The organism is Reichenbachiella agarivorans, from assembly GCF_025502585.1.
GTDB classification, from domain to species: domain Bacteria; phylum Bacteroidota; class Bacteroidia; order Cytophagales; family Cyclobacteriaceae; genus Reichenbachiella; species Reichenbachiella agarivorans.
Map to the genome: position 1 here is coordinate 3,901,348 of NZ_CP106679.1, position 115,343 is coordinate 4,016,690.

General features: G+C 43.7%; 92 protein-coding genes and 3 tRNA genes (2 of these 95 only partly in view). 49 read left to right on the top strand and 46 right to left on the bottom strand.

Features of this window, described 5'->3' with window-relative positions:
• The 3 genes in view from dapA to ligA are tightly spaced (each overlapping or abutting the next) and all read right to left on the bottom strand, a layout consistent with a single transcriptional unit that may run on beyond the window.
• Positions 1-528: the 5' portion of a 4-hydroxy-tetrahydrodipicolinate synthase gene (gene dapA / locus N6H18_RS16295; RefSeq protein ID WP_262309346.1), read on the bottom strand. Its footprint begins 351 nt before the window's first position; only the first 528 of its 879 coding nucleotides appear in the window; it begins with the start codon at positions 526-528; its stop codon lies off the left edge, out of view.
• The gene (locus N6H18_RS16300) at positions 521-1,036 is read right to left on the bottom strand and encodes a DUF6913 domain-containing protein (RefSeq protein ID WP_407692828.1); all 516 of its coding nucleotides are present in this window, start codon (positions 1,034-1,036) and stop codon (positions 521-523) included. The genes dapA and N6H18_RS16300 overlap by 8 nt, the downstream gene beginning before the upstream one ends.
• Positions 1,033-3,051, bottom strand: a complete 2,019-nt coding sequence (gene ligA, locus N6H18_RS16305; protein ID WP_262309348.1) for an NAD-dependent DNA ligase LigA — start codon at positions 3,049-3,051, stop codon at positions 1,033-1,035. Before ligA ends, N6H18_RS16300 begins: the two co-directional genes overlap by 4 nt.
• 170 nt (positions 3,052-3,221) lie before the next feature.
• On the opposite strand from ligA, the gene der reads away from it, so the two are divergent.
• The 4 genes from der (at position 3,222) to N6H18_RS16325 (ending at position 5,745) form a co-directional block, all read left to right on the top strand.
• Positions 3,222-4,538: a ribosome biogenesis GTPase Der gene (gene der, locus N6H18_RS16310; RefSeq protein ID WP_262309349.1), complete on the top strand. Its 1,317-nt coding sequence runs from the start codon at positions 3,222-3,224 to the stop codon at positions 4,536-4,538.
• The gene (locus tag N6H18_RS16315; RefSeq protein ID WP_262309350.1) at positions 4,539-5,153 is read left to right on the top strand and encodes a transcription elongation protein SprT; all 615 of its coding nucleotides are present in this window, start codon (positions 4,539-4,541) and stop codon (positions 5,151-5,153) included.
• 222 nt (positions 5,154-5,375) lie between these two features.
• The gene (locus N6H18_RS16320) at positions 5,376-5,573 is read left to right on the top strand and encodes a YwbE family protein (protein WP_262309351.1); all 198 of its coding nucleotides are present in this window, start codon (positions 5,376-5,378) and stop codon (positions 5,571-5,573) included.
• 85 nt (positions 5,574-5,658) lie between these two features.
• Positions 5,659-5,745 (top strand) — tRNA-Leu (locus tag N6H18_RS16325).
• Between the two features lie 30 nt (positions 5,746-5,775).
• Here N6H18_RS16325 and N6H18_RS16330 read toward each other — a convergent pair.
• Entirely contained in the window at positions 5,776-6,759 is a 984-nt protein-coding gene (locus tag N6H18_RS16330; RefSeq protein WP_262309352.1) for a zinc dependent phospholipase C family protein, read from the bottom strand.
• Between the two features lie 129 nt (positions 6,760-6,888).
• Between N6H18_RS16330 and N6H18_RS16335 the strand changes: the two genes are divergently transcribed.
• The 20 genes from N6H18_RS16335 to N6H18_RS16430 all read left to right on the top strand — a co-directional run bounded on the left by N6H18_RS16335 (position 6,889) and on the right by N6H18_RS16430 (position 30,207).
• On the top strand, positions 6,889-8,208 hold the full coding sequence (locus tag N6H18_RS16335; protein WP_262309353.1) for a D-alanyl-D-alanine carboxypeptidase/D-alanyl-D-alanine-endopeptidase: 1,320 nt from the start codon (positions 6,889-6,891) through the stop codon (positions 8,206-8,208).
• A 91-nt stretch (positions 8,209-8,299) separates the two neighbouring features.
• Positions 8,300-8,770 carry a MarR family winged helix-turn-helix transcriptional regulator gene (locus N6H18_RS16340; RefSeq protein WP_262309354.1) on the top strand — a complete coding sequence of 157 codons (471 nt, stop codon included), beginning with the start codon at positions 8,300-8,302 and terminating at the stop codon, positions 8,768-8,770.
• 3 nt (positions 8,771-8,773) lie between these two features.
• On the top strand, positions 8,774-9,895 hold the full coding sequence (locus N6H18_RS16345; protein ID WP_262309355.1) for an efflux RND transporter periplasmic adaptor subunit: 1,122 nt from the start codon (positions 8,774-8,776) through the stop codon (positions 9,893-9,895).
• 3 nt (positions 9,896-9,898) lie between these two features.
• On the top strand, positions 9,899-13,054 hold the full coding sequence (locus N6H18_RS16350) for an efflux RND transporter permease subunit (protein WP_262309356.1): 3,156 nt from the start codon (positions 9,899-9,901) through the stop codon (positions 13,052-13,054).
• Entirely contained in the window at positions 13,047-14,360 is a 1,314-nt protein-coding gene (locus N6H18_RS16355) for a TolC family protein (protein ID WP_262309357.1), read from the top strand. Before N6H18_RS16350 ends, N6H18_RS16355 begins: the two co-directional genes overlap by 8 nt.
• Positions 14,361-14,545: 185 nt before the next feature.
• On the top strand, positions 14,546-16,411 hold the full coding sequence (locus N6H18_RS16360) for a peptidase U32 family protein (RefSeq protein WP_262309358.1): 1,866 nt from the start codon (positions 14,546-14,548) through the stop codon (positions 16,409-16,411).
• 9 nt (positions 16,412-16,420) lie between these two features.
• Entirely contained in the window at positions 16,421-16,747 is a 327-nt protein-coding gene (locus tag N6H18_RS16365) for a DMT family transporter (protein ID WP_262309359.1), read from the top strand.
• Positions 16,748-16,961: 214 nt separating this feature from the next.
• A complete protein-coding gene (locus N6H18_RS16370) occupies positions 16,962-17,258 on the top strand; it encodes a hypothetical protein (RefSeq protein WP_262309360.1) in 297 nt (98 codons plus the stop codon).
• Entirely contained in the window at positions 17,258-17,869 is a 612-nt protein-coding gene (locus tag N6H18_RS16375) for a DUF4136 domain-containing protein (RefSeq protein ID WP_262309361.1), read from the top strand. Before N6H18_RS16370 ends, N6H18_RS16375 begins: the two co-directional genes overlap by 1 nt.
• A gap of 13 nt (positions 17,870-17,882) precedes the next feature.
• Positions 17,883-18,473 carry an OmpW family outer membrane protein gene (locus tag N6H18_RS16380; RefSeq protein ID WP_262309362.1) on the top strand — a complete coding sequence of 197 codons (591 nt, stop codon included), beginning with the start codon at positions 17,883-17,885 and terminating at the stop codon, positions 18,471-18,473.
• 227 nt (positions 18,474-18,700) lie between these two features.
• Positions 18,701-20,251 (top strand): arylsulfatase, encoded by a 1,551-nt coding sequence (locus N6H18_RS16385; RefSeq protein ID WP_262309363.1) that lies wholly within the window; start codon positions 18,701-18,703, stop codon positions 20,249-20,251.
• Positions 20,252-20,263: 12 nt separating this feature from the next.
• Positions 20,264-21,775, top strand: coding sequence for an arylsulfatase (locus tag N6H18_RS16390; RefSeq protein ID WP_262309364.1), 1,512 nt, complete (start codon positions 20,264-20,266; stop codon positions 21,773-21,775).
• Positions 21,776-21,842: 67 nt separating this feature from the next.
• The gene (locus N6H18_RS16395; protein ID WP_262309365.1) at positions 21,843-22,856 is read left to right on the top strand and encodes an HAD family hydrolase; all 1,014 of its coding nucleotides are present in this window, start codon (positions 21,843-21,845) and stop codon (positions 22,854-22,856) included.
• Positions 22,857-22,881: 25 nt separating this feature from the next.
• Positions 22,882-23,622 (top strand): hypothetical protein, encoded by a 741-nt coding sequence (locus tag N6H18_RS16400; RefSeq protein ID WP_262309366.1) that lies wholly within the window; start codon positions 22,882-22,884, stop codon positions 23,620-23,622.
• Between the two features lie 82 nt (positions 23,623-23,704).
• Positions 23,705-24,670: an AAA family ATPase gene (locus N6H18_RS16405; protein ID WP_262309367.1), complete on the top strand. Its 966-nt coding sequence runs from the start codon at positions 23,705-23,707 to the stop codon at positions 24,668-24,670.
• Positions 24,671-24,751: 81 nt separating this feature from the next.
• Complete coding sequence (locus tag N6H18_RS16410; RefSeq protein WP_262309368.1) at positions 24,752-25,696, top strand: DUF58 domain-containing protein; 945 nt, start codon at positions 24,752-24,754, stop codon at positions 25,694-25,696.
• On the top strand, positions 25,693-26,184 hold the full coding sequence (locus N6H18_RS16415) for a DUF4381 domain-containing protein (protein ID WP_262309369.1): 492 nt from the start codon (positions 25,693-25,695) through the stop codon (positions 26,182-26,184). Before N6H18_RS16410 ends, N6H18_RS16415 begins: the two co-directional genes overlap by 4 nt.
• The gene (locus tag N6H18_RS16420) at positions 26,174-27,184 is read left to right on the top strand and encodes a VWA domain-containing protein (protein WP_262309370.1); all 1,011 of its coding nucleotides are present in this window, start codon (positions 26,174-26,176) and stop codon (positions 27,182-27,184) included. Before N6H18_RS16415 ends, N6H18_RS16420 begins: the two co-directional genes overlap by 11 nt.
• Positions 27,177-28,895: a VWA domain-containing protein gene (locus N6H18_RS16425; RefSeq protein WP_262309371.1), complete on the top strand. Its 1,719-nt coding sequence runs from the start codon at positions 27,177-27,179 to the stop codon at positions 28,893-28,895. Before N6H18_RS16420 ends, N6H18_RS16425 begins: the two co-directional genes overlap by 8 nt.
• Positions 28,879-30,207, top strand: coding sequence for a hypothetical protein (locus N6H18_RS16430; protein ID WP_262309372.1), 1,329 nt, complete (start codon positions 28,879-28,881; stop codon positions 30,205-30,207). Before N6H18_RS16425 ends, N6H18_RS16430 begins: the two co-directional genes overlap by 17 nt.
• An 87-nt stretch (positions 30,208-30,294) precedes the next feature.
• Here the strand turns inward: N6H18_RS16430 and N6H18_RS16435 are convergent, their stop codons facing one another.
• Complete coding sequence (locus N6H18_RS16435; protein ID WP_262309373.1) at positions 30,295-30,882, bottom strand: hypothetical protein; 588 nt, start codon at positions 30,880-30,882, stop codon at positions 30,295-30,297.
• Between the two features lie 97 nt (positions 30,883-30,979).
• A complete protein-coding gene (locus N6H18_RS16440; RefSeq protein ID WP_262309374.1) occupies positions 30,980-31,759 on the bottom strand; it encodes a DUF952 domain-containing protein in 780 nt (259 codons plus the stop codon).
• Between the two features lie 369 nt (positions 31,760-32,128).
• Between N6H18_RS16440 and N6H18_RS16445 the strand changes: the two genes are divergently transcribed.
• The gene (locus N6H18_RS16445) at positions 32,129-33,103 is read left to right on the top strand and encodes a polyprenyl synthetase family protein (RefSeq protein WP_262309375.1); all 975 of its coding nucleotides are present in this window, start codon (positions 32,129-32,131) and stop codon (positions 33,101-33,103) included.
• 134 nt (positions 33,104-33,237) lie between these two features.
• Here N6H18_RS16445 and N6H18_RS16450 read toward each other — a convergent pair whose 3' ends face one another.
• The 5 genes from N6H18_RS16450 to rsmA all read right to left on the bottom strand — a co-directional run bounded on the left by N6H18_RS16450 (position 33,238) and on the right by rsmA (position 39,992).
• Positions 33,238-34,092, bottom strand: a complete 855-nt coding sequence (locus N6H18_RS16450) for a hypothetical protein (protein WP_262309376.1) — start codon at positions 34,090-34,092, stop codon at positions 33,238-33,240.
• A 746-nt stretch (positions 34,093-34,838) separates the two neighbouring features.
• A complete protein-coding gene (locus tag N6H18_RS16455; RefSeq protein ID WP_262309377.1) occupies positions 34,839-36,755 on the bottom strand; it encodes a RecQ family ATP-dependent DNA helicase in 1,917 nt (638 codons plus the stop codon).
• A 40-nt stretch (positions 36,756-36,795) separates the two neighbouring features.
• The gene (locus tag N6H18_RS16460) at positions 36,796-37,728 is read right to left on the bottom strand and encodes an NAD(P)-dependent oxidoreductase (RefSeq protein WP_262309378.1); all 933 of its coding nucleotides are present in this window, start codon (positions 37,726-37,728) and stop codon (positions 36,796-36,798) included.
• A gap of 121 nt (positions 37,729-37,849) precedes the next feature.
• Complete coding sequence (gene mgtE / locus N6H18_RS16465; RefSeq protein WP_262309379.1) at positions 37,850-39,214, bottom strand: magnesium transporter; 1,365 nt, start codon at positions 39,212-39,214, stop codon at positions 37,850-37,852.
• Positions 39,207-39,992: a 16S rRNA (adenine(1518)-N(6)/adenine(1519)-N(6))-dimethyltransferase RsmA gene (rsmA, locus tag N6H18_RS16470; protein ID WP_262309380.1), complete on the bottom strand. Its 786-nt coding sequence runs from the start codon at positions 39,990-39,992 to the stop codon at positions 39,207-39,209. Before rsmA ends, mgtE begins: the two co-directional genes overlap by 8 nt.
• Positions 39,993-40,076: 84 nt before the next feature.
• On the opposite strand from rsmA, the gene pdxA reads away from it, so the two are divergent.
• The 3 genes from pdxA to N6H18_RS16485 are packed head-to-tail and all read left to right on the top strand — an operon-like array spanning position 40,077 to position 42,331.
• Positions 40,077-41,102, top strand: a complete 1,026-nt coding sequence (gene pdxA, locus N6H18_RS16475; protein WP_262309381.1) for a 4-hydroxythreonine-4-phosphate dehydrogenase PdxA — start codon at positions 40,077-40,079, stop codon at positions 41,100-41,102.
• Between the two features lie 12 nt (positions 41,103-41,114).
• Positions 41,115-41,729 (top strand): 4'-phosphopantetheinyl transferase family protein, encoded by a 615-nt coding sequence (locus N6H18_RS16480; RefSeq protein WP_262309382.1) that lies wholly within the window; start codon positions 41,115-41,117, stop codon positions 41,727-41,729.
• Between the two features lie 38 nt (positions 41,730-41,767).
• Complete coding sequence (locus tag N6H18_RS16485) at positions 41,768-42,331, top strand: thioredoxin domain-containing protein (RefSeq protein WP_262309383.1); 564 nt, start codon at positions 41,768-41,770, stop codon at positions 42,329-42,331.
• Here N6H18_RS16485 and N6H18_RS16490 read toward each other — a convergent pair whose 3' ends face one another.
• Together N6H18_RS16490 and N6H18_RS16495 are read right to left on the bottom strand one after the other, a co-directional pair.
• Positions 42,332-43,198, bottom strand: a complete 867-nt coding sequence (locus N6H18_RS16490; protein WP_262309384.1) for a transglutaminase-like domain-containing protein — start codon at positions 43,196-43,198, stop codon at positions 42,332-42,334. It abuts the gene before it with no gap.
• A gap of 194 nt (positions 43,199-43,392) precedes the next feature.
• Positions 43,393-45,018: an acyl-CoA carboxylase subunit beta gene (locus tag N6H18_RS16495; RefSeq protein WP_262309385.1), complete on the bottom strand. Its 1,626-nt coding sequence runs from the start codon at positions 45,016-45,018 to the stop codon at positions 43,393-43,395.
• A gap of 179 nt (positions 45,019-45,197) precedes the next feature.
• Between N6H18_RS16495 and N6H18_RS16500 the strand changes: the two genes are divergently transcribed.
• The 3 genes from N6H18_RS16500 to N6H18_RS16510 all read left to right on the top strand — a co-directional run bounded on the left by N6H18_RS16500 (position 45,198) and on the right by N6H18_RS16510 (position 46,739).
• Entirely contained in the window at positions 45,198-45,608 is a 411-nt protein-coding gene (locus N6H18_RS16500; RefSeq protein ID WP_262309386.1) for an acyl-CoA thioesterase, read from the top strand.
• Positions 45,601-46,563 (top strand): YihY/virulence factor BrkB family protein, encoded by a 963-nt coding sequence (locus N6H18_RS16505; protein ID WP_262309387.1) that lies wholly within the window; start codon positions 45,601-45,603, stop codon positions 46,561-46,563. Before N6H18_RS16500 ends, N6H18_RS16505 begins: the two co-directional genes overlap by 8 nt.
• Positions 46,564-46,654: 91 nt before the next feature.
• Positions 46,655-46,739 (top strand) — tRNA-Ser (locus N6H18_RS16510).
• Positions 46,740-46,803: 64 nt separating this feature from the next.
• Here the strand turns inward: N6H18_RS16510 and N6H18_RS16515 are convergent.
• The 13 genes from N6H18_RS16515 to N6H18_RS16575 all read right to left on the bottom strand — a co-directional run bounded on the left by N6H18_RS16515 (position 46,804) and on the right by N6H18_RS16575 (position 62,465).
• On the bottom strand, positions 46,804-48,429 hold the full coding sequence (locus tag N6H18_RS16515; RefSeq protein ID WP_262309388.1) for a S8 family serine peptidase: 1,626 nt from the start codon (positions 48,427-48,429) through the stop codon (positions 46,804-46,806).
• A gap of 187 nt (positions 48,430-48,616) precedes the next feature.
• Entirely contained in the window at positions 48,617-49,576 is a 960-nt protein-coding gene (locus N6H18_RS16520) for a hypothetical protein (protein ID WP_262309389.1), read from the bottom strand.
• Between the two features lie 263 nt (positions 49,577-49,839).
• Positions 49,840-50,139, bottom strand: coding sequence for a GIY-YIG nuclease family protein (locus N6H18_RS16525; protein ID WP_262309390.1), 300 nt, complete (start codon positions 50,137-50,139; stop codon positions 49,840-49,842).
• Between the two features lie 377 nt (positions 50,140-50,516).
• A complete protein-coding gene (locus N6H18_RS16530; protein WP_262309391.1) occupies positions 50,517-50,816 on the bottom strand; it encodes a DUF4469 domain-containing protein in 300 nt (99 codons plus the stop codon).
• A 45-nt stretch (positions 50,817-50,861) separates the two neighbouring features.
• A complete protein-coding gene (locus N6H18_RS16535; protein ID WP_262309392.1) occupies positions 50,862-51,218 on the bottom strand; it encodes a DNA-binding domain-containing protein in 357 nt (118 codons plus the stop codon).
• Between the two features lie 225 nt (positions 51,219-51,443).
• Positions 51,444-52,994 carry an IPT/TIG domain-containing protein gene (locus N6H18_RS16540; protein WP_262309393.1) on the bottom strand — a complete coding sequence of 517 codons (1,551 nt, stop codon included), beginning with the start codon at positions 52,992-52,994 and terminating at the stop codon, positions 51,444-51,446.
• 271 nt (positions 52,995-53,265) lie between these two features.
• Complete coding sequence (locus N6H18_RS16545) at positions 53,266-54,669, bottom strand: hypothetical protein (protein WP_262309394.1); 1,404 nt, start codon at positions 54,667-54,669, stop codon at positions 53,266-53,268.
• A 211-nt stretch (positions 54,670-54,880) separates the two neighbouring features.
• Positions 54,881-58,162, bottom strand: a complete 3,282-nt coding sequence (locus N6H18_RS16550; protein ID WP_262309395.1) for a TonB-dependent receptor — start codon at positions 58,160-58,162, stop codon at positions 54,881-54,883.
• 69 nt (positions 58,163-58,231) lie between these two features.
• Positions 58,232-59,197, bottom strand: a complete 966-nt coding sequence (locus N6H18_RS16555) for a FecR family protein (RefSeq protein WP_262309396.1) — start codon at positions 59,195-59,197, stop codon at positions 58,232-58,234.
• Between the two features lie 291 nt (positions 59,198-59,488).
• Positions 59,489-60,076, bottom strand: coding sequence for an RNA polymerase sigma-70 factor (locus N6H18_RS16560; protein ID WP_262309397.1), 588 nt, complete (start codon positions 60,074-60,076; stop codon positions 59,489-59,491).
• Positions 60,077-60,235: 159 nt separating this feature from the next.
• Positions 60,236-60,667 carry a CBS domain-containing protein gene (locus tag N6H18_RS16565; RefSeq protein ID WP_262309398.1) on the bottom strand — a complete coding sequence of 144 codons (432 nt, stop codon included), beginning with the start codon at positions 60,665-60,667 and terminating at the stop codon, positions 60,236-60,238.
• Positions 60,668-60,846: 179 nt separating this feature from the next.
• Positions 60,847-61,512, bottom strand: coding sequence for an L-serine ammonia-lyase, iron-sulfur-dependent subunit beta (gene sdaAB, locus N6H18_RS16570; protein ID WP_262309399.1), 666 nt, complete (start codon positions 61,510-61,512; stop codon positions 60,847-60,849).
• Positions 61,513-61,670: 158 nt separating this feature from the next.
• Complete coding sequence (locus tag N6H18_RS16575) at positions 61,671-62,465, bottom strand: thymidylate synthase (protein WP_262309400.1); 795 nt, start codon at positions 62,463-62,465, stop codon at positions 61,671-61,673.
• Positions 62,466-62,672: 207 nt separating this feature from the next.
• On the opposite strand from N6H18_RS16575, the gene N6H18_RS16580 reads away from it, so the two are divergent.
• A complete protein-coding gene (locus N6H18_RS16580) occupies positions 62,673-63,401 on the top strand; it encodes a class I SAM-dependent methyltransferase (protein WP_262309401.1) in 729 nt (242 codons plus the stop codon).
• A 22-nt stretch (positions 63,402-63,423) separates the two neighbouring features.
• On the opposite strand, the gene N6H18_RS16585 is transcribed toward N6H18_RS16580, so the two are convergent.
• Complete coding sequence (locus N6H18_RS16585; protein ID WP_262309402.1) at positions 63,424-63,930, bottom strand: YkgJ family cysteine cluster protein; 507 nt, start codon at positions 63,928-63,930, stop codon at positions 63,424-63,426.
• A 943-nt stretch (positions 63,931-64,873) separates the two neighbouring features.
• Here N6H18_RS16585 and N6H18_RS16590 point away from each other — a divergent pair.
• From N6H18_RS16590 to N6H18_RS16615, 6 genes are all read left to right on the top strand, one after another.
• Entirely contained in the window at positions 64,874-67,123 is a 2,250-nt protein-coding gene (locus tag N6H18_RS16590; RefSeq protein WP_262309403.1) for an efflux RND transporter permease subunit, read from the top strand.
• A 356-nt stretch (positions 67,124-67,479) separates the two neighbouring features.
• On the top strand, positions 67,480-68,349 hold the full coding sequence (locus N6H18_RS16595; RefSeq protein ID WP_262309404.1) for a cation diffusion facilitator family transporter: 870 nt from the start codon (positions 67,480-67,482) through the stop codon (positions 68,347-68,349).
• 126 nt (positions 68,350-68,475) lie between these two features.
• Positions 68,476-71,097: a PQQ-dependent sugar dehydrogenase gene (locus tag N6H18_RS16600; protein ID WP_262309405.1), complete on the top strand. Its 2,622-nt coding sequence runs from the start codon at positions 68,476-68,478 to the stop codon at positions 71,095-71,097.
• Positions 71,090-71,962 carry a sugar phosphate isomerase/epimerase family protein gene (locus tag N6H18_RS16605; protein ID WP_262309406.1) on the top strand — a complete coding sequence of 291 codons (873 nt, stop codon included), beginning with the start codon at positions 71,090-71,092 and terminating at the stop codon, positions 71,960-71,962. The genes N6H18_RS16600 and N6H18_RS16605 overlap by 8 nt, the downstream gene beginning before the upstream one ends.
• 70 nt (positions 71,963-72,032) lie before the next feature.
• Positions 72,033-74,264, top strand: coding sequence for a TonB-dependent receptor (locus N6H18_RS16610; protein WP_262309407.1), 2,232 nt, complete (start codon positions 72,033-72,035; stop codon positions 74,262-74,264).
• Entirely contained in the window at positions 74,264-74,620 is a 357-nt protein-coding gene (locus N6H18_RS16615) for a transmembrane 220 family protein (RefSeq protein WP_262309408.1), read from the top strand. The genes N6H18_RS16610 and N6H18_RS16615 overlap by 1 nt, the downstream gene beginning before the upstream one ends.
• Positions 74,621-74,631: 11 nt before the next feature.
• Here the strand turns inward: N6H18_RS16615 and N6H18_RS16620 are convergent, their stop codons facing one another.
• The 3 genes from N6H18_RS16620 to N6H18_RS16630 form a co-directional block, all read right to left on the bottom strand.
• Complete coding sequence (locus N6H18_RS16620) at positions 74,632-76,404, bottom strand: ATP-binding protein (protein ID WP_262309409.1); 1,773 nt, start codon at positions 76,402-76,404, stop codon at positions 74,632-74,634.
• Positions 76,405-76,686: 282 nt separating this feature from the next.
• The gene (thrS, locus tag N6H18_RS16625) at positions 76,687-78,630 is read right to left on the bottom strand and encodes a threonine--tRNA ligase (RefSeq protein WP_262309410.1); all 1,944 of its coding nucleotides are present in this window, start codon (positions 78,628-78,630) and stop codon (positions 76,687-76,689) included.
• Complete coding sequence (locus N6H18_RS16630; RefSeq protein WP_262309411.1) at positions 78,630-79,727, bottom strand: tetratricopeptide repeat protein; 1,098 nt, start codon at positions 79,725-79,727, stop codon at positions 78,630-78,632. The genes thrS and N6H18_RS16630 overlap by 1 nt, the downstream gene beginning before the upstream one ends.
• A 479-nt stretch (positions 79,728-80,206) precedes the next feature.
• Here N6H18_RS16630 and N6H18_RS16635 point away from each other — a divergent pair, with 479 nt between their 5' ends.
• From N6H18_RS16635 to N6H18_RS16655, 5 genes are read left to right on the top strand one after another with little or no spacing between them, the layout of a single operon-like run.
• Positions 80,207-80,779 carry a SiaB family protein kinase gene (locus tag N6H18_RS16635; protein ID WP_262309412.1) on the top strand — a complete coding sequence of 191 codons (573 nt, stop codon included), beginning with the start codon at positions 80,207-80,209 and terminating at the stop codon, positions 80,777-80,779.
• A gap of 21 nt (positions 80,780-80,800) precedes the next feature.
• Entirely contained in the window at positions 80,801-81,349 is a 549-nt protein-coding gene (locus tag N6H18_RS16640; protein ID WP_262309413.1) for a hypothetical protein, read from the top strand.
• A gap of 39 nt (positions 81,350-81,388) precedes the next feature.
• Positions 81,389-83,290: a sensor histidine kinase gene (locus N6H18_RS16645; RefSeq protein WP_262309414.1), complete on the top strand. Its 1,902-nt coding sequence runs from the start codon at positions 81,389-81,391 to the stop codon at positions 83,288-83,290.
• 16 nt (positions 83,291-83,306) lie between these two features.
• Positions 83,307-84,593, top strand: a complete 1,287-nt coding sequence (locus N6H18_RS16650; RefSeq protein ID WP_262309415.1) for a response regulator — start codon at positions 83,307-83,309, stop codon at positions 84,591-84,593.
• A gap of 33 nt (positions 84,594-84,626) precedes the next feature.
• Positions 84,627-84,869 (top strand): hypothetical protein, encoded by a 243-nt coding sequence (locus tag N6H18_RS16655; RefSeq protein ID WP_262309416.1) that lies wholly within the window; start codon positions 84,627-84,629, stop codon positions 84,867-84,869.
• Between the two features lie 262 nt (positions 84,870-85,131).
• Here N6H18_RS16655 and N6H18_RS16660 read toward each other — a convergent pair whose 3' ends face one another.
• Entirely contained in the window at positions 85,132-86,931 is a 1,800-nt protein-coding gene (locus N6H18_RS16660; protein ID WP_262309417.1) for an acyl-CoA dehydrogenase, read from the bottom strand.
• A gap of 297 nt (positions 86,932-87,228) precedes the next feature.
• Here N6H18_RS16660 and N6H18_RS16665 point away from each other — a divergent pair.
• Together N6H18_RS16665 and N6H18_RS18830 are read left to right on the top strand one after the other, a co-directional pair.
• Positions 87,229-87,302, top strand: a tRNA-Asp gene (locus N6H18_RS16665).
• Positions 87,303-87,438: 136 nt separating this feature from the next.
• The gene (locus tag N6H18_RS18830; RefSeq protein WP_456103423.1) at positions 87,439-87,657 is read left to right on the top strand and encodes an ISAon1 family transposase N-terminal region protein; all 219 of its coding nucleotides are present in this window, start codon (positions 87,439-87,441) and stop codon (positions 87,655-87,657) included.
• Between the two features lie 71 nt (positions 87,658-87,728).
• On the opposite strand, the gene N6H18_RS16670 is transcribed toward N6H18_RS18830, so the two are convergent.
• Genes N6H18_RS16670 through N6H18_RS16700 form a run of 7 tightly spaced genes read right to left on the bottom strand, consistent with a single transcriptional unit; the run spans position 87,729 to position 95,185 of the window.
• The gene (locus N6H18_RS16670; protein ID WP_262309418.1) at positions 87,729-88,076 is read right to left on the bottom strand and encodes an L-rhamnose mutarotase; all 348 of its coding nucleotides are present in this window, start codon (positions 88,074-88,076) and stop codon (positions 87,729-87,731) included.
• Position 88,077: 1 nt separating this feature from the next.
• The gene (gene fucP, locus N6H18_RS16675) at positions 88,078-89,391 is read right to left on the bottom strand and encodes an L-fucose:H+ symporter permease (protein ID WP_262309419.1); all 1,314 of its coding nucleotides are present in this window, start codon (positions 89,389-89,391) and stop codon (positions 88,078-88,080) included.
• Positions 89,392-89,419: 28 nt separating this feature from the next.
• Positions 89,420-90,214, bottom strand: a complete 795-nt coding sequence (locus tag N6H18_RS16680; RefSeq protein WP_262309420.1) for an SDR family oxidoreductase — start codon at positions 90,212-90,214, stop codon at positions 89,420-89,422.
• 10 nt (positions 90,215-90,224) lie between these two features.
• On the bottom strand, positions 90,225-91,055 hold the full coding sequence (locus N6H18_RS16685; protein ID WP_262309421.1) for an amidohydrolase family protein: 831 nt from the start codon (positions 91,053-91,055) through the stop codon (positions 90,225-90,227).
• Complete coding sequence (locus N6H18_RS16690) at positions 91,052-92,491, bottom strand: tagaturonate reductase (protein ID WP_262309422.1); 1,440 nt, start codon at positions 92,489-92,491, stop codon at positions 91,052-91,054. Before N6H18_RS16690 ends, N6H18_RS16685 begins: the two co-directional genes overlap by 4 nt.
• Before the next feature lie 15 nt (positions 92,492-92,506).
• On the bottom strand, positions 92,507-94,159 hold the full coding sequence (locus N6H18_RS16695; RefSeq protein ID WP_262309423.1) for a UxaA family hydrolase: 1,653 nt from the start codon (positions 94,157-94,159) through the stop codon (positions 92,507-92,509).
• A 12-nt stretch (positions 94,160-94,171) separates the two neighbouring features.
• A complete protein-coding gene (locus N6H18_RS16700; protein WP_262309424.1) occupies positions 94,172-95,185 on the bottom strand; it encodes a zinc-binding alcohol dehydrogenase family protein in 1,014 nt (337 codons plus the stop codon).
• Positions 95,186-95,386: 201 nt separating this feature from the next.
• Here N6H18_RS16700 and N6H18_RS16705 point away from each other — a divergent pair, with 201 nt between their 5' ends.
• A complete protein-coding gene (locus N6H18_RS16705) occupies positions 95,387-96,277 on the top strand; it encodes a family 16 glycosylhydrolase (RefSeq protein ID WP_262309425.1) in 891 nt (296 codons plus the stop codon).
• 66 nt (positions 96,278-96,343) lie between these two features.
• Here N6H18_RS16705 and N6H18_RS16710 read toward each other — a convergent pair whose 3' ends face one another.
• Together N6H18_RS16710 and N6H18_RS16715 are read right to left on the bottom strand one after the other, a co-directional pair.
• Positions 96,344-97,375, bottom strand: coding sequence for a LacI family DNA-binding transcriptional regulator (locus N6H18_RS16710; protein ID WP_262309426.1), 1,032 nt, complete (start codon positions 97,373-97,375; stop codon positions 96,344-96,346).
• A gap of 184 nt (positions 97,376-97,559) precedes the next feature.
• Positions 97,560-97,757 (bottom strand): hypothetical protein, encoded by a 198-nt coding sequence (locus N6H18_RS16715; protein ID WP_262309427.1) that lies wholly within the window; start codon positions 97,755-97,757, stop codon positions 97,560-97,562.
• Between the two features lie 213 nt (positions 97,758-97,970).
• On the opposite strand from N6H18_RS16715, the gene galB reads away from it, so the two are divergent.
• Positions 97,971-100,394, top strand: coding sequence for a beta-galactosidase GalB (gene galB / locus N6H18_RS16720; RefSeq protein WP_262309428.1), 2,424 nt, complete (start codon positions 97,971-97,973; stop codon positions 100,392-100,394).
• A 223-nt stretch (positions 100,395-100,617) separates the two neighbouring features.
• On the opposite strand, the gene N6H18_RS16725 is transcribed toward galB, so the two are convergent.
• Positions 100,618-101,613 carry a Kelch repeat-containing protein gene (locus tag N6H18_RS16725; protein ID WP_262309429.1) on the bottom strand — a complete coding sequence of 332 codons (996 nt, stop codon included), beginning with the start codon at positions 101,611-101,613 and terminating at the stop codon, positions 100,618-100,620.
• A gap of 213 nt (positions 101,614-101,826) precedes the next feature.
• On the opposite strand from N6H18_RS16725, the gene N6H18_RS16730 reads away from it, so the two are divergent.
• A complete protein-coding gene (locus N6H18_RS16730) occupies positions 101,827-104,739 on the top strand; it encodes a carbohydrate-binding protein (protein ID WP_262309430.1) in 2,913 nt (970 codons plus the stop codon).
• 121 nt (positions 104,740-104,860) lie between these two features.
• Positions 104,861-106,762: a carbohydrate-binding protein gene (locus N6H18_RS16735; protein WP_262309431.1), complete on the top strand. Its 1,902-nt coding sequence runs from the start codon at positions 104,861-104,863 to the stop codon at positions 106,760-106,762.
• Between the two features lie 69 nt (positions 106,763-106,831).
• Here N6H18_RS16735 and N6H18_RS16740 read toward each other — a convergent pair whose 3' ends face one another.
• The 5 genes from N6H18_RS16740 to N6H18_RS16760 all read right to left on the bottom strand — a co-directional run.
• Positions 106,832-109,174, bottom strand: a complete 2,343-nt coding sequence (locus N6H18_RS16740) for an Ig-like domain-containing protein (RefSeq protein ID WP_262309432.1) — start codon at positions 109,172-109,174, stop codon at positions 106,832-106,834.
• Between the two features lie 164 nt (positions 109,175-109,338).
• Positions 109,339-110,838 carry a sulfatase-like hydrolase/transferase gene (locus N6H18_RS16745; RefSeq protein WP_262309433.1) on the bottom strand — a complete coding sequence of 500 codons (1,500 nt, stop codon included), beginning with the start codon at positions 110,836-110,838 and terminating at the stop codon, positions 109,339-109,341.
• A 113-nt stretch (positions 110,839-110,951) separates the two neighbouring features.
• Positions 110,952-112,514 carry a sulfatase family protein gene (locus N6H18_RS16750; RefSeq protein WP_262309434.1) on the bottom strand — a complete coding sequence of 521 codons (1,563 nt, stop codon included), beginning with the start codon at positions 112,512-112,514 and terminating at the stop codon, positions 110,952-110,954.
• A gap of 7 nt (positions 112,515-112,521) precedes the next feature.
• Entirely contained in the window at positions 112,522-114,186 is a 1,665-nt protein-coding gene (locus N6H18_RS16755; protein ID WP_262309435.1) for a sulfatase-like hydrolase/transferase, read from the bottom strand.
• Positions 114,187-114,189: 3 nt separating this feature from the next.
• Positions 114,190-115,343: the 3' portion of an arylsulfatase gene (locus N6H18_RS16760; RefSeq protein ID WP_262309436.1), read on the bottom strand. It continues 664 nt past the right edge of the window; the window shows 1,154 of its 1,818 coding nt (coding positions 665-1,818); its start codon lies off the right edge, out of view; its stop codon occupies positions 114,190-114,192.

The following is a 115,343-nucleotide window of genomic DNA, read 5'->3' on the forward strand; positions in this document are numbered from 1 at the left end:
TATTTCACGACACTGATCTACATGATTACCATTGGCTTCTTTTATCCCTATGATATTAGGATGCTTGGCAAGTTCCAAGACTGTTTTTGCTTCTAAATTCACCCCTGTACGTTTTGGCACATTGTATAGGATGATGGGTTTTTTGGCAGCGTCTGCAATAGCCTTGTAGTGAGCTTTCAACCCCATCTGATTGGGACGATTGTAATAGGGACATACGACCAAAAAAGCATCAACTTCTACTTCAAACTTTTTGAACTTCTCAACCATGGCTCGGGTATCATTGCCTCCCAAACCATAAACAATTGGTAAATTTTTGTTATTCACAGACTTGACAAAGCGCAGCACCTCTATCTTCTCCGCTCCTGACAAAGTAGGCGACTCAGCTGTCGTACCCATCACTACAAGGTAATCCACCCCTCCATCAGTCACATGCTTCACCAAAGCTGCCAATGCATCAAAATCCACTGAAGAATCCTTACTAAATGGTGTGACCAAGGCAACTCCTGTGCCCTTAAATTTGTTATTCATTCCTTATGTTTTTTATATAGTGATGAACCTGTCTCAAGAGGGATCCAAAGTCTTCATCATCATGATTAATCATCATTTCAAAATATTCATTCACCCCTTCATTTGCTTGACCTACTCGGCATTTAGCTCGGCAAGTAGCCAATATGTTCTTTGAATATTTATTTAGCTCTTTATCTAAAGAAAGCAGGTAGTCGAATTCTTCATTTTTAAACTCAACAACTTCCTTTTTATCCCATTTGCCACTGGCTTTCAAGTCTTTTTCACTGAAATAGGGGTATTTATAGACATCTGTCTTTTTTGCTTTGGGGATGAAAGCCAAAATCTTGACAACTTTCCCTTCCTTCTCCAATTCTTCCACAAATTCATACGTCAAATTGTGGTTCTTCTCAGTGCTATAGCTATATAGGATTCCAATTTTCCTAGCAGTTGAATAACTCCCAGAATCTCGCCGAGGCTTCTTTTTCAAAGCAAACTTGGTCAGCAGATTTACAAAGTATTTTCCTATCATATTCCTTGGCTTAGCATCACTTCAAAGTCGTGCTCCGAAATGATTTTAATTCCTAATTTAGTAGCCTTCTCCAATTTGGCTGGCCCCATTTTATCTCCTGCCAAGAGATAGTCCAACTTGGCAGAGATGGATGACACAACTTTTCCTCCATGGTCTTTGATCATGGCCTGTAGCTCCTCACGACTGTGATTCTCAAACACCCCAGAGATCACAAAGGTAGCTGCATTGAGCGCGTCACTTGTACGTTGAAACTGCGATTCATCTATCTGCATTTGCAGGCCTGCTAGTTTGAGTCGTGCAACAATTTCTTTATTCTCTTCCTTGGCAAAGTATGCCAACAGACTCTGTGCAATTCGCTCACCAATCTCTGGCACCTCAATCAATTCATCATAAGTCGCCTGCATCAATTGATCCATATTCTTGAAGTGAACAGCTAGTTTTTCTGCCACTGTCTTGCCTACAAACCTGATTCCAAGACCAAATAGCAGCAATTCAAAAGGCGCACTTTTTGACGCTTCAATACCTTTGAGCAGATTCTGCGCGCTCAGGTCTTTGAACCCTTCCAATTCGATGATTTGATCATAAGTCAGATCATACAAATCCGCTACATTATGCAAATATCCCTTGTCATAGAGCAGCTTGATGGTTTGCTCACCAAGAGAATCGATATCCATCGCCTTTCGGTGGATGAAATGCTCGATCATTCCTTTGATCTGCGGAGGACAGGCCTCTACGTTGGGGCAATAGTGGTTCGCTTCTCCTTCGTACCGCACCAGCTCTGAGCCACAGGCTGGACAACTCTGAGTATATTTGAACGGTACAGCATTGGAACCTCTTTGGCTTAAATCTACGCCCGTAACTTTCGGAATGATTTCTCCTCCCTTCTCTACGAAAACATAATCACCAATGCGCAAATCTTGCCGTTCGATCTCATTGGCATTGTGCAACGAAGCCCGTTTCACAGTGGTACCCGCGAGCAACACAGGTTCCAACTCTGCAACTGGCGTGATCGAACCTGTCCGGCCTACTTGATAGACCACATCATTGAGACGAGTCAACGCACTCTCAGCCTTGTATTTGTATGAAATTGCCCATCTTGGGTTTTTGGCAGTAAATCCCAGTTCATTTTGTTGATCTAGACTATTGACCTTGATGACTATCCCATCGGTCTCTACATCCAATTCATGTCTTTGGGTCTCCCATTTCTGCACATAAGCGATCACTTCATCAATAGTCGCGCACTTTTGATAAGTTTGAGAAACATGAAATCCCAAAGTTTCGATTTTGTGTATGGCGTCCTCATGGGTATTGACTGCAATGTTTTCTCCCAGCAAGGCATAGAGATAGCAATCCAGCTTGCGAGCTGCTACGATAGAAGAGTCCTGCATTTTCAATGTGCCAGAAGCGGTATTACGAGGATTTGCCAATCGCTCTTCTCCTGCAGCTTCTTTCTGCTCGTTGAGTTCTATGAAGACCTTGCTCGGCATAAAAACCTCACCTCTCACCTCAAACTCTGTAGGGACATGGTCTCCAGACACCTTGAGTGGAATGGACTTGATCGTCCGGGCATTGGCAGTAATATTATCTCCTTTGGTGCCATCACCTCGGGTCACTGCAGTATCAAGAACACCATTTTTATAGGTTAAACTGATCGCAACTCCATCAAATTTGAGTTCACAGATATACTCATAGGGCTGCCCACCCAACCCCTTTTCTACTCTCTTGTCAAAATCACGAAGCTCATCCGCTGAATAAGTATTGGCTAGAGAAAGCATGCGGTACTTGTGTGTGACCGTCTCAAACTCTTTGGTGATGGTTCCTCCTACACGCTGCGAAGGAGAATCACTTTTCTTCAATTCAGGGTATTCATTTTCGAGGGCAATCAGACGCGCCATCAATTGATCAAACTCATAATCAGTGATTTCAGATTCATTGTTCTGATAGTACTGATTGTTATAGTAATTGATCTTTTGACTGAGTTCTTCTATCTCTATGTATGCTGCCTCGTTTGTCATGGATATATTGCTTGTAGCAAATGCTCGCAAATTTATAAATACTTTGCAACTAGGCGTCTTATCTGTTCAATATTGGAAAGCATTTTTAAATTATTAACTAATTCAATAGAAACTGTTAATTAATGATTTCTGATTCTCTAAATTTGCCGCTGCATTAAAACTTTAAGAAATTGTCTAATATTTTAGCCATTACAGGAAGACCCAACGTCGGTAAGTCTACTCTTTTTAACCGACTGGTAGAATTCAAAAAAGCCATCATGGATAACGAAAGCGGTGTGACTCGCGATCGTCATTATGGTTTTGGACAATGGACGGGCAAATATTTCACAGTCATTGATACAGGTGGATATGTAATGGGGTCTGACGACATATTCGAAGAACAAATCCGAGAACAAGTAAAAATGGCCTTGGATGAAGCCACCGTTATCCTATTTATGGTGGACTGCAAAGATGGCATGACAGACATGGACAAGGACTTTGCCAACATACTTCGTGAGTTGAAAAAGCCAGTTTATGTAGTAGCCAATAAGGCAGACAATCCTGATCTAGAAATGCAATCTTCTGAATTTTATGCATTGGGACTGGAAAGTGAAGTCTTCTCTATCTCCTCTGCTAGTGGCTCTGGTACAGGAGAGTTGCTAGACCAAGTCGTGACGCACTTCCAAGATGATGATGTTGAAAATCCTGAGGAAGGAATCCCGAGGATCTCTATTCTTGGAAGACCCAATGCTGGAAAATCCTCATTCTTGAATGCCCTATTAGGCAAGGACAGGTCTATCGTCACAGACATCGCTGGTACCACCAGGGATGCTATCAATAGCCGATACAAATTGTTCGGCAAGGATTTCATCCTCACGGACACCGCTGGGATTCGAAAGAAAAGCAAGGTGAGAGAGGATATCGAATTTTATTCCGTACTCCGTGCCATCCAATCCTTACAAGACAGTGATGTCTGCATGGTGATGGTAGATGCTACCCGAGGATTTGAAGCACAGGATATGAGCATCATTGCCTTGGCTGACAAGTACAAAAAAGGGATCATGATCATGGTCAACAAATGGGACTTGATTGAAAACAAGGAGAGCAATACTGCGGAACATTTTAGAAAAGAAATTCAGGAAAAACTGGGCAACCCACTCTCCTATATTCCGATTATTTTCACTTCAGTGCTTACCAAACAAAGGATTTTCCAAGCAATGGAACTAGCCATTGAGGTCAATGAAAATAGAACCAGAAGAGTACCCACTTCGGAACTAAATGAAGTCATGCTACCTGAGATAGAAAGGTATCCACCGCCTGCTTTGAAAGGCAAATACATCAAGATCAAGTACATCACACAGTTACCTACAAAAACGCCTTCGTTTGCCTTCTTCTGCAATCTACCACAATACATCAAAGAACCGTATGAGCGATTCTTGTTGAATAAATTGAGAAGTCACTTCAACTTCCAAGGTGTACCTGTAAAAATCTATTTCCGCCAAAAATAATTGTCACACGAAAAGCACAGAGCGACATTCGAAAGGCACCTGCCAGCGGGTGCCGTAGCTTATTGCTTTGAGCTGTGGAAAGAACTTGGTTTCAACCTCAAGGTGACTGGCAATCGTGTATCCAAATATGGAGATTACCGCTATGATCCTAACAGCAAGAGACACAGCATATCTGTCAATGGAGGATTAAACCCCTATGCTTTTCTCGTCACTTACATCCACGAGGTAGCTCACAAGACCAACTACGACCTGCATCAAAACAAAGTGAGTCCACACGGCCAAGAATGGAAACACCAGTTCAAAAAACTGATGATCCCAATGCTACACGAAGACATTTTCCCTATGGATATCCTCAAGCCGCTGGCCTTGCATATGAAAAACCCAAAAGCTACCAGTGTCTCTGATCCAGTACTCTTCAAAGCTCTCAGAAACCATGACAATAGCAAATCCAACCTATTCTTGAGTGAGATAGAAAATGGGCAAAAGTTCCTGTTCAGAAAAACCATCTATCGCAAACTCGAAGAGCGTCGCACACGTGCCCTCTGCATTGCACTAGAGTCTAGCAAAAAATACCTCATTTCTGGTACAGCTCCTGTACAGGTGTTTAAGAATTAACCTTCAGGAATTGAAAAAGTGTAAAATTGAAAGTACCTGTCATGGCGAGGTTATTGAACCATCAGACAGATAGAACTGATGCTTCGGAGTTACTTGTCTCCCTTCGAGAACCTCATGGTGACAAGCGATTAATCTGTACTTCAATGTAGCGTTTAGCACAAAGCGTTCTGCTTTTATGTATTTTCTTACGAACTTTGATTTTTCGTATCACACAATCAGACCATGGTCGACGGCAAAACCAGAAGTAACATCAAAATAGGATCAGAAGTAGATATTGTCCTCAAAAAAGACCAGCGCAGTGGCACACTCACCAGAGGAATCGTTGCTAAACTCCTGACCAAATCCCCCTCACATACCCACGGCATCAAGGTCATGCTCGAAGATGGACAAGTAGGCAGAGTGAAAGAAGTCTTGGGATAAACCCCTAGTTCGAAAGTTTCCATTCAAAAAAACACCTGTCACAAGCCAGTAATATCACAAAGAGTCTCTAATCTTGCAATCTAATGCCCACGTGCTGAAATTGGTAGACAGGCTAGATTCAGGTTCTAGTGTTCGCAAGAGCGTGAAGGTTCGACTCCTTTCGTGGGCACCACAAGTGTAGAACAAATACCGGGAAGACAAGTTAATTATGCTCTCTGCTTTTGATATTTCTGTTCTTCCAAGATTCTTTTTCTTGTTTCAGCTCCTTCTTTTGCTGATCATTTAGATCAAGATGCAAAAGATCAGAGACATCAGGTTGACCTGCATCTACCCAGCAAGTGTACCATATATCCCCCACCATTTTGATACTGGCTCTCATCTGACGTTCTACCATTCCATTTAGACTCTGATGATAGGCTTGTGAGTATTTTTTCGAATATACCCTCACCGTGGTGTTACCCCTCTCTTCATAACTGTATTTTTTACTACTCGAAAAACTCTCCGAAAGCTGTTTTTCAAACAACAACACCGAATCAACTGCCAAATGTGCCTGCTTCACTCCTGCCCACACATACTCACTGACCTGATCTACATAGACTGCTCTACCCACAAAAAAATTATAATCTCCATCCCAAAGCTCAGGCAATCTTGATTCCCAAAATCCATGGATTCCATGCTGATCTGTCAATTGCCCATTGTAATTTTGGGTGGTATGAAGCGGTACATTCGCATCAGCTATATAGTGTCCAATGTCTGCTGAGTACCTCAGTATTTTTTCCAAGTTATGTTCCTCAAATGCCTTGGTCAACTGCCATTTCATCAAAGAAATATGCCAAGGTACTATCCCATAGGCCTGCAACGTATCTTCTGTGTAGATAGCTACCGCACTGTCCCAGCGATGTGGCAATATTTCAAATACATGCTCGCCATACACATCCAAATCTATGTAGTGTCGAGGTGCTTCTTCTTTGATCGCGTAGCGCCTTTCGTCAGGATTGACGGCATTTTCTGTGATATAAACAATGTGTCTTTTGTACAAATCAATGAGGTCTGGAGGCAAAGTAAATACCGCCAAGCGGTTGATTTTTCGATGTGCATGGAATCCCCAAATGACTGAAGACTTGGATACAACCTCACCAACTATCAATACAAAAATAGCAATGGCCAAAATGCGAATGGTCTTCATGAATAAGGTTGGTTTGTTCGAAATATTCATCAAATACACCTCAATGAACAGACTAAAACTAAGGAATTGACGCGAGAGATTCAATACTTACTATAACCAAAAGCATGAAATTGCTTTTATCTTAGCGTCATGAAATTCATTCCTTCTCTCAGTGTTGCCATACTTCTACTTCTCACCTCTTGCGCTACACTCAAGACCAAGGTTACCAACAAGAAAGTCATCAAGGCAATAGAGAAAGATGAAGTCTACGATACCCACTTCACAGGTTTTGTACTACATGATCCTAGCAGCCACGAAAATCTCATTGAGATCAATGCTGATCGGTTTTTTACTCCAGCCTCCAATACCAAACTTACCACCCTGTACGCCTGTTTGCTCAACCTAGGTGATTCCATCCCTGGGCTGAAGTACGAAATCCAAAACGACACCTTGTATTTTACTGGAACTGGCGACCCTAGCTTCCTCAATCCAGATTTTCCGAATCAACCTGTTTTCGATTTTCTTCGCCAGTCCAAATACACGCTTGTCTATGTTGAACCTCGATTTTTAGACGACACACAGGCAGCAGGTTGGGCTTGGGAGGATTATGAATATTATTTTCAGCCTGAGCGAAACGGCTTCCCAATTTACGGCAACACATTGCACTTCGTCTATGACTCCATTTCGAATCATTTCGATATTGAACCTCCGTTTTTTTCAGATTATGTGACGCTGTATCCGACCTATGACAAAAGCTACAAACATGCCCGAGATCTCACCGCCAACATCTTTCACTTTGCACCAGACACGACTCGTGCAGCATATAAAAACCGGATTCCATTCAAGACTTCCGATGAAATGACCTTTGCACTGCTGGAAGACACACTCCGTCGTTCCTTGGGTCGTATTGCATTTTATGAATTTCAACAACCCCTTTTCAAATATGCAATTGAGAGCAAAGACCTTTACGCATTGATGCTCAAGCGCAGCGACAATTTCATCGCAGAACAACTTATCTATGTAACCACACAAGAAATGGGACTAGAAATGTCCTTTGCAGCATTGAGTCAGCATGTCATGCTCCGAGAACTTGACCCTCTGAGATCTCAAGTGGAATGGAAAGATGGCTCAGGCCTATCCAGATACAACCTTGCTACTCCTACTTTCATGATTGAGCTCCTCCAATTGATTTTGCAAGAAATAACCATGGATGAACTCAAAGCACTCTTGCCCGCAGGAGGAAAAGAAGGTACGATGAAAGATTGGTATCAACCAGCACAAGGACAAGAGCCCTACATATACGCCAAGACTGGCACCTTGAGCAACATCCACAACCTGACAGGTATCATCCAAACCAAATCTGGCAAGAACCTACTCTTCACCTACATGAACAACAACTACAAGGGCGGTTCATATCCAGTGAAACGACACATGCAAAAAGTATTGACCCTGATCAGAGACAAATACTAAAAATACCGTTCATCAAAAAAAACAACCCCTTTTATAATACATTGGTTGCATACGCAACTAACCAAAAGTACTTTCGTAAGCAAATTCGGGAATGGCAAAGAAAAAAATTATCATAGAAGATTCTATACTCTCTTTGATGGGTAAAACCATGAAGGCGCTGCACTACTTCATTGGAGATAGCTTCCACTCATATGGTATCGAACTGACCCGTGCACAGTTTGTTTTGCTCAAAGTACTCAGTACACACGAAGGCATCGTACAAAATGACCTGGCATTTATAACCAACAGAGATAAAACTTCGTTGGCAAGATTGCTCAGCACCATGGAAAAGAAAGAACTCCTGCGAAGGGAAAGTTCCGAAACAGACAAACGTACCAACCTGGTACATATCACCAGCAAGGGTGAAGAAGCTCTGAAAATGGCGCACCCCATCATCAAGGATGCACTCAAAGTCATTCAATCCAATATTTCAGAACAAGAATTAACAACAACTATAGAAGTATTAAAAAAAATTAGAAAGAACATCAATGCTGATGAACTCACTATGCCCTATCAGAATTAAACTATGAACAGAAAAATTACAATCGTACTAGGAGTCGCCCTGATAGTTGCAGGGATATTTGGCGCGAAAAAAATCGCAGGAAGCAAGAAGGAATTTACCAAAGTAAGTGAGAAATCCATCTCAACCATCTTTACCGAAAAGGTAAAAAATGGTAGTCAAGCCATTCATATCATAGAAAGCGGACGACTCACCGCCAAAACGAAAGCGGAATTGTATGCGGAAGTACAAGGAGTCATGCAAGCTACCAGCAAAGAGTTCAAAGCAGGCGTCAGATACAGCAAAGGACAGGTACTCATCAACATTCGTAGCAATGAGTCCTATGCCAAACTACAAGCCCAAAAAAGCACCTTGCAAAATCTGATAACAAGCATTTTGCCAGACTTGAGACTTGACTATCCAGATGCCTACAAAAAATGGAATGACTATGTGGTCAACTTTGACCTAGACAAAACAATAGCGCCTTTGCCAGAAACAACCACTGACAAAGAAAAGTATTTCATCACTGGCAAAAACATCTATACGACCTACTACAACACCAAAAACTTGGAGATCATCCAAAGCAAATATCAGATTAGAGCTCCTTTCAATGGCGTATTGACAGAGACCCTGGTGAATCCAGGCACAGTGATCCGTACTGGACAAAAACTGGGTGAATTCATAGACCCTGCTGTCTATGAGCTGGAAATCGCCATCAGTCATTCGATGGTCAGTGCATTGGCTCCAGGCCAAAACGTAAAAATCACAGCACCTGGGGTCACCGACAAAACTTGGACAGGGAAGGTTGCCAGAATCAACGGCAAGGTGGATGCTACCACCCAAACCGTATTGATATTTATCGATGTAAAAGGAGAAAATCTCAAAGAAGGCCTCTACCTAGAAGCACACATCGAAGGGCAAAAACTAGACAACGTATATGAAGTAGACAGAAAACTACTCATAGAAGGCTCAAAGCTATATACAGTGGTAGATCACAAGTTGGTGTTGGTACCAATCACCATCATGCACAAAACACAAAGCACAGTCATCGTGTCTGGATTGGCTGACAATACGGAGATTGCATCCAAAATTATCCCAGGTGCTTATGAAGGCATGGAAGTCAAAATATCAAGCGAAAACAAACAATAATCCATGCAAAAAATAATTGACCATTTCATCAAATACCCTGTAGCGGGGTGGGTGATTGTAATCGCCTTTGTATTCCTTGGGTTGACGGGTTTGTTCAACATGAAATCTTCTTTCTTTCCGCTGGTAGAGAGTCGCAACATCACTATTACTGTAAACTATCCTGGCGCCTCTCCACAAGAAATGGAGGAAGGGATCGTACTCAAAATAGAAGACAACATCAGAGGATTGGTAGGAATTGATCGTTTCACCTCTACCTCATCTGAAAACAGCGCCTCGATCCTGATTGAGGTCATCAAAGGCTATGACATAGACGCTGTATTGGCTGATGTCAAAAATGCAGTAGATCGAATTCCGTCTTTTCCAGTAGGTATGGAACCTGCGGTGGTATCCAAGGGGATTTTCATTACAGAAGCAGTCTCTATGACTCTCAGTGGAGAAAATGTACCCTTGACCTCTCTAAAATCCATAGCCAGAGACATCGAAACAGATCTAAAAAACACTGAAGGTATCTCACAGGTAGAAGTCATGGGATATCCTGAAGAAGAGATAGAAATAGCCTTGAGCGAAGACAAACTCAGAGCCTACGATCTGACCTTCGAAGAAGTAGCCAGAGCGGTCTCTAGCACCAATATTCTGGTCACTGGTGGTACCATCAAAACATCAACTGAAGAATACCTAATCCGAGTCAGCAACCGGGTTTACCACGGAGATGAACTAGATCATTTGATTGTAAAAGCCAGTGAAAATGGTGACGTGATTCGACTCAGCGACATTGCAGATGTCAAAGACCGATGGTCAGAGACCCCAGACAGGTTGTATTTCAATGGCAAACAAGCAGTTAGAATCCGTGTCAATGCTACCATCTCTGAGGATTTGATAGATGCTGCTACCAAGACCAAAGCCTACATCACGGAATTCAATGCGACCAACGACAATGTCAAAATCGACATTACGAGAGATTCATCAACTACGGTACTACAAAGATCGCAACTGCTGTTTGAGAATGGTATCGTCGGTATGTTGCTGGTGCTATTCTTTCTAGCGATATTTTTGAAACCAAGATTGGCGTTTTGGGTGGCATTTGGTTTGCCGATTGCCTTTTTGGGTATGTTCATCTTTGCGGGATTTGCAGGCGTCACGATCAACGTACTCTCGCTTTTTGGGATGATCATCGTGATTGGTATTTTGGTCGATGATGGTATCGTCATCGCTGAAAACATTTACTATCACCATGAACAAGGCAAAAGCCCCATAGAAGCGGCAGTCATGGGCACCAGAGAGGTGCTACCAGCCATCGTTTCTGCGATATTGACCACTCTTGTTGCGTTTTCTACTTTCTTTTTCTTAGAGGGTCGCATTGGAGAGTTCTTTGGAGAGGTGGCCATGATTGTGATTTTGACCTTGAGTGTATCGTTGGTTGAAGCCCTAATTATTCTGCCTTCTCACGTCGCTCACTCTAGGGCGCTATCCAAAGATCAGAAGACCTATGTATTTAACAAATATGCTGACCAAGGCATGAACTGGTTCAGAGACAAAGTTTATGTCCCATTTTTGACCTTCTTTTTGCATCACAAAGTACTTGGTTTTGGGATTCCAATATTCCTACTTGCTCTCACCTTTGGATCCATGAATGCAGGCATCATACGTTCAACATTCTTCCCCCAAATAGCCAGTGATAGAGTAACTATCGAGCTGGTGATGCCACAGGGAACGCACGAATCCATCACAGATTCGATCAGCACAGCCATTGAGCAAATCGCTTGGGAAGTTGGCAAAACTTTCAACGATAGACAAGAAAAAGATGCCATCGAAAGTATCGTCAGAAGATTAGGCCCAGGCGCATCCAAAGCTACGATTGACATCAATTTGCTACCAGGAGAAGAGCGACATTTCCCGTCATTCGAAATGTCAACTGCCGTTGGTGACAAAGTAGGACCAATACACAGTGCTGAAAGTGTTGTTTACGGTTCGGGAGGAAATTTTGGTGGCTCCCCTATCTCCATATCGCTACTCAGTGACAACATCGAAGAGTTGAAAGCAGCCAAGGTGATGCTGAAAGAATACATGAAAGAAAATCCTTTGCTCAAGGACATTCAAGACAACGATCCTCAGGGAATCAAGGAGATCAAAATTACGCTTAAAGACAGAGCCTATGCTATGGGGTTCAGGTTGAGCGATGTGATCAATCAGGTACGGTATGGATTCTTTGGGTTTCAAGCGCAGCGTTTCCAGCGTAGACGCGATGAAATCAAAGTATGGGTTCGCTATGACGAAAATGAGCGGTCTTCTATCAAAAATCTGGACGACATGCGGATTGTTAGTCCTAGTGGAGCACGAGTGCCATTGAGTGAAATCGTCAATTATGAAATTGAAAGAGGGGAAATATCTATCAATCATCTCGATGGAAAACGTGAAATCAGAGTCGATGCAGATTTGAAAGACCCCAAAAATTCAGCCACAGAAATCATGGCGACAATCAAGGAAAAAATGCTACCAGAAATGAAGGTAAAATTCCCTCATGTCACGCCCATTTTTGAGGGACAAAACCGGGAAGCCAACAAGACCACAAGTTCTGCTGGTAAAGTCATCCCAATCATTCTCTTCTCAATTTTCGTGATTATCGCCTTTACTTTCCGATCATTTAGCCAACCCTTGTTGCTCCTTCTCATGATTCCATTTAGCATGATTGGCGTAGCATGGGGGCATTGGATTCATGATTTTCCGATCAATATCTTGTCATTCTTGGGTATCATCGCCCTGATTGGTATTGTCGTCAATGATGGTCTGGTATTGATTGGCAAGATGAATAGCAACCTCAAAGAAGGTATGAAATACAATGATGCCATCATAGAAGCAGGAAAATCGAGGTTCAGAGCCATTTTCCTTACTTCCATTACCACAGTGGCAGGTCTGGCACCCTTGATCTTTGAGACTAGTCGTCAGGCTCAGTTCCTCATACCTATGGCGATCGCAATCGCCTATGGAATTGTCATGGCTACTATCCTGACCTTGGTCATGTTGCCACTCATGTTGTCCACAGGCAACGCCATCAAGGTCTATACACTGTGGTTATGGGAAGGCAAAAAACCAACTTCCGAAGAGGTAGAAAGAGCAGTAAAAGAACTAGAAGTAGAAAATGGTGAACACGATCATGAATAAATATATAATCCTAAGTATCCTGATTCTTGGCATCACTGCCAAGAGTTGGGCGCAAGCGGTCCTGAGTAAATCTGATGCGGTGTCTATTGCACTGGAAAACAATTTTGACATTCGTGCAGCAATCAATGACCAAGAAGTAGCCGAAAACAACGCCAGTATCTTGAACAGTGGGTATTTGCCTACTGTCACCGGGACTGCTGCAACCAACTATTCGATTTCCAATTCTAATCTTACATTTAGCGACGGCTCTGATACGACTATCAATGGTGCTAATAGTTATGGCACCAACGGTCAGGTAAGGTTGGACTACACAGTATTCGATGGGTTTGGTAGAATGTACAACTACAAAATTCTACAAATGAATTATGATTTGAGCGAACTCCAGGCACGTCTAGTGATGGAAAACACCCTCATCAATCTCTTTACAGGATACTATGAGATCGCAAGGTTGACAGAAAATGAGCAAACGCAGAAGGAGACCCTAGACATCTCTCGTGAACGTCTCCAAAGAGCCAAATACAGCTTTGACTATGGTCAAAACACCAATCTGGATGTACTCAATGCAGAGGTAGACTACAACACAGACAGTATCAACTACCTGACTATTACGCAACAACTCCGCAACCAAAAGAGAACCCTCAATCTCATGATGGGAAGAGATGTACGGATAGAGTTTGAGGTAGATACGACATTGACCTTCGATGACATACTATACAGTACCATAGAAGAGCATGCAAAAGTGTACAATGCGACGGTCTTGCAAGAAAAAAACCGCTTGACCAGTAGTCAGTACAGTATCCAAGTGGCCAAGTCATCCATCATACCAAAGATTGGAATCAATGGATCGTATGGGCACAACTACAACCACAACGCCCCAGGCAATTTTTTGAGTGAGTTGAATTCTACTACTGGGACGGTCGGAGCATCTCTATCATGGAATATATTTGACGGAGGAAAATCGAATATTCAACGACAAAACAGCAGGTTGGCGTACGAAAACCAAAAAATATCACTCGAAAGAGCAGAACTGACTTTGGAGACACAGCTACAAAATGCCTGGACACTCTACCAAACAGCACTCTTTGTGATGCAGGCTGAAAGCAAAAACCTGGACACCAATCAGTTAAATTTTAATCGATCCAAAGAACAATATGAATTGGGTCAGATTACCTCCATTGAATTCAGACAAGCACAGTTCAACCTACTCACTGCAAGTCTCAACTTCAATCAGGCTAAATACAGTGCAAAAAATGCAGAACTTGCCCTACTACAGTTGAGTGGCAGCTTGCTCAATGCCAGCTTTTAAGAAACATAATTAAAGCGGGATCTGTCAACGTCCTATTGGTCTGATAGATTCCGCCTTTATCATATTATTTTTTCAAGTCTCAAGACGCAAATCCTAGCTCTCAGCAAACCCCTTTCTATTTCTAAGTTCTTCATTTCTCTTATTGCTTGCATACAAGTAAATAAAGGTGGAATTTTGTAGCTCGTATGAAGAAGAAAGTTGAAATCCTCGCTCCTGCCAAGAATCTGTATCAAGGCATGGCAGCCATCAACGCGGGTGCTGATGCTGTGTACATTGGTGCGCCTCAATTTGGTGCCCGAACCAATGCAACCAATTCAGTCGAAGACATCGCAGAATTGGTGAGATACGCACATTTGTTTAAGGCGCAGGTATTCGTGGTACTCAACACGATTTTGTACGACAAGGAATTAGAAACTTGCAGAAAACTGATCTTTGAATTGTATGAGATTGGCGTAGATGCCCTGATCGTCCAAGACATGGCCATCATGGAGATGGACATCCCTCCTATTGTAATCCATGCAAGCACACAAGCCAACAACCGTGACCCAAAACATGTCAAATTCCTGAAAGATGCAGGAATGAAACGGGTGGTATTGGCAAGAGAACTGAACCTCGATCAAATCAGAGAAATCAGTGAGGCTACCGATGTAGAATTGGAGTTTTTCGTGTCAGGCGCACTGTGTGTGTCGTTTAGTGGCAATTGCTACATGAGCATCGCGGGTGGTGAGCGCTCTGCCAACCGAGGATCTTGTGCACAAAACTGCAGATTGCCCTACAACCTGATCGATGGTACAGGCAAAACATTGATTGCCAACAGTCATTTGCTTTCTATCAAGGATTTGGATCTCAGTGATCAGTTACCAAATCTAATCGAGGCAGGGATCACTTCGTTCAAAATAGAAGGAAGACTCAAAGACATCGTTTATGTCAAAAACAATGTATCCTTTCTCAGAAAAAAACTTGACAGCTTCCTAGAGGGGAACGAAAAATTCGAGAAGGCATCCTCTGGCAGAACCTTTTATAACTTTGACGCAGAAATGGATCGCAGCTTCAACAGAGGCTACACAGACTACTTCGTCAACAAGCGTACAGAAAAAATCGGGTCATGGGAAACACCTAAATCTCAAGGACAAGTGATAGGCAGATTGGTGGAAGTCAAAGGCAACGGCTATGTCATCGAAAATGCCTACAAGCTCAACAATGGCGATGGCTTATATTTCATCAATGAAAATGGAGAGGCCGATGGGGTACAAATCAACACCATCATCGACGACTTGGTCATTCCCAACACCTTCAAACCCATCAAACCAGGTACATTGATCTCTCGAAATGCCGATGCTGCATTCAACAAGTTGGTAGAAAGAGAAGATAGTGCGATCAGAAAAATTGGCGTAACGCTTGTCCTTGATGAAACAAGCAATGGCTTCCAATTGACTGCCGTCGACGAAGATGGTCATGCCAGCACTTGGTCTATTGAATCAGAAAAGGAAGTCACCAAAAACGGTGAATCCATCATCGATAACATCAAGAAAAACTTATCTAAAACAGGCAACACACCATTCATTGCTGATAAGATCGAGATCAATTTCTCAAACCACTGGTTTCTACCCATATCCAAAATCAACGAAATGCGCCGAGTGGTTCTAGAGCAATTGATAGATGTGCGTGTCAACGAATACCATAGAGAAGAATACCAAATCACCAAAACCGATCACCCCTACCCAGTCTCACAACTGGACTTCACCTACAATGTGTCCAACAAACTTGCTAGAGCATTTTACAAACGACACGGAGTGACAGAGATCGAAAAGGCATTTGAACTGCAATGGGATCCAGGAAAATCTCGTGTGATGACCACCAAATACTGTGTCAAATACGAACTCGGAAAATGCCCGAGATTCCAGCGAGAAACCATGGGCGAAAAAGTAGTCGAACCGCTAGTCTTGAAACATGGCGAAAACGAGTACAAATTGAAGTTCAACTGCAAGCCTTGCGAAATGGAAATTTGGGAAAAAGACGCTGAATTGGTATTTGATGAAGATGAATTTTAGCCTACTCATATGCATTGGTTCATCCTGATAGTCGCTGGATTGTTTGAGGTAGCTTTTGCCTCTTGTTTGGGCAAAGCCAAAGAAACTACAGGAGTAGAAGTATATTGGTGGTATGCTGGCTTTTTGCTTTCACTTAGTATCAGCATGCTATTGTTAATCAAAGCCACCGAAAACCTACCCATAGGTACAGCTTATGCTGTATGGACAGGTATAGGTGCCGTAGGGACTGTTTTGATGGGCATTTTTTTATTCAAAGACCCAGCTAGTTTCTGGCGCATTTTCTTCATCATCACCTTGATTGGTTCCATCTTGGGACTAAAACTGGTTTCTCACTGACATTCAGCCTACCCAAATTATTATCATAATGCAGTGATCTCTGAACTTTATAGTATCACATCACTATGACAAATTCATGGACAGCCAGGGAATGTTCTTAAAAACCCTTGGAATACTTCCTGCATAGTATTAAATTAAAAATTGGATTCGCATGGATCATAAACTTTCAGTTACCTAGTTTCATTAGACATTCCCAATTTGAAATCCACACACTATGAAACCAACTACCTTGTACTTGACAATTGCAAGTGTGATTCTTTTGATTTGGAACTATCCAACAGAATCAGCTCAAGCAAAAATCTCGCAACAAATACTCCCTACAACAAGCCAGGATTCTTGGGTAAAATCAACCAAACTACAAAAGGTTGCAAATGGCAAGGAGCAAAAAGAATCGAAAGACAATTCATTTTCTTTTTACAAACCTACACGCATTCGTAACATTTCATTAACCATAAGTAAACGATTAATGCAATTAATTCCTTTTATATTATCAACTAACCAAAACCATTGATGAAAAAGATTCTATATGCATTTTGTTCGGTAGTCATGATATGTCTACAGGGCTGCTATCCATCTGGTCCAGAGTACGCAGAAGAACTGGATGTAGTCTATACCGCCTTTGATGAAGCATTTGATTTTGATGTACAGGCGACTTATGCCATGCCAGACAAAATCGTGATTGATGTAACTATTGATCAAAATGGAGACACCACTTACGTCTACATGAAGGAAAAATATGCCACAGCTATCCTCAACAAAATTGATGACAATATGCAGTCCTATGGCTGGACCAAGGTAGCTACTGATCAATCACCTGACATGGTCATCACACCAGCTGGTATATCCAACACCAATTATTTCTACAATTGGTGGTACAACTGGTGGTATCCTTACTATTACTGGGGCTGGTACTATCCTCCATATTTCACGATAAGTAGCTATACTGTAGGTACCATGATCCTTGTCATGTCACATCCCGAAGAAGATAGCCCAATTGGTCAATCCCTCGCTCCATGGATTTCCGTAAGCAATGGCATACTGACCAACTACAATGACATAGATCGAGCAACCGGTGCTATCGATCAGAGTTTTGAGCAATCACCCTATTTGAAAATCAACTAACCCACATAGACAGATGAAGAAGCTATTATTAATACTGACAATCTGTGTAGCTACGCTTTCGCTAGCTCATAGTCAAGATAGACAAATCTCCATAGCATATTCTGTGGCCATACCTCTCGGTGATGTAGGTGATTATATCCAAAATGTAAGTCCTCGCGGTGTGTATTTGAACTACAGTCACTTTTTCTATGAGAAGATTTCAGTAGGACTCAGTGCTGGCATCACCACGTTTTATGAGGAGAAAGCCAGTGACACTTATAGTTCAGGCAATATTACTGCTACAGGGAAGCAGTTTAGGTATAGCAATCACATCCCTCTAATGGCCACTGCAGCATATTATTTACAACCTGAAAGTAAGTTTAATCCCTATGCTCAAATAGGAATTGGGACCATGTACACGAGGAGGGATACAGATATGGGCATCAAAAGTGTAGAGGAAGAAGCTTGGGGATTTGCTTTGGCTCCAGAGATAGGCATTCAATATGAACTCTCAATGTCAAAATCTCTCTTGTTCTCCATCAAGTATTGCAATGGATTCAAAGCAGGCAACGAATTGGATCAATCGCAATCTTTTTTAACATTCAATTTTGGTATTACTTTATAAACGAACACCCTATATGATCTGTGATGGAATCAAAATCAGCACTTTACCGTGTCACCCTTTTCAAATAAACTCAACGAACACAGTATTTGTTCACTCATTCTAATCAAAAATAAAACAGAAAAACCGTCTGAAAGAGGAAGTTTCGGTAATTTTAATAAAACAGGTATGTGATATAAGATTAACTTACTTACATGAATTATTCTCGTAACAATAAATCAATTATAACTATGAAAAAACGAACTGTAGTTTTTAATACTGCGCTTCTTTTGATGCTTATGCTACCCGCTTTGGCATTTGCACAAAAGAAAAAACCCAATATCCTTGTGATATGGGGAGATGATATCGGACAATCGAACATCAGCGCTTATACACTTGGAATCACTGGGTATCAAACAAAAAATATTGACAGAATTGCTAAGGAAGGAATGATATTCACCGACTACTACGCAGAGCAAAGTTGTACGGCCGGACGCTCATCCTTTATTCTAGGGCAAAGCGTATTCAGAACAGGATTGAGTAAAGTAGGTATGCCAGGTGCAGCAGAAGGGATATCTGAAAAAGATCCAACGATTGCTGAACTACTCAAGCCTGCGGGCTACGTTACTGGTCAGTTTGGTAAAAATCACCTTGGAGACAGAGATGAACACTTACCAACCAATCACGGTTTTGATGAGTTTTATGGTAACCTATATCATTTGAATGCGGAGGAAGAACCAGAATTACCAGATTATCCAGATCCAAAAGAATACCCAAATTTCAGAAAAAACTTTGGACCTAGAGGAGTGATTCATTCAACTGCCGATGGTAAAATTGAAGATACGGGACCATTGACTAAGAAAAGAATGGAAACCATAGATGATGAATCATCTGAAGCAGCCATAAAGTTTATTAGGGAAGCTGTAAAAGCTAACAAACCATTTTTCGTATGGTGGAATGGTACACGCATGCACTTCAGAACACACGTAAAACCTGAGTTGAGAGGAATATCAGGACAAAATGAGTATGGCGATGGCATGGTAGAACATGACATGCATGTTGGGAAATTTTTAGACCTTTTGGATGAATTGAAAATTGCTGACAACACGATTGTCATGTACTCAACAGACAATGGCCCACACAAAAACACTTGGCCTGACGCTGGTATCAATCCATTCAGAGGAGAAAAAAACACCAACTGGGAAGGTGGTTGGAGAGTCCCTGCTATGGTAAGATGGCCTGGTACAGTTGAGCCTGGGTCTATATGTAATGAAATCATGTCTGGTATGGATTGGATGCCTACTTTCTTGGAGGCTGCAGGTCAAAAAGACGTACCTCAAAAGCTATTAAAGAGCTATACCGCAAATGGAAGAAACTTTAAAGTGCATCTAGATGGCTACAGCTTTGTGCCTTATTTCAAAGGTGATGTGGATAAAGGCCCTAGAAAAGAAATTTTCTATTTCTCAGATGATGGAGATTTGACAGCCTTAAGATATGATGATTGGAAGCTTGTATTTATGGAGCAGCGATCTCCTGGTACTTTGCAGGTATGGGCAGAGCCATTTATTCCATTGAGGATGCCTTTGGTCTTTAACCTGAGAAGAGACCCTTATGAATTTGCAACAATTACTTCCAACACGTACTACGATTGGTTGCTGGATCATGCATTTATGTTGGTACCTGCACAAAAAATTGTAGGAGATTTCTTAATGACGTTTAAGGATTACCCTCCAAGAATGAAAGCTGCTAGTTTTAGTTTGGATAAAGTAATGGAAAAGTTGAATACACCTAGAAATAACTAATCAATCATTAATATGAAACATACAACTAATATTTTATTAGTACTGCTAATGCTACCCGCTTTGGCATTTGCACAAAAGAAAAAACCCAACATCCTAGTGATATGGGGAGATGATATCGGCTGGAGCAACGTCAGCTACATGAACAATGGTCTGATGGGATACAAGACCCCAAACATTGACCGAATAGCTAATGAAGGTGCCAAATTCACCGATTGGTATGGACAGCAGTCATGTACTGCAGGTCGAGCAGCTTTTATCTTAGGACAACATCCATTCCGAACTGGGCTTTTGACCATCGGCATGCCAGGATCAAAGCAGGGTATTCAAGACAATCAGGCAACTATCGCCGAAGTATTGAAACCACAAGGCTATGTATCTGGTCAATTTGGCAAGAATCACTTAGGTGATCAAGACCAACATCTGCCAACCGCACATGGATTTGATGAATTCTTTGGAAATCTCTATCACCTCAATGCTGAGGAAGAACCAGAAGGTTACTATTACCCAAAAGACCCAGATTTTAGAAAAAAATATGGCCCACGTGGCGTATTAAAGAGTAGTGCCGACGGAAAAGTACAAGATACAGGGCCATTGACTAAGAAACGTATGGAAACTGTAGACGAGGAGTTTGAAGCTGCTGCAGTGGCCTTTATTAAAAAAGCACATGCTGAAGGCAAACCTTTCTTTTGTTGGTTCAATTCTACACGTGTACACGTATGGACTCACCTAAAACCTGAAAGTGAAGGAGCTACAGGCATTGGTCTCTATCCAGATGCGATGGCAGAGCATGACCTCTCAGTAGGTAGACTGCTTGATTTGCTCGATGAATTAGGCATTGCTGACAATACGATCGTAATGTACTCTACAGACAATGGTGCTGAAAAATTCACATGGCCTGACGGTGGTACTACACCATTCGCTGGTGAAAAAGGAACTACATGGGAAGGTGGTTTCAGAGTACCTACAGCCATTCGTTGGCCAGGTGTGATCAAGCCAGGCACAGTCTACAATGACATATTCTCTCATGAGGACATGATGCCTACCTTAGCAGCTGCAGCAGGTGAGCCAAACTTGAAAGAAAAGATGTTGAAAGGCTATAAAGCCAACAATAAGACTTTCAAGTCTCACCTAGATGGTTATAATTTGATGCCGTACTTCCAAGGAAAAGAAAAAGAAGGTCCTCGTAAGGAAATATTCTATTTCGATGCTGGAGGTAACATGAATGCTATTCGTTATAACAACTGGAAGTTGCACTTTACTATCATGGAAGGTTCTATCAATGAGGCTTACAGAAAAGCTCCTAGCTGGCCAATTGTAATCAATTTGAGAGCAGATCCATACGAAGTTTCATGGAAAGCAGCACTCTACACCAAATGGTACGGTGACAATATGTGGCTGTTTGTGCCTGCACAGGCTTATGCTGGGCAGTTCTTGTCCACATTCAAAGAATACCCTCCTGTCATGGGCTCTTCGCTATCTATTGACAAGGTGGTTCAAAGCATGACGGCACCACCGAAGAACTAATTATACAATAACTTTTATTTCCTTGAGCACATCGTTGCTCAAGGAAATTTTTACTTACCACGCTTATATGAAACCCTCCCTATACACAATACTTTTAGCTGGTACCTGCCTGATATTTTCTTGCCAGCCTACACCACAACCCATAACCGAACAAAAAGAAATTAAAGACCCACTTCCTTCTTGGAATGAGGGCAGTAATAAAACAGCAATCATTGATTTTGTCAATGTAGTTACTGATGACCAGAATCCTGAGTATGTAAAGCCTCTTGATCGGATTGCCGTATTTGACAATGACGGTACACTTTGGTCAGAGCAACCAGCCTATTTCCAACTTTTCTTTGCCATAGATCGCATCAAGGCGATGGCATCAGATCATCCTGAATGGAATGAGCAACAACCCTTCAAAGCTGTATTGGAAGGTGATATGAAAGCACTTGTGGCTTCTGGAGAAAGAGGATTGATAGAATTGGTGATGACCTCACATGCAGGTATGACAACTGATGAATTCGAGCAAATCGTCACTGACTGGATCGCAACTGCCAAGCACCCCAGGTTTGACAAACCCTATAATCAACTCGTGTATCAACCTATGTTGGAATTGTTAGATTACCTCAGAGCCAATGAGTTCAAAACCTTCATTGTATCTGGTGGTGGTATAGAGTTTATGCGACCTTGGGCCGAAGCAGTCTATGGCATACCAAAAGACCAAATTGTCGGGAGCAGTATCAAAACAAAATTTGAAATCAAGGAGGGTGTACCGCAAATCACACGTCTACCAGAACTGGATTTTATAGATGACAAAGAAGGGAAACCAGTCGGCATCTGGAAATTCATAGGTCGCAGACCCATCTTTTGTGGCGGCAACTCCGATGGTGACCTACAGATGATGCAATATACCGCCTCTGGTAAATACAAATCGATGATGCTGTATGTACACCATACCGATTCTGTGCGTGAGTGGGCCTATGACCGCCAGTCACATATCGGCCAGTTTGACAAAGGTCTGGATGAAGCAAAAGCCAACGGATGGAACCTTGTGAATATGAAAGATGACTGGAACAAGGTATATCCATTCGATTGATTAAACCACCATAACCATTAACCTAATGAACATAAACTTGACCAAAACGACTATAGGAAGACAACACTGTCTCGAAAAAATAGAGCGATCACCCTTGTTTGATAGGACTGTTTTATTAGTCGTTTTGATCATTTTAATTTTTGGCAGTACTGATCTACGTGCCCAAGATGCCAACAACCCCATTGACCCGAGTCCCACTGGAGGATTATGGAATAGATTCTATGGAGAAGATCAATCACGGCTACAATTTTTAACCAACCTGACCTATGGCAATTGGTTCTACAGATTCACCGCCGAAGCAGAGTTTAATTACAACAACAACCCCAACGATAGTCGATTCAGTGGTGCTAACTTTCTCGTTGCTAGATTGTTTAAATCAAAAAATGGCCTGCATCATTTCGGCATAGGAGGTGTGGTTAGCTACTATCACAAATCTCGCTGGGCAGGAGGTGTGAATTTCGTCTCGGTAAGCAAATTCGGTGACTGGAAAGTCATTACGCTGACCACTTTACAAGGTGGCAAAGATATCTTCACCATGGAGTTCCAACCAGGACTGTACCATGACTTTGAGAATGGATGGTATTTTAGGAGTCACCCCCGCATGTTATTTGATTTTGAGAATGAACAACACGAAATTCCTATAGGAGCTGGGGTAGGTAAAATATTAGATACCAACGGACCAGTAATTAACTTATTCTTCGAACCTCAGTATGATTTGCACAACAAGCTACCCATGCTTTATACAGGTATTAAAATGTTGTTTTAGTCCCTATGTGGCAGCAAAATCATGATATTGAGATAATTGTACGAATAAAATTTTAGCAAACAAAACGATCAAACATACCGAAATGACTACATTAGAATCAATCCAAGAGCTAAAAACTAGAATGTCAGCCTCTATTATTGGGCAGGATCAATTGATCGATCGCATCATCTTGGTGTTGCTAGCAGATGGCAACATGCTCCTCGAAGGCCTACCTGGCTTGGCAAAAACACGCGCCATCAAGTCTTTGTCTAAAGAGCTCAATTGTGGATTGAGCAGAATCCAGTTCACCCCAGATCTCTTGCCTTCCGATATTACAGGCACAGAAATCTATCAACCCGAACTGGAGGAAAAATTTGTCTTTCAACGGGGACCTATATTTAGCAACTTGATTCTGGCGGATGAGATCAACCGAGCCCCAGCCAAAGTGCAATCTGCCCTACTAGAAGCGATGGAAGAGCGGCAGGTATCTGTAGCGGGTCAGACCTATCCCATGGATTCGTTGTTTATGGTCATGGCTACTCAAAATCCTGTAGAACAAGAAGGTACCTATCCCCTACCAGAGGCTCAAATGGACAGATTCCTGATGCATGTGATCATCAGCTACCCAGATGATGCCTCCGAACTCACAATCCTACGTCTCAACAGACAAGAACAAACAGCAAGTAAGAAAGAACAAAAAGACCGCATCTCTCCTGAGGTCATTTTTGCAGCAAGACAAGAAATCGCTGAAGTCAAAATATCGGAGAATATGGAAAAATACATTGTGGATATTATTTCAGCCACCCGCTATCCTGAAAAATACAACGATGAATTGAGGAGCTGGATAGATTTTGGTGCTAGTCCTAGGGGCTCTATTGCGCTGGATCGTGCCAGCCGAACCCATGCTTGGATGAGTGGCAACAAGGCTGTGACGCCTGACGATGTCCGTGCAGTGGTCCACGACTGCTTGCGCCACCGTTTGATTCTCAGTTATGAAGCCAACGCCGATGGTATCACCGCAGATCAAGTGTTGGACGAGGTTTTAAAACAGGTCGCAGTAGTGGGTTAATTCACTCGCCTCTACCAATAGTAAATCTCCCTCGTACATAAAAAACTGCTTAGAAACATCTATGGGAGAAAAAAATGACCCATGAAAAACAAAACCTCACATATCGATTACCCCAAAGACGTCTTCACCAGTTTGAAAGAACTGCTGTCAATGGAGCGTTTTGCTCAGGTCATGAGCCTATTGGCTAATAAACAAAAGGTAAAAAGTGTACTTGGAGGTAAGCATGCATCCAAATTGCGAGGGAGAGGACTGGACTTTGAAGAAGTGAGAAACTATGTCAAAGGAGACGATATTCGCAACATTGACTGGAAAGTAACCGCCCGCACCAAACAAACACATACCCGTGTGTTTAGTGAAGAAAAGGAGAAACCAGCTCTCATCGTAGTGGATCAATCAAAGACGATGTTTTTCGGTTCGCAAGTACGAACCAAATCTGTAGTAGCTGCAGAACTAGCGGCAGTGGCGGCATTTCGTGTACTCAAACAAGGGGATCGTGTCGGAGGAGTTGTCATAGCTGACGATGGCATAGACATCATCCAACCTAAGCGAGACCGGCGCAATATCCTTCGTTTTCTAGAAAAAATAGTAACTCGAAACCAAGCGCTTGCAGACTCAGTAGTTGCTTCCAGAGAAAATGTACTCAAAGAAGCCATGTTGAAAATACGCAACCTAGTGACACATGACTATCTCGTGGTAGTCATCAGTGACTTCAATCAATATTCCTTGGATGTCATGCGTTTCATTTCTCAAATCGCACAACACAATGATGTGATTTTGGCCAAAGTGACTGATCCTATGGAGAAGATCATACCCTCAACCAAGTTTGTAGCAGGAAATACCGACACACAAGTAACTGTGGACGGAAAACACAAAGCACTGAGAGATCATTTTGAGACGGGTTTTGAATCAGATTATCAAAATTTTCAATCACAGATGAAAAAACATCGAATCCCAGTGTTTACCATCAATACGGTAGATTCTATTGATGATCAATTGAAGGATGTTTTTGCTGGAAGGAAAAAATGACACAACAACCTCAACATATAGCAGATAGTGTACAACTAAGCTCTGGAGCGAAAGAGATCGCCCTGCAAGGACTGTATGAACCATCCCCATTCACCTTTACTTTTGAGACTGTGGGATGGAGTATTTTGCTTGGTGTGATCGTATTGATACTTATGCTTGTACTCATTTTCCAAGTCAGGAAGTACATTCACAATCGCTACCGCAGAGAAGCTATCCAAGAAATGGAGGCACTGAATCAGGTGACCTTGAGTGCTATTTTTACGATCATCAAAGGTGTAGCTATTCAAGTTTTTGGACGAGAGCAAGTCGGTGCATTACACGGTGGTGCGTGGCTCATTTTTTTGGAGAAAAGTGCAAAGGGCGTTCAGTTTACTCAATACGAAACAGACATTTGCCTTGCACTCTATGCCGACGAGCAAGTAGACGAAACCGTACAACAAGAAATTATTTCCAACGCAAAAAAGTGGATATTGACCCATGCCAGATAATTTCCATATAGCATTCCCTTGGGCGTTGGCTCTGTTGCCACTACCGCTACTGGTATATTGGCTACTGCCATCACTAAGGATGCGCAGTGCGGCGTTGCTTTTGCCCAACTACCACAAGGCAGTAGAATATACGGATCAAAAACCACGAAAATCAGCCTTTGTAAAGAAGAGAGGCCTATTTAGTTGGCTAATCATGTTTGTCATCTGGTGTCTATTGGTCGCAGCAATGACCAACCCTCAGCTAGTGGGCAAACCAGAAATGAAAATCAAAACCTCTCGCAATTTTCTGATCGTGGCAGATATTTCATTTAGCATGGCCAAGACTGATTGGAAAATAGATGGTAAAAAATCACGGCGGTGGGACGCAGTAAAGGACGTCATGCATGATTTTATCCAAAAGAGAAAAGGAGATCGTATGGGTTTGGTGTTTTTTGGAACCAATGCGTACATACAGGCACCATTCACGCCCGATTTGCTCACAGTAGGCCAAATGCTCGATGAAGCTGACGTGGGGATGGCAGGTCAGATGACTCACATTGGCAAGGCGATCAACAAAGGTTTAGAAATGTTTGACAATGACACGCTCAAAACCAAGGTCATGCTTTTGCTCACTGATGGAATCGATGCTGGAGACGGGATCCAGCCCTTGGATGCAGCTGATAGAGCGCGCAAAGATTCTGTGATGATCTACACCTTGGGCATCGGCACACCTGGTCATGGTGGGTCTGATCTCGACGAACGCACCTTGGAGCAGATAGCGGAATTGACAGGTGGTCAATATTTTCTAGCTAAAGATGAAAACCGACTCAAAGAAATCTATAGCGAGCTAGACAAATTGGAACCTATGGAATATGAAGAAACACAAAACAAACCTGTCACCATGCTCTACCCCTACCCATTGGCTGTAGCCATGGCACTGGCGATTTTATCTACCATGCTGTCAGTATTCGTGAGCGCGATCAAGGTTTTTAGAGAAAGAAAGGAGGCCAACTATGCTTGACGGTTTGTTCCCCATAGACTGGGAAGTTTTTCACTTTCTCAGACCTAGATTTTTGTGGCTGATCATACCCATAGTACTCATCCTACTGCTAGGTTTAGTGAGTTTTGCTCAAGAAATCCGCTGGAAAGTGGTCATTGCTCCGCATCTGAGACCCTATGTCATCCAAAAAGGCAATCAGCGAACCAAAGCATGGATGAATTTTGCCTTGCTCCTCATGTTGTGTTTGGGCGTGTTGGCACTGGCTGGCCCTACATGGAAAACAATCAAACTCCCTGGTCGGGTCTTAGAAACACCTATGGTCATTGTGCTGGATCTGTCTCAAAGCATGATGGCAGAGGATCTCCAACCCAATCGCCTAGAAAGAGCCAAATTCAAAATTCAGGATTTACTCGAAAAGAACCCAAGAGCACGTGTGGCATTGGTTGGTTTTGCTGGTACTGCTCACACCATCGTACCTTTGTCATGGGATTATGAAATCATCAACAGCCATATCAAAGGTTTAAAACCCTCAGTCATGCCCTATCCTGGTTCGGATTTAGGGGCAGCATTGGTACTGGCTGATACAATCATGTCAGTGACAGATGCACCTGGCACGGTGGTTATTTTGACCGATGATTTTGATGACAGCCTGTTTAGCATTTTCAAAGATTTTACCGAAAGGACTCAAAACAAAATAGAAATCCTACCTATGAACACCCCAGGTGGCAGTACCATTCCGACACGTTGGGGTCGTGGCACGATGAAAGACAGTGATGGACACCCTGCCTACTCATCAATCAACCAGGCCACACTCAACAAACTGGGATCACTAGAAGGTGTCACAGTCAATGCCATGACACTAGATGACAGTGATGTAGAGGTGATTAGCAAAAAAATAGCCGCTCACTTGAAGTTTACTGAGCAGCCCAAAGAGAAGAAGGATGATTGGCGAGATGCGGGTTGGTTATTGATTTTCCCAATGGCCTTTCTTGCCTTATTTTGGTTTAGAAAAGGTTGGGTAATATATGCTGTGTCATTGTTCTTGTTGTCATCCTGTGGTCAAATAGAAACATTTGAAGATCTATGGTTTACCAAAAACTATCAAGGCCAAAAACTGGCCAATGAAGGAAAGTATGAAATGGCTGGAGATCGATTTGACGACATGATGCACAAGGGAGTGGCTTATTATAAAGCGGGTGATTATGATCAGGCTATCAAGGCATTTGACCAAGACACCACTGCCATCGGTGCCTACAATCTCGGCTTGGCATACTTTCAAAATGGTGATACGATCGCTGCGCTAATGGCTTTTGATCAGGCAGTAGCACTAGACCCTCAGCTACAACCCGCTCGCAGCAACCAACAAGCCCTAGGCAGACTGGTAGGAACAGATGGTATGAGTGTAGGCACTGCTGCAGAAGAGGACCACAGCTCCCAAGCCAAAATGAAGCGCAACGACAGCATGGAAGACCTGAGTGGTGGAGGGCAAGAAGCAACTAAAAAAGACATGGAAAAAAAGCGGCTAGAAGAAAATGTGGCATCCAACATTCACAAGGGAAAGGAACTCGATATGCCTCCTAAAGACATGGATATTGAAATTCAAAAACAGAACGATACCAACATCATCATGCAAAAAGTAGATGACGATCCTTCGATGTTTTTGCAGCGAAAATTCGAATATCAGGTACGCAAAGACCAAATAAAACCCAAAGCCAATGAGACCAAATGGTAAATTCTATCTGATTTGGGTGTGGTTGGCGATAGTAGCGCTCACCACAGACCTACAGGCGCAAAGGCTTTGGAGTCAGGTGCACCTCAACCGCTCGGCTACCTATGTCGGTCAACCTGTTGAGGTCAGTATCACAGTGTACACTTCTACATGGTTTACCTCTGGTTTGGACTTGGGCAACATCCAGATTGATGGTGCTTATACAATTTATTTTAGACCCGTCAGTGTGTCCATGTATGTAGATGGTGTCAATTATCCGGGTATCCAACTGATCTACCACGTTTTTCCTTATCAAGAAGAGGACATTGTCTTTCCATCTCTGACTTTGGAAGTAGAGACTCCTCCAGATGGAGATTTCAAGGGTGTAAAACACCACCTAAAAACGCAAGAAAAGGTAATCAAAGTACGCCCAGCTCCTCCAGGGTTTGATAAGACAGACTGGCTGGTGGCTACAGGAATGTATGTATCTGATCATTGGTCTGGCAGCCTGAAACAAGTAAAAGTTGGAGATGTACTGGAGCGCAAGATTGCTCGTACCGTGTATGGTACAGTTGCCGAATTGATTCCTCCTATTGGATGGGATAGCACGGCCAGTGTGAGCATGTACCCCGATCGCAGCATCACCCACAACGAAAAGGGAAAAACCAGCATTAGTTCGTCGCGAACAGAAGGCATGCGGTATCTTTTCGAAAAGGAAGGCACGGTCACTTTGCCCGAAATGGTGTTTACCTATTTCCATCCCTATCGCAAAAAACTCTACAAACGCACACTCAAATCGATAACAATCGAGGTACAACCCAACCCTGATTTGGGCGTGCTCAAAAGTGTGCGTGACAGCCTACTCGTGCAGCAACAGACAGTGGAAGCCACTGCGCAAGAAGATCAGCCTTGGCGTTTTATGGGATTGTCAGCCAAACAGCTCGCTACCATCTCGGTATTGTCTCTGCTCATGCTGTACATACTGATCAAGGTGTTGCGGTATTTGATCGCTGCGTTTCGTCAGCACAGACAAAACTACCGAGCATCGGAGGCATACTTTTTTGACCTTTACAAAAAAGCCTCTCACCACAACAAGGCAAACCAGTCAGAACAAGCACTGTATCGATGGATCGACGAATTGAAATTGGAACAACCTACCTTACGCTACTTTGTAGACAATTTTGGAACCGATGCCTTGCGACAAGCATTTTCCAATCGAGAAACTGTCTCTTCTCTTTGTCTCCATACAAAGGAATGGAAATCAGCCAGAAAGAATTATCTACAAAGTCAAAATCAATTGGGCTTTCAATCTCAACCAGGATGGATCAATCCGTGAGTTTCCAATGACGATACTTTCTCCCTGTGAAACCGAGCATAGGATTCAGAGCCCTCATATAGCCAGTGTAGGTAGGTTGTGCTTGGTTCACTCCTTTACTTTGCCATCCATCATATTGGCCTTGGAGTTGAGTGGGTTGCCAGTGCTGCGTCTAAAGGAAGAGATTTGACCACAGTGCCAAATGGCATCTGCGATAGGGCCATTGATATCATTCCAAAAAGGATATTCTTTGCTCCCCTTGTCACTGAGAAATACCACGTTGTAGTTTTTAAAATCCTTGTCTTTGCTATTTCTCAGTAGGAGGCTGGCTTCTTCGATGTTTTTAAGGGTGGCTTCTCTTTTTTGAGCAAAAGTCATCTCTGGTGTAGCCATTCGTACATCTGTCGCTTGCTGCAAAACGGAATTGTAAACAACCCTCGTCAAATCATAAATATGATCCACTGTCTCTTGCGTAGTTCTCGCCTCCGCATTGGGTTGGTATTGCAAATCTGTCTCGGTCAGACTCGCAGTAGCCCAATAGTACCGATACCCCAACCCGTCAAGCAATCTAGCTGCCACTGTACCTGCACTGTAGTGATCTGGCGCATCGGGGATTTCATAGTAATAATCAGTAGATTTTTGAGCATGCAATTGAATACTCACCAACAGGATAGCAAATGTAAGGATGTGTTTCATAGAATATATAGTTTGATTTTTACTCCAACAACAATAAGCATTACGGGTTGTTTTATTGTGATCCTTGCATGGATAATGCTGAACAATTCATTGTATCTCAACTCAACAGGTTTTGTAGTTTTTCCTCTCCATGAAACAATAAAGCAGACACTATGCTGGATTTATTGATCGGCCCCATGACATGTGGAAAACGAGCTTGTCTGGACTCAACATACTCCCACTCTAGCCGCTGATCCAATCGATCGGGATGTATCACCAACAACACCATGTCCACTCCCGCATCGAAGTAGCGCTGATACGAAATCATCAATTCCTCCATCACTGAGCAATGGATAAATCCCTCGGTCTCTAATGAAGAATGGGTATAATTGAACTCCGACAATTGACTATTCCAAAGCTCAGCAGTGGTCAAATGAAAAATCGGTTGCGCCAAGACAGACCTCTGGGTATTCATCCGCTGGTACAGATGACTGATCAGTCTTGATACCACGAAATTGACCTGACCAAGCAAAAACACATGCTGATGGTTCTTCTCTTCAACCACCAAAGCCTTTTGCCCGATAAATCCCCAATACATCAATCCAAAGAAGAAAAAGATGCTAAACAGGTTGAGGTTGTAATTGTACCAACCCAGTGGTAGCGCCATCATCGAAAGAGAAGTCCCGATCCCTCCTCCTACCAATGCAACGATCAGTTTTTTGGTCTGCACCTGAATTAACTTGATTTTATCAAAATCAATGACCGTACTTTTTCCCTTGTGGACGATCTGCATCATGCCAGAATACAGGATGATTTTGTTCGAATTATCCCCTTCTTTATTCATATAGCATTGCAACACAGCGGCTTCTTGTTTGGTCATCTCTTCTTGGTCACTCATTTATTCTTGTGTAACGAATGGTTATTCGTGAAGGGTTAAAAGTAAGAAAGTTTTGGGTCTATATGATTTATAGTGGAAAGTGTATTTCAGTCATGTAGATAACTAGTTTACTCCAATATTCCCCCTCAAGTCGGAGGACTCTTACTTTTCTTGATAAAAAATAAACAAAAATCAGGGCAAGGAGTCAAAAAGCTGTCAAACTTTCCACTTTCAAGCTTTACGGACTTTCAACTTATAACTATTGACTTTAAACATTTCACTTTTTAACTCCTGAACTCAGGATCAAATTGACCATTTCGGTCTAACAACTAAATAATTAATACTCTAATAAGATCATTGCGCACATTGTATTAATATTGCGTCCAGATCATGGCATTGAAGATAAAGGATATACAAGCACCCGTTTCTCTGGAAATGGCAGAATTCGAGAAACGATTCAGGTCATCCATGAAAAGTAATGTGATGCTGCTCGACAAAATCATGTCGTACATCGTCAAACGAAAGGGCAAACAGATGCGACCTATGTTCGTCTTCTTATGTGCTGCCACCGTCGGGAAAATCGAAGACTCTACCTACCGTGGTGCCTCCCTGATCGAACTCCTCCACACCGCCACCCTAGTCCACGATGATGTGGTAGATGAATCCACCTACAGGCGAGGTTTCTTCTCCGTCAATGCACTCTGGAAAAACAAAATTGCTGTCTTGGTCGGTGACTTTCTACTGTCTAGAGGCATGCTCCTGTCCATCGACAATGGTGATTTCGATCTGCTCAAAATCGTATCAGAAGCCATCCGCGAGATGAGCGAAGGAGAGATTCTCCAGATGGAGAAAGCCAAAAAACTGGACATCACAGAAGAAGTCTACTACGAAGTGATCCGACAAAAAACAGCCAGCTTGATCACTGCCTGTTGCAAAGTAGGTGTCGCTTCGGCAGGAGCTGATCCTGTCACCATCCAATCCTTTGGTGAGTTTGGTGAGAAAGTCGGAATGGCCTTCCAGATCAAGGACGATCTCTTCGACTATGGCACCCAAGAAATTGGCAAGCCTCTGGGTATTGACATTCGCGAAAAGAAGATGACCTTGCCACTGATTCATGCGCTCAATCAATCGTCTAGGAGTGAAAAGAAGCACATCATCAACATCATCAAAAAGCACAACGAGAATACCAAAAAAGTCAATGAGGTAATCAAATTTGTAGTGGACAAAGGTGGGCTGGACTATGCCCAAGGCGTGATGAATCGCTACCATACAGAAGCCATCGACATCCTCCGTACCTTCCCAGACTCAGAGGCACGCCAGTCGCTGGAGCAGCTCGTACAGTTCACGATAGAGAGGTCGAAATAATTCGCTTTACGCTAAGCGCCTTGCGCTGTACGTTTGAGACTGAGTGGGAAATATTTTTAGTTCAAATCATCCTCGTCTGTGACCATAGCCGTCAGGTTAAAGACGCGGACGATTGGGGGACTAGTTATCGTATTTTAAGTTATAGCGTTTCTGATGTCTTCCCTAGTTGATCCATTATAGAGGGTATTGATTTTAGGAGAAATTTTGTTCAATTTCTTGAGACTCAATCTACTCATCAAGATGGTTTGCCTCTTGGCATACCTTATATCCTTGTTATTTTTTAGAAACATTCCTAATCGAACAAATATCAATTCTAAGTTCATGTAAAACGCAATGCAGTAAGCGAAGGGGATAAAGGTAATTGATAAGATAATCGGTAGCAGAAAGGACTTTAGGTTTGGTAAGTTTGCAAAACCATGAAAATCAATCCAGATATCACGAATTGAAATTCCAAGTACAACAACTCCGAAAATTGTAAAAACCCAATCAATTAGTGATTTGACTTTCTGAGTTCGTTCCTCTCGCTCTGCAACAGCTTGGATCATTGCAAGGAAAGCAATAATTGGTAGGAGTATAAGTTCAGTTATCAAACTGAATTGGTGAATATTTACGACAAACTCCAATATCAAAATTAACTTTAAATTATCACGAACCATGTTCTTGAAGAAGTCCTTTTCCTTTCCAGCTTTTTTCAGGTTAAATAGAATGAGAAACCCAGATCCAATGAACCAATAAATTGAATCTTTAAAAAGTGAGAAGTCCCAAAAACTAAGTCGATAAAGCAGATATATTATTGAACTTGAATAAAGAATTGCTAACAAGATGACTATTAAGATAGAAGTAACAAAGAAGGATTTAAGAACGCCCCTTGAGGCCATTCTTATTCCCTTGTTAAATTGAATCCCCAAAATTATTGGCAATATCCATATAACTGTAGAAAGTTCTCTGTTACTGAATATGTCGTAGAGTTCGGTCACTTTAAAATTCAAGGTAGATTTTGTTCAGTTTAGAGGTTTGATAGCTAAAGGTTTTTATAACGTTTTGTAATTTTGTTGCAGCTACACAGTAGTACATCTGGATGGCCTCTATATTATTGATTCCCCCAAGAATACTCCTTTCCTCCCTTCGATACAAACATCCAATCTTAAAAGTCAAATCACCAGCAAAAAATACCCAGATATAGGGAATCTGCTGTCCCAGAGCAGGAAGGACAGTATCTATTTAGACCTATAAGGTTTTAAAAACCTTATAGGTCTTCGACGATGATGTAACTGTGAGAAATCTTGCAAATGAAACAAACCCAGAAAACCGCTCAAAAGCATCAAAAACACCCTTTTTCAATGCCATTTGTAGTGTATCTAAAAACCCGCGCAGATTTGATACAAAGTCTGCACGGACTTGATGCCAAGTCTGCACGGATTTGATGTCAAGTCTGCGCGGATTTGGAGCCAAACCTGCGCAGATTTAAAAAAAGACTAGGCAGACTTAAGGCAAAGTCTGCCTAGTCTTGGGACAAAACCTAGGCAGACTTTGGACAAAACCACAGCAGACTTTAGAGAAAACCACAGCAGACTTGGAACTACATCTGCGCGGGTTTTTGAAGACATGTTTTTAGCTAATGAATCTACACTCTCTACGGGGTATTCCAACGACTGTATTTGGGTGTGACTCTTTGTATTTCTACCCGACCGTATTGCGTCAAACACTGAGCGCAATGCAGCAAGCCAATCGCGTATTACCTCGGAACCATCTCGATCAGATCATCGCTATTCAAATAGACGATCCCGTCATCCATCAAGCCTCTAATCGCCTCGGTGAGTACAAAGTCATTGTGCTGTCCTGATGATTGTTTGAGTGCTGCCAGAGTTTGTCTTTTTTTGGTTTCTAGTGCATGGAGAATGGCTCGTTGGGCTTTTTCAATCTCCACCTCAAACCCCTCCTCCTTCTTGGCTTTGATGCAGACATCGCAGACACCGCAGTTGAGATATACTACTTCGTCAAAATACTCTTGGAATATCCTCGTGCGACAGCCTGTTCTGTTTTGGGTGTAGGCGACCATGGCCTGTGTTTTCTGTTTGATTACCTCCTGTCGGGGTTCGGTGAGTCGATAGTATCGCTTCAATGCAGACTGCTCCTGTCGAGGCATCAAGTAGGTCAACTGTGGTTTGGTCTTCAACGGATCGTAGATTACCATTCCATTTTGGGACAGAAAATTCAGCTTCTTGATCACCTCACTCTTAGAATCCTGACTCACCTTGGCCAACTCGAACTCAGAGATCGTCATGAAGTCCAAATACAACTCCCCTCCATACAGGCGCAATAGGGCTTTGAACAAAGCATCGTAGCGGGCATTGGCAATCACGAACTTGTAGATCTCCTTGTTGGACACGTTGATCGTCAGACTGCTGCCACGTGAGGAGTTTTCGCTGAGCAAGAGCAGCCCCATCTCCTGCAATTTTTTGATGGTATGATACACCTCCATGGCTTGGAGGTTGTACTGATAGGAAAACGCCTTGAGATCAAAATCAAAACTCTGCCATTCGCTACTGCCAGTGGCCAATTTGTAATAATTGGCAAGCGCTTGGTAGATCCGCTCGACATATTCTAGGGAAGGATTCCTCAGTTTCTCACTTCGCTCCAGGTTGAATACATCTGTGGCGTTGTACAGCAAGATCGCATAGGCATTTCGCTCATCACGACCCGCACGTCCCGCTTCCTGATAGTAGGACTCCAAAGAATCTGGGAGATCCAAATGAATCACGATCCGCACATCAGGCTTGTCGATCCCCATCCCGAAGGCATTGGTACAGACCATCACCCTCCTGATGTTTTTGATCCACTCCTCTTGCTTCTTTTGCCTCACATCTGGCGCTAGCCCTGCGTGGTAAAAGTCCGATGAGATTCCCTTTTGGTAGAGAAATTTGGCTACATTTTCCGTTTCCTTGCGGCTCCTCACATAGACGATGGCACTGCCTTTGACATTGGTTAGAATCTCCAGCATTTTTGGTCCTTTGTTCTCCAGATCAAACACCGAGTAGGATAAATTCTTACGTGCAAAGCTCTTTTGGAAAATCTGTGGATTGACAAAGCTTAGCTTTTCACAGATATCCTGCTTGACATCCTTGGTCGCAGTAGCAGTCAACGCAATCTTCTTGACGGCTGGGAGGATGTCATACACCTGAGCAATGTCTGCATAAGATGGGCGAAAGTCATAGCCCCACTGCGAGATGCAATGCGCCTCATCCACCGCCAATAGGCTCACATTCATTTGCTTAACCCGAGCGACAAAGAGATCTGAAGTCAATCGCTCTGGCGCTACATAGAGAAACTTCACCTGACCCTGCACGCAATTGTCTAGCAATACATCAATTTCGCGATTGGGCAAGCCTGAATACAACGCGGCAGCTTTGATTCCACGTTTTTTCAATTGATAGACTTGATCATTCATCAGAGCGACCAATGGAGAAATCACCAAACATACACCTTCCAACATCAATGCTGGCACCTGAAAACAAATGGATTTACCTCCTCCAGTTGGCAAGAGAGCCAAGGTGTCCTTGCCCGCCAACACAGACTCGATGATGTCCAGCTGCATGGGACGAAAATCCTCGTAACCCCAGTATTGTTTGAGTATGTCGTGTGGAGTAGCCAATAGATCAACAGTCGTGATAAAAGGTGACTTGCTTCATGGACTAAAGATCGAGTTTAGCGATCTTATCTACAAGGACTCGGTTGATATTCTGATAAGACTCATAGGACCAACCACCCACATGTGGTGACACCAACACTCGATCCATGGCAAACAAAGCATCATAGGTCTGCTTTTGTTCGGCCGTGAGTTTGGTAAATTTTTCGTTCTCCAACACATCCAATCCTGCATGGGTGACTTTGCCAGATTGCATTGCCTGCAACAGGTCTTTGGTCACCACCACTTCTCCTCTGGCAGCATTGATCAGTACTATGTTCTTTTTGAATTGCTGCAAGTAATCTGCATCTACGAGATTTCGTGTATGATCAGTGAGCGGGACATGCAAACTGAATATATCTGCCTGCTCAAAAATATCCTCCATGCTAACCTCCTCTACATACAGGTCTGTAAAATTGGTCTTGCTGATGTCGTAAGCGATCACGCGACAGCCAAAACCAGCCAACTTCTCCGCCACCGCACTGCCCATGTGTCCATATCCCAACAGCGCAATGGTTTTGCCACTCAACTCAAAACCTCTGTTGCCTTCTCGGTCCCAGATGTAGCTTTTCACCTCCCGATTGGCACGTACCAGGTTGTTGGACAAACTCAGCAACATCCCGAGTACATGCTCACCAAGGGCATCACGGTTTCCTTCAGGAGCATTGAGGATTTGAATCCCGTGCTCATGAATATAGCTTACCTCCAACTGATCGATACCCGCTCCAGCTCTGCCTATAAATTTGACACTCGGCTTGGTTGACAGCAACTCCGCATCAATGGTGGTTTTACTCCTCACGATCATGCCTACGTATAGATCGGGAGCCTCCATGATTTGCTCGCGTGTCACGAAGGGTTGATAATCTGCTTCAAAACCAATCTTGTGGAGCATGGCAGTGATGCTGTCATGCATGTCATCAATGATGAGAATTTTTTTCATGATTGTATTTGTACTCAACTCAAATTTTACTTTATCCTATTTGAGTGAATGGAAAATAATAATGTTCCACTTTTTAACTTTCATACCTTTAACTCTAAACTCCCGAATTTTTCAATTCAGATTAAAGTCCATACAGCTGATGTGCTACGAAGAAATACACAGCTAATCCCAACAAATCATTGGCAGTGGTGATAAACGGCCCAGAAGCAATCGCAGGATTCACGCCGAGCTTATCCAAAATCAACGGCGTAATCGTTCCCATAAAGGACGCCAACAGCACCACACTAAACAAGGCCGTACTTACTGTAGTCGCGATGGTTTGATCTGAAGTCGAAAAGATCACGATTCCAAACACAATGATCGCAAGGATAATTCCATTGACTACCGCTACCAGAAATGTCTTGATGAGTTTCTTGAAGATCGAATCTCTGAACACACTGGAGTTGGCCAGCCCCTGCACCACGATGGTCGAGGATTGAATCCCTACATTGCCTCCTGTGGCAGTAATCAGCGGGATGAAAAATGCCATGACTGGCACCAAGGCAATATCAGCCTCAAACAAACTGATAAATTTGGCCCCCAACAGTCCCCCTACCAAACCAATCACCAACCACGGCAATCGTGCTTTGGATATGATCCACACCGTATCGTCTTCTTCCACATCGGCGGAGATACCAGACATCATTTGTATATCCTCTTCCGCCTGCTCCGTGATGACATCTAGGACGTCATCGATGGTAATTCTTCCCATCAACTTGCCACGTACATTCACGACTGGCAGGGCATCCAAATCGTATTTTTGCATGATCTGCACGACTTCCTCCTCCTCGACAAAAGTCTCTACCATCGCTATATCCGAATCGTATATATCGGCTATTTTGGTATTGTCGTCCGCCAGAATAATTCTTTTGAGCGAAACCTTACCCAACAATTTGTCATGGTCGTCTACGACATAGACGGAGTAGATTTTCTGTACGTTTTCGGCTTGTTTCCTGATTTCCTCGATGCAGCGCTTGATTGTCCAATTGTGATTAGCTTTGATCAATTCCTTGGCCATCAACCCTCCTGCTACATCATCATCGTAGCGGAGTAGATCCAAAAGGTGACCTGCCTTCTCTTCATTTTCAAGCAAAGAAATAACTTCCTCTCGTCTGGATATAGAAAGGAGATTGAGCAGATGAACCCCATCATCTGAATCCAAACAATCAATGTAGCGAGCGATTTCTTCAGAGCTAAATATCGTCAAGAATCTGCCCTGTAGGTCCTCTTCGAGTTCGATCACTACCTCTGCTCCTACCTGTGGAGCCAACAGATCCAATACATACTTGGACTCCTCGGCATCAAACTCTTCGAGCAGTTCGGTAATGTCCACAGGTTTGACACCCTCCAATGAAGATTGGATAAAATCTGCCTCTTGCCCCTCTACCGCTAGGGTGAAACGATCTAGAAATTCTTTGGAAAGCGCGAAATCCATGATTTCAGACATGACTATGGATCATATTGGTTAGTTGAATAAATGCGTCAACGGAGAGCTGCTCGGCTCTCTTGTTGAAGACCTCCTGCTCCGTAACTGACTCAGGCAAATTTAGAGTTTTTAGGGCGTTGCGCAAGGTTTTTCGACGCATTTGGAAGCCTGCTTTCACGACTCTTTTGAATAATTTTTCATCACAACCCAAATCCGTCACTCCGTTTCTCGTGAGCTTAATCACTCCTGAGTGTACTTTAGGCGGTGGCAAGAAAACCTCTGGTGGCACGGTAAACAAATACTCTATGTCATAGTAAGCCTGCAACAGTACACTGAGGATGCCATAATCTTTGTTACCCTCTTGCGATGCGATGCGCTCAGCGACTTCCTTTTGCAACATGCAGACTACCTCATCCACTTTGTCTCTGTTGTCCAGAACCTTGAAAAATATCTGAGAAGAAATATTGTAAGGGAAGTTGCCAATGATGCTAAAATTTTGACCCGCAAACAATGTCTCGAGATCTTGTTTGAGGAAATCCGCAAATAAAATTTCTACTTCCTTGTCTTTGTATTTCTTTTCCAAAAAATCTATGGACTCCTTGTCGAGATCGACCATGACCAAACGATCAATGCGATCATTGTCCACCATAAACTCCGACAAGACACCCGTACCTGGACCTATTTCCAGGACATTGTGATTGTGCGGGGCATCTAGCAAAGCCAAGACAATATTTTCTGCTATTCTCAGATCTTTGAGAAAGTGCTGACCCAATCTTTTTTTCGGCCTTACGTACGCCATAGATTTATTGATTTTTATTTTAAATTGCAGACAAACGCTGGAACCGACATCAAAACCCATCAGTCCAGTAGTAACCACATCAACATGGAGAAAGACATTTCAAGCCAATCAAGAAAACCTGTTATCGGCATTTCTATTGGTGATTTCAATGGCATTGGACCCGAAGTTATTATCAAAGCACTCGGAAACAATAAAATGACCAAATATTTCACCCCTGTCATTTATGGTTCAGCAAAAGTACTTTCATTTTATAGAAAGTCCCTTGATCTCAACACTTTCAATTTCACTCCGATCACGAATATCAAAGATGCCTCTCACAAAAAGGTAAATGTAATGGAGTGCTGGACAGAAGATGTCGAGATCACCCCCGGCATCAGCAACGAAACGGGAGGCAAATATGCCTTCATTGCCCTCGAAAAAGCAACCAACGACCTCAAAGAAGGTCACCTCCAAGCATTAGTCACAGCGCCAATCAATAAGCTCAATATTCAGAATGACCAATTCAAGTTCCCAGGTCACACAGAATACTTGGCTGAGAAGGCTGGTGCAAAAGACAGTCTGATGTTTATGATCTCGGACACGCTCAGAGTCGGAGTCCTCACGGGTCATATCCCGCTCAAGGACGTATCTGCTGCCATCACCAGAGAAAAGCTAGAAGCCAAACTCAAAATGATGGTCGCTTCGCTCAAAAAGGATTTTGGGATTCAAAAGCCTAAAATAGCTGTACTTGGACTCAATCCGCATGCTGGAGAGGAAGGTTTGCTAGGCAGTGAAGAAGTTGAAATCATCAAACCTACGATCGACTCGATGAAGGAAAAAGGTCAAATCATCATGGGACCCTATCCCGCTGATGGTTTTTTTGGCAAAGGACAGCAGCACAAGTTTGACGCAGTACTGGCCATGTACCACGACCAAGGGTTGATTCCATTCAAGAGCTTGACCTTCGCCAATGGTGTTAATTTCACTGCGGGGCTTCCATTCGTCAGGACATCTCCTGATCATGGCACAGCCTACAGCCTTGCTGACAAAAACGAAGCAGACGAAAGCTCGATGAGGACGGCCATCTTTGCAGCGCTCGACATCTCCAACCATAGACTAGACAACCAGTAGGTACCGTCAGAGATGATCAAAAAACAGTTCAAAATATCCAATCACATCATACTTGGTATCTGGGAAATAGACGAAAGCCTAGAACAGTTGGCGCAAGGTTTTGATCAGAAGGAATTGGACTGTATCGCTCATTTCCATCCACTCAAGAAGGCAGAACACATAGCCTCTCGTCAACTGATCCAGTCCATGTGTCAGGAGATGGACATCCCGTTTCACGGCATCTGCAAGGACAGTCATGGCAAACCACACTTGATTGATTCGGACTACCATATTTCGTTGTCCCATAGCTACCCCAAAATCGCTGCGATGATCAATCTGGACGTACCCTGCGGAATAGATATTGAGCAACCACGTGAGCAATTGCGCAGGGTAAAAAGCAAATTCTTGAATCCTGCCGAACTCCAAGTATGCCAAGATGATTTGGATTTGCTATGCATCTATTGGTGCGCCAAAGAGTCTATTTACAAGATGCACGGGAGGAAAAATTTGAGTTTTGCGCAAAACATCGAAATCAATCGAATCAAAGACAATCAAATCTTTTGTTCCATCAACAAAGACCAGGAACGGAAGAAATTCGTACTAAACATGCAACAAGAAGATGATTACCTGATCACCTACAACTTGTAATCGAAATACTCATCAAGACAATTCCACATCGCATAGTTATGAGCAAATACATCCTATTCATACTCGCCAACCTAAGCAGCCTGTTTGTCTCCGCCCAAGACGTCAACCTAGACGCACTCAAACTCTGGAATGTGCAGAAAGAAGACATAGTCAATTTGCCTATTAACAAAGGGATCACGGTCATCCTTTTTACCAGTACGGATTGTCCCTATGACCAATTGTACGAAGACCGCATTTTCGCACTTCAAAAAAAATATGGAGGCAAAGCTGATTTCTTCATGATCAACGCCAATACACCCAGCAATACTGGTGACAACTCTACGAAGACCAAAGCCCAAGCCAAGCAATACAACATCCCCTACTTTATAGATCAAAACCTAGATGCTGTTCGGGTTTTTCAAATAGAAAAGAGTCCTGAAGCGGTCGTCCTGACGACCAAGAATGGTAACACGACCATGGTATATCATGGTGCCATTGACGACAATCCCCAATCCGAAAACAATGTAAGAGTCAAGTATCTGGAGTCTGTCCTAAACAACGTGATTCAAAACAAGACTTCCCCCTATGACTTCAAGCGAGCTGCAGGTTGTAGGATTAGGTAACTAATCTCGGCTATCATCGATGATTCTGAGGAGGGTTTTGATGTCGTCAGACTTTTTGTACTCCCCCAATTTCTCAAATGAGGCAATCAAATTCCTCAGAGATCTCGACACGATATCCACATTGGAGCATGGTTGATAATAAGCATCTTGCTTGACCAGATGCAACTGCTCGATGTAGTTGTCAATGTCAGCTTTGGTAAAGATGATCCCATTGTTGAAAACATTGATATAAAACTGTGTATCATCCGTCTTGTAAGTCACAATGAAGAGGTTTGGCAAATTGACTCCATAAATCGGCATCTTGAGTTTCTGCGCAATCAACAAATAAATCACACACAAACTAAGAGGATTACCTTTCTTGGATTCCATCACGAGATTGATCATGCCATTGGATGGAGAATGAAAGTTCTTGGAATTGGGACGGAATTTCAGTCTGTTATAAATGATGTCGTTCAGGATTTTTACTTCCTGAATCGGTGTGTACTCACCGTTGAACTCCTTCCACGCTTCGTAGTAGAATTGCTCCAGTTTGCGTGTGAGATAACCCAAATTGAGATCTGGGTATTGGTAGTTGGCCACCAACATCATCCCTTCGAGTAGATTCTCTGCACCAGTCGTCTTCCATTCCATCAATCTCTCTTTGAGCAGCTCGTACTGGAGTTCATGGATGATATCTTCGATGCGACTTCTTACATCTGGAATGAGGCTGTTATTCATCCACTCCTTTTCCAAATACGGAATTACTGAGGTACCCAAAGACAGCAACTTCTTTTCCACGTGATTGGATACTTCGACATCCTCATCGTCTAGCAAGGATATCAGAGCTGTCAATTCCTTTTCGTTGATATCTATCTTCTCTTCTGTCATCTATTCCTCAATTGAAGCGTGAATCTATTCAATCGACCAGTTTCAATCCAAAAGAAGATAATAATAATTGCCTCAAAAACATAACAAGACCTTTACAATTCGCTTTTCGCTAAACGCTGTTCGTCCAAAAAATATTAGATAGTAGATTTAAGAACCCAGACAAAAGGCAAAGCTCTAAAATCTAGCGTCTAGATTTAAGTTTGAATCACGCCTACATTGAATTTATCAACGGGTGCGTGATCGGCAGCTTCTATGCCCATGGATACGATTCTGCGTGTCTCCAATGGATCTACTACACCATCTACCCATAGTCTAGCTGCTGCATAAAGAGGCTTGAGTTGTTCGTTGTATTTTTCAGTGATCTCTCGGAGGAAAATCTCCTTTTCTTCCTCTCCTACCTCTTGATCCTTGGCTTTGAGAGATGCTACTTTGATCTGCAAGAGTGTATTGGATGCAGCTGCTCCACTCATCACCGCCATCTGTGCCGTCGGCCAAGCGTATATCAGCCGAGGATCATAAGCCTTGCCACACATGGCGTAATTGCCCGCTCCGTAAGAATTGCCCACGATGAACGTGAATTTGGGTACCACAGAGTTGGCCATGGCATTGACCATCTTTGCGCCGTCCTTGATGATCCCTCCGTGCTCAGCTTTGCTACCTACCATGAATCCACTCACGTCGTGCATGAACACCAATGGAATTTTGCGCTGGTTGCAATTCATGATGAATCGCGCTGCCTTGTCTGCTGAGTCAGAGTAGATCACACCCCCCATCTGCATTTCTCCTTTCTTGGTTTTCACCATTTCACGTTGATTGGCGACTATGCCTACTGCCCAACCATCAATGCGGGCATGCCCACAAAGCAGGGTTTGACCGTAATCCTTCTTATACTCATCAAACTCCGAATCATCTACCAAGCGACCTATAATCTCTCTCATATCGTAGGACTTGGCTCTGTCCGTCGGGAGCAAACCGTATATTTCTTCTGGATTCAGTTTTGGTAGTTTGGATTCAGCTCTATCGAAACCTGCTGATTCGGGCTTGCCAATCTTGTCAAATATCTTTTTGACGGCATCCAGACACTCCTCATCAGAGTCATACTTATTATCGGTCACTCCAGAGATCTCGCAGTGAGTGGTTGCTCCTCCTAGTGTTTCGTTATCTATGTTTTCGCCTATGGCAGCTTTGACCAAATAACTCCCCGCCAAAAAGATAGAACCCGTCTTGTCCACGATCATGGCCTCATCGGACATGATAGGCAAATAAGCTCCACCAGCTACACAACTACCCATAATCGCCGCGATCTGCACTATCCCCATCGCCGACATTTTGGCATTGTTCCTAAACTGTCTCCCGAAATGTTCCTTGTCAGGAAATATTTCATCCTGCATGGGCAAAAACACCCCCGCACTGTCCACCAAATAAATAATGGGCAGATGGTTTTCCATCGCGACCTCTTGTGCTCTGAGGTTCTTTTTGGCAGTGATAGGAAACCAAGCTCCGGCTTTTACAGTGGCGTCATTGGCTACCACGACGCAGGTACGTCCTTGTACTCTACCGATACCTGTCACGACCCCACCCGATGGGCAGCCACCCTGCTCCTCGTACATTCCATCACCTACGAAGAGTCCTATCTCTACAAAATCATCAGGATCATCCAATAAGTAACTGATTCGTTCGCGGGCACTAAGTTTTCCTTTGGCATGTTGAGCAGCAATACGCTTTTCACCTCCACCCAACTTGACCTTCTTGGCCTTTTCGTTGAGACGAAAAAGTAGTTGCTTGTATTCGTCTTCATTTTTGTTGAAAGCAATATCCATGGCATCTGTTGTTTGTAACAAAAATAACCAATTGCATTTCTCAGTCTCTATGGATACCATAGATTCTAGAATCAGACAGTAGACAATTGCATATTCATACAAAATCATCCTTTTCAGCTTATTCGAATAGTACTAATTAATGTATAGATTGCAATTAATTCAGACTACCAATGTAACCTATGTTCTTTTCAGAGACACAAGTCAGAGTGAGGTATGGAGAAACAGACCAAATGGGGTATGTTTATTATGGCAATTACGCCATGTATTATGAGGTCGCCAGAGTCGAGTCACTCAGGACGCTAGGCCTATCGTATCGAGAAATGGAGGCCATGGGAGTAATGATGCCCGTACTAGAAAACCGCTCCAAATACATCGCTCCAGGTAGATACGACGAACTACTCACCATCAAAGTCAAATTGCCAGAGATGCCCAATGTGAGGATTCGGTTCGAATACGAAATCTACAATGAACAGAACAAATTGATCAACATCGGTGAAACCACCTTGGTCTTCGTGGATATGGAGTCCAACAAACCTTGTAAGATGCCAGAAGTGATGGAAAAACTATTAGCACCTTATTTCAATGACTAGACAAGCGCTACATAAGAGACTGTTGAGGTATCCGCGCTACAAACGTTTCATCAAGATACTCAAAACGACTCGTCTCAACAAAAGAAGAACGACACTCTACAGAGCCATTGTTATTTTCTTGGATAGCATACTGGACAATCGATTACTAACCATGGCCAGTGGAGTAGCATTTAGCTTTACGCTCGCCATCTTTCCATTGATCATATTCATTTTCACACTCATCCCTTATATCCATACGATCTCACCGCACATTGATGCCAACAGCATCATGAGTTTCATCGCTAATGTGATGCCTGCCAACATGTACCAAGCAGCTAACGATACTATACATGATATAGTGAGCAACAAGCGGGAAGGATTGCTATCATTCGGGGTGTTCTTTGCACTGCTATTGGCAACCAATGGCATGCACGGTCTGATGAGTGCTTTCAACAGTATCTATAAGACAATAGACCGCAGAGGTTTTCTCAAAACAAGGATGATCGCAACGATGCTCACCTTGATGATGGCATTTGTCCTGTTCTTTTCCATCTTTATGCTGGTCATTGGCAAGGCATTTCTCTCACACCTGTCAAATACGGGTTTTTTCAGACAAGAATACATCTATCATCTCATCATTACGCTCAAGTACGGAGTGATTGGGGTGTCATTTTTCATTGCTATATCGTTGATTTATTACTTTGCACCAGCGATACATGATCGATGGACCTTCTTCTCTGCTGGCACTATTTTTTCGGCGGTTTCCTGTGTAGCGGTTTCTTATGCATTTTCATTTTATATCAACAACTTTTCTGCCTACAACAAGTTCTACGGATCATTGGGAATGCTCATCGCATTGATGATTTGGCTGTATCTACTTTCGATCATTTTGCTGGTTGGATTTGAGTACAATGCCAGCGTAGATAAGGCGGTCCATTCGGACAAAATAGAGGTGACCACATCAGTGTTTGAATAATTTTTTACTTTTTTTCATCCAATATTTGACTAGATAAAATATTCTTCTAGATTTGCACTCCCATTCAAAGGAATGGAAATAATAACGACCTAGAGAAGTGGCAGAGTGGTCGATTGCACCGGTCTTGAAAACCGGCGTACCGCGAGGTACCGGGGGTTCGAATCCCTCCTTCTCTGCTTTATAAAAGCTTTCATTTTAACTAATGAAAGCTTTTATTTTTATGAGCCAACCTTCATTTATTCAATACTTAACAAAACGACTAACTCTGGTCCCAAAATCACTTCTTACCTGAATAAAATAGATTCCTGCGGGATAGTCACTCAGATCTATCTCCCATTTGATCAGCTTATTAGATTGATCATTGTTTTCAATCGCTAACTGTTGTCTCCCCTGAGTGTCAACCAATCTAATACTTACTATGGAAGGCATCGGAAGGATCAGTTTTATAGTTATTTCTCGTTGAGCAGGGTTAGGGTACAGTAATATTTCATTTTCACTCAACAATATCCTCTCGTCTATCAAAGATTGCAGTGCATGTGCCGCATTGATTCTTCCCCACCCATAGTAGGAGTCCCACCCCTCTATATCTTCTTGGAGACTCCCTATTTGATCCTCGCATGAGGAGGTCATGATGGCTGTCAGCTGAGAGGGAGACATATTTGTATCTGCAGCCAATAATAGAGACACCACACCAGCTACCATAGGTGCTGACATGGAGGTGCCCGCCCATATGTTGCCTGGTCGCTCCGAACTGTACTGATTCAATCCTAAAATATAATTGCCTGGTGCCAGCACGTCGATATGATCGCCATAGTTACTACCTCCTGCTCGACCGTTAAACGCTGTGCTACGCTGATCATCAGGATCACTGGATCCTACTGCCAGTGTGTGATAATAGGCAGCTGGATAATTAGGGATCGACGAATTGTCATTGCCCATGCTCGCTACGATCAGTACTCCTTTGCTATAGGCATAGTCCACGGCTTCTTTGAGTGCCTTGGAGTCATCCTTACCTACCAGCGAAAAATTGATCACGTCGGCACCTTCCTTCACTGCATAATAAATAGCACTAACCCAATCACTGTAGTAGCCTACTTGATTGGCATCAACTACCTTGCATATCATCAATCGACAGTTCCAATCAATACCTGCATACCCAAACCCATTGTTGCCATTGGCTGCCAAGACTCCTGCAACCGCTGTACCGTGACCATTGTCATCGGTCGGGTCATTGTCGTCGTTGACAAAATCCCAGCCGATGTAGTCATCTATGTATCCATTGTGATCGTTGTCTTCTCCATCTTCTGGTGCGTCGTTGTTTTGCCACAGACGCCCTTCAAACTCCTTGTGCTTGGGGTTAATCCCGCTATCTATGATCGCGACTGTGATGGATTCGTCCCCCTGTGACAGATCCCAAGCTGACAGTGCTTGTATATCCGCACCAACCTTTGGTCGTCCAAAATTAAATGTACCGTCGTTGTGCAAGTACCACTGCTGATCAAACTCTGGATCACTGGGAATATCAACTTGCTGTCCTGCGGCATAGCCCACATAGTCCGGCTCCACATAGGAAAACACCTCCGACTGGCTATATACATACAGTAAACTATCCAAAGATTGACTCTCCGCAAACTCCAAGACCCAAAGGTCATCCACGGGCTGGCTTGTGGACAAAGCCTTGCTTCTACTTGGAATAGTCAATTTACGATCATTGATCACTCTACTGAGACCAGATGAACTGTCTGGGCTGGAAAACATCTGGTCATGCCTGAGTTTGACGATCAGTCTTGGTTGAGCCAGCATAGTATGATGCCCACACCAGAGTACAGCTATAAATAATACATTTTGAAGATTTATTCTTGTCATTTAATCAAAGAGAAGACCAAACAGGTCTTCATTTTATGAATATCTCCAACACAAGAAAACACAGATCACAACTGCCTCTATCCCTATCAATGCGATGATAACCCTCCACACCAGTTTCCTACTAATTATACTTTTGCTCTCGTGATCATAGACCACTTGATTATGATTGTTCATAATTAGTTTATTTTCATTGAATTAAAACATTTGGCTCCCACGTGCTGTGGAACACATGTAGACCTTGACCCAAAGCAATATCCGTGATCAACTCCTCTGACGGGCCGCCATATATATCTCCTCTGTAGATACTGCCGCTATTGAGCTGATTGAGCCAATAGAGATCGCCTGTCTGTTCATCGACCACCACTGCGTAGGCATTGCTGACCCCATCGTCTCCGTCATAGAGTGTCTCTAGTTTTTGTTTTCCATCGAGACTGCCTCGCAAAATGCGGTCTGAGTAAGCAGCGCCCGGCAGGGCATTGTCCGTGATGAATAATTCCTGTGTAGCCTCGCTAATCGCCATTCCATAGGGATTCAGAAAACCACTCCCTCCTGCATACAACAACTCTGGAAGGCTCTCGCCTGACAGTTTGCTCCTCCACAGCTCATTGTCCTCATACTCAATCCAGTATAGGTAATCCTCTGACAACTGTAGGCCAATGCCCCAAGCGCCCCGTATCCCATCCTGAGCGGTAAACAATGTATCTACAGGTCCCAATCCATCAGCTGGAGCTGTTAAGATAAGGTCATCATATGGTTGTGTCCAGTACAACTGTCCTGCCTCCACATCCATGACCATCTCCACAGGCCCGTAGCTCCTAAGTGGTGCAGTATAGAGTACCTCAGGATTGCCACTACCGTCCCAAGCACCTCTCAATACCTGACGGGTAGCAAAATCAGTCCAATAGAGCATTTGGTTAGGCTCGTCCACGACCAAAGAAGTCGGCGTATCCAGGCCCTTGAGACTACCGAATGCCTGCTCAGTCTGGAGCAAAACTGCATCCTGATACACGGCTCGCATGATCTGATGATCTGCCATACTTGTCCAGTAGAGATAGGTATAGTCCACTGTAGGTATAGGTGTATTATCCGTCTCCGAACAGGCAACAAATGTCAAAAAAATGGCAAGGATGTAGAGATTATGTTTCATAGGTTCAACTACTATGGACGAATGTAACATTCGCATATTTTGTTTGCTATCATCATTTGTTATCACTGTATTATTTTTCATAAGTCACTGCTAAACAATCCTACACCATGGCGAGGCACGAAGCGATCCGTCCATACGGCCTACTACCCTCCGACAGACTGCTTCGCTATCGCTCGCAGTGACGGGTGGAGCGAGGCTCACAGTGACGGGGTTAGGTGTACACTCATGGCGATGAAACAGACATGGCACTGCTCCATGATACTTCACCATTTCAAAACCTCCTCGTACAAGTCTCTCCACTCGGGATTCATATCGTTGATCAAGCTCTCCTTTTTCAATCTAGAACCTGCCTTTAGCTGTTTTTCTCTCGCAATGGCCTCTACGATAGAGTGATAGCCCTCATAGTAGACCAACTTGGTCACATTGTACCTCGCCGTAAAGCTCTTTGGGTACTTATGATTTTTGTGGTCATGTATGCGACCTGCCAAGTCAGACGTAACTCCCACGTACAGCGTCGTGTTGTTCTTATTTGCCGTTATATATACACATCCTCCCTTTTTCATTCCTTTAAGTTAATCATCCCAAGCCACGCGGCAAGGCGTGAAGCGATCTGCCAGCCATCCGTCCCCACACGTCATTGCGAGGCACGACCTACCGTCATTCGCGAGGTACGAAGCGATCCGTCCATACGGCCTACTACCCTCCGACAGACTGCTTCGCTATCGCTCGCAGTGACGTGACAGGGGACTCGCAGTGACGGGCATACCTATGACAGGGGTACGGGCATTGGCTACCCATACGTATGGGTAGCCAATGCCCGTATGTATGGAGTACATAGGCTGATCATCAGGGGGATTGCTTCACTATCGTTCGCAATGACTGTGGGTTGCACCTCCCCATGACGGACAGATCGCTTCGTGCCTTGCAATGACGCTGTTCATCACTGGACAGTAAATACCACCCCAGACACCCCTGTACGTAGGGTCTTGGTCTTGTAGGCGGTGTTTCGGATCTCTATGCGGTAGTCTCCTGCGACCAGATTGGGCACCATCAGACTGAGTGTCTGGGGCTGATTGATGCGGATGCGCTCCGCCTTCTGCTCAGCTCCACCTGACTGACTGAGGAAAAACACGCCTTCCTCTTCGATGTTATCATAGATTTTGAGATTTTCCCCTTTGATCTCTAGGGTTTGGCCAGCTGTGATTTGCTCATTTTCGGTATTGCTGCCCCAGTCGTACACACTCTCGATATCAGGTGAGCGGTCTTCTGCCTTGATGTATTGCAGCTATACATCGAGTCCTCTGCTCAGGAGCTGTTGCTTGAGAGAGGCGATCACATTGAGGCTATGACGGGTGGTATCGAATCTGTCATCCACTGTGACGAATACGCCTCCTATACTGAATCGGACGCTCAGGTACTCGTCTGCATAGCCCTCCCCCTCGCTGATCCATTTGGCTATTTGTCCCCAGTAGGCATCTATCACCGCATTGGATTCGGTCGGTTTTAGGATGGATCCCGAGCCAGTGATCCCGAGGACCAGGTCTTCGCGGGTGTGCATGGTGACCTCATAGGGTACTCCTACATAGTCGTCTGGGATGTCTTTGGTTATCTTGTTTTCTCTCAGTGTATATCTTAGTGACATAGTGTTGTTTTTTTAGTATGTGAAATGATGAAAAACCACCAAGACACGAAGACCTTGGTGGTTTTATGAATTGAGTGTAAGTGTCATTGCGAGCGGTAGCGAAGCAGTCTGCATGTGGCTGAGATCGCTTCGTGCCTCGCGATGACGTGTACCTCGCATGATCCGATACGATGACAAAGAAGGCGTGTACCAACATGTACACGCCTCTACAAAATAGAATATAATTTACTCTGGCAGCACTTCGCCGATTTCTATGTCAAATAAAGATCCATTTTCAAAACCACCGAAAAGTACCTCGACAGTTTCACCATCCAGTGTGGAACGCATCACCTCACTATTAGATGTATTGGCGGGAACTTGTGAATTCATCCAGAAGATATATCCATTTTCCAAATCAATTTCCATATCATAAGGTGCTTTGACATAGTCTCCTGAGGAAACAATGGCTTCCAAATCTCCACTACCATCTAGGTTACCTACCAGGATTTCACTAGTACCTACAAAATCTACCCCATTGTTAGAAATGTAGATTTTTTCGTTATCTGAATCAACAGCGATGCCCGTAGGATAGTACAAACCATCCACTTCATCAAATAAAACAACTGCATCAGTAGAACCATCGATACTCCCTGTCATAACTCTGAAATAAGAACCATCCGTCCAATAGATTTTATCCTCAGAGATGCTCAACTTGATTGACTCAACCCCGAACTCATCATCAGTGGAAACTTCATAAATGGTTTCTTCTTCCACAGAACCATCCATAGGTACTTTATTGATATAAGCTGTTCCAAAATCAAGTGAGTATGCACAGAAATAAAGCATCTGATTCTCTGGATCCAAAGCAACATCATAGAAAACATAATTGTCAGAAGCTAATACGGTCTCTATTGTTCCATTGCCATCTATAGAGGCGCGGTATATACCATTCCCCGACCAGTACACATATCCACCCACAGCATCTACAGCTATACCAAAAGCACTACCAGCTTCAGTGTGATCTACTGTAGGGTAAATATTAGTAATAGTAGCACCTGTTTCATTGATCACTCCCTTGTGTATCCCATCAATAGTTGGCCAATAAACAGTCTTCACATCTACAGGTATTTTATTGACGGTATAGCTCAGGGTCTTGTCTGCCGCAGCTCCCTCTCTGCTGACACTCACCTGCACTTCACCCTCAGTCATGCCCTCTGGCACAGCTGTCGTAATGGTCGTAGCTGTTACTCCTGATACTGTAGCTACTGTTTCTCCAAATTTCACCTCGATCGCCTCGATACCTTCTCCGAAGTTCTCTCCCGTGATCACCACCTCTGATCCAGGGAAGCCATTGGTAGGGCTCAGACTGGTCAGTACTGGATTGTCCAAAGAAACGTTCACCACGAAATCCATAGACGACTCCAGCTCTTCGCCATTGGCGATCACGATGATGTGACCATCCTGTGCTGTAGCAGGAACAATTACTACGATGGTGGTCGATGTACCTGATACCAAGGTTGCATTTACATATTTTTTTACAGCTACTCCATCTACGAAGGTCTCTCCTGCATAGAACTTTACTTCGTTTTGGCTGTAGTCTGGGTTGAATCCTGTGCCTATGATGGTCACTTGCTCTCCTATCCGCGCTGTAGCTGGATCGATAGCTGTGATGGTCAGTTCTGAACCTTCTCCCGGCTCCTCTCCGCCCTCATCGTCTTTGCAACTGCTCATCAGTGTGACCATTGCGACCAACATGGCCAGCATCAGGCCTGTTATTTTTCCTGTATAATTTCTCATTGTTCTAGTGTATGTACTCTTATTGTTCGATTTCATTTTGAATTTCTTATGAATTAAACCCTGTTAGGGTTCAGAACCCTAACAGGGTTGTTTGATGTTATGCTTAAATGAAACCTGACAGGTTTTGAAAACCTGTCAGGTTTAGAAGTAAGAAGAGACCATGCATCCATCTGGATCCACCAGCGCTATGGCGTACTGCAAACAACCTTTGCGGAGTAGTGCGGGTTGGCATGGATAGGTACTGGGTCTCTGTTATAATCAAAAAATCAAATTAAAACTGCTCCCAGCCAGTATTCCAGTTTACAGTATTAGTCTTGCCAATAGCTCCACGGAAACCTACAGCAGTAAAACCAGTCAACAAGCCACTGCTAAGGTCAGATGATTTTTCAGTAACTGGTTGGAAACTCAATATAGAAGTAGGAGCCCAAGCATTAACACCCAATCCAGATCTTTTGACCAAAGTATTATTGTTAACAGAACCGCTAATGCTTGCGTTCAAGCACTCATTGTTAAATCCAGAAGCAGAGAAATTAGGTGCATTGGTGCTATCACCATCGTGGGCTACTCCAAAAGTTGGATAAACCAAAGTCACACCCTCAGCAAACACAGTGCTACCAAAAGCAGCAGGAACGTCTAGCTCCAACTGGTAATTAGGATATCCTACGATGATAGAGTTGAATATATCCAACTCGCTACCATCTCTGATCAATGCACCAGAGTTGTAAGCAGCATTGACTGCTGTACCTACGTTGTACTTGATTGGTCCTATCACAGTGAAGTTAGAGAAAGTAGCGTTCGTCAAATTACAACCAGAATAAGTATCCTCATCGCCATTAGACTCAAATCCACCTGTTGGGAAAGAAGAAAATACACTAGGATCTCTCAAAGAAACAGCAAACTGGATGTGTCCACTGTAGCCCTGATCTGTATCGAAATCATCGTCTTTGTTGTAAGACGCGATTAAGTAGCTGGCATTGACAGTACCTCCGAAGAATTCGAACCCATCGTCCAATCCATGCGTCACCTGTACGTGATCGATAGTTGTACCACTACCTACTCCACCCAGTGTCAAACCATTGATCTCATCACCATCCACCAATACGTTTCCCGCATACTCGATACGCACATACTGTAGTGTTCCAGAGTTGTCTGCATCATCGACTCCTCCATATCCATTATCTCCAGTTGCTGAAGATGGAATACCTTCAATTTCAGCAGTACCGTTATAGCAAATAGGAGCCTTACCTAAAATAATCACTCCACCCCAGTCACCTGAAGCAGGAACTGTTTCGTTAGATGTAAATACAATAGGAGCAGTAGAAGTACCTACAGCTTCAATTTTACCCCCACGCTCGATTACCAAAGTACCTGGAGGTGTTCCTGTTGCTGGGTTACCAGACAAAGTACCAGTGATACCTTTGATCAAAGTACCTGACTCGATGGTCAAAATCTGACCACTAGGTACACGGACAAATTCGTCTAGGATATATACAGTGTCTCTGTCGAGGGTACGAGTAGTAAGAAATCCACTCAAAGTAACCTCAGGTGCAGCTGCTGCTGATCCCTGAAGCTCTGGCTGTGGAGTATCCAATAATTGATCTTGACAAGAAGTAGTTACTATTGCAGCTATCACTCCAAGACCTAATACAAGCTGATTAAATTTTAATGTGTTCATAACATTTAGTTTTAAATAACTTAATTTTGTTTGTTTGTTAAATTGTAATCCACTGGCTCACAGTCGGTGGTTGCAACTGGTCTCACTACTGCCCTCGGCGGTGTGGGACTTTTTTTTGGTCGGTGATTTCAAGTCATGGTGTTTTAAGTGGTTTTGGTTTGGTGTTCTTTTTTATCATTTTATTGTTGATCCATTATTAAAATTGTCACTGCTAAAACTCAAACTGGAAGCCTAGCGAATAGTAACTGCCTGGCCGGTAGCTGCGTGTCGCATAGTCATAGCCATATTTGGTATATTCTTGTTCATTTTCTCTGTAGATAAACTCTTGCAGCTTTCCTTCATCATATTTCTCATCCAGATTCGTATCACGGTACTGGGTGATCGCCTGATTAAGGATGTCCTGCACCCCGACCTTCATCTGTAAGAAAGAAGTGATCTGTTGAATCCATACCAAATCGAGGGTGGTTCTGCTGGTCTCATACACAGGAGCTACATTTAATCTACCACTGGCGACCATACGCTGCCCGATGCTATTGACCAGTACCGAGAGGGTAGTACCCCACTCAGGCTGCGCAAAATAGAGGCTGGCATTGACCACATAGGGGGCAGCTCCCATGAAGGGACGGTAGGGTTTGCCCTCAGGTTTAACTCCCAGCTCCTCATAGACAGGTCTCAGATCCAGTCGATTTTGCATGTAGGCTGCATTGGCAATGATTGAAAAATACTGCATGGGTCTCCAAGGGATGAAGCCGAGGTTCTTTCGTGCCTCTAGCTCCACGCCCTTCACCGTCGCCTCAGGTGCATTGGCATAACTCGTATATATTATCCCCGTTTCAGGGCTGATATTCCTAATCACCTGCTCGATGATGTTTTTCATGTCCTTGTAGAATACCCCTATGGCGATGAACTCTCCCTCTGAGGGGTAGTACTCCCAGCGCAGGTCATAGTTTTGGATCTCGGCATCCTTTAATCCCGCATTACCCGTGACTCTACTAAAACTTTCAAAATCATAGTAAGAGAAAGGAGATGCCTCGCGATAGGCAGGGCGATCTATGGTCTTGCCATAGGTAGTGGTGAGCTTCATGTGGTGCGTGATGTTCCAGTTGATACTAGCTGAGGACAGCCAATGCACCTGCTGGGTGTCAGGAATGGTGTCGCCCAGAGGCTCACCAGTACTCCAGTCATAGCCCCCACTGGTAAAAATCTCTCGATCCAGTGGGTCTGACAATACCCGATCATTCCACTCGTAGCGCAGACCGGCATTGAGCTGAAATTTCTTGTTCATCAGAGGGACTTCTGCTCCCGCATAGGCCGCCTGGTAACGGTTGTGTACAAAGAATATGCCTTCTGCAAAATCACGCTGGAGATAAAGTCCCTGACCACTTTCGTCCAAGATCAGGCTATCGTTGACGATCCCACTTAGCTGATTCCAAGGAGTAGAGCCAGCATACTGATAGGTGTTATCTTGACTTGAATCTGCATATCTATAATCATAGTACCACGATTCGAAGGTACGATCCTGCTTTTGGTACATGCCACCAGCTTTGAGTTTGAGATCATGAGCCAAGGTCACACTGTAGTCCAGTCCCAGATTGATTCCTTTTTCATCCGTCAAGAAACTTCCCCTCCGGGTAGTTCCGTCTGAATTCCTTACATAAAATTGACCTTGGGTCTTCGCAGAGTCAACAAAATTAAAGACATAGGTCTGTATGTCTGGAGAGGTCATGGCTGAGTAGCTCGTTCCTGCTCGCCAGACTACCTCATGCGCCCCCAATCGATGCTGTCCGCTGAGCTGTCCACTGTACAGATCCTGTACACTGTACTCATAGTTGACCTCTCTTTCAAGCAAACGGTTTGTCGTCCCCTGATCGATAGCTTTGTCTCTAATCCCTGTCTGGTCATCGACGGATCGGTTGAGTAAGACTACCGCCTGTACGCTGTGCAGGTCATTGACCTGCCAAGTCAGATTCTGCAAGGCACTCAATCTGACTCTCTGGTTGTACACAGAGTCGATCGATTCGAAAGAAGGCAATTGTGCCAACGCCTGCTCTTCGTTAAAAAAGGGGGTGATCTCCCCCACTACTTTTGACCTGCGAAACTGAGTCTGGTTGGTGTAACCCAGTGAGGTGAGGTTGTTGAGTCGGGTACTGCCGATCTTCCATGAGTCGTAGTAGTTGAGCCGGGCGCGCTGGTCCATGCCTATGTGATCAGGTTTCAGATCGTAGGGCTCGGGGAAGTCTCTAGTCACCTGTCGCATGGCTTCAGGAGCAAAAATTTTATTCCCATCATGCGGAAATTTGTAACCCGTATCGTAAAGCTTGTCCTCGTACATCCTGTCCTCCAGACCTGTTCCCATCCAGTCCTTGCTCGTCGCAGCGCTGTTGCTGTAGCCATCGGTGAAGCTCGTGCCGTCTCTGTACTGTCCAGAGAAGCCGATCTGGATGCGACGCACCGCACCAGGTGCTTTGGTAGAGACCTTGACCACTCCCCCAGCAAATCCTCCTGGCAACTCAGGTGAGGGACTCTTATAGATCATGATGTTGTCCAGCAGACCTGAGGGCAGGAGATCGAAGGAGAAAGCCCGCTGATCCTCCTCAGTGCTAGGTGCCAGCATGCCATTGATATAGGTCATCGTGTAGCGCTGGGACATGCCTCGGATCAGTACAAAGTTGTTGAGCAAAGAGACTCCCGGTACACGGCGCACTACGTCCGCCGCATCTCTATCGAGTGATCTCGTGATCTGCTGGCTGGAGATGCCCGTGATCACGACATTACTACGCTGGATCTCACTCATCAGCGAGATCTCCGTAGAGTTTTGGATCGGGGCAAACTGCACGGGGATATCTCCTCGCACCACGACCTCTCCCAGTTCGGTAGAGCTCTGGTCTAGGGCTACTTCTATCACAGAGATATTGTCCTGGAGAATCTTGATCTCCTCTAGTCGACGGGTCTGGTAGCCTACGAAGGAGACTGCCACTGTATAGACACCCACTGGCACTTCCTTAAACTCGAAGGTGCCATCTACGCTCACCGTAGTGCCTAGCCCAGTACCCTCTATCCGTACTGTGGCACCTACCAGCATATCGCTGTGGCTATCTGCATCGTAGACCTTGCCTTTGAGTCCGCCTGTTTTAGGAGGTATGTTTCGCTTGATCACTATGCGACCATTCATGACTTTGTAAGTCAGGTTGTTGGGTTTGAGTATGATATCTAGTATCTGTCCAGTAGACACCTGTGTTTGTGAGATGCGGTCTAGTTGTATATCTCTGATGTCTATCTCACTGTACACGAATCGTGAATTGAGTTGCTCTTCGAGTTGCTGCAATACTTCCTTGAGCTCACAAGGACCACAGTAGATACTGACTTTGGTTTCTAAAATGCCGGAGCTGCCTGCTGCAAGTCCGTATTGATAGGTAGTCAGCAGACCACCTAGTAGGATCACACCTGACAAGATGAGTTTCCTAAGGCACCTATTGAGTAGGTTTTTTTTCATAGTTTTGTTTTACTTATTAATTAATACTAGAGGGGTGTCTGTGACAGCAGCACCCTTCATTTTACTTGATTATTCGGCCAAGGTCACTTCACGAATCAGGTAGTGATTGGCAGTCAATTCCTGAACTTCGAATGGGTAAACCTCCTGCATGATCTTCAATATCTGTGAAAAAGAAAGTCCTGTAAAGTCTCCTGAGAATGGGAAGTGCTGGATATGTTCACCCTCGATCTCTACCTGCAGGTCAAAGCGATTTTGCAAGTACCAAGCTATCTCTGCCATACTACTGTTGTCGAATATCAACCCCCCTTCTCTCCACTGTAGATACTGCGCGACCTGGGTCTCATCGACATCTATACGCTCATCACGTCGAGAGATTCTTCCTCCAGGTAGCAGCGTGGCAAGGACAGCACTTGAGTCACTGATTTGAACCTTTCCTGTACGTACCATGACCTCATATATATCTAGATTGAGTAGTGCTTTGACATTGAATGAGGTACCTAGGACTCGGGTCTCCCATGCTCCCGAATGGACAACAAAAGGTTTGTTAGGATTCTTTTGGACATCAAAAAAGGCTTCTCCATCCAATGCTACATTTCGCTGATCACCTAAGAAGAACCTATTGTAGCTCAAAATACTACCCGACCTGATCCAGACCTTGGATCCATCAGGGAGATCGACAATCATCATCTTGCCCTCAGGCACTTCGATGGTCTTGCTGGTCATGGCTATGACTTGTTGATAAACTACACTGCGATAGGCTATCCCGATGATTGCAGAAACCAGTAGTAAGGTGATCACTGCTGCCCAACGGTATGGTAGTTTGAATTTGGTCTCATACTGGGTTCTTTTGAGAATGCGTGCCCATATACGCTGTGCTATATGACTACCATCGGTACGTCTCAAATGTGAAACATGTAAATCATCATCCAATTGATCAAAGCTATCGTACCAAGCTTCTACTTCCAGTTTCTCCTGCTCGGTCAGCATATTCATAGCCAACCTATCGAGCAAGTATTTCATTCTCTTCTCATCCATATGCATTGCCTCTATTGCGACACTCACACATAGAGTTACCTAAGGAGACCCCTTCCCTAGGTGTATGTTGTTATGGTATTGTTAAATGAAACTCTAACTAATAACAATGAGATAAAGGCGGGAAATAACTACTGACTGAGTTCGATTCTATAAAGAAGGCTCATGATCCACAATAGGGCAAAACTAAAATGACCTTTGATAAAAAGGGCAGAATAACCCTTGAAGGGTTATTCAAAAGCGAAATGAGGTTACTTGACTCTCTACGATAAAAGCAAAGAGCATAGTGATGATCTAAGCACTCGTACCAGCCATGGTATAAAAGAACAAACTAACCAATAAATAATCTGGACAGTTGCTGCGCAAATATTGCAGAGAATAATTGATGTGGTATTCAACAGTTTTGTCCGTTACCCCCATACGAAGTGCTATCTCTCGATTGGTGAGGAAATGTTTTCTACTCAACTCAAACACGTGTTTAGATTTATCAGGTAGCATCTCAATCAGTTCTTCCACTTTTTCAAGAAGATCCTTTTGCACCATACTGCGCTCCAGCTGATCATTATGTTGCAAGCTTTGATTTTTGATTTCCTGATGATGGGTCTCATGCCTGTACTGATCACGAAAATGTCTCAACACATGGTTGCGCACACTTCCATATAAATATGCCTCCACAGACACAGCCACATCGACCTGTTTTCTTTTTTCCCACAATTGACAAAACACATCCTGCACAATCTCTTCGGCCAATTCCGCTACACTGACACGCTTGTAAGCATGGATATACAAAGGTTTCCAGTAGCGGTGATAGAGTGTCTCAAATGCCTCTACGTCACCTTGCCGCAAAGACAAAAGTAAATCAGGATCGTAGATTGATTCCATTGTCATGACGAGTGGTATATAGGATTTGATTCACTCAAATTTATATACCTACCTACTCATCATCTATCAATTGATTTTATGATTATATTAAGTTTAGCAATGATGTTAGAAATCTAATAGGATAGTCCAGTGACTGATTACACCCACACCTATTCTTTACTACTTTTCTTGCTCACTCAATGCAATGATGTACTTCATCAAATCTGTAGTGGTCACTATTCCCACCAATTGATTGTTTTCCGTGACAGGCAGTGCATGAAATGGACATCTGGCAAACAACTTGGCCACATCTAGGATGCTGTGATTTACCCCGATCGTGACAGGGTTGTGCTTCATCAACTGATTGACAGAGATCATGTCCAAAATTGATTCATCAGCTTTGGTCTGCTTGTCCATCAGGTCACTCCCAAACTTCAGTCGCTCAATATCCGAGTGGCTAATGATGCCAACTAAGGTATCCTCGGCCATCACAGGTAGATGGCGAATCTTGATTTGCTCAAATACATTGATGACCTCTTTCATCGGGTCGGTGATGTTGATCGTCACCACATCTCGGGTCATTATTTTGGATACGCTTTCGTCCTTAATCATCTTCTTATCTATTTATCCTGAAACATTCAATTCAGGAGTCAAAAGTTAAAAATTTAGTTGGTTACTAGACTATACATGAAGGAGAAATCCAAAAAAAAGACATGAAATTATTCAAAACAACAAGCCCTCTTCTATCAGTTGTACTGTCTGTTTTCTTTTTTGTATAGATTATACACCCACTACACCATAGGGATGTAAATTACCTCTCGAACCCACTTGAGGCTTTTGAGGTATTGGATGGTGAGGTCATTGAGGCCAGAATCCATCTCAATGATTTGGCAGGCCATGTCATTTTTACCCTTGCGGGAAACGGTCATCGTAGCGATGTTGCAGTCGTCATGCGATATCACATCCGAGATAAATGCAATGCTACCGACCACATCATCTGCAGTGACCAAAACGGTATGCAGATTGGCCGTAAAACCCGCATCAAACCCATTGACCTTCGTGATCCGAATCACTCCACCACCACGGCTTTCTCCCTCCAGTTCCATGAGTTTATCTCCCTTTTTCAATTTGAGAAAAAGCGTATTGGGATGCTTGGTAGAGGCGTTGCCTATGGATCGAAAACTGTATTTCAATTTGCCCTTGGCATGGTCAAAAGACTGCTTGATGCGCTCATCATCTGTCTCGTAATCCAGCAATCCCGCAACGATCGCGCGATCACTCCCGTGGCCCTCATAGGTACGGGCAAAGGAATTGTAAAAAATGATCTCTGCTTCGTCTGGGATACCTCCCAGCAACTTGACACCTACTCGACCGATGCGTACGACACCAGCGGTATGAGAACTAGATGGACCAATCATAACCGGTCCTATCATATCAAAAATGCTGCTCTTTTCCATCACGTTGGGTTAATGTGGAACGCTAAGAAAACAAATATTTCAGACATCCCATCAACGATTCACCTTTTCTATCTCATCAGTTTTAACAGTCAACCGATCTGATACTCCATCACATTTTTGTCTAAAGTCTAATGGCTAACCATCTAGTATCTTAACTACTAAACAGCTACCGCTCCCTTGATATGTGGGTGGTATTCATACCCTACCAACTCAAAATCCTCGAACTTGAATTCAAAGATATCCTTCACTTCTGGATTGATTTTGAGCGTAGGGAGTGTTTTAAAATCTCTGGACAACTGCAAGTGAGTCTGTTCGATATGGTTGGAATACAGATGCGCATCTCCCAGCGTATGTACAAAATCTCCAGGCTCCAAACCACAGACCTGCGCCACCATCATCGTCAGCAAAGCATATGAGGCTATGTTGAATGGCACACCCAAAAACACATCCGCACTGCGCTGATACAGCTGGCAACTCAACTTGCCCTCAGCCACATAAAACTGAAAGAAAGCATGACAAGGAGGCAAAGCCATCGTAGGGACGTCTGCCACATTCCAGGCACTGACGATCAAGCGTCGAGAGTTTGGATTGGTCTTGATGTCATGGATCAGCTGCTCGATTTGGTCGATTGTACCGCCATCTCTGGTAGGCCAGCTACGCCACTGCACGCCATATACAGGCCCTAGATTCCCTTCTTCATCTGCCCATTCGTCCCAGATCGAGACCCCGTTATCCTTCAAGTATTTGATATTTTGATCACCTTTCAGAAACCAAAGCAACTCATGAATGATGGATCTGAGGTGTAGTTTTTTGGTAGTCACCAAAGGAAAGCCCTTGGACAAGTCAAACCGCATCTGGTGACCAAAAACACTGACAGTACCCGTACCTGTACGATCGCCTTTTTGAACTCCTTCGTCTAAAATTCGCTGCATCAGCTCGTGGTATTGCTTCATCTCGATAGTGTTTTGTCTAAAAAATGGTTCTTCAAAAGTAGTTGATTTAAGCAAAAGATGAAGGTAGCTGAGAGGACAAAACCAAATTATTGCAAAGTATCTGTATGCCATCTACATCTCTCAAGCTAAAGTCAAGAATATGGCCATTCGAATACACATTCTGTGTTATATTCGACTTTTAATCATCCCATAGAAAACTCCGAACTTATGATTGGATTGTCAAAAAAGTTGTTGTCATTCAACTCCTCTCGCTATCGACTGCTAGATGAAAACAGGAAGTTTGCTCAGACCATCCCATCTGGCGCAGTGGTACTCGACGCAGGAGCTGGAGATCAAATCTACAGAAGCCTACTCCAGCACACCCAATACGAGTCTGCGGACTTTGAAAAAGTAGACAAAGAATACGCACAATCTACCTATGTCTGTGATCTAAAAGAAATACCCGTAGAAAACAACCGCTTTGACTACATCCTGTTCAACCAGGTGATGGAACACCTCCCAGAACCCAATCTGGTCTTGACTGAGCTGAATAGGGTACTAAAACCTGACGGGAAAATCATCTATACCGGTCCCTTGTTCTATGAAGAGCATGAAATCCCCTATGACTTTTTTAGATACACCCAGTTTAGCCTCAGAAAAATGTTCAGCGATGCGGGATTTGAAATAGAAAGATTGGACTGGATGGAGGGCTATTTTGGCACGGTAGGGTATCAATTGAATAGAATGGCGCAATACCTACCGACCAATCCCAAGGATTTGGGCGGTGGACTCATGGGATACCTACTCTGCCCAATGATGTTGCTGTTGAAAATATTCAGTGCGCTGACCTCTATATTTTTTCACAAACTGGAGGTGAAAAACAAATACACCAAGAAGGGATACCCCAAAAATTATGTAGGGATATTCAGAAAGTCAACGGTCTCGACTGGCGCATGAGTCTTTGGAAATTGAAATGCTGCTATGAAAACGACACACCAAATTTCTCGGACAGCAGCGCATCGAGTTGATCGACCTCCGCTAGGAAAGTTGGATGGTCTTGGGTCACAGTTGATTCAGTCACATCCTTCCGCATCAATTTTTTCAGTTCGAGGACTTTAAAATAGAAGGATTGGGATTGGAGAGTGAACGGCAGTACCTCCATCATTTGTTCGATAGCGATCTTTTTTTGTTTGACCACAGCAATCACTTCGATTGCTTCCTCATATGCTATTTCCTTTTGATTGAGGGATGTCAACAGTCCGCAATCAAAGTCGGCACAGGCAGTCGGCCTGTTGGTGTATATCGTACAACCATCACAACCCAAGTTCTGACAGGGCTGCAGAAAGAACCCTTCTCCCTCGGTATTTTCGATCTCCAGCAAGTTTCGCAATGCTGGCACCTCCTCGCGAGCCAGCTGCACAAAACCAATGAGCGTCCCATCACAGCAGCACCCACAGGACAAACAAATATTTGACGACTCACTCATATTTCTTAAGTTTAAGAAGTGCTGAAGCCAACTGAACTCTCCCTGCTGTGGGGCGAGACACAAGTCAATTCCTACTGCCTAACCATATGAAGCAGATCCAGAGCCACTAATATGCCGCAAGGTCAGCATTAGTTCTTACACTAGGGGTCTTCTTTCTATTATTCTGCACTTAACTGAGAGGTAGCACGAACCAACAAGATCCCTAAGCACAGGTCATTGTACACGATACTAGCGATAAGAGATAGAAAATATTTTTCTTGGAGCTCCACGATGTGCGTTGGAGTGAAAATTATTTTTTTCAGGCTTCCTCGCATCCAGTTGGAGCGAAAATTATTTTTTTCGGGCTTCCTCGCATCGAGTTGGAGTGGAAAACATTTTTTTCAGGCTTCCTCGCATCGAGTTGGAGTGAAAATTATTTTTTTCGGACTTCCTCGCATCAAGTTGGAACGAAAATTATTTTTTTCGGGCTTCCTCGCATCGAGTTGGAGTGGAAAACATTTTTTTCGGACTTCCTCGCATCGAGTTGGAGTGGAAATATTTTTTTTTCAAGCTGCTTGACTAACCGTGACCGTGTCAGAGACACTATTGATCATGTAAAGTTTCAAGTGAAAAAACACTTTAATGCAACAGGGGTATTATTCTTGTTTTTCATGAATCACAACCCTGTCGCGAGGCACTGATTGTATCAGAGGCAAAGCATTACATTTTTAGTACGCCACGATATTTTACTGGAGAACTACGATTAACTAACTGTATTGGGATAGGATAAGGAAGTTGCAAACTTGGAACCAATGCAGACGATTAGGGTAAATGCTCTCTGTGCACGACGGCATGTTTGAATCAACTACAAATCAAACTTAATTGATTCACGATTTTCTACACAGGCCTCTACTGAGATTGGTCAATCTAAACTAATATTGCGATTCGATTTTCGTCTTGTCTCATGATCAATAAGAAGTCCTCCATTCTCTCGATTGTCATCACATCTATCGTGGTATTGTTGATGGGTAGCCAGCTGGTTCACCTCAAGTTCAACAACGATCTGGATGCATTTTTTCCACTGGATGATCCTGACCTGATCTACTACAAGGACTTCACCGACAAATTTGGCTATGACAATGACTACATCCTCATCGCCCTCAAAAACGACCAAGGAATCTTCCAGGCCGACTTCCTACAGCGTGCAGATTCGCTCATCAGCGATCTGGAAGACATAGTGGGTGTCAAGAAAGTCATTTCTCTCGTCAACCTGTCCAAGGTAATCAAGACACCCATGGGGTTCATAGAGGTGCCTTACCTCCATCTAGACAACACGGATGAATTACTCAAAGACAGCATCAAAGTCTACAAGGAGCCACACGTACGGGATCAATTCATCTCCGAAGACTCTCAATCCACCAAAATCATCCTATCCCATCGCAAGTTTGAGAACAAGAAACTATCTGATGCACTGGTAAGCCAAGTCTACGAGGTGATGGACAACTATCAGTTTGACAAAGTCCACATGGCAGGTCGACCGATTGGTGAGCGTGCCTATGTGTGGGCGGTGCAGGAGGATTTTAGTTTCTTCTTGATCTTCAGTGGTGCTACCATTTTGATTATGTTAATCATATTCATCAGACGACCGTCTATGGTGGCAGCCTCGCTACTCATCTCTCTCCTATCCGTGGTGATGACCCTCAGTTTCATGACCCTTGTAGGTAAGGAAATTGACATCCTGTCCACACTGATTCCGTCTATATTGCTGGTCGTATCGATGTCCGACATCATCCATTTGTTTGCACATGCACAAGAGGCCTATGCCCAAGGTGCCACGCTCCCTGACGCGATCAATCAGACCGTCAAGAAAGTAGGCTTTGCTACCTTCTTGACCTCTGTTACTACGGCCGTGGGATTCATTACCTTGATTTCGATACGCGTGCAGCCGATCATCGATCTGGGCATGTACAGTGCCGTGGGGATTGTCTTTGCCTTCCTTCTTACTTATTTGTTGTTTCCGCAGATGATGTTTTTGATCAAGCCTAGGTTCAAAAGAAAGCGTCAAAACAAACTGCTCAAATCGTTTTTGCAGGTACTCTATCACCTCGTGATGACGAAGCAAAAAACGATACTCATCACCTTTGGGGTTGCATTTCTGCTAGTCCTAGTAGGGATATCCAAATTGCAAATCAATGCTTACCTGATCGAGGACCTGCCCAAAAACGATCCCGTCAAAGAGGACTTCATGTACTTTGACAGCCAATATGGAGGTACGAAACCCTTCACCATGAGTGTATGGACACCAGATAGTGCAGAGATCTACTCCAAGGAAGTCATCACGCTGATCGACTCGATTGAGACGCTGGCGCATGAGACCCTCAATGCCAACAACCTCGTCTCACCTGTGACCATCGTCAAGTCCATCTATCAAATGCAAAATGGTGGCTTTGCGAAGAATTACAAATTGCCAGAGACGGACACCGAATGGAAAAAAGTCTTCCGAGCCATCAAAAAAGGGCAGATCGAACAACGCTTCTTCAAAGTCACCGAAAACAACCTGGCACAGATCAGCGGCTTCTCCAAAGATTTTGGGTCGAGAGATGCGACCCTACGTAGCAAGAAGTTTTCAGAAAAACTAGACCAGTCATTGGATAAATCTGTGTTGGATTACAGAATCACAGGCTCGTCACAATTGATCGAAAAGAGCCACGAAACCCTCTCCATGAACCTGATGAAAGGGCTCTTCGGAGCGGTCATCATCGTCAGTATCATCGCTGGCTACATGTTCAAATCTTGGCGCATGATCCTGATCACGCTGATTCCTAATCTCTTCCCTATCATGGCGATCGCTGCAGTGATGGGATTTTTTGGTATCCCGATCAATCTGGGCACCTCGATCATCTTTGCGATCTCCTTTGGGATTGTGGTAGACGACACCATCCATTTCCTCAGCAAGATGCGGGAGGAAAGACTCTCTGGCCGCAGCATGGTCTATGCCATCAAGCGAACCATCTTCGCAACAGGTGAACCGATCATCGTCACGACCATTATTTTGACCTCAGGTTTTGCGATCTTCTGCTTTTCACAGTTCGCCGCTACTTTCAACACTGGGCTTTTTGTGAGTGTCTCCTTCATCGTGGCATTGATCGCAGACCTGACGCTGTTGCCTGTATTGATACTCTATTTTCTTCCCAGAAGAAATCTGGGAAGATGAAAGAGAGTCAGAAACAATAACAGATATCCTGACTCTTTTGCATTTTTTCATCACTGTCGTTACAACATTTCTGAATGCCAAATTCTTCAAGGTCAATCATTAAAAAAGTCAAATATCCCTGAATCACAACGAGACGACTAATTTCGTAAAACACTCCACTCATTGCAGGCTCTCTAGGCTCCTGTTAATCAAAGTAAGAAAAGAAGCCCAAAGAGAAATGATTATCCATAAAGGAGGACAAACAATTTAAATCCAAAATTTAAGAGAATACCCTATGTCAGCTCCTTCTTGGATTAACTAATTTGCGTCAGCAATCATCTAGTGAAGAAAGCCATTTCTTTGCCTATCATTTAAAAATGAATCACGAAGAATCCGCCATCAACACCACCTATATCAGTCTAGCATCCAATGCTATCTTGGCACTGATCAAGGGAGTTGCAGGAATATTGGGGAACTCCTATGCCCTGATCGCGGACGCCATAGAGTCTACTGCGGACATTTTCTCCTCCCTACTCGTACTGCTAGGTCTCAAATACGCCAAACGTCCAGCAGATGCCAACCACCCCTATGGTCATGGCAAAATCGAACCTCTCATCACCATCTTGGTAGTTGGTTTTTTGATTGGTTCTGCCGGACTCATTGCCTACGAGAGTATCCAGCATATCCAGACACCGCACAAAGTACCCAAGCCTTGGACTCTGTACATTTTGGCAGCCATCATCCTCTGGAAAGAACTGTCCTACCGAATGGTGATGAAAAAAAGCAAAGAAACCAATAGTTCTGTCTTGCGTGCCGAGGCTTGGCATCATCGCAGCGACGCAATTACCTCTGTTATGGCATTTATAGGCATTTCTATCGCGCTGATTTTTGGCAAGGGCTATGAAACAGCCGATGATTGGGCCGCCTTGCTGGCTTCTGCCCTTATTATATACAACAGCTTTTTGATCCTAAGACCTGCAGTAGCAGAGATCATGGACGAACACAGGTATGATGATTTGATAGACGAAATCCGGGAGATTTCATTCACCGTAGAAGGCATCCGTGGAACGGAAAAATGCTTTGTACGCAAGACTGGTATGCGCTACCACGTAGATCTACATGCCCGTGTGGACGGTCATATCTCAGTCAAGCACGGGCATGATTTGGCACACCGACTGGTCGATGCTTTGCATGAAAAAATCCCTATGCTCGGTCAAGTTTTAATCCATATCGAACCTCATGAATAGAATATCATTGCTCTATGGGATATTTACTTACCACAAATAGTCTAAAACATGCATAATTTTGACTGTGCTAACCAACTTACTAAGTATTGAATTAAGTTTGAAACAATAAATAATTGAAAGACTACCATGCGAAATTTGATTAACCAACTGACCTTTGGTTTTGCACTTCTATTAGGTGCTTGTTCTGGCCCACAGTATGATGAGGCATCTGTCCCCGACGAACATAGATTCACCCAAGAAGTATTCTTGACCAACCTCAACGAACCTGTGGAGTTGGAAGTGCTGCCCAATGGACAGATACTTTTCGTCCAAAGAAAAGGAGGAATCAAACTGTACGACCCCCAAAACATGCGTATGGTACGCACTGACAGTATCGCCGTATTCTATGGGTTCGAAGATGGGCTCATGGGTATGGCCGTGGATCCCAACTTTGACCAAAACAACTGGTTGTATCTCTATTACTCACCAGTAGGAGATGAACCCAAGCAGCATTTATCCAGATTTGTCTATGACGAAAACGGTCTTTCGGATGAAAAAGTAATTTTGATTGTTCCTACTCAACGTGACGAATGCTGTCATACGGGTGGGTCTATAGAGTTTGGCAGTGATGGTTTGTTGTATCTATCCACAGGAGATGACACCAATCCTTTTAAATCTGAAGGTTTCGCTCCCATCGACGATCAAGAGGGTAGATCCTCATTTGATGCACGCAGAACCTCCTCCAACACCAATGATTTGAGAGGCAAAATCCTCCGAATCAAACCAGAAGATGATGGTACCTACAGCATCCCGGCAGGCAATCTCTTTGAAGACAATGATCCCAAAACCAGACCTGAGATCTATGTCATGGGATGTAGAAACCCATACCGCATCACTGTAGATCAAAAAAGAGGTTGGTTGTTTTGGGGAGATGTCGGCCCAGATGCTGGTGACAATGATTCACTCAAAGGCCCAAGAGGTCACGACGAAATGAATGTAGCCATGAAACCAGGCTACTATGGCTGGCCTTTGTTCATCGCGGACAACAAGGCCTATGGTGATCGTGATTTCGAAACCCAAAGAGTCGATGGCTATTTTGATCCCAAGAATCCGATAAATGATTCCAAATACAACACGGGTATTAAAAATCTCCCTGCAGCTACGCCAGCGATGATCTTCTATCCCTACTCTCCTAGCGAAGAATTCCCACAACTAGGACAAGGTGGACGAACTGCCATGACAGGCCCTGTATTTTATACTGCCAAAGGCATGGACAAGAAAAACGGCTTTCCTTCCTATTTTGACGAGAGACTATTCATCTATGACTGGATGAGAGATTGGGTGTACACGGTCAAAGTAGATGAAAACGGAGTTGCATCAGATTATGTGCCATTTACCCCCTCGGCAGACTACCGCAACATCATCGACATGGATTTTGGGAATGATGGTATGCTCTACATGATAGAATACGGCACAGCATGGTTCAAACAAAACGAAGACGCCAAACTGAGCAGAATTAGTTTTGATAGAGGCAACAGAACCCCAGTAATGAAAGTCAAGTTGTCCGAAAGCGTGGGCAGCAGTCCATTGACAGTCACACTTGATGCTAGCGATTCTGAAGACTATGACGGAGACGATTTAAAGTATGTCTGGAAGATTGGACAAGAAGAATTTGAATCGGCAAGCATTACCTACACTTTCACAGAAAATGGGGTTCACTATCCAAGGTTGACACTCACAGACGGTGCAGGGCATACCCTGATGGAACAATTCAAAATAGAAGTTGGAAACGATGCACCTGTAGTTGATATCAACATAAAAGGCAACAAAACTTTCTACTGGCCTGGTAGAAACATCCAATACGATGTAAGTATCACAGACAAACAAGACGGTACCTTGAATCACGGAATTGAACGAGAAGAGGTAAATTTCGACATCTTGTACATGGATGGGTTTGATCAAGCTCAAGTCCTAGGACACCAAATGCCTGTCACGTCAGGAGAATACTTGATCAGTAAATCAGACTGTATGTCCTGTCACAAAATCAATGACAAATCTGTAGGGCCTTCGTTTGTAGAGGTGTCCAACAGATACAAAACTGACCCTGATGCCATCGAATACCTAAGTGCGAAAATCATCAAAGGAGGTAGCGGAGCATGGGGAGACCACGCTATGTCTGCCCACCCAGATTTTACTCAAGAAGAAACCCAAAGCATGGTAGAATATGTACTGTCTCTTGGGGAGGAGAAACCTGCGCTTCGTCCTCTCAAAGGCATATACACTGCAGACGACAAGGAGGACAAAAAACTCATTATCATAAGCGCACAATATGAGGACAAAGGTGCTCAAGGTATGTCCAATATATCGGCTGTAAAATCCATCATGCTCAAGTCCAATGTACTCAAAGGCTCGGAATCCATTGAGAATAAAAACATTGAGGCTAATAAGAATGGTACGATCAACAGGGTGTACCATGAAGGCTGGCTGGCCTATGACAATGTGGACTTGACTGATATCGTATCGCTCGAACTCCGAACCAAACTATTGAGTGATCAACCTGTTCTAATCACAGTAAAAGCAAACAGTCTGGAAGGATCTGAAATTGGTAAATTGACACTTACAGAGAGAGATAAAAATTTTACTTCTCATGAGATCCCTCTACACATCAATACGGGAGCTGTTAACAAAATATATTTGATAATCACTGGACAAACAAAAGACCAAAACTTAGTACAAATTCAAACACTAAAATTCAATCCGCATGATTAATCGCAATTCAATCTTACTGTCTCTTTTTGCTGTATGCGCAGTGACATTTAGTTCATGTAGTTCTAAAACTGAAACGAACAGCGAAACAGTAAAAGTAGCCAACACATCTGGAATCGGTCTCCAACTCTACACAGTAAGGGATGCGATGGCTGCTGACCCAGTACAAGCATTGACTAAAATCTCTCAATTGGGTTACCAATACTTGGAGTTGGCTGGCTATGACAATGGCAAATTCTATGGTTACGAACCTGCCGAATTCAAAGCGATCATAGATTCTCTCGGCATGACAGCCATCAGTTCACACACCAGTATCAATTTCTTGGAAGAAAACCCTGAATTGGCGATCGAATCCTCTAAAGCATTGGGTCTGTCATACATCGTGTTACCTTGGTTGAGTCCAGATCTCAGAGATTCTATCGGTGATTATCAGAACCACATCGCCTTGATGAACAAAGTAGGTCCTATGATTTCTGCTGCCGGGATGACATTCGCTTACCACAACCATGACTTTGAATTCGACACGCTGCAAGGTCAAGTCCCTATGGAGTTGATCCTGGCGCAAACCGATCCAGCACATGTCAAACTAGAATTGGATTTGTATTGGGTATCAAAAGCGGGTCTAGACCCGATTGCTTTCATGAGCAAAATCCCTAGAAGAGTAGTCCTGTGGCACGTCAAAGACATGGACGACAGTCCTGAGCAGAAGTTCACCGAAGTGGGAAATGGCACGATCAACTACGCTGAAATCTTCAAGCAAAAGGAAAGTACGGGGATGGAATATTTCTTCATCGAACAAGATCAGTCTGATGCACCCATGACTAGCATCGAGACTTCTATCAACTATGTCAAACAATTGTTAAAATAGACACTAGATATTAGATTTTAGACACTAGATTATTCTAATATCTAGTGTCTAAAATCTCAAAAACACACAGATGAGGGTATTAGGGGCGGCAGTTTTATTATTATTGAATACAGCGCTTTGGGCGCAAAAGATTGAAGGAGTAGTGCATGATCCGATCAATGGAGATGCTTTGATTGGTGCTACGATCCTGCTTGACAAGGGACTATCAGGGACTAGCTCAGACGAAAATGGCAAGTTCTCTTTCGAGGGAATCGCACCAGGTTTACACAGCATCACTATCAACTACCTCTCCTACTTGCCCTATACACAACAGGATGTTTGGGTCAAGACGGGCAAGACCACTTATCTAGAAATCGCCATGCAACGAAACCCTAATCAGCTAGATGAGCTGGTAGTGACAGAAAGCAAGTCTCTTTCTCAAATGTCCTCTATAGAAATCACGGAGGAAAAAATCAACCGCTATGCAGCTACGTACTATGACCCTGCCAGACTCGCGTTGGTCAGCCCAGACGTGATGGTCACCAACGACCAAAACAACCAAATCTCCGTAAGAGGTCTCTCCCCCGAACTCAATGTCTGGAGACTGGAAGGTGTAGAAATCGTCAACCCCAATCACCTGTCCAACGCCGGAACGTTCAACGACCAACCGGCTGCTACAGGCGGTGGCGTCAACATCCTCAGTGCCCAGATGCTGGACAAATCTCAGTTCTACATTGGCGCAATGGACAACTCCAAAAACAACGCCGTAGCAGGGCTATTTGACATGAACTTTAGAGACGGATATGCAGGTGGCAGACAATACACGGCTCAGGCATCTTTGATTGGTCTGGATTTCAGCGCAGAAGGCCCTTTCAAAGAAGGAGGAAAAGCCAGCTACATCGCCAACTACCGTTATTCATTCACAGGATTACTGGGGCTCATGGGTGTAGATTTTGGCGGTGAGGTCATAGGATTTCAAGACCTCTCCTTCAATATCAATCTACCGCTCAAAAACAATGCATCCATCAATGTCTTTGCGCTAGGAGGACTAAGTGACAATGACTTCAAAGCGAAGAGTTATGCCGATAGTGAAATAGAAAAAGATCGTTCAGACATTCACTACCAAGGTAAAATGGGCGCAATTGGTACGAGTTATGAAACGCCGCTTGGAGATGACTTCAGGTTGAAATTTACCTCTGTATATTCCGCTTCCAAAGAATCAAGAGATCAAAACTACTATGACAACAATGACAATCTAATTGACTTCCTTGACAACAAGGAAAGTCAAAACATATGGAGCAATCGACTTAACCTTACTTGGGATTGGAACAGATCACTTGTAGACATTGGCAGCAATTATAACATCTATGAATACAAACAAGAAGCTAGTATGCTATCTATTCCTACAATCATCAACCCTCCTAATATACAAAAACAACTAATCACACCTTATCTCAACTGGGATTTGCAACTGACACAATCGTTCTCGCTGCAGACTGGACTGACCTATTATATCCTCTCACATAAGTCTGATTTCGAATATACTTTAGACTATCGTGGATCTCTCCAGTACAATTTAACGAATACAAAATTTGGAATATCCGTAGGTAAATACAGTCAACTGCAACAACCCAACACTACCTACATACATTACAGAGAACTCCCAGCTAATCCCATAATCAATCAACAAAACCTACTCCAGAGTTACCGTTACATAGCTCAAATCGGTCATTCTTTGCATCAACAAAACATCAAATTGGAAGGCTTCTATTATTACTTCCCAGAGGTAAATTTGTTGGAAATAGGTCAATTCGAATTATTCGAACAATCTTATCAAACTTTGATATTGAATCAATACTCCTCAGAAACCAAAGGCATCAGCCTCAGCATCAATGGAGCAACCCAACTCTTCTATTATCAAATGGGTGGGACGTGGTTTGATGCTACGATAGATGGTCAAGACACTCCATACAACATCAGACAATCTTACAGTGGAGCGATAGGAAAGAAATGGCTATTCGATGCCTCTGGTAGCAACAAAGAACTATCAGTAAACCTAAAGGGAATCCTGCAAGGTGGGGTGCATCAGTTCAGTACAGATGAACAATTCAATCATCAACTCAACAACTATGCACGTCTCGACCTACGTGTACAATGGACGAAGAGCAAGAAAAATTCCACGCGTGCTTTGGCTCTAGACATCCAAAACCTCACCAATCAACAAAACGAAGCATATCAATACTTTGACACCTTTACAGGTCAGGTAGAAATGAATTATCAATTGGGCATGCTTCCCATTTTAACTTACAGAGTAGAATTCTAATGAAAGCAAAAATATTCAGCGCACTATATTTTCTCATTTTCGCGGCATTCGCCTACCTGCAATTCAACGATCCCGATCCTATGTTTTGGATTACGATTTACGGTATGGTTGCCATCGTTTCTATGCTTCGCCTATTTGGTCTTTATCATCGATGGGGCTTTTTTGTCATCACTATTTCCCTGTTAGGGATAGCTTGCTTCTACCTGCCTGGACTTGTAGAATACCTGATTCAACCCAACAAAAATGAAATCGTAGGACAGATGGTGTATAAGAAACCCTACATTGAAGAAACAAGAGAGTTCATTGGGCTATTGATGGCAGCTGGAGCGATGTACCATCTTGGCAAACTCAAATAATACATTGGTAATTACTGAGGCAAACTAACAAAGAAGGTACTACCCTCTCCATGTGTAGATTCAAGCCAGATTTTCCCTCCTAGATCAGAGACATACTTCTTGACTATAGACAAACCTAGACCCGTCGATGACTCTCCGCCTGTAGGAGTTGCGCTTAATTTTTGAAAGCGATGAAACATCAGTTCTTTGTCCTCTTCGCTGAAACCAGGACCATTGTCCTTGACTACAAAAATAATGGTTTCATTTTCATACTTTGTTTCCAAGATCACTTCAGAATCTGGCGGAGAAAATTTGATGGCATTAGAAATCAAATTTTCCAAAACCAAAAACAAGAGCATATGATCTGTCACCAAATTGTAATGACTGCTAGGTAAATTCACCTTAAAATCAATTGCTTTTTGAGTAGCAGCAGGACGATAGCGACTAGCCACATCATTCATTGTAGAGCGGATATCCACTTTTTCTCTGAGCAGCGTACTCTGATTTCTCTCCAAAGCATCCACATCCAAGATTTTGTTGACCATCTGGTGCATTTTGGCCGCAGCGTCATTGATCAAGTTCAAAAAGCTCCTTTCATCTTCTGACATTTCTGTCTTAGCATCCTCTAGCAAATTGGACAATCCTACGATATGATTAAGAGGAGAACGAAGATCATGTGCCAGGATATTGACGAGATTATTTTTCTCTTCATTGAGTGCTAGCAACTGAATGTTTCGATTGAGGAGCTGCTCATTTTTCTGACGGATGTCGCTTTGCTGTTCTTCGATCTGGGCCTTTTGTTCAATTAATATTTTGGTGGTTCTCTGATTGTTAAAAAACAAAACTGCAATCACCAGCAGAAACAGTCCTATGATTACGATCCCAAAAACCAACATCCTTTTGTATTCCTTTTCCTCTTCCAGTTTCAAATTGGCATTCTGAATGAGTGCCAGTTGCATCTCTTTTTCTTTGGTCAGGATAGAAGTACTCAACTGCTCGTGCTCATCGACATGATCCATGAACTCAAACAACTCAGGTCCCATGTACTCAGATACAATTTGTGCAATTTCCATTTTGACATCAGGGTCAGACATGAATTCATTGAAGGGAATATCCCAATCACTACTTGGGGGCATGATAAAACTATACCCTTTCCCTTTGGTTGTAAAGAAATTTTGACGTGTCAATACCTCTCCTCTCTTGATCAACATCAGATAAATCGGTAAGTCAATAAACCCAAACCTGTCTGTAGATTGATTGATCACATCTAGAATATTACGATCACTCTCGATAAAAATAATTTCGAACTCCACCCCCAATTGATTCCTCAGGTCAATCAGCATATTTTCATAGCTTGTACCCTTTATGGTCACTGCCTTCATGCTGATCATCATATCGTAGATTTGATCATAACCATGTACGATTGGTGTCCCCTTACTGGAGACCAAAACTGTAATATCAGGAAGATATGGTTCTGTAAATTTTAGAAAGTCCTTTCTTTCGTCTGTGATAGACAAAGCAGATACACCAATAAACTGAGGTTGGCTAGAATCTCTTACTCTCTCAATGATTCTATAAAAATTATTAGTTTCCACCCAATTGAGCTTCAAATCCACTTGATATTTGTCATTCAAATAGATTTTGAAAGCCTCCATGATTTCACATTCTACTCCGACCATTTTGCCAGATGGATCAGCGTATATAAAGGGAACCGAAGTGAACCAAAGCAAATCCAATTGAGCCTTTTTATTGATCTGCGCATTGCGCCATGACTGTCCATTTACTAGCCAAGGGATTAACAACATACAACAAATCAACACATGTCTATACATGCTTCTAAAGATGTTCAAATTAGTCTTGAAAACCAACGGATTTGAGTTCAAGTCTTCAAATTATAATATTTATAAATTAGAAGAAAGCACAATATAGTTAGTTGAAGATTAATTTCTTCCTATCTAATATTCTCAAAATTTCTTTCAACTCAAAATATCATAAGTCAAGTTCCTCAACAGATTATTAATAAAAAGAGCCAAGACCTAAGATATATAATCCCGTGTCTTGGCTCTTTTATCATGTCCTGTAGTGCTTTAAACCTTGATGGTCGCTGCTTGCCTGAATAATGCCGCAAACTCGTCCTGCGTGAAACTACCTAAGTCTCCTTCGCCATGTCTACGTGCCGAGACTTTGCCTTCTTCCTGCTCCTTCTCTCCTACAATCAGCATAAATGGAATCTTTTTGGTCTCCGCATCACGGATCTTTCGACCTATTTTTTCATCTCGGTGATCAATGAATCCTCTGATATCATTTTCCTCCATAAACGAATATACTTGCTCTGCATATGCTGCATATTTCTCTGAGATAGGTAATACAGCAATCTGATCAGGAGTCAACCACAATGGGTAATTGCCCGCACAATGCTCAGTCAGTACTGCCACAAACCTCTCCAAAGAACCAAAGGGTGCTCGGTGCAGCATGACAGGTCTATACTTTTGATTATCTGAGCCAGTGTATTCCAACTCAAATCGCTCAGGCAGGTTGTAATCTACTTGGATGGTACCTAGTTGCCAACTTCTCTTTAGTGCATCCTTGACCATAAAATCCAACTTAGGACCATAGAAAGCCGCCTCGCCATATTCGGTCACCGTCTTCAGCCCTTTTTCTGCAGCAGCTTCTTGGATGGCAGATTCTGCTTTTGCCCAGTTTTCGTCTGAGCCTATGTATTTGGCTTTATTCTCTGGATCACGGAGAGAAATCTGAGCTGTATATTCTTCAAACCCCAAGGCCTTGAACACATACAGTACCAAATCAATCACCTTCAAAAACTCATCCTTCACCTGATCTGGTGTACAGAAGATATGCGCATCATCCTGCGTAAAGCCTCTTACCCGAGTCAGGCCATGGAGCTCACCACTTTGCTCATAGCGATAAACCGTACCAAACTCGGCAAATCTTACAGGCAAATCCTTGTATGATTTAGGTTTCGCCTTGTAAATCTCACAATGGTGAGGACAGTTCATAGGTTTCAAAAAGAACTCCTCTCCTTCGTTGGGAGTTCTGATAGGTTGAAATGAATCTTCACCGTATTTTTCATAGTGGCCAGAGGTCACATACAATTCCTTGTGTCCAATATGCGGTGTCACTACAGGACTATAACCCGCTTTGACCTGAGCCCTTTTCAAGAAATTCTCCAATCTCTCTCTAAGCATGGCACCTTTTGGCAACCATAGTGGCAATCCTTGACCTACTTTTTGAGAGAAAGTGAATAATTCCAACTCCTTGCCGAGTTTTCTATGGTCTCGTTTCTTAGCTTCTTCTAGCAACTCCAAGTGCTCTGTCAATTCCTTCTGTTTCGGAAAGGTGATTGCGTACAACCTAGTCAATTGCTTGTTCTTTTCATCACCTCTCCAATAGGCTCCAGCCACGTTCAATATCTTGGCCGCTTTGATAAAACCAGTATTTGGGATATGAGGTCCTCTACACAAATCCGTGAAATTACCTTGCTTATAAAAAGTAATGCTCCCGTCTTCCAAGCCCTCAAGCAAATCGAGCTTGTACACATCTCCCTTCTCTTTGAAGTAGGCTACAGCATCGGACTTGGAAATACCCTCACGGATGTATTCATTTTTCTGACGAGCCAGTTCGAGCATTTTATCCTCAATCAATTTGAGGTTGTCCGAGTCAAAACTTTGATCTCCAAAATCAACGTCATAGTAGAAACCGCCTTCGATCGCAGGTCCTATTCCTAGCTGAATACCTGGATACAATGCCTCCAGTGCCTCAGCCATCAAGTGTGCAGAAGAATGCCAAAAAGTAGATTTTCCTTTGTCATCATTCCATGTGAGCAATTTGATCGTGGCGTCCGTATGGATCGGTCTGGTGGCATCCCACACTTCTCCGTTCACCTCAGCAGCCAAAACATTTCTAGCCAAGCCTTCGCTGATACTCATTGCTACATCCAAACCACTAGCACCTTTGTCTAGTTCCTTCTTACTGCCATCAGGCAGAGTGATCATAATTTTGCCGTCACTCATCAATCTACTGTTTTTATAATATTGGGAGAAATAAAATCGAAGCTAGGTAAAGCTTCTCTTCGCTCCTTTATTTTGCGCAAATATGCAATTTTTCCATTTACTTTTCTCACTCCCTCCAATGCTTCTTGGTTCAAAGAATCAATAGCTAAAATGGATTCATAATACGAAATGGCAGAGGGGTAGTATCGCTTGTGATCATAGATCTCTGCCTTAGCCATCAATGCAGGTATATACATACTGTCTACCTCCAACATTTGGTCGCTGTAATACAGAGCAGAATCCCATTGATTGCGCTCTTCAAAAAAAGCTACTAATTCGCCCCCAGAGGTCAAATCTCCACCTGACAGCAATTCCTCCAATAGCACATTGGCCTCCACATCCATCTGTTGAGTTCGATATATTTTGATCTTAATATATTTGACTCGCTTCGAGCCTTCATTATTCTCCGCATGGCCCAGCCAGTCTATGGCAGATACCATGTCGCCCTTGTTAGCGTACAAATCAGCCAATTCTATCGCCAAATCCACCTGAGCCGTGTCCATATACCATGATTTTTCATAATAGTTGATAGCAGACAAGGTGTCCTTCATATTCAAATAAATCGTGGCTTTTTGATCATACAGTTCTGCGTCACTTCTATTGATGAGAATTGCATTGTTGACCTGATCAATTGCCAACTCGTATTCTCCTTGCTCCTCAAATATTTTGGATTTCAAATTGTACACCTCTAGCATAGGCATGGCAGATTCATCGATACCAGTCAACAATCCCAAGGCTCTGGATAGTTGACCTTGAGCATAAAAATACTCCGCCAACAAAAAGTTTAAATAAGGCGATTGAAATGCCTCTGACACCACAAAGTCTGCTTGCACAGGAGTAAGTGCTAACCACCCCTTCTCCCTATCCTCCTGCATAAATTGGATGACATACTCTAGGTCTTGAATCTCATCAGAATCTACATCGAGTGTATAACCGCTCTGACTACCCATTTGTGCAGATTCATTCATTTCGTACAGGCCATACCTCTTCGTGCAAGAACAAAGTCCCGAAGCAAAGCATAGTAGCAGCAGATAAACGATTGGTGTCAACAATTTCATAACAACAAAACTAGGAATAATACATAGACAAACCCCTGAATAGACAAGATAAGATGGATGATACATTAGAGAAAAAGTGCAAAATCAAGACTATCAATTGGGTCAAAAACTAAGAGAGCAAATGAAACATTTATCATATAGGTAAATCTCTTAGTAACCCCTGTATAACGCTTAAATGAAGGTAAAAAAAATAGCAAAATTTGGATGTTAAACTTATTCTTGGTAACATTCGCAATTGATTTATATCATAAAGTGTTGATTGAGGAAAAGAAGACATTGCCGAAAAAAAAATTCAGTAATACAGTTGTAGCCGAACCACCCACCGTACAACAAAAACAAGAAATGCCCCTTCTTTTTCTTTGAATAATACAAATAATACCTGTAACTTGATAAGTGTTCAAATACAGAGTAAAGATTTTGACCTATTAACTTAACAATCGACTTGTTCTACTGAATGAAGAAAAAAGTCAAGATGAAAGATGGATCTTTTAAAGAGCAATAAAAATATTTACGACAACAACCTATTGTTGATGTATAAGGGTGAAGTAACCTTCGATCTGGTAACCTCAATCATCGAGACTTTAGATGGTAGAATTGCCGAAATCGAAAGTGATCGATTGATCAAAAAGAAATTTTATGGTGCTGCTACCGAATGTATTCAAAACCTCTACCATCACATGGATGAGGTTTCGGACGAGAGCATTGACACCTATGATTCTAAAGCAGGTCTGTTGATGGTAACTGCAAGGAAAAAATTCTTCAACATCATGACTGGAAATTTTATTCCCAACACAAAAGTCAATGTGATTAAATCCAAACTAGACAACATCAACTCGCTTGACAAAGAAGAACTGAAGAAACTATACAAGGAGATACTCTACAACGGAGAATTTTCGGATAAAGGAACTGCAGGATTGGGATTTGTAGAAATCGCAAGGAAAACAGGCCAGAAATTATCCTACGAATTTCATCAAGTAAATGAAGATTACTCTTACTTTACTTTTCAAATAAGAGTATCAAGGGTGACGAATAAAGAGTTAGCAGAAGCGTAATAGCTTTCAATTAAAATAAACATGAAAGAACTTTACCACGAGGAGCAGAAGATTTTGTCAGACTATGTCGGCAAGGTAAAGAACAAGGATCTGAGTATGGAGGATGCTGTTGGTATAGCAGTCAACTACAAGGATCTATTGGATCAAAGTAAAGTGATCACTAGAATCAGCGACAGACTACAGAAGAAGCTGGATCACGCCAACCAAAAAATTAAAAGCCAAAACTCGGAAATTCAAAAGAAAAACTCTGAATTAGAAGTCACCATCGACCAACTAGACAAAATGACAGTTGGTAAAAAAGCTTCTAGAATCATGTTCGTCATAGCCATAGTAGTGTTCGTAGCGGAGGAGCAATTCCTCTCGCCAGTCATACAAGACTATGTAGGTGGTGATTATTTAGGATTGGCACTACTGCTTATTATTGCTATGATTTTGAAATTCTTTGAAGGAGGTCTAGAAAAATACTTCCTGAAACAAACCAAAAACAAGATATTGGGCAATACGAGTTCTGCACAGAAAAATCAAGGTGTGGCCAATAAGAGTAATTTATCTTATGTAGAGGGGAAGTAATTATGAATCAACACCTACCTGTAACTAAAATTTAGAAAAATGAAAAAGGACAATCTGATTAGATCGTATGTGTTGACCTTGATATTGATAATTATCGGACTTTTCATAGGTCAATTTTTAGTTCAAAGTACCATTCGAGTCAACAAAAATGATGCGCGACTTGTGAAACTCGCACAACGCCAAGCTACGTTGAGTGAAGACATTGCAAAAAACTCTCTTCTCATGAGTACAGATAGAATTCAAGAGAGTGACAAGAACTTTACGATTGTCAAAAGACGACTCAAAAAATCAATAGACGAATTCACACAGATTCAAAATGCACTCACCAAAGGCGACAGAGATTTGGGAATCAATAATGTAGATAATTCTGATCAAATTATTGCATTGCTGACAGAGTCAGAGGTATTCTACAAAGAAGTGCGAGATGCTGCACTTGAAATCTACAATGTGGCATTTGAAGACAGCCCTGAAGACAAGGCCCTAATCATCAACCGAGCAATTATCAACATCTCTGATCAACAGAAAAAATTCACCGACAAAGCAAATGAAATCGCAGACAGGTATGAAGAAGAAGCCTACGAAAACAAAGCTGGCTCTTCGTCCATGGGCTATATCATCACTGCCATCATCATAGGAGTCATACTATTGCAAGCTTCATTCGTATTCCGCCCAGCAGTAAACTTGGCTTACAAAAACTTCTTGACGGCAAACGAAGCATTCGTCAAATTGCAAAAATCAGAAGAGCACCTCAGGCGCAGTGCTGAAAGGCAACTAGAAGCCAACGAGCGACTTATCCTCTCTCAACGTGCCTTGGAACAACGAAACAAAAAACTCAAACTATCTGAGCAAGAGATTCTCAAAAGTTCTCGAAAGCAAATAGAGGTCAACGAAAAATTGATTCGAGTACAAGAAGAACTCAGAAAAGCCTACGACAGAGTAAAATACTCAGAAGAGCGCATGAGAAACATTGCAGAAGAACAATTAGAAGCTACTGAAAAACTGATGATCACAGAGAATCAGTTGAAGATGTCTCTCGAACATGAAAAAAGCAGTAAGAACGAACTTACCAATACACTCAATAACCTAAAAAGCACACAATCTCAGTTGGTACAATCTGAAAAGATGGCCTCTCTGGGACAGCTTACCGCTGGTATCGCACACGAGATCAACAACCCGATCAACTTCGTGTACAATGGTATCGATACACTTAAAGTATCCCTGGATGACTTGATGATCATCATCAAAAAATATGGAGAACTAGAAGATAGTGAAGATTACAATGCTGCGATCGAAGAAATCAAGGCGTTGAAAGAGGAATATGGGTTCGAGGACCTACTAGAAGATGTAAAAGAACTGGTAGCCGATATCAAGAAAGGGGCTGTAAGAACGATTGAAATCGTCAAAGGCCTAAGGGTATTCTCTAGACTAGACGAGGAAGAAATGAAGCCAGCCAACATGAACGAATCGCTGGATGCTACTTTGACTCTGTTAAGAAATAAAACCAAAAACATCATTAACGTCAAAAAGTACTATGATGAGGACATTGAGGAAATCAACTGTTATCCAGGGCAGCTCAATCAGGTATTTATGAATATCATTAGCAACGCCATACAGGCCATACCTGAGGAAAGAAAAGATGGAGAAATCCAAATCTATACCGAAAATCAAGATCAGCACTTGATGATCAAAATCAAAGACAATGGAGCAGGAATGTCCGAACAAGTCAAACGAAGAATATTTGAACCTTTCTTTACAACTAAACCCGTAGGGATTGGCACAGGACTAGGAATGTCAATTACCTTTGGAATCATTGAAAAACATGGTGGCAACATCTATGTAAATAGTGAAGAAGGAAAAGGAACTGAGTTTTCTATTTTGATCCCAAAACATCTGGCAGAAAAGAAAAATCAGGGTAAGGTTTCTCAATCTCAACAAGCATAATTGATTAGAAATTAAAATGGAGCAAAACGAAGAAATGGTAGCGGAGCAAAAAGCTCCAAATCGAAGAGACAAATACACCATCCTATATGTGGATGATGAAGAAAGCAATCTTCGAATATTTCGTATGGCTTTCAAAAGAGAATACAATGTACTCACTGCCATGGGCGGCAATGAGGCGATAGAAATGCTCCGAACCAATGACATTCAATGTCTGATCACAGATCAGAAAATGCCAGAAATGACAGGTACGGAGCTATTAGAACGCGTACTGCCGGAGTTCCCAGATGTCATCAGAATGATCCTAACAGGTTTTGCAGATATTGAAGCAATCGTCAAAGCTGTCAACAAATGTGGTATCTACAAATACATCACAAAACCTTGGGACAAAGGTGAGATGAAACTGACGATAGACAAGGCTTTGGAAGCATACGAACTGAAAAGTGACAAAATCAACTTGATCCGAGAGCTAGAAAAAGCAAACTCAAGTCTAGAAGAAAAAGTAGAAACCAGAACCAAAGAGCTAGCGGAAGTCAACAAAAGACTCATGGACAGTATCAAATACGCCATGACCATTCAAAATGCCATGCTGGTCTCTCCAGAGTTGATCAAAGAGGCGTTTTCAGATTTCTTCTTGATATTCAAACCACTTGATATTGTAAGTGGTGACTTTTATTGGATAGCCGAGATTGAAAACGAAGATGGGGATGCAGTCACCTGTATTGCATGCGTGGACTGTACTGGACATGGTGTAGCAGGTGCCTTGATGAGTATGATCGGGGAGTCACTTTTGAACCAAATCGTACACGAGCATGAAATCACAGATGTAGATGAGATTCTTGAAAACCTCAACATCGGAATCATAGAGATTCTCAATCAATCTGAAAACGAAAACCATCACGGCATGGATGCGAGCATCTTGGTCATAGATCGAGCAAAGAGCCAGGTTCATTTCGCCGGTGCGAAACAAAACCTGCTCTATACCAAAGATGGCAAAATAGAGACCATCAAAGGAGAGAGAATTTCAATTGGTGGATTCGTAGATGAAGAAAGAGGTTATAAGAAGCATGTAGTGGATTTTGAAGAAGGTGAAACCTCATTCTACATGTTTTCGGATGGATTCCCAGATCAATTTGGAGGTCCAGGAAACAAGAAATTTAGTGCTGCAAGGTTGACAGAGTGTCTGGAGCAAAACATGGATAAACCCATGGATGAACAAAAGGCAATTTTGGAAAAGACCCTGACAGATTGGATCGGTGATGAAAAACAGACCGATGACATTATGATCATGGGAATACGAATATAAAGTGGGATATTTGTAAATTAAGAGGAGGAGTGTATGAAGATAAAGGTAATCACATTAAAAAATTGGTGTAACAGCAACATTACACCACTGGCTTGGCAAAGGATCATTATCAAAATCCTTCCTCAATTGAGGGAAAAAGGATTTGAACTGGATGAACTAGAAGAACCAGCGCCAGACAGATTATTTCAGGAGGAGGAATTCAAATTGTTCTCAGGAGCACTGAATGCACTCTACAACATTACTTTTCCTCAGGAAGTCATGGATAAAATCCAATAATGAAGAAATTGATATCCAACATATCAAATAATGTAAGCTTCTCCTCGAAGCTTTTTTTATTCTCCATCCAGAAAAAGAGTATTTCTACCTATGTCCTCGTTGCTATTCTTGTTCTATCCAGTCTGGGATTTTCATCCTGTACCCATAAAATAGCTTCCAACAGAGTATCAGTAGTCAAGCCAAAAAACAGGATATTCTACAGATACAATCACCAAAAACATGCAAGGAAGAAAAGGACTAGAATCGTGCGCTACAAGACTATCTAGATCAGATGATCCTTTGATACCTCGATCAAAAGTTTATCTGCACTATTTAGTCTGGTAATGAGCGATTCAGATTTAGGCAATTCATATTCGAAATAATAGCGCATGGTGTACAATTTGCTTTCGTAGAATTCATCCCCTCTATTTTCATTGATTGCGATCTGGCTAGGGATGGCCTGCAACAACCATTGCCACCCCACTGCTATGATACCGAATAGTTCGAGATACAGCGTAGCATCCATCAAAAACACTTCCTTCTTTTCCTTCATAGCCATCGTTGACAATCTCATCGTAACATTTTGAAGTCTAAACAAAGCATCATTGAGTTTTTCGGCATACCTGGTCAATTCCAGTATTTCCATCTTTACCTTTTTGATTGTCTTAGACACCTCTTCTGTAAAGGCTCTAAAAGCGATCCCTCCACCCATGATGATTTTTCTACCTAATAAATCCATCCCATGGATACCACTGGTCCCCTCGTGCAGGGTATGTATTTTCATATCCCGATAATACTGCTCTACTGGGAAATCTCTACAATAACCTGCTCCGCCGAAAATTTGGATGGCATTAGAAGTGGCCAGCATACCGTTTTCGCTTGGATAAGTTTTGGCTACAGGTGTCAAAAGATCTAAAGTGAGTCGGTAAATTTCTTTGACATCCTGTGTCCCCGCCTTAGCCATGTCTGCATAATAGGAACAGTTCAGCAAAAGCGACAATGAGCCCTCTACCATAGCTTTCTGCTGCAATAGCATTCGCTTCACATCTGCATGTTCGACAATAGGTATTTGGGGAGTATTTGGGTTCTTTTCATCTGGTTTTCTACCCTGCACTCTTTCCTTGGCATAGTTGAGAGAGGCATAGTAGGCCGATGAAGCAATTGCCGTGGCACTTAACCCCACTCCTATCCTTGCCTCATTCATCATTTGAAACATCTGAGACAAGCCTTCGTTGGGCTCGCCTAACAAATGACCATAACAACGATCCTGCTCTCCAAACGACAAATGTACGATTGGCGTACCTTTATATCCCATCTTGTGATACAACCCAGTCGTCTTCACATCATTCAGTACGACCTTGTCTTCCTCGTTGGTCATTTTTTGTGGTACAATAAAGAGAGAAAGCCCCTTTACACCTTCAGGAGCACCTTCAATTCGAGCCAACACCAAGTGAATCACATTGCCTACACCATCGTGATCACCAGCAGAGATGAATATTTTTTGACCTGTGATTCTATAGAGATCGTTTTCATCGTCGATAGACACAGCTTTTGTTTTCAAATCAGACAAGGAACTGCCCGCATCTGGCTCAGTCATAGCCATGGTTCCTTGCCATACACCACTGTATAAATTGGGCACAAAGGTTTCCTTGAGGTAATCCGAGCCATAGGTCTCAATCAATCGTGCGGCACCCATAGACAGCTGAGGATAAACACTGGCTGAGAAATTGGCCGCCCCAAAAATGAAATTGCTGGCAGAAGAAACCATAATAGGAAGATTCATCCCTCCAAACTCATCTCCTGCAGAAGCGGAGATCCAGCCTCCCTCTCCATACTTCTTCATAATCGCCCTTACCTGAGGGTGTACCTTGACCTTTCCCTGATCCAACTTTGGCTCTATTTGATCCATCTCTCTAAAAAATGGATACAACTCTCTCTCAGCAAACTGGTCTGCCGCATCTAGCGTCATCCGAATGCTATCCAAATCATGCCCTTTGTAAACATCCAATTTCAGGACTTCTTCTATCTTGAAGACTTCGGTCATTAAAAACTCCAGATTTCTACGAGAATAAAACTGCGACATGATTTGCTCTGCTTATGATGATTTTAAAGTATTGAATTTAACAAAAGACAATGTAATATATCTATTCACCTGCAAGAATCTACTTTCTCTGACTCTATTGTCTCTATTCAAAAGTATTTTTAAAAATATTTTTACCTAAGAAAAAACATAAACTACTCTATATCAATACACAACAATTAAGCTCTCATGATTAGCTAAATTTTTTATAAAATATTCTCATACAGGTATTGGATTGTAACGATAATGCGCCTAGTTTTGCATCGCAATTGAGGGAAATAACACTCACAAATGCACCAAGGAGCGGTAGTTCAGCTGGTTAGAATGCCTGCCTGTCACGCAGGAGGTCGCGGGTTCGAGTCCCGTCCGCTCCGCAAAAGCTTGCTAGTTTACACTAGCAAGCTTTTTTATTTTAAAGGAAACAGTCCTTAATAAAGGAGGATCAGTCAGTAAAGTTGGGGGATTGGTAAATTCATGCATAAATTTTGGATAATCTAAACAGAAAGAATTCTGCATTTTAAAGGGAATAAGTTGACTTCCAAGGGCTTTTATGATGAGGTTACAATTCAGGATTTTCCAGTCCGTGGCAAAGCCCTGTTACTTGAAGGTGAAACGCAGAAACGGCTCAATGAAGACACCGGTAAGAATGTAAGAAGGGATTGGAAAATGGTCAAAAATAGCACGCGGAAGACTGAGGAGTTCGCGCTTCTCTTAAAACGGAACTCCTAGATTACAAGCCTGTAAGTTGTAAGTTCATTTCTAAACTTTTCCGAATCAATGAACCAATCCAAATTTCTGGTTTAAGCCAACTGAAAAATTTTATCCATCGGCACCCACTTTTGTCCATCTTCTGCCCAAGGCAGTGGGATTTGAAACTGATCCATTAGCCTCTCCCACTCTTGTACCTTGGGGTTATTTACATCCATTTCGGCCTTCTTTTTGGGATCGAAAGTTTCGTCCACCTCCATAATCATGAAGAGACGGTTGCCAGTACAGTAGATTTGCATATCGCTAATACCCGCTGACTTGATACTATCAGTGATTTCTGGCCATGCTTGGCCAGACCAATGGTACTCTTTGTATTTTTTGATTAGTGCTGGATCATCCTTCAGATCCAGCGCCAAACAAAAGCGTTTGTTTTGATTCATATTAGTTATTTTCTTTTGAGAAATTGCCGTACATGGCTACTACTGCCAGACATACCATAGGGACAACAAAGGCAAAACTGATCTCTGGTATCCAGCCCAAAACATCGACATCTGCGAGTCCAGACCCTCCCATGTCCAGAATCGTACCGAATAGCAGCGGGCCAAATGACCCACCTACGATAGCCATCACCAAGCCAGCAGACCCTATTTTCGCTTCGTCTCCCATGTCCTTGAGCGCAATGCCGTAGATCGTAGGAAACATGATCGACATAAACATAGAGGTCAACACCAGTGCATAGAGGCCTGGCATACCACCTGCCAGTATGGTTACTAACAAACACACTACGCCTGCTATACCGAACATATTGAGCAGTTGAGCTGGGACAACTCGCTTCATCAAAGCTGTACCAATCCACCTACCTAGCAGAAACAAGATCATAGCGGCCATGTTGTACCAGGTGGCGGTAATTTGCTCATGTGCTGGCAAGGTGGTATTCAAGTGATCAACATATTGATAGATATATGTCCAGCACATAATCTGCGCTCCTACGTAAAACATCTGCGCTACCACACCGAGCACATAGCGTTTGTTTTGAAACAGGGTGGAAAATGACTCTTTGAGTCCCATACGCTGTTGCTCTCCATGTGCAGGAATTTTAGTTAAGATCACAATAATTAGTATCACAAGGACAACTACGCCTAAGCCTATATAAGGCAAGCTAATCACCCCCAGATCGTTGATTCTAATGGCAGCTTTGTCCGCTGAACTTAGCAGATCGTAACTCTCTGGCGTATAGACAGAGGAACGCAATGATTCCATCACCAATACCTGCGCCATTAGCATCCCCGTAAGCGAGCCTATCGGATTAAATGCCTGTGCCAAGTTGAGTCTGCGTGTGGCGGTTTCTTTATCTCCCAAAGCCAACACGAGTGGATTGGACGTTGTCTCTAAAAAAGAAAGCCCACAAGTAATGACCCAAAGTGAGATCAGATAAAAATCAAAACTTTCTAGCTGTGCTGCGGGATAGAACAAAAATGCTCCTACAGCATAAAAAGAAAGCCCTAGAATGATCCCTGCTTTGTAGCTAAATTTTCGGATGAACAATGCCGCTGGCAAGGCCATGAAGAAATAGCCGAAGTAAAATGCGAACTGCACCAATGAGGCATGCGTATTGGATAACTCTGGCATCACTTTTTTGAAGGCCGACACCATCGGATTGGTCAGATCATTGGCGATCCCCCACAGCGCAAATAGCGAAGTAATAATTATAAAAGCGAATAGGTAATCTCTCGATACTACGGGTATCTTTTTCATATCATTTAGTCTATCAGTGAAATTTCAATTAATGTGCAGACAGCAAAGCCCTATCCAAGTGTACATAGCCACCATCCACAAATATGTGCTGACCAGTCGTATGAGAAGAGAGCGCCGATATGGTAAATAATGTCTGGTTTGCGATTTCAAAAGGCTCTGTCATCCGATTGCCCAACGGCACCTTCTCTTTGATCGAGTTTAATTTTTGTTCACCATCTTTGAGGGTCTTGATCCAATCTTCATATGCAGGTGTATAGCTCTCAGCAATTATGAGGCAATTGACCCTGATACCATACTGGATTAGATCCACTGCCCACTCGCGAGTTAGGGCCAACACACCGCCCTTCGAAGCTGCATACCCAGATGTCCCTCCCTGACCTGTGTAACCCACCTTGGAACCTATGTTTAGGATGTTTCCCTTCGACTCTTTCAGCCATGGGAGACAGTGTTTGGTCATCAAGAAGTAACTGATCATGTTGAGCTTAAGCGAATCCATAAAGGCTTCCAGAGGAGCTTCCAAACTTACCCCATCATTGACCCCTACATTGTTGATCAGTACATCGATGCGGCCGTACTTATCAACGACCTTCTTGATAGCAGTTTCAATCTGCTCAGGTATGGTCAGATCGGTCGCTACAAAAAGAGCATCCACCCCTTTGTCCTGTAGTTCTTTCACATAAGCCTCGCCACGCATATTACGGTCTACGATGGCTGGGATTGCTCCCTCGGTCACCAGTTGACTCAAGATAGTCTCACCAATGCTGCCCTTCATACCAGCGCCACCTGTGATCACTACTACTTTATCTTTTAATTTCAAATCCATTTTTCGTGCTTCATTTTATACCGTAAAATCTCACGGCGTTGTCTCCATAAATTTTATCTTGATCAGCCTGAGAATATCCTTCAAAGTACCGATCAACCAGTGACTTCACCTTGTCGTAAGATCCTCCCAGCAAACATACTGGCCAGTCCGATCCATACATGAGTCGATCTACACCAAAAGCCTCAACGACCACATCGAGATAAGGCACAAAATCCTCATATTTCCATCCCGTCCAATCAGCTTCAGTCACCATGCCTGAGAGTTTGCACATCACATTTTCATGAGCTGCCATCTTTCGCATATAATCGATCCATTCATCGATCTTTCCTTCTTTGATATATGGCTTTGCAATGTGATCGATCACAAAGGGTTGCTCAGGATGTCGCTCAATCGTTTCGAGTGCCGCCTTCATCTGCGTAGGGAAAATCAGAATATCATAAGTCAAACCATGATCCTTCAACTGTGTCAATCCTCTCTGGAAATTAGCTCCGAGCATAAATTCAGGGTCAGGCTCTTCCTGCACAACATGTCGTACGCCAACGAATTTTTTGTTTTTGGCATAGTGAGCCAATCGTTCTGCCACATTTTCGGCTTGCAAATCAACCCACCCTACTACCGCTTTCACGTAATCATACTTAAGTGCCAAGTCCAGCAAAAACTCCGTCTCAGCCTCCGTTTGATCGGCTTGTACTGCTACTGTACCATCCAGTCGATTTTGCTGGAGTAAATCCCTAAGATCGGAAGGAAAAAAATCGTCTTGGATCACAGACATACTGTCATCAATCCAGGCATGTTTGGTCGGATCATACTTCCAAAAATGCTGATGCGAATCTATTCTCATTGGGTAATCAGTTTTTTGATGTTTCCGTCCAATATAACCGTGAGATTAGCAGCCACTGCGTCTGTCAAACCTGTCACAACAGTCAAATCCTGTCCCCAGAAGTCAGTCTGGCTAAGGAATGCTTTGACTACTTCGCCTATCGAAGCAGCATCGCTGTAGCTTGCCCATGCCTGGTCTGCAAAATCGATGACGGTCTGGTCATCGTTGCGCTGGATCACTTTGCCTGCCACTTCTCCTCTATAAAAGGCGATGAGTGCAGCCAGTGAAACGCACAACTTCTCTGGCAATTTCCCTTTTCGCTCGACATATTCAAGGAGTGAAGGCAACACACGTGTCTTGAATTTGGAAACCGAATTGAGAGAGATACTCATAAGGGCATGCATAAGATAGGGATTCCTAAAACGATCCAGTACATCGCATGCAAAGGACTTCAATTCCTCCTCTGGCAGATCGAGTGTTGGGCATATTTCTTCAAAGATCGCCTGACGTATCCATGGACCGAAAACCTCGTCCTCCACGGATTCTCGCACATATTCGATCCCATAGAGGTATGCCACAGGCACCATCGTAGTGTGGGCACCGTTGAGGATACGTACTTTTCTGGTGCGATAAGGCTCCATATTGTCTGTAAATATTACATTCAAATTACAAGCCTCCGCTGGGAATTCCTTCTGAATCTGCTCAGGCCCCTCGATCACCCAAAGGTGAAACTTCTCGCCCTCTACAACCAACTGATCCTGATAACCCAACTCCTCAGTGATCGCTTCCATCTTGTCTTTCGGATAGCCTGGTACTATACGATCCACCAATGTATTGGCAAAAATGTTATGCTTTTCTACCCAATCCTTAAATTCCACTGACAGGCCCCACTCTTCTGCATATTGCAAAATGATACGCTTCAAATTGTCCCCATTGCGGTCTATCAGTTCGCAGGGGATGAAAATCAAGCCCTTGTCAGTTGCACCATCAAAAGTCTCATATCTGCGATGAAGCAGCAGTGTCACCTTGGCAGGAAAACTACTCGGCGGTGCATCGTTCATGCTATTGTTGTCGTGATAGGCGATACCTGCCTCAGTCGTATTGGACAAGACAAATCTCAAGTCAGGGCTTTCGGCCAAAGCCATGTATTCTTCCCACTGAGTATAGGGATCCAGTCCACGCTGGATACAATCGACCACTTCGTGCTCACTGACTGCCTGACCGTCCTTGATACCATTGATATATACAGTGTACAATCCATCTTGCTCATTGAGCATCTGGATTAGTCCTTTGTCGATGGGTTGTACGGCCACCACTCCTGCATCAAAGTCTACCTTTTGGTTCATCTGATGAATCATCCAGTCGGCAAAGGCACGGAGAAAATTCCCTTCTCCGAATTGAAGGATGCGCTCGGTATAGGTTTGGGTATTATGTGTTAATCTATTTAGTTTTTTCATTGTGTTGATTGTTGACTAGAGTGAGATATCTCGTTTCCATGGGATAAAGTCATCGTGCCCAAGGCGTACAGCGTGCGGTACCACTTCACCACTGGCCACTTGTATCAAGTACTCAAACAACTCTTCTCCCTTGGACTCTATGGTATCCTCTCCACTGATCACCGTGCCCGCATTGACATCTATCACGTCTTTCATTTTCTCAGACAACTTATTGTTACTGGACAGCTTCACTACCGGTACGACCGGATTACCAGTAGGTGTACCCAGTCCAGTGGTGAATACGATCAGGTTGCAACCTGATCCTGCTAGTCCTGTGGTACTTTCTACATCATTACCTGGCGTGCAAAGCAAATTTAGACCTGGTTTGGTGACGGATTCTGTATAATCCAAAACCTCAGTGATAGGTGAAGTACCGCCTTTCTTAGCCGCACCTGCAGACTTCATAGCATCAGTGATCAGACCATCCTTGATATTACCTGGGGATGGATTACTTTCAAACCCAGATCCCACTGCGATGGCCTTATCTCCATAAGCCTTCATCAGAGCGGAAAATTTCTCTGCGTCATGATCTTCTACGCATCTATCGATCAGTTCCTGCTCTACTCCATTGAGTTCTGGGAACTCACTTAGCACCGGCGAACCGCCCAATGCTGCCAATATATCTGAGGCATAGCCCAATGCTGGATTGGCAGAGATACCAGAGAAGCCGTCTGAACCTCCACATTCCAGTCCGAGAACCAACTTGCTCAGTGGAGCAGGTTTCCTTTCTATTTTATTGGCCTCTTGTAGCCCCAAGAAGGTCATCTTCACTGCACCTTCTATAAACGAACGCTCACTCTTGCTCTGCTGCTGCTCCAAAATGTGTAGCGGCTTGGAGAAATTCGGGTCTTTCTTCTTGATGGCATTTTCTAGCACCTCTATTTGGGCATTTTGACAACCCAGACTCAGTACAGTGGCTCCTGCCACGTTAGGGTTGGTCAGATACCCTGCCAGCAAGTTGCAGAGTACTTCTGAGTCGGCACGTGTACCTCCACATCCTCCTTCATGACGTAGGATTTTGATCCCGTCTACATTAGGAAATACACGGTTCTTCACTATTTCTTCCTGACTCTTGATGATTTCGGCACGCAGGATTTCTTCCTCTCCCCCTCCATTGCGCATCAATTTGACCAACTGCTCGGTATTGACTATATAGTCCTTTTCAGTTTGATAACCGAGAGATTCTGTCAAGGCAACTTTAAGTACGTCGAGATTGCGGTTTTCGCAAAAGGTAAGTGCAAATACAATCCAGTAATTGCCTGTACCAACTTTGCCATCTGCACGATGGTAACCATTGAAGGTACGTCCCTTCCATTTGCTCACATCTGGACCGATCCAATGTGGCTTTTCCCTCTTACCAGAGTATTCAGCAGAGGCATGCTTCATGTTTTGAACGGTAATGGCTCTCCCTTGCTCAATAGCAGTGGTAGCTCTACCGACCAACACCCCGTACATGTAAACTGGATCCCCGTCAGCCAGATCATGAAGAGCAAATTTGTGTTTGGCTTGAATATCTTCTTTAAGTACCAGTTGAGTACCTGCAAGCAATATTTCTTCCCCATTTTTTAAATCCTGAATCGCTACGATCAAGTTGTCACGAGGATCTATACGTACATATCTATTTGACATATCTCCTTACTCTTAAAAATTAACCATTGCTTTGATGACACCCGTCTCAGGCTTGAGCCAGCTATCGAAGTTTGCGATCATGTCGCCGTACTCCACACTATGCGTAATGAAAGACTTCGTAGGGAACTTGCCACTACTCAGCACCTTCACTACATACTCGAAATCCTCAGTTGTAGCATTTCTACTACACATGATGGTTGTCTCTTTTGCGTGGATTTTGGGATGAACGAAAGTCAATTCCCCTTTAGATAATCCCACCAGTACATACCTACCTCCATGCGCCATATAGTCTGGACCTGATTCCAATGCTCCTTTGTGTCCTGTCGCATCAAATACTGCAGTAGCTAGATCACCACCTGTGATCTCAGCCACTTTCTCTACAGGGTTATTGGTCACATTCACTACGTGATCTACGCCGATTTCTTCCTTGGCATATTTCAGTCTGTCGTCATTCATGTCTATGGCGATCACCTGAGCACCAGCGATCTGTGCGAGCTTCATCATTCCGATTCCTATGGGTCCACATCCGATCACCACTACTGTTTCACCAGGCTGTACATTCGCTCTTCGAATGGCATGTGCACCTATAGCCAGTGGCTCTACAATCGCCATTTCATCGTCATTAAGTTCTCCTGCTGGTAGCAAGATATTGGCTGGCACAGTGATCTGTTCCTGCATGCCGCCATCGCCATGCACACCCAATACACTGATATTGGAACAACAATTGGTCTTGCCAGACCTACATGCCACACACTCTCCACAACTCACGTAGGGCATCACGATCACGCCATCTCCTGCTTTGATACCTTGAGGATTGTCATCAATCTCCAACACGCTAGAGGCTAACTCGTGTCCTAAAATCCTAGGATAAGTAAAGAAGGCCTGATTGCCTGCATAGGCATGCAGATCGGTTCCACAGATCCCTACTTTATTGATCTTGAGCAATGCTTCACCCCTCTTACGCACAGGTGTCTCTTTTTCTTTGAGCTCAAACTTACCTGGCTCTGTGCACACGATGTATTTCATATCTAATTCTGTTTCTTCTTTGATAGTAAAACACAAAAATTCGGGATCAAGAGGAAAAGCAGGTGAGCAAACGCTTGCGCAAAAAATGGAAGACAACCCTGTTGTCAGACAGCTACAGAATAGAGAAACTTTCAGAATAAATAGAATACTTGACTGCTATCGAGATGATTCAACTTTGGGTTTTAATAAAACCATAAGCGCATGAACTATCGAAAAAAACTATTCGCCCTTTTACTATTGGTACTGCCCTGGCTATCGCTATACGCTCAGGACGAAGACGACAACAGCAACCCTCCGACCAAACCTGCTGGCTACTATACTGACACGGTCGATCTTGCCTCTGCCCCTCTGAGAGTGAACCAACAGTATCCCTTATCGGATCAAAGCAATACAGATGGGTGGAAACTCAACAAGGAACTTTCGGATGAATTTGAAGGACGAAAATTGGATACCGACCGATGGCATCCCAACAATCCCGGATGGAAGGGACGTCAACCTACTTACTTTCATGGCTCGAACGTCAGCTTGAGAAAAGGAGAGTTGGTTTTAAAAATCAACCAACATGGCGATGAAGAACTACCCGAAGGATACACCCACACGGCAGGATTCATCAAATCCAAAAAGCGGTTAAAATATGGCTATCTGGAAGCCGAGATGAAACTGATGGACGCACCATGGGTATCAGGCTTTTGGGTCACGAATGTGAGCAAAGACTGGTGGACAGAAATTGACATCTGTGAAAACGACCCTGGTGTGATTGAAAACTCCCACGATCTTCACTCCAACATACACGTATTTCGTGCCCCACCAGAGCATGGGGACGTCAAGGAGCATTTCATGCGCTCGAAAACCTACTACCTACCCATAGAGCTCCAACAAGACTATCATGTCTGGGGACTGGAATGGAACGAAGAAGTGATCAGGTTCTACATAGATGGCGTGCTATTCAGAGAAGCCAAAAACACCCACTGGCACCAGCCACTAGAAATCAACATCAACAATGAATCCAACAAATGGTTTGGCGCATTGCCCGATGAGCGAACAGATAGAGAGTTTCATATCAAGTACATGCGAGTCTGGACGAAAGAATAGGCTGATTGAAAACTGAAGGGGGCATTTCATAAAATTTCCTTCCAAAGAGAACAAATGAGGTAGATGTCATCCTATTTTATAAAACCGAGCATCACCATGCACAGTTGAATCCCTTGCAATTAACTGATTGGGCAACACAATAGAAGAAACAGGCTGTGAGGGATTTCTTAACTCTTCGAGTAAAATCCCCGCTGCCCTTTGCCCCATTAGAAAAGCTGGCTGCTGTACTGAGGTAAGACGGGGAGTCATATAGCTTGCCACTGGCTCATCTGCGAAACCCACGACGGCTATTTCCTCCGGCACTTTTTTGCCCAGCCTCTGAATCACCTGCACTGCATCGAATGCTAAATAGTCACTATAAGCCAGTACTCCATCTATTTTATCCTCCCTGATAAGACTCTCTAATTTCACATGCCAATCCTCATTATTGGTAGACAATACCCAATGGTCTGGATGGGGCAAGCCACGTTTTTTCATTGCTTCTTTGTATCCTGTGAGGCGGGTAAATGTAGTAGACAAACGATCTGGACCAGAGAGATATACTACCCGACTAGCCCCTGATGCTACCAAATGATCAATAGCTAAACGACTACCGTCGAAATCGTCGCTGATTACATAGGAAGCATCTAAATCCTCACACATCCTGTCTATAAAGACCAAAGGAATCTCCTCTTCCAAGAGCGACAAATAGTGCTCAAAATTGTCAGTCTCGCGGGCATAGGAAGCCAACACACCATCCACATGCATTTCACTCAGTACCTGTACAATCTCCTTTTCCTTCTCCACACTTCCCTCATGCACATTGATGATCAAATGATACTCGCTCTGATTGATTACTTGATTGATACCTGATAGCACCTTGGCAAAATAGTGATGAGTAAACTCTGGCAGGATCAGTCCTATCAATCCAGATTTTTTCTTCTGTAGATTTCGGGCGAAAGGGTTGGGTCGATAGCCCCACTTCTCAGCAAATGCCATAATGGATGCCTTGGTTTTCTTGCTTACCCTCCCTTGATTGCTCAAAGCTCGTGACACAGTCGATGGAGACACTCCCAGTGCCTTGGCTATGTCTTTGATATTGATGCGTCTTTTATGCATGTTGGATTTGAGATTTGGGATCACTAAATCAGCGTATCAGCACTTTATACTTTCCTCTCCCATCACAAAGATAAACAGTCCCTGTCCATTCCAGCTAGTTCAACTGACAAATGCTCGCTATTAGCAACAAACTCAACACTGCTATGAATGTTCAGGGTCTGGATAGGGATTACAGGTTCTTTAACTATAACCAAATGGTATCGTACGGCGCACATGAGGTTTTCTCTAGCTTTTCAAAACTCTCATGACCGATCTGATAGCCGATCTTCCTGCTGGGTAGATCATCTTCCAAATAGCGAATGACCGCAACCAGATGCACATAGTCGTACCAGCCCTTGATGCTCCAAGCTGCCATATCCACATCTCGCATGACTCTCCCCATACAAAATAAGCATCCACATCAGCATATCAAAAATTGGCACCAAGTAGAGCAAATAACAATTCCCCCCTCATATTCAACACAATCCTTTCCCATGACACCCGCAAATGCATGCGTTTGCAACCTGCTTGCATTTCTAAATGGTTTTAGTTTTGAGAAAACAATTATTGAGATTAAATTATGGTACTGAGGACTAAAAACTTATTATTTCTCTGCGTGGTCTGTCTTCTGATAGCCTGTGGTGAAAAAGAACAAAACAAATACCTGCCCGATCAGGCATTCAACGAAGAGTGGCTATTCAAAAAAGCCGAACTAGAAGCACAAAACTTCGATTTTGACGACCACAACTGGGATGCCGTCACACTGCCCCACGACTGGGCGATCGCAGGCCCCTTCGACCGCCAGCACAACGCCCGTACTGGAGGTCTACCCGTGACTGGCATGGGTTGGTATCGCAAACACTTCGACGTACCAGCAGATATGAACAACAAACGTATCTCCATCGAATTTGACGGAGCGATGAACGATGCCTACGTCTGGGTCAACGGCCAGTTGGTTGGCAATCGCCCATTTGGCTATATCGGTTTTGAATTTGACATCACGGATCATATCCGATTCGGAAAAGAAAACGTAATCGCCGTACGCCTCAACCCCAAAGATCTGAGCTCTAGATGGTATCCTGGAGCAGGTCTATACAGAAATGTTAGGATCAAATACAACGAAACTACACATATCGCGCAGTGGGGTACCTACATCACCACGCCAGAGATCAGCGATGAGCAAGCACACATCAAGATTGAAACCAAAATAAATGGCTCAAAAGCTACTGAGGCACAACTCAGAACTACGATCATCGACGCTCAAGATCAGACCATCGCCACACAAACTCAGGCTATCACAACAGCCATCATAGATACAGAATTGAGCGTCAAAAGCCCCAATCGCTGGCAGCCTGATGCCCCATATCTTTATACGCTAGTGTCTGAAGTGCTAGATGATGACCAGGTGATCGATCGATACGAGTCCCCATTCGGCATACGTACCATCGAAGTGACCGTCAATGACGGTCTGCTGGTCAACGGCGAGCGTCTGCAGCTCAACGGCGTGTGTATGCACCACGATCTCGGCCCACTGGGTGCTGCGGTCAACTACAGAGCAACCGAGCGACAAGTCGAAATCCTCCAAAATATGGGGGTCAATGCCATTCGTACTAGCCACAACCCTCCATCGCCTGAGCTACTCGATATCTGCGACAAAAAAGGTGTCGTGGTGATCGTGGAAGCCTTCGATGAGTGGCAGATGGGCAAAGTAGAAAATGGTTACAACCTCCTTTTCGACGAATGGCACGAACGTGATCTAAGAGATATGATCAAACGTGACCGCAACCACCCCTCTGTCGTCATGTGGAGCATTGGCAATGAAATCCTAGAGCAGTCGCAAAAAGACGGTTGGAAACTTACCAAGCACCTCTCAGATATTTGCCACGACGAAGACCCTAGTCGTAAAACCACCATAGGGTTCAACTACTATCCTGCACCCTACAAGAACCAGTTGGCGTTTCAAGTCGACGTAGTAGGGCTCAACTACTGGCCTCTACAGCTCAAAGAGTTAAGAGAACAGTACCCTGATATGATCCTATATGGCTCAGAAACCTCCTCCCAAACGAGTAGCCGAGGAATCTACCACCTACCTATCCAAGCTGATGTAGTCAAAGAAACAGGTCAAGTTTCCAGCTATGACGGGACCGTGGGACCTCCGTGGGCATACCCACCAGATGTAGAGTTTGAGCAACAAGAGCTCAATCCGCATTCGCTGGGCGAGTTTATGTGGACGGGTTTTGACTATCTGGGAGAGCCTACTCCCTATGGCGGTCGTGACAACTCTACCAATGGCTACTGGAATGACGACTGGCCGTCTCACTCGTCTTACTTTGCGCCGATAGATCTCACTGGCCTGCCCAAGGATCGCTACTATCTCTACCAGAGCCAGTGGACAGAAACGCCGATGGTACATGTTTTGCCTCACTGGAACTGGGAAGGAAAAGAGGGAGAAGAAATTCCTATCTATGCCTACACCAATGCTCAGGAAGTAGAGCTCTTCGTCAACGGCAAGTCCATGGGTAAAAAAGTGAAAGGAAAAGACAAAACACCTATTCCCGCCGAATTTCACTTTTTTGAGAAAGGAACCTATATGAGTCCATACAGACTGAGCTGGTCTGTTCCCTACGAGCCAGGCACATTGGAAGTAGTGGCTTACAAAGACGGCAAAGAAGTCGCCAGAAAGTCTGTCAACACGGCTGGAACCGCTGCCCAAATCCAGCTGAGTCCTGATCGCCAGGAGATCACAGCCGACGGCAAAGATTTGTCATTCATCACGGTGAGTGTTAGAGACGAAGAAGGCAATCTGGTACCAGATGCTTCTCACATGATCCACTTTGAAGTTGATGGTGCAGGCAAAATCGCCGCTGTAGGCAATGGAGACCCCAGATGTCTACTGAGCTTCAAAGGAGACAAGATGGAAGCCTTCAGCGGACAAATGATGCTGATCGTACAGTCTCAAAATGGTAAAAACGGAGAAATCAAAATCAAAGCCAGTGCAGAGGGCTTGCCAATGGCAGAAAGCACTATTCAATCGTTTTAAGAACTCACAATTATGCTTCAAAACCCACAACATTTATTGTTGTGGGTTTTCCTCCTTATCACTATTCAAATTACATCCCTTTTCTATTGGTCTTTCTGATCTCTGCCTCCCTTCATGTGCAAAATATGATCGCCACGAATATAAAACGGGCGTCTTCCAACTTTACAACAATGATCAGACAGTCATTGGACCTTCTACCATCCAGAAATAAAATAGAGAATATCTACTTTTTCAACCCAAGCACCTCCACACTATTCAACTCTGGGCCACCGCCTCTGTTGCCACTGCCTGCGCCGATGTAGAGCTTGTCATCAACGATAGCAGCATTCGTACCATGTCGGCCTTGGTTGAGTTTTGGCAGTGCTTCCCAGCTTTCTTTCCTAGCATCCAGATAGTAGGCTTCATTTCTAGCTGGGTTATCTCCTGTTTCTCCACCTACATAGATCAACCCTTTTTTCCATGCTGCTATCCCTGCTCCTGCAGATGGAATAGGCAGCTCAGTGGAGAGCGTCGACCATTGACCACTTTTTAGATCATACACATCCACCTCGGTGACTACCGCCTGAAAGAAAGCCATAAAATTGCCTTCTTCATGATGGCTGGTATTTCTTCCTCCAAGCGCATAGAGTTTATGATTTACAATGGCTGCAGTACTATGATCACGGATATGAGGCACATCGGGCAAGCTCTCCCAGGTATTGCTAGATACATGATATACATCCATCATGGCATTAGTTCCACTGGTATGACCATAGGTGATTCCGTTGACCAAATAGATGTTATCTCCATCCACTACTACACCACCTGCGCCTCGCTGGCGTTCTTTGGGGATTTCGAATATTGTATTCCACTGATCTGTGACTGGGTCGTACACATACACCTGGCCGATTGGTTGCTCCTTAGGATATCCACCGGTAAGACCGCCGACAACATAGATTTTGTCTCCCACCACTACTGGTGTGATATGATGCATTTCGATAGGAGTAGGTTGCTTTTGTGTCCATTCATTGGTTTCTAAATCTAAAACCTCGACAGGCTTGACTCCTCGCCCACCTATCAAGTAGAGATTACCAGAAAAAATCACCAATCCTGACTCATGCCTTGGAGTAGCTTGACCGATAGTCTCTAGCGCATGCCACTGTCCAGCCGATGGATATGCAAGTGTACAAAAGGCAATGATTACCCCTACTCCAAACATCACTTTTCTATTCTTATTCATGAGATCAATATTAGACATTTAGGAACAAAAAAGTACTCCTGTATTCCCATACAACGATTTGTATCACACAGAAAACCATTTGGACAATAGATATTCTCAATTAAAAATCCTTCCCCTCAATCATCAACAGTACCACCCCCACGAAATCTATCCACAAGTCCTAAATTAACATCATTCATCTGAATAACAGATGGTTAACAAACAACTATGATTATGAAACACGATTACATCAAAACACGGATGGAAGGAATAATCCTATCCAAAAGAATGTGGGTCACTTTGACCTTGTTCTTCATCACCACACTATCATTTTCACAAACCAGCGTCAACATATCTCCCAAAGTACAACGCTACGTTGGCAATGTCTCTCAGCTGGATAGAACCAAATATTTCAATCTACACTCTATCAGTACAGATAGTGACCATAATACCTTTTACAGCAACTATAATGTAGGAAAAGGTCGTAGTTTTTGGGGACCTTTCTCCTACTCCAATAGCAAAGGCAATGCTGTAGGTAGCTATCCCGCCCCCAAATCTGGAGGATCTGGCACACGTAATGTCAGTCGCTATATAGCTACTGAACATCCAGCAGCAGTCTTCGTCGATGGTATCAATGTACAAACTGCGGCAGATTGGGCAGCAGAGTATTACTTGGATTTTGTAGATGCTTCGGGTCGACCTGAATTTTTCGAACCAATGAATGAGCCCTTTGTACACGCCAAGGACTTTTACAGTGGTCCATGGAGCAACAGCGAGAACGATCGCATCAAACTGCAAATGGCACAACTCTTTGATGCGGTAGGTTCCAAGTTTCATGCTACACCAGAGCTGTCCAATATGAAAATTCTGGGTTACTCTTCCGCTTGGCCTTCCTTGGAGTTGAATAATTTCGGTCATTGGGACGAAAACATGAAGATGTTTATGGATGTAGCGGGTGCCAATATGGACGCCTTTGCTACGCATCTGTATGATGGAGTCAATGTATCTGGTCAGGACAATAAGCGGTCGGGAAGCAACTCAGAGGCTATCCTCGACCTCATAGAAACCTACAGCTACACCAAATGGGGTACCGTGAAACCTCACGCTATCTCCGAATATGGCGCCATCGAGCAGGGATATGGCGACAACTACTCCGATATAGCCAGCATACAAACTGTACGCTCGATCAATCATATCCTTTTCAATCTACTGGAGAGAGAAAATAAAATGGCAATTTCGATCCCATTCATCACAGGCAAAGCAGAATGGCACATCACGGCTGCCAATAACTACCAGCCCTACCAAGCAGCACTCTTCAAACCAACCAATATTGGACAACCTAATCCCGCTAGTTGGGAATACACACCACGCATTCACTTCTACGAACTGTGGAAAGACGTAGCAGGTACACGCACATATGTATCCAGTAACAATCCCGATATCCAGGTACAAGGTTTTGTCAACGGCAACAAACTCTATGTGGCTCTCAACAATCTGGACGAAGGTCAGGAGACGATCAACCTCAACTTTGCACAACAAATCTCAGGTCTACAAAATGTCAAAATCAAAAGTCTGAAAATATACGACCAAAGCATGCCCAATATGAGCATCACCAATCAGGGCAATGCACCATCCAGTATGACCCTACTTGGAGGAGAAACCGTCGTGTTGGAGTACAGCTACAGCAACAACATCAGCTTCGACAATGTGATTCGAAGCAAGAAATACTATACGAGCAAACATCTCCAAAGCATCAATGCCAATACTGCTATCAGCTTCACATTCAACAACGTGACAACAGGCACAGGCACTGCAGTGCTTCACATGGGGATTGGGCGCAAACACGACAAATCCAAAGCACCTGAAGTAAAAGTCAACGGCACTACCGTAAGTGTACCGTCCAATTGGAAAGGCTATGACCAAGCCAATAGAGATGACTTCTTTGGAACTATTGACATCCCTGTGCCTATGAATTTGATTCAGAGCAACAACAGCATCACGGTCAAATTTCCTGACGGAGGTGGACATGTCAGTTCTATGATACTGGAGGTCAACAAGTACGATCAAGCCGTAAGTGTCAATGACGATATCGGTTTCGTCAATCCTCCTAGCACTATCGAATCCAACACTTCCTTGAGTTTTGAGGTGAGCTACGCTGCAAGTACGACTCGTGATCTGATCGTAGAGTTTTGGTCATCTACTGGTTGGTTGGCCCAAGGCAAAACAGTAGTCAATGCTGGCAGTGGCATAACTGCGGTAAATGTAAACCTGACTACTGCCCCTAGTCCTGGATCAGGCTATGTAATCAAAACCAGCATCAGACCGACCAACGGCAACTGGACCACTGCACTAGATACAGATCAAGCCAACAACATCACGGTAACAGCTCCTGCCATTCAAACTCCCTACAGCGGTACTGCTGCTACTGTGCCTGGCACAGTACAAGCGGAGAACTATGATGTAGGAGGAGAAGGTGTTGCCTACCATGATACGGATGCAAGTAATCAAGGCAATCAGTACAGAACCGACGGTGTGGATATAGAAGCCTGCAGTGATACGGACGGTGGGTACAACATCGGCTGGATGAATACTGGAGAATGGCTAGAATATACAGTCAACTTCACCGTGACTCAAAACTATGATTTCTTTCCACGTCTGGCATCACTCAATGGTGGTGCACAATATCGACTCTTGATTGATGGAGTAGATGTAACAGGCACTAAAAACCTAACAGCAACAGGTGGCTGGCAAAGCTACACCACCCATCATCTCAGAGACGTGCATGTGACCAGTGGACTGCATCTGGTTCGTTTTGAAGTGATCAGTGGAGGGATAAACCTCAACAGCTGGGCCGCCTGGCAAGCTCAAAATGGTACAAGAATAGCTATCGTATCAAAGGAAGATGAACCCAGAGATATCAGCGTGTATCCCAATCCGCTCGATGAAGATGTACTCAACATACAACTCAACCACAACGAACCCAGTACGCTCAGCATCTATGACATAAACGGTCGTTTGGCATACAAACAAGAAATAGAAAATAATACCCTAAGCATACAGAGACAACTCCTTCCCCAACCTGGTCTCTATCTATTGCACATTCAAAGCAGCTATGGTTTGATCACTAGAAAACTAATCCTAGAATAACCCAGAAACTATCAGCCAACCCTTCACAGGGGTTGGCTATTTTTTTAGAAAAATCATTTTTTTCACATAAACCAATTTAATTATGAATGTTAGACCCATTTCTATCTTTCTGCTTTTGGCAATGGTCATAAGCGTTAATCTCCAAGCCCGTCAGTTTTTTGACAAGAGCAAGGATTTACTACTAGCCAACTTTGATTTAAAACCAGATGAAGATGACATCCATTCGGCAGCAGCCCTAGCCAGTATGCTCCAGCACCCAGATCTGGCAGGCATTGATTACTATGTAGTAGCTGGTGCATACGGACAGCAAGGCGGCACTTACATTACTTCTGCTGTACCTGGTTTTTACAACAGTTTATTTGGTACACAAAACCAAAAATGGACTGATGCACATAACAATTGGAGCGCTTCGGTGACAAGGGTGCGAGACAAAGTAAAATCCGTCCTCAATGCTGGAGGAAAGGTGTTTGTACAGGAAGCTGGGCAATCGGACTTTACCTACGACCTCTGTCAGGCACTCTTGAACGATGGAGTGACAGCTGCTACCATCCAGTCAAAAATCATCGTAGTTCAACACAGCCAATGGAATGAAGACCAAGCGACACAGTGGAAACTAAACTGGGTCAAGAACAACACAGACTACAACAAGATCGACGATGGCAATAGCTCCAACAGCACACCAGGCTACAACACCTCCAATACTACCTGGATGAACCAGGCCAAAGCGGCAAGTAACCCCAATGCAGCCTCCAAGAGCTATTGGACACAAGCTGACCAAATCTGTGACAACTGGAATGCCTCATGGGAAAATCCCAACATCGCTGGTGGCGGTGTTGATTTTTCAGATTGCTCCGAAAACTGGTGGATATTCAACATAGGCTCAGATGCCGACAACATCAGTAAATTCTGGAATCGCTATGTCGTCAATACCCCGTCAAGTGGTGGTACAGATGACATCAGCTGCAATTCCCTGCCTAGCAGTATTGCCTCATCGACCACTATCTCAGTCTCTGTTCCGTACATTGCCAGTCAATCCAGAGATGTGGTAGTAGAGTTTTGGAACAACAGCTGGATCGCTACAGGTAGTACTACTGTAGGTGCAGGTAGTGGTACGGCCACTGTCATCATCAATCTAAACAGTGCTCCTGCGGTCGGTAGCAACTATATATTGAAGACCAGCATCCGTCCCGTGGGAGCTACCTGGCAGCAGAATCTGGACTTTTGTCAGATCAACAATCTGACCGTAACCAATGGAGGAGGTAATCAAGCAGCCTATGGTGGTACTCCTTGGTCTATCCCAGGAAGAATAGAGGCTCAAGACTATGATATGGGAGGTGAAGGTGTTGCCTATCACGATACAGACGCTACCAACAATGGTGGTCAATATCGCACCGACGGTGTGGATATAGAAAACAACGGAGATAGCAGTGGCAACTTCAATATAGGTTGGATGAACACTGGTGAATGGTTGGAATACACGACTAACGTCAATTCCACCATGAATTACCACTTCTATGTCAGAGTGAGTTCCATCAACGGCAATGGCCAGTTCAAAATTCTGGTCGATGGCAATGATGTATCTAGCACCCAATCTGTACCCAATACGGGTGGCTGGCAAAGTTATACTACACTGACCATCCCCAACGTCAACCTCTCGTCAGGGCAGCATGTGGTACGCATAGAGGTAGTATCTGGAGGAATGAATCTCAATTTTTGGTCTGCATGGGCTTCTCCTAACGCTCGTATGCTAAGTGAAAATGAAACGAAACTCTCTGATGAACTCTCACAGGTCACAGTCTATCCTATGCCATTAACTCATGGTGATCTGACAGTACAATTGCACCAAAATAGCAATCGTCAAACTCAGATCGCTCTCTTTTCCTTGGATGGAAGGGTACTCCCTATTCAATACCATGAAGAGAATGCTAAAATCATCATCACCAATGCATCAATACCAAAAGGAATTTCATTACTTAGAATTGGCACAGACCAAAATACACAAACAATAAGAGTGAAAAAATAGGAGGATTAAAAAGTAAAAAAGCCAGAAAACTGGCTTTTTTACTTTGACTTAACCATTATAAACTATTATTTATTTACTCACTACCTTGGTGAGAAGCACTCCTTTTTCGGTTCTAACTCTAACTAACAACAAAGCCTCAGATTGCGTAAATTGTGACAGTGGAATCTCTAATGTATCTCTTTGAGCATTGATAGATCGAGCATACAACAACTGTCCTGTCAGATTAAGAACTTCTAGCTTTTGTACCTGCACTCCTTGGTTGAAACGAATGGATACATCTCCGCCATTGGCTGGGTTTGGATATAGAACCCATTCCGAATTATTTAGACCTCCATCAACAGAAAGTACCTCGTCTACTACATATACTGTGCTATAGGCAATCAATCCATCAGCAGTCTTGGCAGAGATCATACACCTGCCTTCGGCCAATGCAGTCACTACCCCATCTGCAGTTACTGTCGCTACTAATTGATTGGAACTAGCCCAAGTGATATCTGAGGTACCATCCATAGATACTTCCATCTGTACCTCATCACCGATATCCATATTCATCTCAGCAGGGTTCAGACTGATCTCATCAGATGCCAGAGAAGCATTGTCTAGTGTAGATTGCAACACCACTGAACTGACCTGACCTCCACCATCTGGAAAAGTCAAAGAAACGATGTTGCGCCCTGTTACCAACAGATCAGCCGAAAATGGTACTTCGATCAATCCAAAAAAGTCCTCTCTATCTGCCTGGTCATAGCCCTTCCAATTGTCAGGCACTTCGACTTTGACTCCATTGATCAACACTTCAGGCTGCTTGGTTCGGTCATGTTTGCGTCCGATTCCAAAATTGAGCTGTGCACGCCCCTGTCCTACCTCCACGTCTTTGAACTGATACAAGATCGGTGCATTAGCCGATATCCCTTCTACCACACGACTGCTATAGTATCTGCGAGTAGTTACTGTTTTTTCGAATTGATCTACACTCTGGCTCAGTTCTACTATCAAAACGGAGGTTTGCCCTTCTACCATGGAAATGGCAGCAGGCAATTCATCCAGCATTTCGTCCTTATACTCATGTGCTTGGTCGCTGTATATTTTGATTGAACGATGGCTGATTTGAGCTACTTCAGGAAGTCCATTCAGGAATTCTAAATTCACTTCTTGTGTATTATCAGACAGGTTGTTTAGTCCCACGTAGAGTTTGTTTCCATCAAGATATGCTACGGTCTGGATGTCAAAATTATCAGATGTAATATCTACTCGCTTACCCTTCACATCCTTCCATAGCTGGAAGAAAGTAATCCGTGGTGTATATTCCCAACCTGCAGGAGTAGGCTCACCGATATTCGTCGGCTTCCACAGTACCGCTCCATAAGGCTGGTAGTTGTTTTCTGCTGAGATGTGCCATGTAGCCTTGCCCGTGATGAATGGTATCGACACCTCTACACGATCGTCACGATTCAGCAAGTTGAATAGGAGATGATTAATAGATCTGACAGTCTGCACAGAAGCCAAATCACTGTAGTCAGTTCCATATCCATTTTCGATACCACCGTATTCGGAGATGGCATGTGGCTTGACTACTCCCCATTTCGCAAAGCTGTAGCACTCAATCAGATCCAAGATTGCTTCAGAGTTGCTACCAGATCGTTTGTTATTCTGTCCTTCTACATTTATACCGTCGTAGAGGTGGGTAGAAAAAGCGTCCATGTGTTCACCTGCAATATCCATGAATGACTTCATGTTTTCTCCCCAGTGACTAAAATTATCGAGCTCCATCGATGGCCAAGCAGCGGAATAACCGATCACCTTCATATTGACCAGCTCTGGTGTAGCATGAATCGCCTTCCCGATCTGTCCATACAGTTGGGACATTTGTTTTTTGATTCTGATATTTTCGGCGATATTCCATCCACCATCATAGAACTCCGAAGCATGAACAAAGGGCTCGTTCATTGGCTCGAAGTACATCGGACGCTCATCATCTTCAACCCAGTTTTTGTAGTACTCGGCTGCCCACTCACCCGCCGACACAGGATCCATCCCATCCAAAAAGGCATTACTAGGATGCTCGGTAGCGATTTGACGCTTTACACTACGCACACTGTTGTCATTATCTGGCTTAAATGCTGGGTATTTGGCCACTTCGCCTGTTTGATTCTTTGCATATCCGTATGGACTCCAAAACCTCCTGCCCTGAACCACATCATAGGTGGTTTCGAACTCCTGCATCTCAGTATCGCTACCTGTATTGTGGTAGGCAAAGTACTTTTCTCTTTTTAGCTCATTGGATTCCCCTAGGTAGTTCAAGGTAGCAATATCCACCTTGACATGAGTCTGAGCATAGGTGATTTGACAAGCAATCACCCCTGATAAACACAACAAAACACTAACAATACAAAATCGTAATTTTTCTCTCATATGCTTTTAACTTTTACAGATAAATAACCAATTAGGTGGTCGAGTCTTGGATGCAAGTTAACAAGTAGTACAATCAAGGAGCAGTGGTAAATTCCCTCGAAAATAGGGGGAGGATAAAAAAGCCACCATAATCAGTTCATGGTGGCCTAAAACTATTCTGTAAATCATGGTTTCATCCAACTGATATCCAGCGAATCTCGGAAATGCACCTGTAGCACCATGAGTTCATCGAAGAGTTCGCGAATCTTCCCTTTGTACTCAGGATTATCAGCTAAATTGGTAATCTCTTCTGGGTCGTTGTTGAGATCAAAAAGTAAGAGTTGCTCTGCCTTAGGGTAAACGATCAATTTAAATCCGTCCTTACGCACACTCCGCTGCGTATCGACATAAGCTCCATAAATGGCATCATATTGCTGCAGCTTCTCTCCTCTGATCAATGGCATCACGCTGTTGAATTCTACATAATCAGGCTTGTCCACACCAGCCAAATCCAATGCAGATGCCATCACATCCTGTAGATAAATGTCCGCGTCGATCTGTCTCCCATGTGGCACCTCTGGCCCTACAACCATAAATGGTGGACGCACACTGTGATCATAAAGACTCTGCTTGCCAATCAAGCCATGCCGACCCATCGCCAAGCCATGATCAGCGGTAAAGAAGATGTAGGTATTATCCATCTGACCACTCTGCTCCAGCGCATCCAGAATTTGACCGATCTGATCATCAAGGTGGGTAATCAAGGCATAGTATTCTTTAATGTGCGTCTTAGTAGCAAACTCCGTACGAGGAAAAGGCGCCAGTGCTTCGTCACGCAACGAAGGCCCGTTACCAATCAAGTCTTGGTAGGGATACTCAGCCACCCAGCTCTCTGGTAGGGAAATATCAACTGTATCATATATCTCCTGATAAGCTGCAGGAGCCTGTCTCGGATCATGAGGTGCATTGAAGGCCAAATACATAAAGAAAGGATTGTCTCTTTTCGATGCTTGATCGATAAAATCCAAGGCATCGTCTCTGAGAACTTCGCTCCAGTGCTGACCTCCTGCCCAGTAACCACCCATCGCTGGATCGTCTGGACGCCAGGCTGTATCGGCTGGACTTTGGGGACGGTTATAACCTAGCGGCATAATCTCTTCTGACTTTTTCAAGCCAGTATCCACGAGCTCGGCAAACTGCCGTACCATAGTAGCATGATCCCAATAGTCCTGAGGCATACCAGGACGTATATGAGCAGTGCTATCAAATACTTTAGGCGCTGGGGCATCCACATGCCACTTGCCTGTCATATAGGTATCGTATCCAGCCTTTTTCATCAACTGTCCCCAGGTCTTGTCCAGCGAATCGCCTTTTTGCCAGTGCTTTCTAAACTGATTGACACGCCATACTGATCGCCCCGACACCATCTGGGCGCGGGAAGCAGCACAAACGGCACCATTCCATGCACCCATGTTGTAAGCATGGGTGAATGTTGTCCCCTCCTGCACCAATCTATCCATATTTGGTGTGATGATCTCTTCATTGCCCAAGGCATGGATCGCATCGTAGGTCTGATCATCAGTAAAGATGAAAACGATATTGGGTTTTTGTTTGGTCTGTGGCTGGCACGCAGTGATCATTGTTGCGAGTAGGATTTGCCCCAGGTATAGTATTTGTTTTTTCATGTTTGTGACATTGAATTTAGTCTTTCATTCCTCCCACTGTCTCCTTAGAGGGTGAGGGATTTTATCCAAATGGTTGCGACTTGGAGTCGTCAGACCAACCTTTACAACCGCTATTATTTCAATTCCAGAGGTGTGGTACTGCCATAACCTTTGCCTCTGATGGTTTCAAAATCTGCCAGCATCTGCTGGAGTTTCTCAGGTTTTTGCTGAGCCAGGTTGGTTTGTTGTCCCAGATCTTCCTTCAAGTTGTAAAGTTGAAACGCTGTATCATTGCCCAATTCAATATTGACCTGCGTATTCACTGGCTTGCCCTGATAGGGAGGGATCATTGCCCAATCTCCTTGTCGGAATGCCGTACGTGAAGTCGCCTCTAACACCAGATTGTCACGCCCTTTTTGAACTTGACCCAGAAAGGCAGGTAGCAGATCTTGGCTATCAGCTGTGCTAAGGTCTCCTCCGACGAGCTGTGCCAGCGAGGAATACACATCCAATTGACACACCAGAGCATCTGAGACACGCGGCTGGATTTTTCCTTTCCAGTAAGTAATGAAAGGGACTCGCGTACCAGCCTCGAAGAGACTGTACTTGCCACCGCGCAATCCCCCTCGGGGATCATGAGCCCCGAGCAATTCGTCAGACTGGTCATTGTAGCCATCGTTGAGTACTGGACCATTGTCGCTACTCAGGATAATGAGGGTATTTTCTAAGAGTCCCTCCTTCTTCAAAGTCTCGATGAACTGACCTACCATCCAATCAGCCTCTACAATCACATCTCCTCTTGGCCCCATACCTGACTTGCCCACAAAGCGCGGGTGTGGTGTACGCGGTACGTGTGGCTGCTGCAAGGCATAGTAGAGAAAGAATGACTCTTCCTTGTGCTGCTGTACATAGTGCTGTGCATGTGCTAGGAAGTTGTCCGCCATTTCTTCATCCTTCCACTTGGCGCTTTCTCCTCCTGTCATGTAGCCAATGCGGGGAATCCCATTTACAATACTATTGTTGTGACCATGGTGCCAGGTCATATTGAGCAACTCAGGATTATCCTTTCCAGTCGGCTCTCCTTCGAAATTCTCTTGGTAGCTGATCTGGATGGGATCGTTGGGATCAAGGTTCTCAACCTTTCCATTTTCGATATAGACGGTCGGCACCCTATCCTGCGTGGCTGCCATGATGTAGGCATAGTCAAAACCTACCTCATTGGGCCCAGGGCTGATGTGCTGATTCCAATCAACATTGCCGCTGCCCAACCCTAGATGCCATTTGCCTACAATTCCTGTATGATAACCTTGCTTTTTGAGCATTTTCGGAAGTGTTTCCTGTGCTGTGTCTATCAATAATGGAGCTGAGCCTGGCAGAATTTGCGCACCTTCTTTGCGCCAAGGATATTGTCCAGTAAGCAAGGCATAGCGACTAGGTGTGCAAGTAGCCGAAGTTGCATAGCCTTGAGTAAACCTCACTCCACCATTGGCCAGTTGGTCGATATTGGGTGTAGCGATTTCTGTAGCTCCATAAGCGCCTACGTCACCATAGCCCAAATCATCGAGGTAGATCACTACGATATTGGGTTTCGCATCAGGTGCGGCCGAGGATGATTCTATTTTTTGATTCTGACTCGTACACGAGACTATTCCTACTAAAAGAAATAGACCAAGAGCCAATTTGATTAGTTGTTTCATTAACTGCTTATTTTGTTTTGATATTTTGTCCTGACTGCAACTGGCTATCTGCCGTGTAGCGATAAACTGACGGATTCCCCTCTCCCCTTGCCTTTTTAATCTCATTCGTCCACGCCTCCTTCAGCATTTCCAGTTGACTTGAATACTGCTTAGTTGATATCAGATTGGTTGTTTCCATAGGGTCTTGACCAATATGGTAGAGTTCTTCATAGACTGGCTCTTCACCCTTGATAGGAGCTTCTACATATTGTCTGTACTGGGCTACATCCGTATCATGCACTGCATAAAGCATATCGTTTATATTCATGTCTAGCTCTTTGGCTGTCTGAACCTTGCGTGAGGCAGGGAGATTATGATTGGCGTAGTAGCGGATATATTTCCATTCTTTGGTCTGGACAGCCTCACACCTAGGATTACCAAAATGGGTAGACCACAGATTTTCGGTATAGAGGTAATCTCTGACCACCACCTGATCCCCTCGCAACACAGGACTCAAATCCACACCCTGAAACGTTTCAGGCTGCTCTATGCCTGCCATGGAAAGCATGGTCGGCGCTATATCTATACTTTGAGCTAAATGATCCAGTTCTTTTCCACGGTTTCTCCCTTTGACCCTTGGATCAAAAATGATTATGGGTACCTTGGTCGTCTTTTCATAACACAACGCCTTTCCTCCCAGACCATACTCGCCCATGAATAAGCCATGATCGGAGGTAAAAATAATAACTGTATTCTTGTCCAACTTTAAATCCCGGAGCTTGGCTCGCAGTGCTCCCATCATACGGTCTATTCCTGTCATGGCTTGCATCTGACGAATGTACATTTCAAGCACCTCCTCAGGGATGTCTACATAGTCATACCCAGACTGTCTATCCTCCGCTCGGAGCAGATCGGCGGGCAATTTGGGGTTTGTGATATCCGCTTTGGCCACATAGTGCTCAGGCAGCGGAATATCCATGTCTCTGTATAAACTTTTATAAATATCATCATCGCTGTCCTTCATTTTCATACTCCTAGTACCAGCACCATGCGGCAGATTGAAGCAAATCGACAACATGAAAGGCTGATTTTTGGGACGTTTTTCGAGAAACTCTACGGCACCTTCTAGTCGCTTGGCATTGGGATCAAGAAAGTCCTCTACCCCTTCTGCTACCACCTCCACCTGAGTATCTGACTGTGCATCTTCGAATATCTTGTGATGGTCTTTGGGATAGAAGCCCAGATGCCCGTGACCAGCATACCAGTAATCAAAGCTCTGCTCCATCACGCCACTTTCATAACCTCCTCTACCGATGGGTGCATGATTTTTACCCACCCAACCAGTGTAATATCCTGCTTCTCTCATGACCATCGGGTAGCTCTTGGCCCAGGCCTCATCAGAAACACTCGTGCCAGAGTTGAAATTGACCCCATGCTTGCGCTCGTACTGACTCAGCAATATGGACACCCTGCTTGGCGTACATATTGCACTGGTGATATGCGCATTGGTAAAGAGCATCCCTTCGTCTGCCAGACGATCGAGATGAGGCGTTTGTACAATATCATTGCCTGTACACCCCATCATCCCGTACGGTTGATCATCTGTGAGTACAAAAACGAAATTGGGACGATTCTGTGCCTCTACTGATAGACCTAATAGTACAAAAGCTATTGCAAGTATTGGATTCTTCATGAATTATACTTTGGAAACTCGAACATAAAAAGCCGCGTAAGGCTCTGCCTCTTCCTCAGCAAACTGAGCCTTGAGTTCGGTATCACCAGGTTCCAAAGTCAGTTCGAAAGATACGGACTCTGCCTGTGGATCCACGTCCTTTTCTGTCTGTTGACCTGCAATGTCAATATAAGCCTTCTTGATCGGAAGAGCTATGCCTGCGGGCAACATCTCGACAGTAGTACCAGGTACGGCGGGTCGAGGAGCTACTTCGCCAGCCAAGGCGGCTTGTGCTTCAGGTGGCCAGCGAAAGAGTTCAAAACGGTACTTACCCGCTTCGGGTACAGTCACAGTATAAAACCCATCGGTTTTAAATCCCTCACGCATCAGCATGGAGTTCCAAGGTACGGAAGTTATGCCACGCTCCTCGTAAAGGTGCAAGTCGTGCGCATGTAGCAAAGTAACTGGTTCCTGATCCGTACAAAGTGGAAATCTAGGTGTTTTTCGAATATCATCTTGTATCCCGTTCCACCAGGCATCATAGGCCATGGTCAGTTCTTTGAATTTTTCGGGATAGTCGTTTTTCACATCGGTCTGCTGCCCTGGATCATCGTCCACCTTGTATAGGCTCTTGCCGTTGATCAAACGCCACTTGTCTTGCATGGTGGCACTATTTCGCCACTTTTCAGGAAATTCCTTGCGTTGAGAATCCGTGACGATCACGCGACCTGATGATGCGGTCTTTTGCCTACCTAGCAATAAGTCTTTCAAACTCACTCCGTCCCAACTCAACTCTGGAGTAGACTTGGCACCTACCAATGCCAGCAGGGTTGGCATGATGTCAATATGGGATGTAAGGTCGTCGATATCCTTTCCTGCCTTGATCCCACCTTGAGGCCATCGGATAAAGAAAGGCACACGGTGTCCCCCTTCATATTCAGTACCCTTGCCTCCGCGCATACCCGCATTGTAGCCTTGTGCGGCCAAGCCTCCCTTGCCATAATTGAACCCTGCGGCTGTACCATTGTCCGTCATAAAAATGAAAATCGTATTGTCACTTAGCTCATTTTCGTCCAAATAGTTCATCAATCGTCCCAGATTGTCATCCAGATTATCAATCATCCCATAAAACGCTGGATTGACCACATCAGGATTGTTCTTGTAGCGTTCCATATATT

Coding starts and splice junctions, on each gene's coding strand:
- N6H18_RS16300 (WP_407692828.1), bottom strand. CDS start 1,036: ATGATAGGAAAATACTTTGTAAATCTGCTGACCAAGTTTGCTTTGAAA.
- ligA (WP_262309348.1), bottom strand. CDS start 3,051: ATGACAAACGAGGCAGCATACATAGAGATAGAAGAACTCAGTCAAAAG.
- N6H18_RS16320 (WP_262309351.1), top strand. CDS start 5,376: ATGGTCGACGGCAAAACCAGAAGTAACATCAAAATAGGATCAGAAGTA.
- N6H18_RS16330 (WP_262309352.1), bottom strand. CDS start 6,759: ATGAAGACCATTCGCATTTTGGCCATTGCTATTTTTGTATTGATAGTT.
- N6H18_RS16335 (WP_262309353.1), top strand. CDS start 6,889: ATGAAATTCATTCCTTCTCTCAGTGTTGCCATACTTCTACTTCTCACC.
- N6H18_RS16340 (WP_262309354.1), top strand. CDS start 8,300: ATGGCAAAGAAAAAAATTATCATAGAAGATTCTATACTCTCTTTGATG.
- N6H18_RS16345 (WP_262309355.1), top strand. CDS start 8,774: ATGAACAGAAAAATTACAATCGTACTAGGAGTCGCCCTGATAGTTGCA.
- N6H18_RS16350 (WP_262309356.1), top strand. CDS start 9,899: ATGCAAAAAATAATTGACCATTTCATCAAATACCCTGTAGCGGGGTGG.
- N6H18_RS16355 (WP_262309357.1), top strand. CDS start 13,047: ATGAATAAATATATAATCCTAAGTATCCTGATTCTTGGCATCACTGCC.
- N6H18_RS16360 (WP_262309358.1), top strand. CDS start 14,546: ATGAAGAAGAAAGTTGAAATCCTCGCTCCTGCCAAGAATCTGTATCAA.
- N6H18_RS16365 (WP_262309359.1), top strand. CDS start 16,421: ATGCATTGGTTCATCCTGATAGTCGCTGGATTGTTTGAGGTAGCTTTT.
- N6H18_RS16370 (WP_262309360.1), top strand. CDS start 16,962: ATGAAACCAACTACCTTGTACTTGACAATTGCAAGTGTGATTCTTTTG.
- N6H18_RS16375 (WP_262309361.1), top strand. CDS start 17,258: ATGAAAAAGATTCTATATGCATTTTGTTCGGTAGTCATGATATGTCTA.
- N6H18_RS16380 (WP_262309362.1), top strand. CDS start 17,883: ATGAAGAAGCTATTATTAATACTGACAATCTGTGTAGCTACGCTTTCG.
- N6H18_RS16385 (WP_262309363.1), top strand. CDS start 18,701: ATGAAAAAACGAACTGTAGTTTTTAATACTGCGCTTCTTTTGATGCTT.
- N6H18_RS16390 (WP_262309364.1), top strand. CDS start 20,264: ATGAAACATACAACTAATATTTTATTAGTACTGCTAATGCTACCCGCT.
- N6H18_RS16395 (WP_262309365.1), top strand. CDS start 21,843: ATGAAACCCTCCCTATACACAATACTTTTAGCTGGTACCTGCCTGATA.
- N6H18_RS16400 (WP_262309366.1), top strand. CDS start 22,882: ATGAACATAAACTTGACCAAAACGACTATAGGAAGACAACACTGTCTC.
- N6H18_RS16405 (WP_262309367.1), top strand. CDS start 23,705: ATGACTACATTAGAATCAATCCAAGAGCTAAAAACTAGAATGTCAGCC.
- N6H18_RS16410 (WP_262309368.1), top strand. CDS start 24,752: ATGAAAAACAAAACCTCACATATCGATTACCCCAAAGACGTCTTCACC.
- N6H18_RS16415 (WP_262309369.1), top strand. CDS start 25,693: ATGACACAACAACCTCAACATATAGCAGATAGTGTACAACTAAGCTCT.
- N6H18_RS16420 (WP_262309370.1), top strand. CDS start 26,174: ATGCCAGATAATTTCCATATAGCATTCCCTTGGGCGTTGGCTCTGTTG.
- N6H18_RS16425 (WP_262309371.1), top strand. CDS start 27,177: ATGCTTGACGGTTTGTTCCCCATAGACTGGGAAGTTTTTCACTTTCTC.
- N6H18_RS16430 (WP_262309372.1), top strand. CDS start 28,879: ATGAGACCAAATGGTAAATTCTATCTGATTTGGGTGTGGTTGGCGATA.
- N6H18_RS16435 (WP_262309373.1), bottom strand. CDS start 30,882: ATGAAACACATCCTTACATTTGCTATCCTGTTGGTGAGTATTCAATTG.
- N6H18_RS16440 (WP_262309374.1), bottom strand. CDS start 31,759: ATGAGTGACCAAGAAGAGATGACCAAACAAGAAGCCGCTGTGTTGCAA.
- N6H18_RS16445 (WP_262309375.1), top strand. CDS start 32,129: ATGGCATTGAAGATAAAGGATATACAAGCACCCGTTTCTCTGGAAATG.
- N6H18_RS16460 (WP_262309378.1), bottom strand. CDS start 37,728: ATGAAAAAAATTCTCATCATTGATGACATGCATGACAGCATCACTGCC.
- mgtE (WP_262309379.1), bottom strand. CDS start 39,214: ATGTCTGAAATCATGGATTTCGCGCTTTCCAAAGAATTTCTAGATCGT.
- rsmA (WP_262309380.1), bottom strand. CDS start 39,992: ATGGCGTACGTAAGGCCGAAAAAAAGATTGGGTCAGCACTTTCTCAAA.
- pdxA (WP_262309381.1), top strand. CDS start 40,077: ATGGAGAAAGACATTTCAAGCCAATCAAGAAAACCTGTTATCGGCATT.
- N6H18_RS16480 (WP_262309382.1), top strand. CDS start 41,115: ATGATCAAAAAACAGTTCAAAATATCCAATCACATCATACTTGGTATC.
- N6H18_RS16485 (WP_262309383.1), top strand. CDS start 41,768: ATGAGCAAATACATCCTATTCATACTCGCCAACCTAAGCAGCCTGTTT.
- N6H18_RS16490 (WP_262309384.1), bottom strand. CDS start 43,198: ATGACAGAAGAGAAGATAGATATCAACGAAAAGGAATTGACAGCTCTG.
- N6H18_RS16495 (WP_262309385.1), bottom strand. CDS start 45,018: ATGGATATTGCTTTCAACAAAAATGAAGACGAATACAAGCAACTACTT.
- N6H18_RS16500 (WP_262309386.1), top strand. CDS start 45,198: ATGTTCTTTTCAGAGACACAAGTCAGAGTGAGGTATGGAGAAACAGAC.
- N6H18_RS16505 (WP_262309387.1), top strand. CDS start 45,601: ATGACTAGACAAGCGCTACATAAGAGACTGTTGAGGTATCCGCGCTAC.
- N6H18_RS16515 (WP_262309388.1), bottom strand. CDS start 48,429: ATGACAAGAATAAATCTTCAAAATGTATTATTTATAGCTGTACTCTGG.
- N6H18_RS16520 (WP_262309389.1), bottom strand. CDS start 49,576: ATGAAACATAATCTCTACATCCTTGCCATTTTTTTGACATTTGTTGCC.
- N6H18_RS16525 (WP_262309390.1), bottom strand. CDS start 50,139: ATGAAAAAGGGAGGATGTGTATATATAACGGCAAATAAGAACAACACG.
- N6H18_RS16535 (WP_262309392.1), bottom strand. CDS start 51,218: ATGTCACTAAGATATACACTGAGAGAAAACAAGATAACCAAAGACATC.
- N6H18_RS16540 (WP_262309393.1), bottom strand. CDS start 52,994: ATGAGAAATTATACAGGAAAAATAACAGGCCTGATGCTGGCCATGTTG.
- N6H18_RS16545 (WP_262309394.1), bottom strand. CDS start 54,669: ATGAACACATTAAAATTTAATCAGCTTGTATTAGGTCTTGGAGTGATA.
- N6H18_RS16550 (WP_262309395.1), bottom strand. CDS start 58,162: ATGAAAAAAAACCTACTCAATAGGTGCCTTAGGAAACTCATCTTGTCA.
- N6H18_RS16555 (WP_262309396.1), bottom strand. CDS start 59,197: ATGGATGAGAAGAGAATGAAATACTTGCTCGATAGGTTGGCTATGAAT.
- N6H18_RS16560 (WP_262309397.1), bottom strand. CDS start 60,076: ATGGAATCAATCTACGATCCTGATTTACTTTTGTCTTTGCGGCAAGGT.
- N6H18_RS16565 (WP_262309398.1), bottom strand. CDS start 60,667: ATGATTAAGGACGAAAGCGTATCCAAAATAATGACCCGAGATGTGGTG.
- sdaAB (WP_262309399.1), bottom strand. CDS start 61,512: ATGGAAAAGAGCAGCATTTTTGATATGATAGGACCGGTTATGATTGGT.
- N6H18_RS16575 (WP_262309400.1), bottom strand. CDS start 62,465: ATGAAGCAATACCACGAGCTGATGCAGCGAATTTTAGACGAAGGAGTT.
- N6H18_RS16580 (WP_262309401.1), top strand. CDS start 62,673: ATGATTGGATTGTCAAAAAAGTTGTTGTCATTCAACTCCTCTCGCTAT.
- N6H18_RS16585 (WP_262309402.1), bottom strand. CDS start 63,930: ATGAGTGAGTCGTCAAATATTTGTTTGTCCTGTGGGTGCTGCTGTGAT.
- N6H18_RS16590 (WP_262309403.1), top strand. CDS start 64,874: ATGATCAATAAGAAGTCCTCCATTCTCTCGATTGTCATCACATCTATC.
- N6H18_RS16595 (WP_262309404.1), top strand. CDS start 67,480: ATGAATCACGAAGAATCCGCCATCAACACCACCTATATCAGTCTAGCA.
- N6H18_RS16600 (WP_262309405.1), top strand. CDS start 68,476: ATGCGAAATTTGATTAACCAACTGACCTTTGGTTTTGCACTTCTATTA.
- N6H18_RS16605 (WP_262309406.1), top strand. CDS start 71,090: ATGATTAATCGCAATTCAATCTTACTGTCTCTTTTTGCTGTATGCGCA.
- N6H18_RS16610 (WP_262309407.1), top strand. CDS start 72,033: ATGAGGGTATTAGGGGCGGCAGTTTTATTATTATTGAATACAGCGCTT.
- N6H18_RS16615 (WP_262309408.1), top strand. CDS start 74,264: ATGAAAGCAAAAATATTCAGCGCACTATATTTTCTCATTTTCGCGGCA.
- N6H18_RS16620 (WP_262309409.1), bottom strand. CDS start 76,404: ATGTTGTTAATCCCTTGGCTAGTAAATGGACAGTCATGGCGCAATGCG.
- thrS (WP_262309410.1), bottom strand. CDS start 78,630: ATGAGTGACGGCAAAATTATGATCACTCTGCCTGATGGCAGTAAGAAG.
- N6H18_RS16630 (WP_262309411.1), bottom strand. CDS start 79,727: ATGAAATTGTTGACACCAATCGTTTATCTGCTGCTACTATGCTTTGCT.
- N6H18_RS16635 (WP_262309412.1), top strand. CDS start 80,207: ATGGATCTTTTAAAGAGCAATAAAAATATTTACGACAACAACCTATTG.
- N6H18_RS16640 (WP_262309413.1), top strand. CDS start 80,801: ATGAAAGAACTTTACCACGAGGAGCAGAAGATTTTGTCAGACTATGTC.
- N6H18_RS16645 (WP_262309414.1), top strand. CDS start 81,389: ATGAAAAAGGACAATCTGATTAGATCGTATGTGTTGACCTTGATATTG.
- N6H18_RS16650 (WP_262309415.1), top strand. CDS start 83,307: ATGGAGCAAAACGAAGAAATGGTAGCGGAGCAAAAAGCTCCAAATCGA.
- N6H18_RS16655 (WP_262309416.1), top strand. CDS start 84,627: ATGAAGATAAAGGTAATCACATTAAAAAATTGGTGTAACAGCAACATT.
- N6H18_RS16660 (WP_262309417.1), bottom strand. CDS start 86,931: ATGTCGCAGTTTTATTCTCGTAGAAATCTGGAGTTTTTAATGACCGAA.
- N6H18_RS16670 (WP_262309418.1), bottom strand. CDS start 88,076: ATGAATCAAAACAAACGCTTTTGTTTGGCGCTGGATCTGAAGGATGAT.
- fucP (WP_262309419.1), bottom strand. CDS start 89,391: ATGAAAAAGATACCCGTAGTATCGAGAGATTACCTATTCGCTTTTATA.
- N6H18_RS16680 (WP_262309420.1), bottom strand. CDS start 90,214: ATGGATTTGAAATTAAAAGATAAAGTAGTAGTGATCACAGGTGGCGCT.
- N6H18_RS16685 (WP_262309421.1), bottom strand. CDS start 91,055: ATGAGAATAGATTCGCATCAGCATTTTTGGAAGTATGATCCGACCAAA.
- N6H18_RS16690 (WP_262309422.1), bottom strand. CDS start 92,491: ATGAAAAAACTAAATAGATTAACACATAATACCCAAACCTATACCGAG.
- N6H18_RS16695 (WP_262309423.1), bottom strand. CDS start 94,159: ATGTCAAATAGATATGTACGTATAGATCCTCGTGACAACTTGATCGTA.
- N6H18_RS16700 (WP_262309424.1), bottom strand. CDS start 95,185: ATGAAATACATCGTGTGCACAGAGCCAGGTAAGTTTGAGCTCAAAGAA.
- N6H18_RS16705 (WP_262309425.1), top strand. CDS start 95,387: ATGAACTATCGAAAAAAACTATTCGCCCTTTTACTATTGGTACTGCCC.
- N6H18_RS16710 (WP_262309426.1), bottom strand. CDS start 97,375: ATGCATAAAAGACGCATCAATATCAAAGACATAGCCAAGGCACTGGGA.
- N6H18_RS16715 (WP_262309427.1), bottom strand. CDS start 97,757: ATGGGGAGAGTCATGCGAGATGTGGATATGGCAGCTTGGAGCATCAAG.
- N6H18_RS16725 (WP_262309429.1), bottom strand. CDS start 101,613: ATGAATAAGAATAGAAAAGTGATGTTTGGAGTAGGGGTAATCATTGCC.
- N6H18_RS16730 (WP_262309430.1), top strand. CDS start 101,827: ATGAAACACGATTACATCAAAACACGGATGGAAGGAATAATCCTATCC.
- N6H18_RS16735 (WP_262309431.1), top strand. CDS start 104,861: ATGGTCATAAGCGTTAATCTCCAAGCCCGTCAGTTTTTTGACAAGAGC.
- N6H18_RS16740 (WP_262309432.1), bottom strand. CDS start 109,174: ATGAGAGAAAAATTACGATTTTGTATTGTTAGTGTTTTGTTGTGTTTA.
- N6H18_RS16745 (WP_262309433.1), bottom strand. CDS start 110,838: ATGAAAAAACAAATACTATACCTGGGGCAAATCCTACTCGCAACAATG.
- N6H18_RS16750 (WP_262309434.1), bottom strand. CDS start 112,514: ATGAAACAACTAATCAAATTGGCTCTTGGTCTATTTCTTTTAGTAGGA.
- N6H18_RS16755 (WP_262309435.1), bottom strand. CDS start 114,186: ATGAAGAATCCAATACTTGCAATAGCTTTTGTACTATTAGGTCTATCA.